The organism is Pseudomonas fontis, from assembly GCF_028656955.1.
Lineage (GTDB): Bacteria > Pseudomonadota > Gammaproteobacteria > Pseudomonadales > Pseudomonadaceae > Aquipseudomonas > Aquipseudomonas fontis.
Map to the genome: position 1 here is coordinate 1 of NZ_JAMDGY010000080.1, position 91,006 is coordinate 91,006.

The window sequence follows — 91,006 nt, forward strand, 5'->3', positions numbered from 1 at the left end:
AAAAAATCTGACAGTCCCGGCTGCGCCCCTACCCGTTTAACGACACCTCCGTTCAGCCTCTGGTAACGGGGCCCGTCGATCAATATCAACAGCACAATTCGCTTCGCTCTTGCTTTGCCTATCGCTGGCAAACGTAGCCGCTGCCGTAAGGCTGCGCTCGCCTGCAACGCAGGCGCCGCCTTTGGGAGCCCTCACGGGCTCCAGCGCAGCCTTATGGCAGCGGCTACAGAAAATTGTGTACCCCAACGGTGCGTGTGTAGCTTTGCTTTGTGTGACGTACACAACAAGCGCGGAAGGGGCCGGCAAAGCCAATAAAATCAAATGGATAAGCCAAAAAACCACAGCACACAAAAAAGCCGACCCTAAGGCCGGCTCTCTCACAAGCAAACGAACACTACCCCGCCCGTCGCAACAACCAAACCCCTGCCAACGCACAGATCCCCGCCGGAATCAGCACCGCCAGCAACGGAGGGAAACCAAACACCTGGCTCGAAGGCCCCAGCAAATCCTGGGCAATCCGGAACACAAAGCCCACCAGCACGCCAGTGAACACCCGCTGCCCCAAGGTCACCGAACGCAACGGCCCGAAGATGAACGACACCGCCATCAGCACCAGCGCCGCTGTCACCACCGGCTGCAACACCTTGGTCCAGAACGCCAGCCAGTAACGGGCGTTGTTCAGCCCCTGGTCAGACAGGTAATGAATGTAGTCCCACAGCCCGGTGATCGACAGCGACTCAGGCGCCATCACCACCGTGTTCAACAGCTCAGGCGTCAACGCCACGTCCCAGCGCTCTTGCGGGTTGTTGATCACCTCGGTGTGATCACCCCGGAAGTAGGTGGTAGTCACATCGTGCAACTGCCAGTGGTCTTCAGCGAACTGCGCACGACGCGCAAAACTGGACGTCTGCATGTGGCGCTCCGCGTCGAACTTGTAGCGCGTTACCCCCAGCAGCAGGCCGTTAGGCTGCACGGTGTTGATGTGCACGAACTCTTCACCCTGACGGTGCCACAAGCCACGCTTGGAGGTCTGCGCTTCGCCACTGCCCTGAGCCAGCGAACGATCGGCCTGGGCCTTGTTTTCGGTGACCGGCGCCAGGTACTCGCCAATCAACACGCCCGCCAGCATCAGTACCAGCATCGGCTTCATGACTGCCCAGACGATCCGCCCGATCGACACGCCAGCCGCACGCATGATGGTCAGTTCGCTATTGCTCGCCAGGCTACCCAAACCAATCAGGCAGCCGATAAGGGCAGCCATCGGCAACATGTCGTAGAGCCGGCGCGGCGCCGTCAGCAGCACGAAGCTGCCGGCATCCATCAATGTGTAGGTCTCGCTGATGTCACCCATCTCGTCGATGAAGGCAAACAGTGAAGCCAGGCCCAGAATAATGCCCAATACGGCCAGAATCGCCAGCAGCACGCTCTGGCCGATGTAACGGTCGAGTTTAGCCACGGGCCACCTCCGCACGACGGCTGGCCAGCTTCAGGCGCAACGGCTCCCAGTACATCAGGCCTATGCCGATCAACAGGAACAGGCCATGCACCGGCCATAGGCCCAGAGCGATCGGCATCTTGCCTTTCTCCAGGGCACTGCGGCCAGCAATCAGAATTGTCAGGTACGCCATATACAGAAGAATCGCCGGCAGCAGCTTGAGGAAGCGCCCCTGGCGCGGGTTGACCCGCGACAGCGGCACCGCCATCAGGGTCACGATGAATACCAGCAACGGCAGCGACAGGCGCCATTGCAACTCGGCTCGCTCACGCAGCCCGGCATGGTTGAACAGGTCGGCCGTAGGGATCGCCTCACGGTCGGTGATCTCCTCACTGACTTCCGGCTTGGGCAGCAGCACACCATAGGTGTCGTACTTGATCGCCCGGTAGTTGGCCTGCCCCGGGTTGCCGTCGTAGCGGTAGCCGTTTTCCAGGATCAGGTAGCGATTGCCGTCAGCCTGCACTTCCTGACGACCCTTCTCGGCCACCAGTACGGAAATGCCGCGGTCCTTGCTCTTGTCCTGGGACAGGCGCTTCTCGCTGATGAAGACCCCAGCCAGGTGCGCGCGGTCATCGGAGAGCTGCTCGGTGTAGGTCACCCGCGAGCCGTCACGCAGGTTCTGGAAACGACCCGGCACCAGGGTGTCGAACTCGGTCAGGGCATCCTGCTGGTTGATGATCTGCGCCACCCGGGCCACGCCCAGCGGGTTGAGGACCAGGCTCAACCAGGCGACCAGCAAGGCCACCAGCAACGCCGGGACCATGGTCATGCCCAGCAGGCGCTGCTGGCTCATGCCGGTGGCCGACAGCACGGTCATCTCGCTTTCGAGATAGAGCCGCCCGTAGGCCAGCAAAATACCGAGGAACAGCCCCAGCGGCAGGATCAACTGCAGGAAGCCCGGCAGGCGGAACCCCATGATCATGAACAGCACGCCCGGATCGAGCATGCCCTGGGCCGCCTGGGCCAGGTATTTGATGAAGCGCCCGCTCATGATGATGACCAGCAGCACGGCGCTGACGGCACTCAAGGTCAGCAGGACCTCACGGGACAGATAACGGAAGACGATCAAACCAGACACTCCTGGGTTGTCAGGCTCGGACAGCCGAACAAGGAAAACGTTGCAACCATGATAGTTGCCGGCCTGCATAGCGCAGCCAGACAAAAGTCGGCGCATTATCCTGTGATTGACGGTGCCTGTCACTTGGCGCAGTGCAAAGCTTCATCTCGGGGTTGTCAGCACAACCGCAGCAGGCTCAAACTGGCGGCTTTCTCTTCTGGTGCGCCGATGCGCGTCCAGCCGCTGCAAACGCCTGCCACGACAGCGCGTTATAGACTGATCATTCGGGGAACCTGACATGGAATTGGTTGTAAAAAGCGTAGCCGCAGCATCCTTGAAAACCGCCACTCTGGTCCTGCCAGTTGGCGAAGGCCGCAAGCTCGGCGCCACTGCCAAGGCGGTCGATGACGCCAGCGGCGGCGCCCTGAGCGGCGTACTCAAGCGCGGCGACCTGGCCGGCAAGGTCGGTCAGACCCTGCTGCTGCAAAGCCTGCCTGGCCTGAAGGCCGAGCGCGTGCTGCTGGTTGGCGTCGGCAAGGATGAAGCACTCGGTGATCGCAGCTGGCGCAAACTGGTCGGCAGCGTGCTGAACGTACTCAAGGGCCTCGCCGGCAGCGATGCCACCCTGGCACTGGACGACGTTGCGGTCACCGGCCGTGACGCCCACTACGGCAAGACCCGCCTGCTGGCCGAAACCCTGCTCGACGGCGAATACGCATTCGACCTGTACAAGAGCAAGAAGGGCGAGCCGCGCGCCCTGAAGAAAATCACCCTGCTGGTCGAGAAAACCGGCCAGGCCGACGTCGAGCGCGCGGTCAAGCACGCCACCGCCATCGCCTCGGGCATGCGCTTCACCCGCGACCTGGGCAACCAGCCACCAAACATCTGCCACCCGATCTACCTGGCCGAGCAGGCCAAGAGCCTGGGCAAGGAATTCAAGAGCCTCAAGGTTGAAGTGCTCGACGAGAAGCAGATCAAGGACCTGGGCATGGGCGCGTTCTACGCCGTCGGCCAGGGCAGCGACCAGCCGCCACGCCTGATCGTCATGCAATACCAGGGCGGCAAGAAGAGCGAGAAGCCTTTTGTGCTGGTCGGCAAGGGCATCACCTTCGACACCGGTGGCATCAGCCTCAAGCCGGGCGCCGGCATGGATGAGATGAAGTTCGACATGGGCGGTGCCGCCAGCGTCTTCGGCACCCTGCGCGCCGTGCTGGAACTGCAACTGCCGATCAACCTGGTGTGCCTGCTGGCCTGCGCCGAGAACATGCCGAGCGGCGGCGCAACCCGTCCGGGCGACATCGTCACCACCATGAGCGGGCAAACCGTCGAGATCCTCAACACCGACGCCGAAGGCCGCCTGGTGCTGTGTGACACCCTGACCTACGCCGAGCGCTTCAAGCCGCAGGCGGTGATCGACATCGCCACCCTGACCGGCGCCTGCATCGTTGCCCTGGGCAGCCACACCTCGGGCCTGCTGGGCAACAACGACGACCTGGTCGGGCAACTGCTCGACGCCGGCAAGCGGGCAGACGACCGCGCCTGGCAGCTGCCGTTGTTCGACGAGTACCAGGAACAACTGGACAGCCCGTTTGCCGACATCGCCAACATTGGCGGGCCGAAAGCCGGGACCATCACTGCCGCGTGCTTCCTCTCGCGCTTTGCCAAGGCCTACCACTGGGCGCACCTGGACATCGCCGGCACGGCCTGGATCAGCGGTGGCAAGGACAAGGGCGCCACTGGCCGCCCGGTCCCGCTGCTGACCCAGTACCTGCTTGACCGCGCCAGCGCCTGAGACGAGCGCCGCCGGCTGCGCCTTCGGGCGTAGCTGGCCGGCACGACCATCATGAGCAAAGTCGACTTTTATATTCTGCCCAGCCCCGCGCCTGCCGCGCGGCTGGATTTCGCCTGCAAGCTGTGCGAGAAGGCCTGGCGCCTGGGCCATCGGGTTTACCTGAACTGCAGCGATGCGGCCCAGCGCGACGAACTGGATGCACGGCTCTGGGCGTTCAAGGGCGAAGCCTTTGTCCCGCACAGCCGGGCCGAAGAGGATGGCGACGCCGCCGTTGCCCTGGGCATCGGCGATGACGCGGGTAGCCACCAGGACCTGCTGGTCAACCTGGACCTCAAGGTTCCGCCATTTGCCGCCCGTTTTGCCCGTATTGCCGAGATCGTGGTTGAAGAACCGGCGATCCGCCTGGCAGCCCGGGAGAGTTTCCGTTTCTACCGCGAACAGGGCTATGCTCTGCAAGATCACCGCTTACAGCGACTCTGACGACGATGGACAAACCTGCAAATTCAAAATCCGCCCACCTGCTGGACGACCTTGAGTCGATCCGCCAGTTGCTCGGTGACGACACCCTCGAACCGCCGATGCTCACCGATACGGTGGACGAACAGATCCCGCTGCTGCTGGAGCAGGCTGACGTGCCTGAGCCGGTAACACCTGCGCCACCTGGCGAAGAGCTGGACCCGCAAACCCGCCGCCAGGACACCCTGCTGCACCTGGACAGCGAATTGCGCGCGGCGGCACAGTTGATCATGCAGGACGTGATCAAGGACTTTACCCCGCATATCGAAAACGAAATCAAGCGGCGCCTGGATGCGCGGCTTGAGCGCCTGCTCAGCCAGTTGCCCTCCTGAATTAGGCGGGCCTTGGGCCCGCATCGCCGGCAAGGCCGGCTCCCACAGAGGTATTTCACCTTCACCTGTGGGAGCCGGCCTTGCCGGCGATGCTTTTTGCCACCCCACCATCACCTCGCGCTACGCCCCAGGCCTTATCCCCGTTATACTTCTCGGCTTTCCCGAATTAATGCCATAGGGTCCCGCCGCGCATGGATAAGACCTACCAGCCGCACGCTATTGAAACTTCCTGGTACAACACCTGGGAGTCCGAGAACTATTTCGCCCCGCAAGGTGCAGGCGAGTCGTACACCATCATGATCCCGCCGCCGAACGTCACCGGCAGCCTGCACATGGGTCATGGCTTCAACAACGCGATCATGGACGCCCTGATCCGTTTCCGCCGCATGCAGGGCCGCAACACCCTGTGGCAGCCAGGTACCGACCACGCCGGTATCGCTACGCAAATGCTGGTAGAGCGCCAACTCGAAGCCAAGGGCCAGAGCCGCCACGACCTGGGCCGCGAGAAGTTCCTCGACAAGGTCTGGGAATGGAAAGAGCAGTCCGGTGGCAACATCAGCCGCCAGATCCGCCGCCTGGGTTCCTCCGTGGACTGGAGCCGCGAGCGCTTCACCATGGACGACGGCCTGTCCGAAGCGGTCAAGGAAGCCTTCGTGCGCCTGCACGAAGACGGCTTGATCTACCGCGGCAAGCGCCTGGTCAACTGGGACACCAAGCTGCACACGGCGATCTCCGACCTCGAAGTGGAAAACCACGACGAGAAAGGCCACCTGTGGAACCTGCGCTACCCGCTGGCCGACGGCGCCAAGACCGCTGAAGGCAAGGACTACCTGGTCGTCGCCACCACCCGTCCGGAAACCATGCTCGGCGACGCCGCCGTAGCCGTTAACCCGAACGATGAGCGCTATCAAGCCCTGATCGGCAAGTTCGTCGAGCTGCCGCTGGTTGGCCGACGCATTCCGATCATCGCCGACGACTACTGCGACCCCGAGTTCGGTACCGGTTGCGTGAAGATCACCCCGGCCCACGACTTCAACGACTATGAAGTCGGCAAGCGCCACAACCTGCCGTTGCTGAACATCTTCGACAAGAACGCCTTCGTGCTGCCAGCAGCCCAGGTGTTCAACCTCGACGGCAGCGTCAACGACAGCCTCGACGCTACCCTGCCTGCGCAATACGCCGGCCTGGATCGCTTCGTTGCGCGTAAACAGATCGTTGCCGACTTCGAGGCCGCCGGCCTGCTGGTCAGCGTCGACGACCACGGCCTGAAAGTGCCGAAGGGCGACCGCTCCGGCACCATCATCGAGCCGTGGCTGACCGACCAGTGGTACGTGTCGACCAAGCCGCTGGCCGAGCCTGCGATTGCCGCTGTCGAAGACGGCCGCATCCAGTTCGTGCCCAAGCAGTACGAAAACATGTACTTCTCCTGGATGCGCGATATCCAGGACTGGTGCATCAGTCGCCAGCTGTGGTGGGGCCACCGCATCCCGGCCTGGTACGACGAGTCCGGCAAGGTCTATGTCGGCCGTAGCGAAGAAGAAGTCCGCGCCAAGCACAACCTGGGCAGCGACGTGGTCCTGAACCAGGACAACGACGTGCTCGACACCTGGTTCAGTTCGGGCCTGTGGACCTTCTCCACCCTGGGCTGGCCGCAGCAGACCGAATTCCTCAAGACCTTCCACTCCACCGACGTGCTGGTCACCGGCTTTGACATCATCTTCTTCTGGGTCGCCCGGATGATCATGCTGACCATGCACCTGGTGAAGAACGAGGACGGCACCCCGCAGGTTCCGTTCAAGACGGTCTACGTGCATGGCCTGGTGCGTGATGGCCAGGGCCAGAAGATGTCCAAGTCCAAGGGCAACGTCCTTGACCCGCTGGACATCGTCGACGGCATCACCCTGGACGAACTGCTGGAAAAACGCACCAGCGGCATGATGCAGCCCAAGCTGGCCGAGAAGATCGCCAAGCAGACCAAGGTCGAGTTCCCGGAAGGCATCGCCAGCTACGGCACCGACGCCCTGCGCTTCACCTTCTGCTCGCTGGCCTCGACCGGTCGCGACATCAAGTTCGACATGGGCCGCGTCGAAGGCTACCGCAACTTCTGCAACAAGATCTGGAACGCCGCCCGCTACGTGCTGGACAAAGGCGAAGATTGCGGCCAGAACGGCGAAGCCTACGAGCTGTCGCTGGCGGATCGCTGGATCATCTCGCAGCTGCAACGCACCGAAGCCGAAGTGACCCGCCAACTGGATCAATTCCGCTTTGACCTGGCTGCCCAGGCGCTGTACGAGTTCATCTGGAACCAGTATTGCGACTGGTACCTGGAACTGTCCAAGCCTGTGCTGTGGGACGAGAACGCTCCGGTCGAACGCGCCCGTGGCACCCGTCGCACCCTGGTGCGCGTACTGGAAGTGGCGCTGCGCCTGGCGCATCCGTTCATGCCGTTCATCACCGAAGAAATCTGGCAGCGCATCGCGCCGCTGGCCGGTGCCGAGGGCAAGACCATCATGCTGCAACCATGGCCAGTGGCCGTGGAAAGCCGTATCGATGCGGCTGCCGAGGACGACATCGAATGGCTCAAGGAGCTGATGCTCGGCGTGCGCAACATTCGCGGCGAGATGAACATCGGCCCGGGCAAGCCATTGCAACTGTTCCTGAAGAACGCCAGTGCCGAAGACCAGCGTCGCTTGCTGGAAAACGAAGCGCTGCTCAAGAAGCTGGCGAAGATCGAATCCTTCACCGTGCTCGGCGAACAGGACGAGGCGCCACTGAGCGCTACCGCCCTGGTTGGCGACCTGCAGGTGCTGGTGCCGATGGCCGGGCTGATCGACAAGGACGCAGAGCTGGCGCGCCTGAACAAGGAAATCCAGCGCCTGCAAGGCGAAGTGCAGCGCGTCGGCGGCAAGCTGTCGAACGCCGCTTTCGTCGACAAGGCGCCGCCCGCGGTGATCGACAAAGAGCGCGCGAAGCTGGCTGAGGCCGAACAGGCCCTGGCCAACTTCACCGAGCAGCATGCGCGGATTGCCAGCTTGTAAGACTCGCTGACATCAGCGACACCCTCGCGGGCAAGGCCCGCTCCCACAGGTTACTGTTGACCCTGTGGGAGCGGGCCTTGCCCGCGATGCTTTTTACCGGAAGCACTTATGACGACGCCAAACAAACCGACCCTGCACCCGCGCAACCGCCACCAGGGCCGCTACGACTTCCCCCAGTTGATCAAGAGCAGCCCCGAGCTGGCTGCGTTCATGATCACCAACCCCTATGGCAAGCCGAGCATCGACTTTGCCAACCCCGAGGCGGTGCGCGTGTTCAACCGCGCCCTGCTCCGGGCCCAGTACGGCATCCAGCACTGGGACATCCCGGCGGACTACCTCTGCCCGCCGATTCCGGGGCGTGCCGACTACCTGCATGGCCTGGCCGACCTGCTGGCCGAGGACAACGCCGGGGAGATCCCGCGTGGCGCCCAGGTGCAGGCGCTGGACGTTGGCGTGGGGGCAAACTGCATTTACCCCCTGCTTGGCCACAGCGACTACCGCTGGCGCTTCCTGGGCACGGACATCGACCCGGTGGCCCTGGCTTCGGCCAAGGCGATTGTCCAGGCCAATGGGCTGGGCAAGGCGATCCAGTTGCGCCAGCAAGGCAATCGCAAGCAGATTCTGCTCGGCCTGCTGACAGAGGACGAGCGTTTCGACGTCACCCTGTGCAACCCGCCCTTCCACGCCTCGCGCGAGGAGGCCACCCGTGGCAGCCAACGCAAATGGCGGGCACTGGGCAAGGCCGACCCCAAGCGCAAGCTGCCGGTGCTGAACTTTGGCGGGCAGAACAACGAGCTGTGGTGCGAGGGCGGCGAGATCCGCTTTGTCACCCAACTGGTCAACGAGAGCAAGAGCCTGGGCCAGCAGGTGCTGTGGTTCAGCAGCCTGGTGTCCAAGGCCTCGAACCTGCCGGGTATCGAAGCGGTACTGAAGAAGGCCGGTGTGGTTGAGCAACGCGTGCTGGAGATGGGCCAGGGGCAGAAACAGAGCCGTCTGGTAGCCTGGACCTTCCAGAGTGCTGAAGCGCGGCAGGTGTGGCGCCAGCAGCGCTGGGCCGGCAAATAAATCAAAAGCATCGCTGGCAAGGCCAGCTCCCACAGTATTAGCAGTACGCAATTTCTGTGGGAGCCGGCCTTGCCGGCGACAGGGCAATAAAAAACCCCGCCAGGGTCAGACCCTGGCGGGGTTTCTTTTGAAGCTGCTTACAATTACTTGTTTACAGCGTCAGTCAGCACTTTGGCTGGAACAAACTTGACGACTTTCTTGGCAGCGATTTCGATGGCAGCGCCAGTCGAAGGGTTGCGGCCGGTACGGGCTGGACGCTCGGTGATTTTCAGCTTGCCGATACCTGGCAGGGTGATTTCGCTGCCATTTTCCAGTTGATCAGCAACGATCTGGCCCAGTTGCTCCAGAGCGTTACGCGCGGTGGTTTTTGGCGCGTCGATAGCTTCAGCGATATCGGCGATCAGTTGGTCTTTGGTCAATGCCATGGTGGTGTTCCTTCCCTAATCAAATTCAGTTGGTTTGCAGAGTGCTGCGTCAGCCATCGACCCGGCCCTGCTGGGGGTAGAGCGGTCCGGGGTACATCCATTGCCAATCGGGTATGTAGATACACAAAACGGCGTTTGGTTCGACGTGACACAAGCGGTCTGCCAGCAATGCGCCACACGCGGGGCGCAAGACCGGGCAAAACTACCACAGGAATAGATAAATATCCGCCTAGTAGGCCGCAAATGTTCAGGTTTTTCGGGGGTTTGCACGAAAAAGCGCAAAAAACTGAACAAAAAACGAACAACCCCTACACGGTTACAACCCAAGTCTCAGCCCACGCCCGCTCCTGGGTTACACTTCACCACTTTGCAGTGCGCCCAGGCGCGCCCATTTTCGACCGAGAATCCCATGCCGATCCGTCATTGCATCGTCCACCTGATCGACAAGAAACCCGATGGCACCCCTGCCGTGCTGCACGCTCGCGATACCGAGCTGAGCGAGTCGGCCGCCATCGAAAACCTGCTGGCCGACCTCAACGACAGCTACAACGCCAAACAGGGTAAAGCCTGGGGCTTCTTCCATGCAGAGTCCGGGGCCCATCCGTTCAGCGGCTGGCTCAAGGAATACCTGGACGCCGGCAGTACCTTCACTGCCTTCAGCCGGGTAGCGGTAGAGCACCTGCAAAAGCTGATGGAAGAGTCCAACCTGTCGACCGGTGGCCACGTGCTGTTCGCCCACTACCAGCAAGGCATGACCGACTACCTGGCCATCGCCCTGCTGCACCACAGCGAAGGCGTTGCGGTGAACGCCGAGCTGGACGTGACCCCATCGCGCCACCTGGACCTCGGCCAACTGCACCTGGCCGCGCGCATCAACCTGTCCGAGTGGCAGAACAACAAGACGTCCAAGCAGTACATCTCGTTCATCAAGGGCAAGAATGGCAAGAAGGTCTCGGAGTACTTCCGCGACTTCATCGGCTGCCAGGAAGGTGTCGACGGCCCGGGCGAGACCCGCACCCTGCTCAAGGCCTTCAGCGACTTCGTCGAGAGCGAAGATTTGCCTGAAGAAGCTGCCCGCGAGAAAACCCAGACCCTGGTCGACTACGCCACCAGCCAGACCAAGGCCGGCGAGCCGGTGGCGCTGGAAGAGCTGTCCGGGTTGATCGATGAAGACCGCCCGCGCGCTTTCTACGAGCACATCCGCAACAAGGACTACGGCCTGTCGCCGGAGATCCCGGCCGACAAGCGCACCCTGAACCAGTTCCGCCGCTTCACCGGGCGTGCCGAAGGCCTGTCGATCAGCTTTGAAGCGCACCTGCTGGGCTCGAAGATCGAGTACGACGAAGAAGCCGGCACGCTGATCATCAAGGGCCTGCCGACGCAGCTGACCGATCAGCTCAAGCGTCGCAAGGACTGACCCCCTGCCAGGAGGCCGCCAAGGCCTCCTTTGCGCGTTTGCGCAGCTTCTTCACCAGGCGCTCCTGGCGCAGCGCCTCGCCCTTGTCCGGCCATTGCTCGACATACACCAGGGCGACTGCCGGGCTGGTCTTGAAATAGCGCGCGCCAGTGCCTTTCTGATGGGCAGCAAAGCGCCGCTGCGGGTTGTCGCTGATGCCGCAGTACAACGAACCGTTGGCGGCGCGTACCAGGTAGACGAACCAGGGTTTGGGCGATGGCAGGGCGATGGATTCGGTCACGGGCAATTCAAGGCGAGGCGGCAAAGCCGACAGCTTAGCGCCTCAGCGGCTGGCCTGGAATGCGCGCAGGCCTTTTGTCGCCTGCTGACGTACCTTGTCGGCCACCAACGGCGTCCAGCCCAGCAACAGGCCTTTGAAGCCCAGTGCCTGACGCGACCAACGCCACAGGTTGAAACTGTCGTGGTGCTCGCAGATCTTGCCATCGCGGAAAGTGAAGCGGGCCTGGATGTCGTTGACCACGGTGCGCCCGGTCTGGCGGAACAGGTAGGTGGCCACCCAGTGGGCGCCGCCGCTGCGCTCGTCGGCGCGCACGTTGTCGAAGGTCAGGGAGAAGTCTTGCGCGCGACTGGCAAGCATGCGCCACATGTCGCCGGCATCCTTGCCACGCAGGGTGCCGAAGGCCGGGTCGCTGAATACCACGTCGTCGGTATAGCAGGCCACCATGGCTTCGGCGTCCAGACGCTGGAAGGCCTGGTAGAAGCGGGTGATCAGTTCGCTGTGGGCTTCGCTCATGGGCAGGGTCCGTTTACCTGTGGGGAGGCCTGCACGATAGTCGTGGCGATGGGGAAATGCCACGGGCATTTATCTGGCGAATATCCGGACAAGCCCGCGATGCCTTTAAAGGTCAGACCTTCTCGCTGGTCACCTGCACTTGCAGCGCCCGCCCGGCCTTCAGGCCGAAGCCGATCGCTGCCACGCCCAGCACCGCGAAAATCCAGCCCACTGCCGCCCAGCCATCGGTCAAGTCGTGCACCAGCCCGACCGCGAACGGGCCCATCGAGGCCAGCGTATACCCCACGCCCTGGGCCATGCTCGACAGATTGGCGGCCACATGCGAGTCCTTCGAGCGCAGCACGATCAAGGTCAGCGCCAACGCGAAGGCACCACCCTGCCCCAACCCCAGCACCACCGCCCAGCCCCAGAGGCCATCGAGCGGGGCATACAGGCAACCGAACAGCCCGCCCAGGGTCAGCAGCATCACCACGACAATCGCCAGGCGTTGATCCTTGCCACGCGTCGCCAGCCAGGGGGCGCTCAGCGAACTGATCAACTGCACGATCACCGAGCCGGACAACACCAGCCCTGCCTGGGTCGGGGTCAAGCCCCGGCCGATCAGGATCGACGGCAACCAGCCGAACACGATATACGCCAGCGACGACTGCAAGCCCATGTACAGCGTGACCTGCCAGGCCAACGGATCACGCCACAACCCGCGCACCCGGTAAGCGACCCGATGGGCTCCATGCCCATGACGCGCTTGCGGCAGCCAGAACAACGCAGCGATCAGCGCTGGCACCAGCCAGAAGCCCAGCCCGACTTCCCAGCTTTGCCCGAAATGCTGGCTCAGCGGCACGCTCGCCCCCGCCGCAAGTGCCGCGCCCAGGCACAGCGCCATGGTGTAGACCCCGGTCAGGGCCCCGGCCTGCTTGGGGAAGTCACGCTTGACGATCCCCGGCAGCAGTACGCCAATGATGCCGATACTGGCCCCTGCCACCAGGCTGCCGGCAAACACCCCCACACTGCCGGCCGAACTGCGCAGGGCAATGCCGGCGGCCAGCATCAGGAGGATCCCGAGGATCACCCGCTCAGCGCCAAAACGCCGTGCCAGAATCGGCGCCAACGGTGCGAACAACCCCAGGCAAAGCACCGGCAAGGTGGTCAGCAAGCCTGCCTGCGAGCCATTCAAGCCCAGGCTCTCGGAAACCTGGCTGAGCAACGGCGCCATGCTCGATAGCGCCGGACGCAGGTTCAGCGCCACCAGCACCAGCCCGAGCAGCAACAGCCACGGCCGCTGCAACAGCACCGTTTGCTGTTGCACCTTGGCATCGTCGGCTTCGGCGTCGATCAGCAGTTGTTCAAGTTCGGGCCCTGGGCTGGGCGGCGGGGTGCGGGCGGTGTCTTGAGCCATGGCAGTCTCGCAGTCAAGGTTCATTGATCAGGGTCCGGCTGAGGGCCTTGGCCCGCTCCGGATCGCGTTGTTCGACGGCATCGAGGATGTCGCGGTGCAGGTCGAGCACCGGCTGGCGCCGGGGGCCTTCGCTCATGCTGTGGTGCAGGGCGCTGGCCAGGACCGCGGAGAAGTAACGGTACAACTCGCTCAAGGCCGGATTGTGCGCGGCATCGACCAGACACTGGTGGAACACCAGGTCGTATGCGATGTAGGTGTCGGCTTCGCCCTGGAAGTGCGCGCTGATACCGGCCAGGGCCTCGTGCAAAGCCACGAGGTCGGCATCGGTACGGCGCACTGCCGCCAGGCCGATCGCTTCGCTTTCAAGGATGTGCCGTGCTTCGCGCGCCTGCGCCAAGCTGCAACGGGACAAGGCCTGGACGGCCAGCAGCGGGTCGACGCAGGCCCGCAGGTAGCTGCCGTCGCCCTGGCGGACCTCGACCAGGCCACTGAAGGCCAGCACACGCATGGCTTCCCGCACGGTGTTGCGGCTGATGCCGAGCTCCATTGCCAGCTCGGGCTCGGTCGGTAAACGCTGGCCAACCGCCCAGGCGCCACGGGCGATACGCTCGCGCAACTGCTCGACGGCTTGCTCGACCAGGGAGCGCTTGATGATCTGCGGCATGTTTACATCCAATCATCGGATGAATTTGAATGGCCGAGGTTAAACCTTTGCAGCCTGTGAATGCAATCGCCGGCAAGCCCGGCTCCCACAAGGCTCGCAGTGTTTTTGCGATCCTTGTGGGAGCCGGCCTTGCCGGCGATTAGGTGCGACGCGGTGCTGCTTAGTTCAACGCATCCAGCAACGCCTGGTTCTGCTCTGGCGTACCGATGGTGATCCGCAGGAACTGGGCAATCCGTTCCTGCTTGAAGTGCCGCACGATCACCCCCTGCTCACGCACCCGCGCAGCAATGGCCGCCGCGTCCTGCTGCGGATGACGGGCAAAGATGAAGTTGGCCGCCGAAGGCAGCACCTCGAACCCACGCGCCGTCAGCTCCCGCACCAGCAATTCGCGGCTTTGGATGACCTTGCGGCACGTCTCGTCAAAGTACTCACGGTCTTCGAACGCCGCCGCCGCGCCGACAATTGCCATGCGATCCAGCGGGTAGGAGTTGAAGCTGTTCTTGATCCGCTCCAGCGCCTCGATCAAGTCCGGGTGCCCCACCGCCAGGCCAACCCGCAGCCCCGCCAGGGAGCGCGACTTGGACAGCGTCTGGGTAACCAGCAGGTTCGGGTACTGATCCACCAGGCTAATGGCGGTCTGCCCGCCGAAATCGATATAGGCCTCATCGACCACCACTACCGAGTCCGGGTTGGCCTTGAGCAGTTGTTCGATGGCTTCCAGTGCCAGCAGGCAACCGGTCGGCGCGTTCGGGTTGGGGAAGATGATCCCGCCGTTGGCGCGCTGATAGTCCTCGACACGGATCTGGAACTGCTCGTCCAGCGCCACCGCTTCGAACGGGATGCCATACAGGCCGCAGTACACCGGATAGAAGCTGTAGCTGATGTCCGGGAACAGCAGCGGCGCACCGTGCTGGAACAGCCCGTGGAAGATGTGCGCAAGCACCTCGTCCGAACCGTTGCCCAGGAATACCTGGTTGCCCTGCACGCCGTAATACTCGGCAACGGCCTGCTTAAGGACGTCACTGTTCGGGTCCGGGTACAGGCGCAGGTTGTCGTTCAGCTCGCCGCGCATGGCTTCCAGCGCCTTGGGCGAGGGACCATACGGGTTTTCGTTGGTGTTCAGCTTGACCAGTTTGGCCAGCTTCGGCTGCTCACCCGGCACGTAAGGCACCAGGTCCTTGACGAAGGGGCTCCAGAATTTGCTCATTGTTCAGTTCCCCTGTTGATCGTCGGCAAGGATGCGGTATTCGGCGCTACGGGCGTGGGCACTCAGCGATTCGCCACGGGCCAGTACCGAAGCGGTCTTGCCCAGTTCCGATGCACCCTGCTCGGAGCAGAAGATGATCGACGAACGCTTCTGGAAGTCATACACCCCCAGCGGCGAGGAGAACCGCGCGGTGCCGGAGGTCGGCAACACGTGGTTAGGGCCTGCGCAATAGTCACCCAGCGCTTCGCTGGTGTGGCGGCCCATGAAGATCGCACCGGCGTGGCGGATCTGCGGCAGCCAGGCCTGCGGGTCGGCCACCGACAACTCCAGGTGCTCCGGGGCAATGCGGTTGGCCACTTCGATGGCCTGGGCCATGTCGCGCACATGGATCAACGCACCACGGCCATTGATCGAGGTGCGGATGATCTCGGCACGCTCCATGGTTGGCAGCAGCTTGTCGATGCTCGCAGCAACCTTGTCGAGGAACGCCGCGTCCGGGCTGACCAGGATCGACTGGGCATCTTCATCGTGCTCGGCCTGGGAGAACAGGTCCATGGCGATCCAGTCCGGGTCGGTCTGGCCGTCACACACCACAAGGATCTCCGACGGGCCGGCGATCATGTCGATACCGACCTGGCCGAACACATGGCGCTTGGCCGTGGCCACATAGATGTTGCCCGGGCCGACCACCTTGTCCACCTTCGGCACGCTTTCGGTGCCATAGGCCAGGGCCGTAACGGCCTGGGCGCCACCGATGGTGAAGACCCGGTCGACACCGGCAATGCAGGCCGCCGCCAGCACCAACTCGTTGATTTCACCACGCGGGGTCGGCACGACCATCACCACCTCGCCCACACCGGCCACCTTGGCCGGGATCGCGTTCATCAGTACCGACGACGGGTAGGACGCCTTGCCACCCGGTACATACAGGCCGGCACGGTCCAGCGGCGTGACTTTCTGGCCCAGCACGGTGCCATCGGCCTCGGTGTAGGTCCAGGAATCCTGCTTCTGCTTCTCGTGGTAGATGCGCACGCGGGTCGCGGCTTTTTCCAGCGCTTCACGCTGCACCGGGGTGATACGGGTCAGCGCCAGTTCCAGGCGCTCGCGCCCCAGGATCAGGTCGTTGATCGAGGTTGCCTGAACGCCGTCGAAACGCTGGGTGAATTCCACCAGGGCGGCATCGCCACGCTCACGCACGGCCTTGATGATGTCCAGCACCCGCTGGTTGACCGACTCGTCGGACACGCTTTCCCAGCTCAGCAGATGATCCAGATGTCGGGCGAAATCCGGGTCAGCGGCGTTGAGACGGCGAATTGCAGTGGACGTGGTCATAGCGAGGGCCTCGATAAATGGCGATTGCTCAGGCGCCCTAAGCTACCAGTCCATCCGCGCGGGCACCCGAGAGAGTTGGCTATGACGCGGATAGACGGGCGCGACAGCGAAGGTCGCGCGCAGAGGTCAGCCGCGGTGTCGCGATTCGACAGCCTGGCGCAGGGTGTCGATCAGGCTCTGGATACGGGCGTGCTGCATCTTCATCGATGCCTTGTTGACCACCAGGCGAGAGCTGATGGTGGCAATCATTTCCTGGGGTTCCAGGCCGTTTGCACGCAGGGTGTTGCCGGTGTCGACAACGTCGATGATCTTGTCGGCAAGGTTGATCAGTGGCGCCAACTCCATCGAGCCATACAGCTTGATGATGTCGACCTGACGGCCCTGCTCGGCGTAGTAGCGCTTGGCAACGTTGACGAATTTGGTCGCCACGCGCAGACGGCCTTTAGGCTCGGGGGCACCAATGGCGCCGGCGGTCATCAGCTTGCACTGGGCAATCTGCAGGTCCAGGGGCTCGTACAGGCCCTGGCCACCGTATTCCATCAACACATCCTTGCCGGCTACACCCAGATCGGCGGCGCCATGCTCGACATAAGTCGGCACGTCGGTGGCCCGCACGATCAGCAGGCGCACGTCGTCCTGGGTCGTGGGGATGATCAGTTTGCGGCTTTTATCCGGATTCTCGGTAGGCACGATGCCCGCTTCCGCCAGTAACGGCAGGGTATCGTCGAGAATGCGGCCTTTGGACAGCGCGATGGTCAACATGGGAAACGTCGGTCCTTATGCGGCTAAAAGCCGCCGGGTCCCAGACGGTACCCGACGGCCATCAATTCGGTCCAGCAAAATCTGGGCGCGTCCTTGCGCCCTTTGGCAGGTTAGCCCGGTACGCGACGGATCTTCGCGCCCAGCATCTGCAGTTTTTCCTCGATGCACTCGTAGCCACGGTCTATGTGGTAGATGCGATCGATCAGCGTGTCGCCTTCGGCAACCAGCGCCGACAGTACCAGGCTGGCCGAAGCCCGCAGGTCGGTCGCCATGACTGGCGCGCCTTTGAGGGTCTTGGTGCCGGTCACGATGGCAGTGTTGCCTTCGACCTGGATCTGCGCGCCCATGCGGTGCATTTCGTACACGTGCATGAAGCGGTTTTCGAAGATCGTCTCGATGACCGCGCCGGTGCCTTCGGCAATGGCGTTGAGCGAGATGAACTGCGCCTGCATGTCGGTCGGGAACGCCGGGTACGGAGCGGTACGCAGGTTCACGGCTTTTGGCCGCTTGCCGTGCATGTTCAGCTCGATCCAGTCTTCACCGGTGGTGATCTCGGCGCCGGCTTCCTTGAGTTTCTCAAGGACCGCTTCAAGGATGGTCGGATCGGTGTCCTTGACCTTGACGCGACCGCCAGTCACGGCAGCGGCTACCAGGTAGGTACCGGTCTCGATACGGTCCGGCATCACGCGGTAGGTGGCAGAACCCAGACGCTCGACACCGTCGATGGTGATGGTGTCGGTACCAGCGCCCTGGATCTTCGCACCCATGGCGATCAGGAAGTTGGCCAGGTCGACCACTTCCGGCTCACGCGCGGCGTTCTGCAGCACGCTGCGGCCCTTGGCCAGGGCAGCGGCCATCATGATGTTCTCGGTACCGGTGACGCTGACGGTGTCGAAGAAGAAGTGCGCGCCACGCAGGCCGCCTTCAGGCGCCTTGGCCTTGATGTAGCCACCTTCGACTTCGATCTTCGCGCCCATGGCCTCCAGGCCACGGATGTGCAGGTCGACCGGACGCGAACCGATCGCGCAACCGCCAGGCAACGCGACTTCGGCTTCGCCGAAACGGGCGACCATCGGGCCCAGTACGAGGATCGACGCACGCATGGTTTTAACCAGCTCGTACGGGGCGATCAGGGTCTTGATGGTGCGTGGATCGATCTCCACCGCGAGCTTTTCGTCGATCACAGGCTCGATGCCCATGCGACCGAACAGCTCGATCATGGTGGTGATGTCGTGCAGGTGCGGCAGGTTGCCGACCGTGACCGGGCCATCACACAGCAGGGTACCTGCCAGAATCGGCAGTGCTGCGTTCTTTGCGCCGGAAATGCGGATCTCGCCGTCAAGACGAGCGCCGCCAGTAATAATCAGTTTGTCCATTAGAGTCTCGCCGCCAAGTTGGCTCAGGTGCGCTCAGCCCAGGCTGCGCTGCTGAAAAATTTCATGGTTACCGCATGGATGCTGCCATCGGTGATCCAGGGGTTCAGGTGAGCATACACCTGCTGCTGACGTTTGACCGGGCTAAGGGCCGCCAACGCGTCACTGATCACGTTCAACTGGAAATTGCAGCCTTCGCCTTCAACTTCGACCCGGGTTCCCGGCAACTTTTCTTCAAGGAAGTTCTTAACTTCTACGGCCTGCATGCTCAACCTCAATCGGCGCCCTGTGCGCGCGGGTCGGCCATCATACAAAAAAGCCCCTCGCCTGCGAACCCCATTAACAAGGACGCTGACAGAGGGGCGATCTTTAGTCGGTGTCTACCGACCTCCCAACAGCTCATCCAGGCCATAGACTTCGGCGATTTCGCGCATGTCCTGGGGCATGGCGCGAACCTCGAACGTCTTGCCTGCCGCTTGTGCATCACGCATGAACGCCAGCAGCAGGGAAAGCCCGACGCTGCTGGATTTGTCCACCGCCGAGCAATCAATCACCAGCATCGGTGCCTTGCTGGAGGCGATCAGCGCCTTGCCGTCCTTGCGCAGCGCCGGGCCCGAGCGGTAATCCAGCACCCCGCTGAGGCTCAGCACGTCATGTTCGCCCAGCTGTACGGCCGTGGTACTCATTGCACCTGTTTCTCCGGCGAGCTATCTGCACTTGCCTTGGCCTTGGCCACTTCGCCAGCCCAGCCGTTGATGGTCTTGTCCAGGTCGTTGCCGTTGCGGTTCATCGCGTCGGCGAACTGGTCACGGAACAGTTTGCCGATGTTGATACCGTTGACGATCACGTTGCGCACTTTCCAGTCGCCATCAATCTTGGTCATGGTGTAGGACACCGGATACACGGCGCCGTTGTTGCCCTTGACCGACATGTCGACGCTGGCACGGTCATCGCCGTCCTGCTTGGCATTGCCCACGGTAATGCCCTGGTTGTTGTACTCGAGCAGGGCATTGCCATAGAACTGCATCAGGCTGCGCTTGAAGTTTTCCTGGAAGCGCTGCATCTGCTCTGGCGTGGCTTTGCGCGAATACTTCACGGTCATGATGCTTTTCGAGATGCCGTCGGCATCGACCACCGGCCCCAGGTTGGCATTCAACGCATCGTAGAACGCCTGCGGGTTGGCCTTGTACTCGTCCTTGTGCGACTTGAGGTCGGAGAGCAGTTGGTTGGTGGTGTTTTCAATCACTTCCTTGGGCGAGGGTGCGGCAACCGCCAGCATCGGCAGGGTTGCCAGCAATACCAAGAGGCCGCGTCGCAGAATCGAAATCATGGAAACTCCTTATTTAGCTTCTTTGCCAACGGTATTGAGCAGGAACTTGCCAATCAGATCCTCCAGCACCAGCGCGGACTGGGTGTCATGGATGGTCCCGCCTTCCTTGAGCACCTTGTCATCACCGCCAACACTGATACCAATGTATTTCTCGCCGAGCAGGCCAGCGGTCAGGATCGAAGCAGTGGAGTCGGAAGGCAGGTTATCCACCCGTTTTTCCAGCTGCAGCGTCACCCGACCGGTAAAGGTATCGCGGTCCAGATCGATGGCTGTGACCTTGCCGATCGTTACACCTGCCATGGTCACTTTAGCTCTGACAGTCAAACCGGCAATATTGTCGAAGTTGGCATAAAGTTTATAGGTGTCGCTGCTCGGGCTGGCAGACAGGCCGCTGACACGCAAGGCCAGCAGAAGCAGCGCCAGGATCCCGGCCAGGAGGAACAGGCCGACACCGATTTCCAGGGTGCGGTTTTGCATCAGAAATCTCCAAACATCAAAGCGGTCAGAATAAAATCCAGACCCAGGACAGCCAGCGAGGCATAGACCACGGTCTTGGTAGTGGCACGACTGATCCCTTCTGAGGTGGGCTCACAGTCGTAGCCTTGGAATACGGCGATCCAGGTAACAACAAAGGCAAACACGAGGCTCTTGATCACCCCGTTGAGCACGTCGTCGGTGAACGACACGCTGTTCTGCATGTTCGACCAGAAGGAGCCCTCATAGACCCCCAGCCAGTCAACCGCTACCCACGAACCACCCCAGATACCGACCACGCTGAAGATGATTGCCAGCAGCGGCAGGGAGATGAAACCGGCCCACAAACGCGGTGCAACGATGTACTTGAGCGGGTCGACGCCGATCATTTCCAGGCTCGACAGCTGCTCGGTGGACTTCATGTTGCCGATTTCGGCAGTCAGCGCCGAACCGGCACGACCGGCGAACAGCAGCGCGGTGACCACCGGGCCCAATTCACGCAGCAGGGTCAAGGCGATCATCTGCCCAACCGCCTGCTCGGAACCGTACTTGGCCAGGATGCTGAAGCCTTGCAGCGACAGCACCATGCCAATGAACACGCCGGATACAACGATAATAGCCAGCGACATCACGCCGACCGAATAAAGTTGCTTGACCAGCAACTGGAAGCCGCCGCCGATCCCGCCGCGCCCGGTCAGGGCGTGCATGAGGAACAGACCGGAGCGACCCAGCACGGCCACCACATCGATGGCAGAGCGGCCAAACAGGCGAATTCGTTCGAGCAAGGATTTTCTGCGCATCAACGCGTCCCCAGAAGATCGGCGCGGTAATTGGGCGCAGGAAAGTGAAAGGGTACCGGTCCATCCGGATCGCCTTTCATGAATTGGCGAATACGTGGGTTATCAGAGCCCATCAACTCGTCCGGAGTTCCCTGCCCCAATACCTGACCGTCACCTACCACATAGATGTAGTCGGCAATGCTCGCGGTTTCTGCAAGGTCATGGGAGACCACGATGCTGGTGATACCCAGCGCGTCGTTGAGCAGACGGATCAAGCGCACCAACACACCCATGGCGATAGGGTCTTGCCCGACGAACGGTTCGTCGTACATGAGGATTTGCGGGTCCAGGGCGATAGCCCGGGCCAGCGCCACACGACGTTTCATGCCGCCGGACAATTCATCGGGCATGAGTTCGATGGCACCGCGAAGGCCGACGGCCTGCAGCTTCATCAAAACAATGTCACGAATCATTTCATCAGACAGCTGGGTGTGCACCCGCAGCGGAAATGCCACGTTCTCGAACACGTCGAGGTCGGTGAACAAGGCGCCGCTCTGGAACAGCACGCCCATTTGCTTGCGGGCGTCAAACAGGTCGCTGCGCGACAGGGTCGGCAGGTTTTGCCCGCCCACCCATACCTCGCCGCTGGCCGGACGCAGCTGCGCGCCCATCAGGCGCAGCAGCGTAGTCTTGCCACAACCGGAAGGTCCCATGATGCCGGTGACCTTGCCGCGGGGAATACGTATGTCGACATTATTGAAGATGCTGCGCGAACCGCGCTTGAAGGTCACGCCCTTCAACTCGACCGCGTAGGCGTTATCAACGCTCATCTAGACTCCTTGCGATGTAGCCTTCTCGATCAGACGCCAGCCTCCATCGTGGAGGCACGTGCGTCCAAGCGGGCCGAACAGGCGGCGAACTATAGCACCGCTGATAGGGGCGCCCCAAGGCCATCGCAGCGCTGTTCAGCCTACATACAGCCACACAGCAAGGATATTTCGCACATCTGACCAGTGCGTATGCCTACATAAAATAGGCCTCCTTACAAACACAGGTGAGGCTTTTGCGCATTGTCGCTATAATCCCGGCCTTTTCATCAGGCAAATCCGATTTCGACATGAGCCAATCCAGCGACCTGATCCAATCCGCACAGCGCACCATCCGCTACGAACTCGAAGCGGTAGAAGGCCTGCTGGCCCATATCGACGCCGATTTCGTCAAGGCCTGCGAGCTGATCCTGGCCAGCAAGGGCCGCGTTGTAGTGGTAGGTATGGGCAAGTCCGGGCACATCGGCAACAAGATTGCGGCCACCCTGGCAAGCACCGGCACCACGGCTTTTTTCGTCCACCCAGCCGAAGCCAGCCACGGCGACATGGGCATGATCACCAAGGATGACGTCATCCTGGCGCTGTCCAACTCCGGCTCCACCGCCGAGATCGTCACCCTGCTGCCGCTGATCAAGCGCCTGGGCATCCAGCTGATCAGCCTGACCGGCAACCCGGAATCACCATTGGCCAAGGCCGCCGAGGTCAACCTCGACGCCCGCGTGGCCCAGGAAGCCTGCCCGCTGAACCTGGCACCGACCTCCTCGACCACCGCCGCGCTGGTGCTGGGTGACGCCCTCGCCATCGCCCTGCTCGAAGCCCGCGGCTTCACCGCCGAAGACTTTGCCTTCTCGCACCCGGGTGGTGCCCTTGGCCGTCGCTTGCTGCTCAAGGTCGAGAACGTCATGCACGCCGGCGAAGAGCTGCCGCAAGTACAGCGCGGCACCCTGCTCAAGGACGCCCTGCTGGAAATGTCGCGCAAGGGCCTGGGCATGACCGTGGTCAGCGAAGCTGATGGCCGCCTGGCCGGGATCTTCACTGACGGCGACCTGCGCCGCAGCCTGGACCGCAACATCGACGTGCATAAAACCCTCATCGAAGAGGTCATGACGGTCCACGGCAAGACCGCGCGCGCCGATATGCTCGCCGCCGAAGCCCTGAAAATCATGGAAGACCACAAGATCAGCGCGCTGGTAGTGGTCGACAAGGCCGACCGTCCAGTCGGCGCCCTGAACATGCACGACCTGCTGCGCGCCGGAGTGATGTAATGACCAACGACCTGCTGCAACGCGGCAAAGCCATCAAGCTGGCAGTATTCGATGTCGACGGCGTGCTGACCGACGGGCGCCTGTACTTCCTCGAAGATGGCAGCGAGTTCAAGACCTTCAACACCCTCGATGGCCAGGGCATCAAGATGCTCATGAACACCGGGGTGACCACCGCGATCATCAGCGGCCGCAAGACCCCGGTGGTCGAGCGTCGGGCAAAAAACCTCGGCATCCCGCACCTGTACCAGGGCCGCGAGGACAAATTGGTGGTGCTGGACGAACTTCTTGCCCAGCTCGGCCTAAGCTATGAGCAGGTCGCCTACCTGGGCGACGACCTTCCGGACCTGCCGGTGATTCGCCGGGTCGGCCTGGGCATGGCGGTCGCGAACGCGGCCCGCTTCGTGCGCGAGCACGCCCATGGCGTAACCCAGGCCCGGGGCGGTGAAGGTGCCGCACGTGAGTTCTGCGAACTGATCCTTGAAGCCCAGGGCAACCTGGATGCGGCGAATGCCAACTACCTGTAGAGCGATCCATGTTCAGTAAAAAGTTTCGCAATATTGTGCTGTTCAGCGTGATCGCCGCCCTGCTGGGCGCGATCGGCTACTGGAACATCAGCCCGGAATCCTTCCTCGACCAGCCGGTGGCACAGGTCGATGAAAGCGCGATCGACTATTACGCGATCAACGCCCATAGCGTGCAGTTCCTGCCCGACGGCAAGCTGCAATACGAAATGACCGCCGACAAGGTCGAACACCTGAAGGCCAGCGAAGTCACCCTGCTGACCACGCCAGACCTGCAGATGTACCGTGGCACACCTTATCCGTGGCATGTACAGAGCGTGCGTGGCGAGGTCAACCCGGACGGTTCCGAAGTGGAACTGATCGATTCGGTACGCATTGCCCGCACTGACGACAAAGACCGCACCACCATTATCACTTCCAGCCGCATGACAGTATTCCCACAGAAGCAATATGCGCAAACCGAGCAAGACGTTAGAATCGACGGCGCCGGTGGGGTTACTACGGGCAAGGGAATGAAAGCGTATTTGAAAGACAGCAGGATCAACCTGCTGTCCAACGTAAGAGGACAGTATGAGGCTCGTTAAAACCCTCCCCTTTTTGCTCAGCCTGAGCGCAGCACTGGGAAGCGCGAGCGCCTGGGCCCTGCCGAATGATCGCGACCAGCCTATCCGTATCCAGGCTGACGACGCTCAACTGGACGACAAACAAGGTATCGCGACCTACAAGGGTGATGTGATCATCACCCAGGGCTCGATGATGATCAAAGGCAACACCGTGACCATCACCCGTGCCGCCAGCGGCGATATCGACGTGGTGACCTCGGTGGGCAACCTGGCCTACTTCGAACAGCAGCAGAGCGCCGCCAAGCCGGACAAGATGCAAGGCTATGCCAAGCAGATCCAGTACCAGGCCCAAAAGGACCTGGTGGTTCTGACTGACCAGGCCAAGGTAATCAACGAAGGCAACACCACCGAAGGCGAGAAGATCGTCTACAACACCAAGTCCCAGGTGGCCACCGCCGGCCGTGGTGGCAAGGTTTCGACGCCTCGCCCACGGATCGACATGGTGATCCAGCCGAAGAAGAAGGCCGAGTAATGGCAACCCTGAAAGCCCAGCACCTGGCCAAGGCCTACAAAAGCCGGCAAGTCGTGCGTGATGTCAGCCTGTCGATCGACAGCGGGCAGATCGTCGGCCTGCTCGGCCCCAACGGCGCCGGCAAGACCACCTGCTTCTACATGATCGTCGGCCTGGTGCAGGCCGATCAGGGCCGCGTACTGATCGACGACCTGGATGTCAGCCACCAGCCGATGCACGGCCGCGCACGTGCGGGCATTGGCTATCTGCCGCAGGAAGCCTCGATCTTCCGCAAGCTGTCGGTGGCCGACAACATCATGGCGATCCTGGAAACCCGCAAGGAGCTGGATCGCGATGGTCGCCGCAAGGAGCTGGAAAGCCTGCTGCAGGAATTCCACATCAGCCACATCCGCGACAACCTCGGCATGAGCCTGTCGGGTGGCGAGCGCCGCCGGGTGGAAATCGCCCGCGCCCTGGCAACCGCACCGAAGTTCATCCTGCTCGACGAACCCTTTGCCGGTGTCGACCCGATTTCGGTCGGTGACATCAAGCAGATCATCCACCACCTGAAGGCCAAGGGCATTGGCGTTCTGATCACCGACCACAACGTCCGTGAAACCCTGGATATCTGCGAAACCGCTTACATCGTCAACGATGGCCAACTGATCGCCGAAGGCGATGCAGAGACCATCCTGGCGAACGACCTGGTCAAAGAGGTTTACCTCGGCCACGAGTTCCGCCTGTAAGTTCGAGATGCAAGGCGCTGCCTGAGTGCTGGCAATCAGCCCAAATACCGGCTTAATTGTTACAGCGCTCTAGGCAAACGCTACAATTTCAGGCATATAATTTGCTTAAAGTTGGCGCCCTCGGCGTCGGTAGATGGCGCACCCGTGCGCCGGCGAATAAGGTGTTAAGCCCCTGCCATGAAACCATCGCTCGTCCTAAGAATGGGCCAGCAACTGACGATGACACCGCAGTTGCAACAGGCCATCCGACTGCTCCAGCTTTCCACGCTGGACCTGCAGCAGGAAATCCAGGAAGCCCTGGAATCAAACCCGATGCTCGAACGCCAGGAAGAAGGCGAAGACTTCGACAACAGCGACCCGATGGCCGACAACGCCGAAAGCAAACCCGCCACTGACGTTCCTGAGAGCAGCTTCCAGGAAGCCGCGCCGACCGTGGACAACCTTGAAGAAGGTGAGTGGAGCGAGCGCATCCCCAATGAATTGCCGGTGGACACCGCCTGGGAAGACATCTACCAGACCAGCGCCAGCAGCCTGCCCAGCAATGACGACGACGAGTGGGACTTCACCACCCGCACCTCGGTCGGCGAAAGCCTGCAGAGCCACCTGCTCTGGCAGTTGAACCTGGCACCGATGTCCGACACCGACCGGCTGATTGCCGTGACGCTGATCGACTGCATCAACAACCAGGGCTACCTCGACGAAACCCTGGAAGAAGTCTGCGAATCCTTCGACCCGGAGCTGGACATCGAACTCGACGAGATCGAGGCTGTCCTGCACCGTATCCAGCAATTCGAGCCGGCCGGAATCGGTGCGCGCAACCTTGGCGAATGCCTCTTGCTGCAACTGCGCCAACTGCCGTCGCAAACCCCCTGGTTGGCCGAGGCACAACGGCTGGTCGGCGACTATATCGACCTGCTGGGCAGCCGCGACTACAGCCAGTTGATGCGCCGCATGAAGCTCAAGGAAGACGAGCTGCGCCAGGTCATCGAGCTGATCCAGAGCCTCAATCCGCGCCCAGGCTCGCAAATCGAGTCCAGCGAAGCCGAATACGTCGTCCCCGACGTGATCGTGCGCAAAGACAGCGAACGCTGGCTGGTTGAACTGAACCAGGAAGCCGTACCGCGCCTGCGCGTCAACGCGCAATATGCCGGCTTCGTGCGCCGCGCCGATACCAGCGCCGACAACACCTTCATGCGCAACCAGTTGCAGGAAGCACGCTGGTTCATCAAGAGCCTGCAAAGCCGCAACGAAACCCTGATGAAGGTCGCCACGCAGATCGTCGAGCACCAACGGGGCTTCCTCGACCATGGTGACGAGGCAATGAAGCCGCTGGTCCTGCACGACATCGCCGAAGCGGTCGGCATGCACGAGTCGACCATCTCCCGGGTCACCACGCAGAAATACATGCACACACCGCGTGGCATCTACGAACTGAAATACTTTTTCTCCAGCCACGTCAGCACCTCCGAAGGCGGAGAATGCTCGTCCACGGCGATCCGCGCGATCATCAAAAAACTGGTTGCCGCGGAAAATCAGAAAAAGCCATTGAGTGACAGCAAGATCGCTGGTTTACTGGAGGCACAAGGCATCCAGGTAGCACGTCGCACCGTCGCCAAGTACCGCGAGTCCCTCGGCATTGCACCATCGAGCGAGCGCAAGCGATTGATGTAACGGCTCCTGAGGTGTGCCACCGCAGTTCAGTGGCAGGCGCAACACCTGCCTCTTATGCACCGGCAACAAAGGAGAAGCTGTATGCAAGTCAATATCAGTGGACAGCATGTAGAAGTCACCCAACCGCTGCGCGATTACATCGAGCAGAAGCTGAAACGACTGGAAGGTCATTTCGACAAGATTACCAATGTGACGGTGATCATGAAGGTCGAGAAGCTTCAGCAGAAAATCGAGGCTACGCTGCAGATTCCCGGTGGTGAAGTGGTTGCCAACGCCGAACATCAAGACATGTATGCAGCGATCGACGCGCTGACCGACAAGCTCGACCGCCAACTGAAAAAACACAAGGAAAAACAGCAAAGCCTGCTGCAAGGTGCAGCGGCCCGCTGATCCCCCTCATCCATGATCCGACTTGAAACCATCCTGACCCCCGGCCGTTCCCTCGTGAACGTGCCGGGTGGCAGTAAAAAGCGCGCGATTGAGCAAATCGCCAACCTGATCGCCAAAGAAGTGCCTGAGCTGGGAATGCAGGACGTCTTCGAAAGCCTGCTCGCCCGCGAAAAGCTGGGCTCCACAGGCTTCGGCAACGGCATTGCCATCCCGCACTGCCGACTCAAGGGCTGCAAAGATCCGATCAGTGCTTTGATCCACCTTGATGCCCCGATTGATTACGACGCCATCGATGGTGCACCGGTTGACCTGCTATTTGTATTGCTGGTCCCGGAAGCGGCCACCGATGCCCACTTGGAACTGCTGCGCCAGATCGCCAGCATGCTTGATCGCAAAGACGTACGTGACAGGCTGCGCGCAGCCGGCAGCAGCGATGAACTGTACCAGGTTGTTTTGGACGTACAGAACGAGGGCTGATTATGCGCTTGATCATCGTCAGTGGCAGGTCCGGTTCCGGCAAGAGCACTGCCCTCGATGTACTGGAGGACAACGGCTACTACTGCATCGACAACCTGCCGGCCGGCTTGCTCCCGCAGTTGGCCGAAAGCGCGTTGATCAATACCGAACTGGCGCAGCCCAAGGTGGCGGTGTCAATCGATGCACGCAACCTGCCCAGCCATCTGTCACGTTTCCCTGAACTGCTTGAAGAGGCCCGCTCCCGGCATATCCAATGCGATGTGCTGTACCTCGACGCCGATGAAGACGTCCTGCTCAAGCGCTTCTCGGAAACCCGTCGTCGCCACCCCCTGACCAACGAGCAGCGCTCGCTGGCCGAGGCGATTCGGGTCGAGAGCGAGCTGTTGGGCCCGATTGTCGACCTGGCAGACCTGAAGATCGACACCACCAACCTGAACCTCTATCAGTTGCGTGACTCGATCAAGCTGCGCCTGCTCAACCAGCCGGAGCCTGGGACTGCGTTCCTGGTCGAGTCCTTCGGCTTCAAGCGTGGCATGCCGGTGGACGCCGACCTGGTGTTTGACGTGCGCTGCCTGCCGAACCCGTACTGGAAGCCGGAACTTCGCGAGCATTCCGGGCTCGAACAACCCGTCATCGACTACCTGGCCGCACAACCCGACGTCGAAGAGATGTACCAGGACATATCGTCCTACCTGCTTAAATGGTTGCCGCGCTTTGCTGCCAGCAACCGCGCCTATGTCACCATTGCCATCGGATGCACCGGGGGCCACCACCGCTCCGTTTACCTGACCGAACGTCTGGGTCAGGCACTCCAGCAATCGTTGAAGAACGTTCAGGTTCGCCACCGCGACCTCTAGCCAACAGGATCACTGCCGCGATGCCCGCTCGTGAAATCACCATCATCAACAAGCTGGGGCTGCATGCCCGGGCGGCAGCCAAGTTCGTCGGCGTGGCAGGACGTTTTCCGTGCCAGGTGCGGGTAGGTCGCGCGCCAGACAAACTGGTCGACGGCAAGAGCATCATGGCCGTCATGATGCTGGCGGCTGGCAAAGGTACCCAGGTGCACCTGCACACCGAAGGTGAGGACGACAGCGCCGCCCTCGACGCCCTCGTCGCATTGATCAACAACTACTTCGACGAAGGCGAATAAGCCCGGCCCTATAGCGCTTTAGCACCCTTGCGGGAGATCTCGAGCCGGGCATAATCCGCTTGAGGTTTGTCCTTGAGCTGCTCCAATTGGTCGAGAAACGCTTGCGGGCAGTCCAGCGGCAACCCCTTCAGCCACTCGCAATCCAGCTCCCACCACTGGCTCGCCAGTAGCCGCTCGATCAGCTCCGGCGAATGACGGTAGCGAATCACTTTGGCCGGCACCCCCGCCACGATGGCATACGGTGGCACATCCCTAGTGACCAGGGCGCGGGTAGCGATAATCGCCCCTGTACCGACATTTACACCCTCCAGTACCATCGCCCCGCGTCCGATCCAAACGTCATGACCAATGGTCGCCGGCTTCAACTCCGGGTCGTAGCGGTGCGTGGTGTCAGTGAACTGGAATGGATGGGAGCTGACCCAGTCGGCTGGGTGCGTGGCCTTTTCCTGGCCGATGAACACGTCAACGCCAATGGAACAGTAGCGACCGATACTGGACACGACTTCCAGCACACCGCCGCTGCGGATATAGGTATGCGCGCCCACGCTGAGCGAATGCGAAACAATGCTCACGCGCCCCAACTCGGCACTGGCTTCAAGGACCAGACGCGACTTTTTGCTCAGCGATGGCAAACCACCCGCCAGCTTGCATCCACGTTTGCGAATCCAGCCTTTCCAATAAAGGTTCTTGAAGTACTTCACCCGTGGCCCCCTTAAGGGTCACGCCTGGTGCCAGGCGCGACCAAAAGGATGAAGTATATCGCGTTGTCAAAAAAACAGCGGCGCGCCTCAGGACAGCGCGGTGTCCATGACCATCATCAGGCAGAAGCCGATGCACAACCCCAGGCTTGCCAGGCGGTGATTACCATTGCTGCGTGATTCAGGGATGATTTCCTGGGTGACCACCAACAACATGGCGCCCGCGGCAAAGGCCAACCCAAGAGGCAGCATCAGTTCTGCAACCCGCACCAACCAAGCACACAACACGGCAGCCACCGGCTCGACCAGCCCTGACGCGGCGCCAATCAGGAACGCCTTGAAACGCCCCATCCCCGCCCCTGCCAACACCAACGCGATGACCAGGCCCTCTGGCACGTCCTGCAGGGCGATGCCCATGGCAAGGCTGTCGGCGTCCGGCATGCCGCCACCGGCAGACACCCCGATGGCCATGCCTTCGGGAATGTTGTGGGCAATGATCGCGATCACGAAGACCCAGATCCGCGCAGGGATGATCGGCTGGCCGGGCTTGGCCACCAGTGCGTCCGGGGACGCAGCGGAAACCTTGCGGTCTACCAGATAGAGGCAAAACGCACCGAACAACAGCCCGAAGCTGATCAGCGCACCCGCGCCCCACTTGCCGAAGCCGACCGTCTGGGCGGCATCCAACCCGGGAATGATCAACGAGAACGCGGTTGCGGCCAGCATCACGCCCGCACCGAAACCCAACAGGGTGTCGGCCAGCGCCACCGGCATGCTTCGGATCACCAGCACCGGCACGGCACCCAGCGCGGTACCGAGGGCGCACAATGCACCGCCCTCCAGTGCCCGCAGCATTCTCGGCTCAAGGTCCAGCCAGGCAAAGCCCTGGGCAACCAGCAATGCGGTGCCGATCAACAGCAACAAGGTACCCAGCGCCAACCTAAACAGGCGCACACTTCCAATAGCCAGGACGTCCGAGCGCATGCCGGTATGACTCACACGAGGGCGGCGAGGTAGCGCCGTTCTACTTCGGCCCAATCGACCACGTTGTAGAAGGCATTGATGTATTCCGGACGACGGTTCTGGTACTTCAGGTAGTAGGCATGCTCCCAGACGTCCAGGCCGAGGATCGGCGTATTGCCGTTCATCAGCGGGCTGTCCTGGTTACCGCTGCTCTCGACCACCAGGGTCTTCTGCGGGGTAACGCTGAGCCAGGCCCAGCCGCTGCCGAAGCGGGTCAACGCCGCTTTGGTGAAAGCATCCTTGAAGGCGTCGAAACCGCCTACTTGCTCATCGATGGCTTTGGCCACCGCGCCCTGCGGCAGGCCACCACCCTTGGGCGACATCACCAGCCAGAACAGCGAATGGTTGGCATGACCACCACCCTGGTTGATCACCGCTGCCTGAAGGTTCTGCGGCAGGTTCTTCACGCTGGCGACCAAACGCTCGATCGGCCACTCGGCGTAATCGGTGCCGTCTACCGCCGCGTTCAGGTTGTTGATGTAGGTCTGGTGATGCTTGGTGTGGTGGATCTCCATGGTCTGGGAGTCGATGTGCGGCTCCAGCGCATCGTAGGCGTACGGCAATGCAGGCAAGGTATAAGGCATATCAATGGATTCCATATTGAATGACAGGGCTTGTCGCTGTTTCCTGACCAGTCAGCAGTGCTGGCTGCGACCCCTGGCGATAGAGCAAGCGCTCGGTTCGCGGGTATTGCCCGTACTCGCTGATGAAGCTCAGCAGTTCGGTGTAGGTTTTCGCACTCTGGCGTAACGCGGCCTCGCGCAGGGCCGGCGACAGGCGCGGCTCCTGGCTGGCCTGCAACAGGCGCTGGTGGATCGAGCAGAGGTACTCCGCGCTTTCCTGCGGCTGCTGCAGGCGCAGGTGCAGATCGGCCAGGTTGTGATGGGAAATCACACAGGCGGCGACCGCCTCGTCGGCGTCCTGCCAGCGTTCGAAGAGCACTTGGGCCAGGGCCAGCGCCTGCAAGTAATGCTCGCGGGCATCGACCCAATCACCTTGTTGAAACAGGCTGTTGGCAATTTCAGTGGTGCGTTTCCAATGCTGCATGGCAAACCTCCAAAGCGGTCAGCGGTATCAGATACCGCCAGCCGTGAGCTTTTCAGGGTCGAGCAGGACTTCCAGCTGGCTGCGTGGCAGGTCAGTGTGTTCCAACGCCACGTCAATGATCGGCCGGCCCTGCTTGTAGGCGGTCTTGGCGATCTCGGCGGCCTTCTGGTAACCGATGATCGGGTTCAAGGCAGTGACCAGGATCGGGTTGCGCGCCAAGGCTTCCTTGAGCTTGGCTTCATTGACCTTGAAGCTGGCGATGGCCTTGTCGCCCAGCAGGCGACTGACGTTGGCCATCAACTCGATGCTCGACAGCAGGTTCTGCGCAATGATCGGCAGCATCACGTTCAGCTCGAAGTTGCCCGACTGACCCGCCACGGCGATGGTGGCGTCGTTGCCGATGACTTGCGCGGCCACCATGGCGGTCGCTTCCGGAATCACCGGGTTGACCTTGCCTGGCATGATCGAGGAGCCCGGCTGCAAAGCTTCCAGCTCGATCTCGCCCAGGCCTGCCAGCGGGCCGGAGTTCATCCAGCGCAGGTCATTGGCGATCTTCATCAGGGCCACCGCGGTGGCCTTGAGCTGACCGGACAACGCGACAGCGGTGTCTTGCGAACCAATCAGCGCAAACAGGTTTTCACCCGGCACGAACTGCACCTGGGTCAGGCCGCTCAGCTGTTTGCTGAAACGCGCAGCGAACTCGGGGTGGGCGTTGATCCCGGTCCCCACTGCGGTGCCGCCCTGGGCCAGGGCTTGCAGGCTCGGCAGGCTGTCTTGCAGGTGGCCGATGCTGGCCTTGACCTGTGCCGCCCAACCGCCGAGCACCTGGCTCATGCGCACCGGCATGGCATCCATCAGGTGGGTACGGCCGGTCTTGATGAACGGATGGACCTCTTCAGCCTTGCGCTCGATCACCTGAACCAGGTGGTTGAGCGCAGGCAGCAACTGCTCGTGAAGCGCGAGCGCAGCACTGACATGGATGGTGGTCGGGATGATGTCGTTGCTGCTCTGGCCGCAGTTGACGTGGTCGTTCGGGTTGACCGTGTCGTTGGCCACACGGCTGGCGAGGGTGGCGATCACCTCGTTGGCGTTCATGTTCGAGCTGGTGCCGGAACCGGTCTGGTACACATCTACCGGGAAGTGCTGCATGAAGTCGCCGGCCAACAGTTGCTCGACTGCGGCCACGATGGCATTGCCCTGGGCCTGGGTGATCTGCTCCAGTTCGACGTTGGCCTTGGCCGCTGCGGCCTTGGCCAACAGCAGGGCACGGATGAACTGGGTCGGCATGCGCTGCTGGCTGATCGGGAAGTTGTTCACCGCGCGCTGGGTCTGGGCGCCATACAGTGCCTCGGCCGGCACCTGCAGTTCACCCATGCTGTCACGCTCGATACGGGTATTACTCATCATCAAGTCCTTGCATCAGTTCAGCGAAAGAAATCGAAGGCAGTAGCGTGCAGTTCGCCAGTTGCAGGGCGAAAGGCTGCCAACGCTCACCGTGCTCGCCGCCATCGAGCTTGCGCAGTTGCAGCAGCGGCTTCCAGGCCTGGTCCAGGCACAGGCAGCGCCAATGCCACGGCAGCATGCGGTCGCAGGCAGTGTCGAGGAGCAGGCGGAATGAGGTCAGGGCGACGGTCCACGCCGAGGTCTCGGTGCAACAGACCAGGTAGCGACCTTCGGCCAGGTAGTGTTCGATCAGACGTGGCTCGTCCGGCTCCAGCGCACAGCGGATCCGCCGGCTCAGCCAACGCCAGTTTTCGAGGTAAGGCAATTCGTGGAGAACTGGTTTCATGAACATCATCACCCGGATAATGATATTCATTATTAATTGATAATCAGAATCAGTTCAAGGATGTAGCACAACAAAAACAAAAAAGCCCGACACTAGGCCGGGCTTAATTGAACATCGACAATTCGACGTGACAGGTGTTGATCAGCTCCCTGCTACCGTCATTCGCTCGATCAGCACCGAACCGGTGTGGATATTGCTACGAGTTTCAAGATCATTACCGATGGCAACAATTTGCTGGAACATGTCTTTCATATTGCCGGCAATCGTGACTTCCTGGACCGGGAACTGGATCTCGCCGTTCTCGACCCAGAAGCCCGCCGCGCCGCGCGAATAATCGCCGGTAACCATGTTCAGGCCATGCCCCATCAGCTCGGTAACCAGCAGCCCGCGCCCCATGCGGCGGATCAAGGCCGCCTGATCCTCTACACCATGGGTCACATACAGGTTGTGCACGCCGCCGGCGTTTGCGGTGCTTGGCAGGCCGAGCTTGCGACCGGAATAGGTGCCCAGCACATAGGACACCAGCTCGCCCTTTTCGACGAACGGTTTGGCGTAAGTCGCCAGCCCGTCACCATCGAACGAAGAACTACCCAGAGCACGCATCAGGTGCGGGCGCTCATCCAGGGTCAACCAGCTGGGGAACAACTGCTGGCCCATCGTGCCTTCCAGGAACGACGACTTGCGGTACAGATTGCCGCCGGAAATCGCCGAGAGGAAGCTGCCGAAGAGGCCGCCGGCCAGCTCCGCAGAAAACAGCACCGGCACTTCGCAAGTCGGTACCGGACGCGCACCCAGGCGGCTGGCCGCGCGCTGCGCCGCACGCTGACCAATGCTGCGTGGGTCGGCGAGCAAATCGCCCTGGCGATGGACGTCATACCAGTAGTCACGCTGCATTTGCCCGTCGCCCTCGGCGATCATCACACAGCTCAGGCTGTGCCGAGTGGAGGCATAACCACCGATGAACCCGTGACTGTTGCCATACACGCGGCAACCTTGGTGCGTATTCAACGTGGTGCCATCAGCGTTCTTGATGCGGGCATCAGCGTCGAACGCGGCCGCTTCACAGATCAGCGCCTTTTCGATGGCCTGCTCGGGGGTGATGTCCCAGGCATGGTAAAGATCAAAGTCTTGCAGGTCGCGCGCCATCAAGGCCGGGTCAGCCAAGCCGGAGCAATCGTCCTCGGAAGTGTGCTTGGCAATCGCCAGCGCAGCGGCCACGGTTTCGCGGATCGCTTCGGCGCCGCTGGCCGAAGTGCTCGCCGATCCTTTGCGCTGGCCTACATACAGGGTGATGCCAAAACCCTGGTCACGGTTGAACTCGACGGTTTCCACCTCGCGCTGGCGCACCGAGGTCGACAACCCCTGCTCCAGCGACACGGCCACTTCGCAGGCACTGGCGCCCTGGCGCTTGGCTTCGGCGATGATCTGCTCAACCTGTTCCTGCAAGGCCGGTAGTGCTTGCGGGCCTACGCTCTGGACTGCACTCATGGTTTTCTCCACTCAAATTCTGCGTTCGGCGAAGGTCATTCTACGACCGGGCCGGACAAGCGGCCCCCGACTGGTTATCATGGCGGCGATTCTCAGCGGACTGCCCCCATGGTTGATTCTTACGACACCGCCTTCGACGGCGAAAAAAGCAAAACCCAAATCAAGCGCGAACTTCAGGCGCTGGTCGAGATGGGCGAGCGCCTTACTACGCTCAAGCCCGATACCCTGGCCAAACTGCCGTTGACCGACGAAATGCGCGCGGCCCTGGTAGAGCACAAGAAGCACACCGCAAACGAGGCGAAACGGCGTCATCGTTCGTTCATCGGCCGGCTGATGCGCGATCAGGACATCGACGCGATCAATGCGCTGCTTGAACAACTCGATGCCTCCTCCCGCCAGTACAACGAGCGTTTCCACAACCTCGAACGCTGGCGCGACCGGCTGATCGACGGCACCGACGAGGTCCTGGAGAAATTCGTCCAGGAATTCCCGGACGCCGATCGCCAGCAACTGCGCTCGCTAATCCGCCAGGCCCAGCATGAGCTGAAGACCAACAAGGCGCCTTCCGCCGGCCGCAAGATCTTCAAGTACATTCGCGAACTGGACGAGATTCAACGCGGCCTGCGTTGAACCCCGCAACCGGGCAGGCACCCTGCCTGTCCGGTTTCAGTGTCATGCGCCCGTGCCACCCACGGTGATCGCATCGATTTTCAGGGTCGGCTGACCCACACCCACCGGCAGCGATTGCCCATCCTTGCCACAGGTACCGACGCCACTGTCCAGTGACAGGTCGTTGCCGACCATCGACACCTTGCTCATCGCCTCCGGACCGTTACCGATCAACGTCGCACCCTTGACCGGCGCAGTGATCTTGCCGTCCTCGATCAGGTACGCCTCGCTGGTGGAGAAGACGAACTTGCCGCTGGTGATATCCACCTGGCCACCGCCAAGGTTGGCGCAGTAGATACCGCGCTTCACCGACTTGATGATTTCTTCCGGGTCGCTCTCGCCAGCACGCATGTAGGTGTTGGTCATGCGTGGCATCGGCAGGTGCGCGTAGGATTCACGGCGACCGTTGCCGGTGACGGCCATGCCCATCAGGCGGGCATTGAGCTTGTCTTGCATGTAGCCCGTGAGCACGCCTTTCTCGATCAGCGTGGTGCATTCGGTTGGCGTGCCTTCGTCATCCACGCTCAACGAACCACGACGCCCTTCGAGGGTGCCGTCGTCGACAATCGTGCAGAGTTTGGAGGCAACCATTTCACCCATGCGGCCGCTGTAGGCCGAGCTGCCCTTGCGGTTGAAGTCACCCTCAAGGCCGTGGCCAACCGCTTCGTGCAGCAGCACACCCGACCAGCCTGAACCCAACACCACCGGCAAGGTGCCGGCAGGCGCCGGAATCGCCTCAAGGTTGACCAGTGCCTGGCGCAGCGCCTCTCGGGCATAGCCCATCACGCGCTCATCGGTGAAGTAGCGATAGTCGGTACGACCACCACCACCCTGACCACCGCGCTCACGACGACCGTTCTGTTCAACGATCACGCTGACGCTGAAGCGCACCAGTGGGCGGATGTCTGCGGCCAGGCTGCCATCGGCAGCGGCGATCAGAATGCGCTCCCAGACCCCGGCCATGCTCACGCTGACCTGCTGGATACGCGAGTCGAGGGCACGGGTGGCAACATCGACACGCTTGAGCAGTTCGACTTTCTCGGCGCGGCTCATGACTTCCAGGGGATTGCCCGGCCCGTACAGCGCTGTCACATCCTGGCTGCGGAAAGCTTGCACGCTGCCGTTCTGGCCTGCCCGGGAAATCGAGCGGGCGGCGCGCGCCGCCGAGGTCAAGGCTTCAAGGTTGATCGCATTGCTGTAGGCGAAGCCGGTTTTCTCGCCGGACTGGGCTCGCACGCCCACGCCCTGGTCGAGGTTGAAACTGCCTTCCTTGACGATGCCGTCTTCCAGCACCCAGGATTCCGAAATCTGCCCCTGGAAGTACAGGTCGGCGGCGTCGATACCGGGACCAGCCAGCTCGCCCAGCACTGATTGCAGGCTGTCGAGGGTCAGGCCGCCGGGTGCCAGGAGGTGCTCACTGACCGTGGATAACATCTCGCTCATAGTCACTCCGAGGTGTGCGCAGGCCGCAAGGCGTCCTGCGAGAAAAAGCGCCGGTGCGAGGCCACCGGCATCCGCGCCCGAATGGACGCCTGTTCGTTGCTGTCGCGGGGCGCCAGCAACACCGCTTCACCGCTGGCCTGTTCGGCGAGGATTCGCCCCCAGGGGTCAACGATGGCGGCATGACCAAACGTTTCCCGTGGCCCCGGGTGCGTACCGCCCTGGGCGGCCGCGAGTACATAACATTGCGTTTCAATGGCCCTGGCGCGTATCAGCACCTCCCAATGCGCCGCGCCGGTCACCGCCGTGAACGCCGCCGGGGCGGTGATCAGTTCAGCGCCTGCTGCGCGCAACGCGCTGTACAGCTCAGGGAAGCGCAGGTCGTAACACACGCTCAAGCCCAACCGACCCACCGGCGTATCAGCCACCACCACCTGCCCGCCGTGGGCATAGTCGTCGGACTCGCGGTAACGCCCACGATTGTCGGCCACATCCACATCGAACAGGTGCAATTTGTCGTAGCGGGCGACCTGCTCGCCCTGCTCGTCGATCAACAGGGAGCAGGCATGGGCTTTGGCCTCGGGCTGACCGACAGGCGGCAACGGCAAGGTGCCCGCTACGATCCATAACTTGAGGTCGCGGGCGGTCTGTTTCAACCAGGGCAGAATCGGGCCTTCGCCCAGCGCCTCGGCCCGACCGATCGCCGCGCTGTCGCGTCGGCCCATGGCGGCAAAGTTTTCCGGCAGCACGGCCAACCGTGCGCCGCCCTGGGCAGCCTGCTCGAGCAACGCGCGAGCCCGCTGCAGATTGGCCAGCACGTCGTCCTGGCTGACCATCTGGATTACCGCTGAGAGCTTGTCCATGTCCTAGCGCGATTTCTCGAAAGGTTTGATAAGGCTAATCTTAGGCTCTTTCCACGGACCTTCGACCCGATAATGCACGGCGGCGTAACGGGCAATGCGGTCACCGAGCAGGCGATCGACCAGGAACAGCGCCCCGCCGACAGCTGGCGCGCCGACAATCAGCGCCGCCAGCGGCAGATTGTTGGTGACCGGCAGGGTTACCTGCAGGTTGGCATCGACCCGGTCATGCAGCATGTCCAGCGTGCCATCAAGCTCAAGATTGCTCGACGGCCCGGTGAGGCTGATTGGCTCGCGGGTCACGTAGACGCCCTCGCTGGCGACCAGCAGGCCCTTGACCCGGTCATAGCTCAAGCCCTTGTCGAGCAGGTCGGAGAAGTCCAGGCGCAGGCGCCGGCCAATCGAATTGAAGTTGAGCAAGCCGAACACCCGCAGTGCCTGGGCGCCGCCTTCCACTTCAACGAACTGCCCCGAACGCAGCGAGGCATCCAGGCTGCCGGAGAACCGCTTCAAGCCCACCCAGGCCGGCGAGCCGGGCCAGCGCCCATCGACATCAAGGTGAAAATCGCGGCTGGTGACCGTCGGGGCAAAGCCCCACGACTTCAGCACATCGGCCAGGTTCTTGCCCTCGACGCGCCCCTTGTACCAGCTGCTGGTCGCACCCGGCGCCCCTTCCCAGCCGGCATCGCCATCAATCAGCAGGCCGCCCTTGAGGTTCAGGTCCATGTCGTTGAGGGCAATGCCCTTGGCATTCGGGCGAACCTTCAGGGCAAAGCTGCCGAGCAGGTCATCACCACGGAACAGCTTGTCGATATTCAGGTTGATCGCCGGGATCTTGCGCGGGTCGACGCTGGCCAGCGGGTCCGGGCCATCCGGGGAGTCGGCTTCGGCCGGGTCGGCCGGCGGCAGATGAATGGTCGGCAGGTTGATGACGATTGGCGCGCCCTTGGCGTCAGGCACACGTGCATTGCCGATAACTTCCTTGCTGTCCAGGCGCAACGCCCAGTTGTCGCTATTGCGGTCCAGGCGCACGACGGCCTGGTTCAGGGTCATGCCATAGCCGCGCAACTGCCCCACGGTGACATCGACCCCGCGTAACGACTGACGGGCACTGCCGCCCGGATCGCTGCCGCCAAGGCGTTCCAACTGCTTCTGCCAGGGCTCCAGCTCCAGGTCACTCAGCGCACCCCTGACCCGTAGCCCCTGGCCGGCCGGCAACTGCACCGTGCCGCTACCGAACAGCAGGTCACCGCGCCCTTGGGCCATCTTGCCCACCGGTGCGGCATAGGCGAAGCTGGCCAACGCGTCATAGCGGAAATCGAAGCGCCGTTCAGGCCCCTGCAAGTTCATGCGGAACTGGCTGTCGCGGGTCGCTTCGGCGACCTTGCCGAACGGTGGCGGCAAGTCGATGGTCAAGCCCTTGAGGTTCGAATCGACCGTGAGCGAGTTGTCCTTGCTACCCAGGTTCACCTGCAACTGGTAGGGAGTTTCCCCTGAAACTGGTAGCGGCTGGGTGAATTGCAGCCAGTCAGTCAGCTTCTTCTGCGCGATCTGGCCCTTGGCAGTAATGCGGGTCTGCAATTGGCCTGGTGCGCCCTCGGCCGCGATCTGCGCGGTGATCGGCTTGTCGAAGGCTTGCGCGCTGATGTTCTGCCCACTCAGGCCCTTGTCGTAGTCGAAGCGGAAGTCACCCCTGAGCTGGGTCAGTTCCAGTGCGGGCTCGCTGATCTTCAAACGTGCGCGCTCGGTGGAAAAGTCGACCACGACCTTCGGCTGCTGGCCGGCCACCAGTGGGATATCCAGTTTCAGCTTGCCATTGAGCGGCCCTTCGCCCTCCCAGCCTGCGAAGGTGGCAGCCGTGCCAATCGGCGCCTCCTGGAGAATCTTGATGCCATCGCCCAGGGCGCCGTCGAACTCGCCATCCAGGTACAGGTGGCTGTGCTGGTCTGCCGCGACATGGGGGATATCGACATTGACCTGGCTGACCTGGGTATTGAGCAATTGCCCGGAACGCGCCTTGATCCGCACCCCCGCATCGTCGATGAAAACGTCGCCATCGACCTTGCTGACCTGCGGCCAGCCCGGCTGGAAGTCCAGCGTCGCGTCATGCACCTTGAAGAACAGGCTGATGCTGCGCGCATGGTTCGGGGCGTCATGGTTGAGTGAGCCCTGATACTGGAAATACCCCTGGTCCACCGCGCCCTTGAGGATCGCAGTGCGCAGCCAGTGGTCCACAGCCGGGCTGAGCACTTCAGGCAGGTACTTGCTGGTATAGCGCCCATCCCCGTCGACCAGGCCGACACGCAGGTCCATGTAGTCTTCACGGGCGTCGTCGAACAGCAGGCGAATCAGGAAGTCACCGGCCACCTTGCCCTCCTCGCCCAATACCTTCAGGTACGGGGCAATCAAGGTGAAGCCTTCGCTGTCCAGGTGCCAGGTCAGCCGTGCATTGGCCTTGAGGTAGTGCCAGGGGTTCTCGAAGATAGGCACCAGGTGCAGCATGAAGTCTTCGGTATCCAGGCGCAGCTCGCCCTGCCCCAGGTCACCGCTGATCCGCCCGCTGACATTCCCGGCCGCCGGGGCGCCGTGGTAGGCATTGAAGCCGACCCGCTCCAGGTTCGCATCGAAGGCCAGGCGGCGGTCACCTTCAGCCTTGGGCCGTACATCAAGCTTCACATTGCGCAGTGCGCCCGTCACCTTCAGGCCATCGACAACCGCCATGAGGGTGTCCGGCAGGGGCGCCAATGCGTCGATCAACGGGGTCAGCGGGGTCAGGTCAAGCCGGTCGGCCTGTAGGGCCCAGAGTTCGTCCGTGGAGTCGGTCGCAGCGCTCTGGCGCAATTGCAGATGGGACTGCCAACGCGTCTCGCCCAGGCTCATGGCCAGGGAGTCGACGGTCACATCGAAGCCTTGTTGATTGCGCCGGAACCAACTGGTCAGCGCCAGGTTGTGGACCGTGACCGCCTTGCGCTCGGCATAGGCCCCTTTCAACTGCGGGGCATTCAGGCGCACGGTTGCGCTTTGCAGTTGCTGCTTGCTCCAGTTCAGCCAGAACTCGCCACCGGCGCGCAGCTCTGCGGCCTTCCATTGCCCCAGCAGCTTCGGCGGCAGCCACTTGGACCAGTCGCTTTGCGGCAAGCTCAAATAGGCCTCGACCTCACCGTCACGCCACTGCGCCGCGCGTATCCGGCTGCGCACGCTCAGGCTCATGGGCTGGCCGTCGGGCAGGGTCATGCGCGCGTCCAGGCGCTGACGCACGCTGCCGGTTTGCAGGCCGAGTGCAACATAGGTCAGGGTCATCGGCTCGTGCTCGAAGGGCTCCAGGGTGACCTGGCTGTCGAGTACCGATACCTTGGCGACCACCTGCATCTGGTTGAGCAGTTGTTCGACGTCCAGTGGCTGGTCGTCCTTGAGCGGCAGGCCCTTGAGTGACCAGCGCCCGCTTTCGTCCTCGTGCAGGTTCAACTGCAAACCTGCCAGTTCCACCTGGGCCAGGCGTACCTGACGTTCGACCAGGCTGGACCACAGGTCCGGCACCACCTTGACGGTGTCCAGGCGCAGCGCGCTGCGACCCTCGCCCACTTGTACGTCATGCACCAGCAACACCGGCGCCAGGCCACTCCAGTGGCCCTCCAGGCTACCGATATGCACCGGCATGCCGAGCGCAGCTTCGGCTTTTTCTTCAACCTCGACGCGATACTCGGCAACCAGCGGCACCAATTCGCGGCCCAGGCTCACATACAGCGCCAACAACACCACCAACAGCGCGCAGGCCCCCAGCCCCCAGCGGGTCAGGTTGCCCAGAACGCGGATCAGACGCTCCATGGCAAAGCCCCCCCGAGTCGTCCATTAACTATGGCCCGAGCTTTGCGGTTTGCCAGCGACGATGGCGGCGCGTTGAAGTCATAACGTGTCAGAGCAGCACCACATCATATTGTTCCTGGGAGTACATGGACTCGACCTGGAAGCGAATGGTTCGCCCGATGAACGTCTCGAGCTCGGCTACGTTGCCCGACTCCTCATCGAGCAGGCGGTCGACGACCTTCTGGTTGGCCAGTACCCGATAGCCTTCGGCCTGATAGGCACGGGCCTCACGCAAAATTTCGCGGAAGATCTCGTAGCAGATGGTCTCCGGGGTTTTCAGCTTGCCGCGCCCCTGACAGCAGCTGCAGGGTTCGCAGAGCACCTGCTCAAGGCTTTCACGGGTCCGCTTGCGGGTCATCTGCACCAGGCCCAACTCGGTGATCCCGATGATATTGGTCTTGGCGTGGTCGCGCTCCAGCTGTTTCTCCAGGGTGCGCAGCACCTGGCGCTGGTGCTCTTCGTCTTCCATGTCGATGAAGTCGATGATGATGATCCCGCCGATGTTGCGCAGGCGCAGCTGGCGGGCAATCGCGGTGGCCGCTTCGAGATTGGTCTTGAAGATGGTTTCCTCAAGGTTGCGGTGCCCGACGAACGCCCCGGTGTTGACGTCGATGGTGGTCATCGCTTCAGCCGGGTCGACTACCAGGTAGCCACCGGACTTGAGCGGCACCTTGCGGTCCAGTGCCCGTTGGATTTCATCTTCGACGCCATACAGGTCGAAAATCGGTCGCTCGCCTGGGTAATGCTCCAGACGGTCGGCAATTTCCGGCATCAGTTCGGCGACGAACTGTGTGGTTTTCTGGAAGGTTTCCCGCGAGTCGATGCGGATCTTCTCGATCTTCGGGTTAACCAGGTCGCGCAGGGTGCGCAGGGCCAGGCCGAGGTCTTCGTAGATTTCGGTCGGGGCCCCCACCGTCTTGATCTGCGCGCCGATCTGGTCCCAGAGGCGACGCAGGTAACGGATGTCCATGAGGATCTCATCGGCGCCGGCACCTTCGGCCGCAGTGCGCAGGATGAAGCCGCCGGCATCCTTGATGTTTTCTGCGGCAATGCAATCGGCGACCACCTGTTTAAGGCGCTCACGCTCGCCTTCGTCTTCGATCTTCAGCGAAATACCGACATGACTGGTGCGCGGCATGTACACCAGGTAGCGCGAAGGGATCGACAACTGGGTGGTCAGGCGCGCGCCCTTGGAACCGATCGGGTCCTTGGTGACCTGGACCACCAGGCTCTGGCCTTCATGGACCAGGGCGCTGATGGTCTCAAGCGTCGCCCCTTCGCGCAGGGAGATTTCCGAGGCATGGATGAATGCCGCGCGCTCCAGGCCGATATCGACGAAGGCCGCCTGCATGCCAGGCAACACCCGCACTACCTTGCCCTTGTAGATATTGCCAACGATGCCGCGGCGCTGGGTGCGCTCGACGTGCACTTCCTGAAGAACACCGTTCTCCACCACCGCCACGCGTGATTCCATCGGCGTGATATTGATCAGAATCTCTTCACTCATGGCAGGCTCTCGTCAAAGGTCTTCAGGTAATGATGGATTGCCCGGCGGTCGCTGGCGAGCAATAAACGGTGTCAGCGCGTCCTCTTTTAGTTCGTGTCCAGGTGTTGCCAACAGGGAACACCGAATCGAGCCAGCAATTCGGCGGTTTCGCTGACGGGCAGGCCGACCACGGCGGAGTAACTGCCCTGCAGGCCTTTCACGAAAACTGCGCCCAAACCTTGTATCGCATACGACCCGGCCTTGTCCTGCGGCTCGCCGCTGGACCAGTAGGCTTCGGCCTCCTGGGGAGCAATCACACGGAAGGTCACTTGGCTGCTGATACAAAAACTTTCGTTGCGCTGGCCATCGACCACCGCAACGGCAGTCAGCACTTCGTGCTCACGGCCCGACAGCGCTGCGAGCATGGCCAGCGCATCGGCGCGGTCCAGCGGCTTGCCAAGAATCCGGCCATCGAGCACCACGGCAGTGTCGGCACCCAGCACGACGCCAGGCGTGCCGGCATCGAGCGTGGCCAAGCCCGCCTCGGCCTTGCCCAACGCCAGGCGCAGTACATAGGCTTCAGGGTGCTCGCCCGCCAGCGGCGTCTCATCGATGGACGCGCTGACGGTAGTGAAGGGAATGCCAATCTGGGTCAGCAGCTCGCGACGGCGCGGCGATCCAGAGGCTAAGTAAAGCGGGGTCATCACGACGTCTCCCTGTCAGCAGTGGATTGCAGCGCTAGTTGATGCTCAGGCGCCGACGCAGACCGCGCAAGCCATAGCTGATCCACGGCCAGAGCAAGGCACTGGTGACGGCCGGCCAGATCAACGCCAGGGTTGGCTGACGATTGCCGGTCAACGCACTGAGCCACAGCTGAACCAGCTGGGCCAGGCCGAACACCACGAGGATCACCAGGCTTTGCTGCCACATCGGGAACATCCGCAGGCGCTGTTGCAACGACAGCACCAGGAACGTGATCAGGGTCAGCACCAGGGCGTTCTGCCCCAGTAGCGTGCCGTACAGCACATCTTCGGCAAGGCCGAGCAGAAACGCCGTGGTCATGCCGATCTTGTGTGGCAGGGCCAAGGTCCAAAATGCGAGAAGCAAGGCCAGCCAGAGCGGGCGGAAGACTTCCATGAACTGTGGCATCGGCCACACGCTGAGCAGCAGGCCGATGAGGAAGGTGAACCAGACCACCCAGCCATTCTTGCTGCGGGTACCGACCATCAGTGAGTCTCCCGGGAAGGGGTCGCGGCAGCCGCCGGCGTTACCGGGGCGACAGGCGCCACCGGTGCTGCGGCAGGTGCGTGCGCAGGTGCAGGCGTTACGCCAGGTTTGACCGGGGTTGCCGGCGCCGCCGCAGGTGTGGCCGCGCCAGGCACTGCCGCAGGGGCGCCATGTGCGTCGGGCGTAGCCGCCTGACTTTGGCGATCTGCGGCTTCCTGCGCCTGTGCCGCGTCGTTGGCCCGCTGCTCCGGAGTACGGCTGTCGGAGAACACCAGCAGCATGTAGCGGCTGCGGTTCAACGCGGCAGTCGGCACCGCCCGCACGATGGCGAAGGGTTGCCCGGAGTCGTGGATCACTTCACGCACGGTCGCCACCGGGTAGCCCGCCGGGAAGCGCTGGCCAAGGCCGGAGCTGACCAGCAGGTCGCCTTCCTTGATATCGGCGGTGTCCGCGACGTGACGCAATTCGAGGCGCTCGGGGTTGCCGGTACCGCTGGCAATCGCCCGCAGGCCGTTACGGTTGACCTGCACCGGAATGCTGTGGGTGGTGTCGGTCAGCAGCAGCACACGCGCGGTGTACGGCATCAACTCGACCACCTGGCCCATCAGGCCACGGGCATCAAGCACCGGCTGGCCAAGGACCACGCCATCGCGCTCGCCCTTGTTGATCAGGATGCGGTGGGTGAACGGGTTGGGGTCGACGCCGATCAGCTCGGCCACCTCCACCTTCTCGTTGACCAATGCCGAAGAGTTGAGCAACTCGCGCAGACGCACGTTCTGCTCGGTCAGGGCCGCCAGCTTTTGCAGGCGACCTTGCAGCAGCAAGGCTTCGGTCTTGAGTTTCTCGTTCTCGGCGATCAGCTCGGTACGGCTGCCAAACTGGCTGGCCACACCCTGCCACAAGCGCTGCGGCACATCGGTGATCAGGTAGGACTGCATCAGCACCAGCGACATCTGGCCGCGTACAGGCTTGAGCAAGGTGAAGCGGGCATCGACCACCATCAGGGCGATCGACAGCACGACCAGCACGAGCAGGCGTACGCCCAGCGACGGGCCTTTGGCGAAAAGCGGTTTAATAGGCCGCTCCTCGTGGAGGACTATTCAGGAGGTCATTCATACGGCAACGCACCGGCCTGCTTTGCGGATTGATGGAAACGACGCCCACACGGACGTCAGCCCAGCACATACAGGTAGCACTTGCGGGCGCTACCTGTAAACCGGGCATCGTGGAAGCTTACCGGCGAATCATTCGCTGGAGAGCAGGTCCATGGTGTGTTTGTCCATCATCTCCAGGGCGCGACCGCCGCCACGGGCGACACAGGTCAGCGGGTCTTCGGCGACGATCACTGGCAGGCCGGTTTCCTGGGCCAGCAGTTTGTCCAGGTCACGCAGCAATGCGCCACCACCGGTCAGCACCAGGCCACGCTCGGCGATGTCGGAAGCCAGCTCCGGAGGCGATTGCTCCAGGGCGCTCTTGACCGCTTGAACGATGGTCGCCAGCGACTCCTGCAGTGCTTCAAGCACTTCGTTGGAGTTCAGGGTGAAGGCACGTGGAACGCCTTCGGCCAGGTTGCGGCCGCGCACGTCGACTTCACGGACTTCGCCGCCTGGGTAGGCCGTACCGATTTCCTGCTTGATGCGTTCAGCGGTGGACTCACCGATCAGGCTGCCGTAGTTGCGGCGCACGTAGGTAACGATGGCTTCGTCGAAACGGTCGCCACCGACCCGTACGGATTCCGCATAGACCACGCCGTTCAGCGAGATCAGCGCGATTTCAGTGGTACCACCACCGATATCGACGACCATCGAACCACGGGCTTCTTCAACCGGCAGGCCGGCGCCGATGGCCGCAGCCATTGGCTCTTCGATCAGGAACACTTCACGCGCACCGGCACCGAGGGCCGACTCACGGATTGCACGGCGCTCGACCTGGGTCGACTTGCACGGCACGCAGATCAGCACACGAGGGCTTGGCTGCAGGAAGCTGTTCTCGTGAACCTTGTTGATGAAGTACTGCAGCATTTTTTCACAAACGCTGAAGTCGGCGATCACGCCGTCTTTCATCGGACGAATGGCAGCAATGTTGCCGGGGGTACGGCCGAGCATACGCTTGGCTTCGGTACCGACAGCGACGACACTTTTCTGGTTGCCGTGAGTACGAATGGCCACAACAGAAGGCTCATTCAGGACGATACCGCGCTCACGCACGTAAATAAGGGTGTTGGCAGTGCCCAGGTCGATGGAAAGATCGCTGGAAAACATGCCACGCAGTTTCTTGAACATGGGAAAGTGACCCTAGGCAACGCGTGGGTAAAAAAGTGCGGCAAACTCTAACAACGGCGGGGATTTTGGGCAAGGCGCCAATATGTTAAATTGGCAGTTTTTCCGAGCAAGCCAGCACACAATCGCGGCCTTATGACCGTAGAATTGCCAGCATGTTCCTCATTACGGACTTATTCCGTCTTTGTTTCCCCAGGAGATCCCCATGGCGCTTGAACGCTGCGACGTGGAAAAGATCGCTCATCTGGCCCGACTGGGCCTCAATGACGCCGATCTGCCACGCACTACCGATGCCCTGAACAGTATTCTGGCATTGGTCGACCAGATGCAAGCGGTCGATACCACTGGCATCGAGCCATTGGCCCACCCATTGGAAGCCAGTCAGCGCCTGCGCGCCGACGTGGTCACCGAAACCAATCATCGAGACAGCTACCAGGCCATCGCCCCGGCGACGGAAAACGGCCTGTACCTGGTTCCTAAAGTCATCGAGTAAGGGAATAGAGCCTGCCATGCATCAATTGACCCTGGCCGAGATAGCCCGCGGACTCGCCGACAAGTCGTTTTCTTCCGAAGAGCTGACCCGCACGCTACTGGCGCGCATCCACCAGCTCGACCCGCAACTGAACAGCTTCATCAGCGTCACCGAGGAACTGGCCCTGAGCCAGGCCCGTGCCGCCGACGCCCGTCGCGCCAATGGCGAAGCCGGTGCCCTGCTGGGCGCCCCGATCGCCCACAAGGACCTGTTCTGCACCCAGGGCATCCGCACCAGCTGCGGCTCGAAGATGCTCGACAACTTCAAGGCGCCGTATGACGCCACCGTGGTCGCCAAGCTGGCCGAGGCCGGCATGGTCACCCTGGGCAAGACCAACATGGACGAGTTCGCCATGGGTTCGGCCAACGAATCCAGCCACTACGGCCCGGTGAAGAACCCATGGAACCTGGAGCACGTGCCAGGCGGCTCGTCGGGTGGTTCTGCCGCCGCAGTGGCCGCGCGCCTGCTGCCGGCCTCCACCGGCACCGACACCGGCGGATCTATCCGACAGCCGGCAGCGCTGACCAACCTTACCGGCCTGAAACCGACGTACGGTCGTGTTTCGCGCTGGGGCATGATCGCCTACGCCTCGAGTCTCGACCAGGGCGGCCCACTGGCCCGCACGGCCGAAGACTGCGCCCTGCTGCTGCAAGGCATGGCCGGTTTCGATGCCAAGGACTCCACCTGCATCGATGAGCCGGTCGGCGACTACAGCGCCAACCTCAATGCCTCCCTGCAAGGCCTGCGCATCGGCCTGCCGAAGGAATACTTCGGTGCCGGCCTCGACCCACGCATCGCCGACCTGGTCCAGGCCAGCGTCAGGGAGCTGGAAAAGCTCGGCGCCGTGGTCAAGGAAATCAGCCTGCCGAACATGCAGCACGCGATCCCTGCGTACTACGTGATCGCCCCGGCCGAAGCCTCGTCCAACCTGTCGCGTTTCGACGGCGTGCGCTACGGCTACCGCTGCGAGAACCCGAAAGACCTCACCGACCTGTACAAGCGCTCGCGCGGTGAAGGCTTCGGTGCCGAAGTGCAGCGCCGCATCATGGTCGGTGCCTACGCCCTGTCGGCTGGCTACTACGATGCCTACTACCTGCAGGCGCAGAAGATCCGCCGCCTGATCAAGAATGATTTCATGGCCGCCTTCAATGACGTCGATGTGATCCTGGGCCCAACCACGCCGAACCCGGCCTGGAAGATCGGCGCCAAGAACAACGACCCGATCGCCGCATACCTGGAAGACGTCTACACCATCACCGCCAACCTCGCAGGCCTGCCTGGCCTGTCGATGCCGGCCGGTTTCGTCGAAGGTCTGCCGGTTGGCGTGCAGTTGCTCGCCCCGTATTTCCAGGAAGGCCGCCTGCTCAACGTCGCGCACCGCTATCAGCAAGTGACTGACTGGCACACCCGCGCACCTAACGGCTTCTGAGGAATTCACACATGCAATGGGAAGTTGTGATCGGGCTGGAAATTCATACCCAGCTCGCCACCCAGTCGAAGATTTTCTCCGGCAGCGCCACCACGTTCGGCTCCGAGCCGAACACCCAGGCCAGCCTGATCGACCTGGGCATGCCGGGCGTACTGCCGGTGCTGAACCAGGAAGCGGTGCGCATGGCCTGCATGTTCGGCCTGGCCATCGATGCCGAGATCGGCGAGCACAACGTGTTCGCGCGCAAGAACTACTTCTACCCTGACCTGCCCAAGGGCTACCAGATCAGCCAGATGGAGTTGCCGATCGTTGGCAAGGGCTACCTGGACATCGCCCTGGAAGACGGCACCGTCAAGCGCATCGGCATCACCCGCGCGCACCTGGAGGAAGACGCCGGCAAGAGCCTGCACGAAGACTTCAGCGGCGCCACCGGGATCGACCTGAACCGTGCCGGCACTCCGCTGCTGGAGATCGTTTCCGAGCCGGAAATGCGCAGCGCCAAGGAAGCCGTGGCTTACGTCAAGGCGATCCACGCGCTGGTGCGTTACCTGGGCATCTGCGACGGCAACATGGCCGAAGGTTCGCTGCGTTGCGACTGCAACGTGTCGATCCGCCCGAAAGGCCAGGTCGAGTTCGGTACCCGCTGCGAGATCAAGAACGTCAACTCGTTCCGCTTCATCGAGCGCGCGATCAACACCGAAGTGCAGCGCCAGATCGAGCTGATCGAAGACGGCGGCCGGGTCATCCAGGAAACCCGCCTGTACGACCCGAACAAAGACGAAACCCGCTCCATGCGCAGCAAGGAAGAAGCCAACGACTACCGTTACTTCCCTGATCCTGACCTGCTGCCGGTGGTGATCGAGCCTGCATTCCTCGAGAGCATCCGCGCCACCCTGCCGGAACTGCCGCCGCAAAAACGCGAGCGCTTCCAGAGCGAGTTCAACCTGTCGGCCTACGACGCCAACGTGCTGGCTTCCAGCCGTGAACAGGCGGACTACTTCGAAGCCGTGGTCGCTGTGTGTGGCGACGCGAAACTTGCCGCCAACTGGGTCATGGTCGAGCTGGGCAGCCTGCTCAACGAGCTGGGCCTGGAGATCGACCAGGCGCCAGTCAGCGCCGCGAACCTGGGCGGCATGCTCAAGCGCATCCTCGACAACACCATCAACGGCAAGATCGCCAAGGTGGTATTCGAGAAGATGGCTGCCGGCGAAGGCGATGCCGATCAGGTCATCGAAGCCAATGGCCTGAAACAGGTCACTGACAGCGGTGCCATCGAGAAGGTCCTGGACGACGTGCTGAAGGCCAACGCCGAGCAGGTCGAGCAGTACCGGGCGGCGGATGAAGCCAAGCGCGGCAAGATGTTCGGCTTCTTCGTCGGCCAGGCGATGAAGGCGTCCAAGGGCAAGGCGAACCCGGCACAGGTGAACCAATTGCTCAAGAGCAAGCTCGAAGGGTAACCGCTTGACCCTGTGGGAGCCGGCCTTGCCGGCGATGCGGCCCGGATGGCCGGCGACCGTTAGCCGGTCGATCGCTGGCAATGCCAGCTCCCACAGGATTGACGGTGTGCACCCACTCTGGTGCTCTTTCCACCTTTGGAGCAATTGACTTGATGTGGCGTCTGCCCAGCGCTTTCGCGCTACTTACCCTGCTTGCCGGCTGTGCCAGCCACAACATCGACCCGCGCGGTTACGACCAGAGCGGTACCGCCTCCTATTACGGTTCCCGTCATCACGGCAAACGCACCGCCAGTGGCGAACCCTTCAATCAAAACGCAATGACCGCTGCCCACCGCAGCCTGCCCTTCGGCACCCGCGTACAAGTCACCAACCTGTCCAACGACCGTAGCGTCGTGGTCCGCATCAATGATCGCGGCCCGCATACCCGTGGCCGGCTGATCGACCTGTCCCGCGCCGCCGCCGAACAATTGGGCATGCTCCGTAGCGGAACGGCGCGCGTACGGGTACAAAGTCTCAGCGACTGACCCTGTTTCGGAGCACACCGCCATTTTCAACCTGGCCGCATTACCCACCTTCAGCCTGCTGCAACTGGCCTTCGGCCTGCTGCTGTTGATTGCCGGCGCCGAACTGCTGGTACGCTCAGCCCTGCGCATGGCGGTGAGCCTGCAGGTACGCCCGCTGATCATCGGCTTGAGCCTGGTGGCCTTCGGCAGCAGCGCACCGCAACTGACAGTCAGCCTGCAAGCCGCCTATACCGGCGCCCCGGATGTCGCTGTGGGCAGCGTGATTGGCAGCAACATCTTCAATATCCTGGTCATCCTCGGCCTGGCCGCGCTGATCATTCCGCTGCGCGTCTCCCGTCAACTGGTGCGCCTGGACATCCCGCTGATGATCGGCGCCAGCCTGCTGGTGTACCTGCTGGCCCTCAACGAAACACTTGGCCGCCTCGAAGGCGCCCTGCTGCTGCTCGGCCTGTTCGGCTACCTGGGGCTGCTCTGGCACCAATCGCGACATTACGCACGCACCTACCCGACACCCAAGCCGACCCGCACCCACGGCCTGCGTTTCTGGACCGGGACGATCCTGCTGATGCTCTGCGGCCTGGGCCTGCTCAGCCTGGCCGGGCACCTGTTGCTGGAAGCCTCGGTGGAGGTTGCGGTCGACCTGGGCTTGTCGGAGCGGATCATCGGCCTGACCGTGGTCGCCGTGTGCACGTCCCTGCCAGAGCTGGCCACCTCGTTGATCGCCGCGCTGCGCGGCGAACGGGAAATTGCCGTGGGCAACGTGATCGGCAGCAACCTGTTCAACCTGCTGGCGGTGCTTGGCCTGACCGCGATGATTGCCCCCGAACCCTTGTCGATCTCGCCCAATGCCTTGAGTTTCGACCTGCCGGTGATGCTCGGCGTGGCCGTGCTGAGCCTGCCGGTGTTCTATTCCGGCTACCGGGTCACCCGCGCCGAAGGCCTGGTATTCCTTTCGCTGTACCTGGCCTACGGCCTGCACGTGGTGGCGTTCACCACCGGCATGCCGCTGGCCACCCGCCTGGAGCAGTTGATGCTGTTCTACGTCCTGCCAGCGCTGGCGGCGGTGTTGCTGTACACCACCGTGCGTGCCTGGCGCCGCCAACACTAAGGAAAACAAGATGGGCGACACCAAGAAAACCGGCGAACAGGTTCGCCGCCAGGTCATGGGCGACGTGTTCGTCGACCGCGCACTGGGCAACGCCACCGACTTCAGCGCACCGCTACAGGAGTTTGTGAATGAACACGCCTGGGGCAGCGTGTGGAGCCGCGAAGGCCTGCCGCTGAAGACCCGCAGCCTGATCACCCTGGCCGCGTTGACCGCACTCAAGTGCCCGCAAGAGCTCAAGGGCCACGTGCGCGGCGCCCTGAACAACGGATGTACGGTGGAGGAGATCCGCGAAGCGCTGCTGCACTGCGCGGTATACGCCGGGGTCCCGGCGGCGATGGATGCGTTTCGCGCCGCGCAGGAAGTGATCGACAGCTATCAGCAGGGCTGAGCCTGCCGACCACTCCCCCGCAGGCCGTCAGTTGCTGGCGACGACGGCCTTGCTGCTTTTCTTCTTCAGCCAGAACGCCACGGCCAGCACCGCCAGCCACACCGGAATCAGCATCACCGAGATGCGGATGCCCGGCGTCAGGTACATCACCACCAGGATCAACGCCAGGAAGGCCAGGCAGATGTAGTTGGTCAGCGGATAGCCCCAGCTCCGGTAGAAAGTCGTTTCGCCGGCCGCCTGCTTGGCCTTGCGGAACTTCAGGTGGGTGATGCTGATGATGCCCCAGTTGATCACCAGCGACGACACCACCAGCGCCATCAGCAGGCCAAAGGCTTCGGCCGGCATCAGGTAGTTGATCACCACGCACAGGCCGGTTGCCAGCGCCGACACGCCCAATGCTGCCAGCGGTACGCCACGGGCGTTGACCTTGAGCAGGCGCTTGGGTGCATCACCCTGGGTCGCCAGGCCGAACAGCATGCGGCTGTTGCAGTACACGCAGCTGTTGTACACAGAGAGTGCTGCGGTCAGCACCACCAGGTTCAGCACCGTGGCCACCAGGTTGCTGTCCAGCGCATGGAAGATCATCACGAACGGGCTACCGCCCTGCACGACTTTCTGCCACGGGTACAGCGCCAGCAGCACGGCCAGGGCACCGATGTAGAAGATCAGGATGCGGTAGATCACCTGGTTGGTAGCACGTGGAATGCTGTGACGCGGGTTGTCGGCTTCAGCGGCGGTGATGCCGACCAGCTCCAGGCCGCCGAAGGAGAACATGATCACCGCCATCGCCATCAACAGCCCGGTGCCGCCATTGGGGAAGAAGCCGCCATGCTGCCAGAGGTTGGCGACGCTGGCTTCCGGGCCGCCGGTGCCGCTGACCAGCAGGTAGACGCCAAAGCCGATCATGCTGACGATGGCCACCACCTTGATCAGGGCGAACCAGAACTCCATCTCGCCAAAGACTTTCACCTGGCTCAGGTTGATCAGGTTGATCAGCGCGAAGAACACGGCCGCCGTGGCCCAGGTCGGGAAGCCCGGCCACCAGTACTGGATGTAGATACCCACGGCCGTGAGTTCGGCCATGCCGACCAGCACGTAGAGCACCCAGTAGTTCCAGCCGGACATGAAGCCGGCGAACTCGCTCCAGTATCTGTGCGCAAAATGGCTGAAGGTGCCGGAAACCGGCTCTTCGACGACCATCTCGCCCAATTGGCGCATGATGAAGAAGGCAATCATCCCGGCAATCGCATAACCCAGCAGCACGGACGGGCCGGCCAGCTGGATGGTCTGGGCGATCCCCAGGAACAGGCCGGTGCCAATCGCCCCGCCCAGGGCAATCAACTGGATATGGCGGTTCTTCAGGCCGCGATGCAACCGCTCCGGCGTGATCTCGTCTTGCATGAAGTGTCCTCGGACGTGAGAGGCAGTATTGGAATTATTTTGCCGACAGCATCTAGATCCAGCCGCCCCACTGCAATAGGAAAATGCCGATATTCGTCGTAATTGCGGCTAAAACAGTGGTAATGACGATGATCGAGGCCGCCAGTTCATGGTTGGCGTTGGCTGCCCGGGCCATGACATAGCTGGCGGCCGCCGTAGGGCTGCCGACGTACAGGAACAGGATGCCCAGCTCCGCCCCGCGAAAACCGCAGAACCACGCGCCAAGGGTCGCGAGCAATGGTAGCCAGACCATCTTCAGCAGGCTCGCCTCCAACGCGAGCTTGCCGCTGGCACGGAACGAGGCCAGCGACAACGTCCCGCCAATACAGATCAGCGCCAGCGGCAAGGTCATCTGCGCCAGGTAATCGGCGGAGGTCAGCAGCCAGTTGGGCAGTGGTACCTGGGCGTAGGCCATGGGCGTGGCGACCAGCACACTGATGATCAGCGGGTTGCGCAGGATGCTCTTGCAGATGCTCCACGGGTCGGACTTGACCGACGGGCTGTACACCGCCAGCAGCACCACCGACAGCGAGTTGTAGAGCAGGATCACCACCCCGGCGAGCACCGAGCCCAGTGCGATGCCGTAATCGCCGTACATGCTCGCGGCCAGGGCCAGGCCGATGATTGCGTTGTTGCCGCGAAACGCGCCCTGGGCATAGATCCCGCGGTCCTCGCGCGGGCAACGCCAGATCGCGATCAGCCAGGCCAGGCCAAAACAACCCAGGGTTGCCACGAAGAAGTACAGCAGCATGCCGGGGCGTACCGCAGCGCTCAGGTCGGCGTGGTAGATGCCGAGGAACAGCAGCGCCGGCATGCACACGTTGAACACCAGCGCGGACGCCGTGTAGATGAAACCCTCGTTGATTGCATTGATGCGCCGCAACAGCACGCCGAGGAACAACATCGCGAACACCGGTGCGGTGATGTTCAGCGTCTGAAGGAAAAGCGCAAGCATGCAGGTGGTCCCGTCGGCTGTCGTTAGGGGGCTAATGATACGTCAGGGCCGCGGCTTACCGCGCTGACCAATACCAAATGCGCGTAAGAAAATTCAGCACTTGACGACGGAATGAATTCCGATATGATCGAAAACAACTGTACATGCATACAGTTAAATTAATGGAATTCACGACATTTCAAGGAGCTGAACATGTCACTCATGCAAACCGGGCTGCCTGCCCGAGCGGCCACTGCCGCCCCTGTTGTCGCCGCGCTGGACGCCTTGTTCAGTGTGGACGGCATTGCCATCCCCGGCCCCGACGCCCGCATCGTGCTGGTGATCGACGGCCACCACACCATCAAGTACCACCGCCCGGGCGTTTTGCCTCCAGCCCCCGTCAAGGGCAAGCCGGCCCTGCGTTTCGAGGGTGGCGAACACACCGCGATCGGTGACAGCGCGCAATTGCGCTTCGCGACTGACGCCCCGGCGATCCCGGCGTGGCAAGTGCCGCTGCACCTGCCCAACGGCCTGAACCTCAGCTATGGCCAGATCGTTGCGCTGGGCGGCGACTTCTACGGCGTGCCCGACCGTCCGATCGCTGACGGCGCCACGGCAGAAGAGCGTGTTCAACGCTTCGCTGCCGCATTTGACTCGCTGGCCGTGCTGCCAGCCTCGAAAGAGGAAGCGCAGAAGATCCTCGCGGTGATGCAGCGGGAAATCGCTGCGGCGAATCAGGCGATCCAGGACGGTCGTCAGCCCCACGAGGCGTACGATCAACTGGGCGATACCCTGTCGGAAGAATGGAACCGGATCACCGGCGGTGGCAGCTTTGCCACGGCGCTGTTCCCCCTTGGGCGTTACCTGAAACTGGCGGCCAGCAACTGGGACCACTTCGGTGAATGGGCGCTGCTGGCCTACCAGGCCGGTCACACCGCTGCGCTGCGCCAGGCAGTCAAAGCCCGCAACAGCGGCCTGGATGTGGACCTGGAGCTGGCCTATGCAATGAACGCCTTTGCCGACCACTTCCTCACCGACCTGTTCTCCTCCGGCCACGTGCGGGTACCGCGCAAAGCCATCAAGGACAACGTCACCCCGGCCGACCTGGGCTCGCTGATCTCGCGCTTCATGCACGATGAGGACAGCAAGTACGGTCTGGTACTGCGCAACGCCCAGGGTGATACCTGGCGTGGCTATGGCGACAAGCGTTACTTCGACAGCGTCGATGTGCGCAATCGCCAGCAAGTCGGGTTGGCGGTGCAGCGCTCGGTGGACGAGGTGTTTGCCGCCTTCGCCAGCGGTACGCCGGTGCAGCCGGGGCAATTTGCCGCGCTGCGGGTCGCGGCGGATTTGCAGGCGGCGGTGGCCGGCACTGTGCCGGGCAACTTCGCCCCATTGTTCGCGATGAAGAACGGCAAGCTGATGCGCCGTGCCGACGTCAACAACCTCAACGATACCGCGCAGATCGACAACTGGTGGGGTTGGAGCACCTACCTGCTGCTCAATGACTACACGCCGAACAAGCCGAGCGGTTTCCTCGAGGCGCCATTGGCTGCACCGGGCGTCACTGGCACCGGCGCGGGCCGGGCGGTGCGTTATGCGGTGAGTGTGGTGAACGGCTTGAACGAGTCCTACATCGGGCCGTGGAGTGCCTATGCCGAAGTGGGTGAACCCTTCCAGGCAACCCTCAGCGTACCGGTGGACAACTCGGGGAAATCCGTCGGGCGCAACCTGTTCCGGCAAGTGCGCGGCGGCTCACCTGAGCTGATCGCCTCGCTGGATCGCGACACCACTACCTATATCGATCGTCATCAGTGACAAGGAGGTCACCTATGTCCATTACCGTGAATCTGGAGCTGGCTTCGGGCCAGTCGCTCAAGGATGTTCCACTGCAACTGCTGCGCGACGGAGTCGTCGTGGCGCGGGCCAAGGTGGCGGCTGACGGCAAGGCGGTGTTTGACGCCAAGCCGGGGGCTGGGCAGTTGGCGGTGCGGGTGGATCGCACGCTGCTGCAGGCTTAAAAGCATCGCCGGCAAAGCCGGCTCCCACAGGTTCGGCACGCACCGTCAACTCTGTGGGAGCCGGCCTTGCCGGCGATTAGGCCCGAACAGACACAATCAATTTCAGCGGCGAACCGGCCGCTTCTGCAATTTGCGTTGCAACGTACGCCGGTGCATCCCCAGCGCCCGCGCGGTCGCCGAGATATTGCCTTCATGCTCGGTCAGCACGCGCTGGATATGCTCCCACTGCAGGCGGTCCACCGACATCGGGTTCTCCGGCACCAGGCTGTCCAGGTCAGCATGCTCGGACAGCAACGCCGCCAGCACATCATCGGCATCCGCCGGCTTGCACAGGTAGTTGCAGGCGCCGCGCTTGATCGCCTCCACCGCCGTGGCAATGCTCGAATAACCAGTGAGGATCACCACGCGCATTTCCGGGTCCAGCTCGAGCAACTTGGGCAGCAACACCAGCCCCGAGTCACCTTCCATCTTCAAGTCCAGCGTGGCGTAGTCCGGCACATCCTGCTGGGCCAGCAACAGCCCCTCTTCTGCCGAACCTGCCGTGCTCACACGAAAACCACGACGGCTCATGGCCCGCGCCATGACGCGGGTAAAGGTGGCGTCATCATCTACCAGCAGCAAGTGCGGCAGCTCTTCGCCTTCAACCTGGATTTCATCAGTCATCGATCGTCTCCTCGCGCGTCACGCGGCAGGCGCAGCTCGGTCAGCGTGCCACCTTCCTCATGACTATAGAGTTTTACCGAGCCGCCAGCACGGGTGACGCTGGCCTTGCTCAAGAACAGGCCCAGGCCGAAGCCTTTGCCCTTGGTCGTAAAGAACGGTTTGCCGATCTGCTCGGCAATGGCCACCGGAACCCCCGGGCCATGGTCGCGAATGTTGATCACGATGTCCTCGGCGTCCCAGTCCAGGCGCACTTCAAGGTCATCGGGGCAGGCATCGGCGGCATTGTTCAGCAAGTTCAACAGGGCCTGGGTCAGGTCCGGTGGCGGCGCCAGGCGCGGCACACTGCCCTGGCCCAGGCGTTGGAAGCGATAGCTCGCCTCAGGGCGCATCAGGTGCCAGCGGTTCAGCGATTCGTCGAGCCAGAAGGTGACCTCCTGGTCCTCCACCGCCATGCGCCGGTTGGCCTCGGCGGCACGCACCAGTTGCTGCAAGGTGTGCTTGCACTGCTTGACCTGTTCCTGCAGCACTTCCAAGTCATCCTGCAGCAGCGGGTCGGGGTGGTCCTGGCGCATTTCCTTGAGCAGCACGCTCATGGTCGCCAGCGGCGTACCCAGCTCATGCGCGGCACCTGCCGCCTGGGTGGCCACGGCCAGCAGTTGCTGGTCACGCAAGCCTTCCTCGCGGCGCTCGGCACGCAGTTGCTCCTGGCGGCGCAGCTCTTCGGCCATCTTCGCCGCGAAGAAGGTGATTACCGCCGCGGCCAGGGCAAAGCTCAGCCACATGCCGTAGATCTGCATCTTCTCGCGGGCCATGGGGAAGGTGTCCAGTGGGTAGAACTGCACCAGCAGCAAGGTGTACGCCACCAGGGCAATGCCGGACAGGATCACCGAATACATCCACGGCAATGTGACGGCGGCAATCGCCAGGGGCACCAGGTAATAAGAGACGAAGGGGTTGGTCGAGCCGCCCGAGTAATACAGCAGCGCACTGTGGATCAGCAGGTCACACGCCAGTTGCACGGCGTATTCAAGCTCGGTCACCGGTAACGAGGTGCGCAGGCGGATCGCCGTGAGCAAACACAACACCATGGAGAAGCCCAGGGTGATGCTCAGCGCCAGCCACGGCAGCGGTAACAGTTCGGTCCAGTAGGCGACGCCCACGGAACCTGCCTGGGCCGCCAGGACCAGTATGCGAATGAAGGTAAGGCGCCAGAGGTTCTGACGTGTCGCGGACAACATTTGAACGGGGGCGAGCATGAGCTCTCCTGATGAGTGCTCCAGGTGGATCGTCGCGAGTATACCCGCGCCAGCCCCCGGACTGCAGCAATGCGGCAAAGCGCCACAGTCTCCACGCGCCGTAGTGGCCTTTTTGAACCTCGCTACACTTTCCACTGTCTTAGGGGCCTGCGTGGCCCGGATGTTCATCCCCCACGCCAACATTTCAAGGAGTTACACATGTTCACCCCACGTCGCAGCGCTACCCTGCTCATGGCCGCCGGCATGCTCGCCAGCCTGCCGGTATTGGCCGAAGAACCTCGCTACAACCAGATCTCGCTGCGCGCCGAAGTCAGCAAGGAAGTGGCCCGCGACCTGATGGTCGTCACCTTGTACACCGAGTCGCAGAACAGTGACCCGGCCAAGCTGGCCGCGGAAATCACCACCACCATGAACAAGGCGCTGGAACAGGCCCGTGGCGTCAAGGACATCAAGCTGGAGCAAGGCAGCCGCAACAGCTACCCGATCTACGACAACAAAGGCCAGAAGATCACCGGCTGGCGCGAGCGCGCCGAACTGCGCCTGGAAAGCAGTGATTTCCCTGCCTTGTCCAAGCTCACCGGCGACCTGCTGCAAGTGCTGAAAATGGGCGGGATGGACTTCGCCATCGCCCCGACCACGCGCAAGGCCAGCGAAGACGCCCTGCTCAAGGAGGCCGTCGCTGCGTTCAAGGCACGCGCACAACTGGCTACCGAAGCACTTGGAGGAAAAAGTTACAAAGTGGTCAGCATGAACCTCAATAGCAGCGGGTACCCTCACCCGTACGCTCGCGCCCCGATGATGATGAAAGCCGCCATGGCGGATGCCGGCGCCGCCCCCGCACCGGAAATCGAAGCCGGTACCAGCGACGTCAGCATGAGCGCCGATGGCACCATCGAAGTACAACTGCCGTAACAACGCAAAAGTGGGGTGTCGCAGCGGCTCCTGTCGCTACGGCACCTGCTACCGGGTAACACCACGCGCACATTTTTGGTGCACACTATGACTGTGCGCGCAAACTTGGTTCTCAAAACGCACTATTTTTCCCCTCGCAAACGATCAACTTCGTGAAAAATTACACGAATGCGACATTCCTGTACGTTCGTACCACCCTTTTGGCCCGGTCATCTTTTTGAGTGTTGCATTGGGTATGGGCCCTGCATAAGTATCCGCAGGTCGGCTCATGAGGCCGCCCTCAAACTCAAAAAAAATGACAACAATGAGGCCACCATGCTCAAACACGCGGTCATTCCGTTTCTAGTCGGTGCAGGCTTGCTTGCCAGCACACCCTTCGCCCAGGCTGCAAGCAACCTGGTGTTCTGCTCCGAAGGGAGCCCAGCGGGTTTCGACCCGGGCCAATACACCACCGGAACCGACTTCGATGCCTCAGCCGAGACGATCTTCAACCGCCTGAGTCAGTTCGAGCGTGGAGGCACCGCGGTCATCCCGGGCCTGGCCACCAGCTGGGATGTTTCCGATGACGGCCTGACCTACACCTTCCACCTGCGTGACGGCGTCAAGTTCCACACCACCCCGTATTTCAAGCCGACGCGCAATTTCAACGCCGACGACGTGCTGTTCACATTCAATCGAATGCTCGACAAGGACATGCCGTTCCGCAAGGCCTACCCGACCGAGTTCCCGTACTTCACCGACATGGGGATGGACAAGAACATCACCAAGGTCGAGAAGCTCGACGAGCACACCGTCAAGTTCACCCTGGCCACCGTCGACGCCGCGTTCATCCAGAACCTGGCCATGAGCTTTGCCTCGATCCAGTCCGCCGAATACGCCGCCAAGCTGCTCAAGGAAGGCAAGACCGCCGACCTCAACCAGAAGCCGATCGGCACCGGGCCGTTCGTGTTCAAGGCGTACCAGAAGGACTCGAACATCCGCTTCACCGGCAACAAGGACTACTGGAAGCCGGATGACGTGAAGATCGACAACCTGATCTTCGCCATCACCACCGATGCCTCCGTGCGCATGCAGAAGCTGAAGAAGAACGAGTGCCAGGTCACCCTGTTCCCACGCCCGGCCGACATCGAGCCGCTCAAGGCTGATCCGAACCTGAAGATGCCCGACCAGGCAGGCTTCAACCTCGGCTACATCGCCTACAACGTGATGGACAAGACCAAAGGCAGCGACCAGCCCAACCCGATGGCCCAGCTCAAGGTGCGCCAGGCGCTGGATATGTCCGTAAACAAAGAGCAGATCATCACGTCGGTGTACCAGGGCGCCGGCCAACTGGCGGTCAACGCCATGCCGCCGACCCAGTGGTCCTACGACACCACCATCAAGGACGCACCGTTCGACCCGGAGAAAGCCAAGCAACTGCTCAAGGAAGCCGGGGTCAAGGAAGGCACCGAAATCACCCTCTGGGCGATGCCGGTACAACGCCCGTACAACCCCAACGCCAAGCTGATGGCCGAAATGCTCCAGGCCGACTGGGCGAAGATCGGCATCAAGGCGAAGATCGTCAGCTACGAGTGGGGTGAGTACATCAAGCGCTCCAAGGGCGGCGAGAACGGCGCCATGCTGATTGGCTGGAGTGGTGACAACGGTGACCCGGACAACTGGCTGGGCACCCTGTTCGGCTGTGACGCGGTATCCGGCAACAACTTCTCGAAATGGTGTGACAAGCCGTTCGACGACCTCATCAAGCAGGCCAAATCCACCTCGGACCCGGCCAAGCGCACCGAGCTGTACAAACAAGCACAGCATCGCCTCAAAGAACAGGTTCCGATGACACCTATCGCACACTCGACGGTGTATCAACCCATGCGCACGACCGTACAGGACTTCAAGATCAGCCCGTTTGGCTTGAACTCCTTCTACGGGGTCAGCGTAAGCAAGTAGCAGGTAACGGCCCCGGAACTGTCTGACGGCAGCCCGGGGCCTTCACTGACTACTGGCTCGGGACCTGTACGCGTATCGAGATCTTTCAGATCAGAAGAATCGGTGCGACGTTCAGAAATATCCCACAGCTACCGAACCATTTCGTACCTCCTCGGACACTCCTCACGGCCCTAACGTGAGAGGGCGCGCCGCAGGTGGCGGATGACGGTTTGCTGTGCGCCACGGATTGCTCGAACAACTCGAAAAAAAGGATCGGAAATCCCATGCGTAGCACCTCTTTCTTTGCCGCCCTGCTCAGTGCAGGTTTGCTGGCACAGGCACCCTTTACCCTGGCCAAAGACAACAGCCTGGTGTTTTGCTCCGAAGGCAGCCCCGGCGGCTTTGATACCGCCCAGTACACCAGCGCCACCGACAACGATGCCGCCGAGCCGATCTACAACCGCCTGGTGGAATTCGAACGCGGCGCCACCGGCGTCAAGCCGGCCCTGGCGACCCGCTGGGAGGTGTCTGACGACGGCCTGAGCTACACCTTCCACCTGCGTGAAGGGGTCAAGTTCCACAGCAACAAAGGCTTCACCCCGAGCCGCACCTTCAACGCCGACGACGTGCTGTACACCTACCAGCGCATGCTTGACCCCAACCACCCGCTGCGCAAGGCCTACCCCACCGAGTTCCCGTACTTCACCAGCATGAGCCTGGACAAGAACATCGCCTCGATCGAAAAGCTCGACGCCAACACGGTCAAGTTCACCCTCAACAGCGTTGACGCCGCATTCATCCAGAACCTGGCCATGAGCTTCGCCTCGATCATCTCGGCCGAATACGCCACCCAGCTGATCGCCTCGGGCAAGCCCAGCGACCTCAACCAGAAGCCGATCGGTACCGGGCCGTTCGTGTTCCAGCGCTACCAGAAGGACTCGCAGATCCGCTATCGCGGCAACAAGGACTACTGGGACCCGGCCCAGGTGCAGATCGATCAGCTGATTTTCTCGATCAACACCGACCCATCGGTGCGCATCCAGAAGCTGCGCAAGAACGAATGCCAGGTGACCCTGCACCCACGCCCGGCCGACCTTGAAGCACTCAAGGCCGACAAGACCTTGCAGGTGATAGAAAAGCCCGGCTTCAACCTTGGCTATATCGCCTACAACACCCAGCACAAGCCCTTCGACCAGCTCGAAGTACGCCAGGCCATGGACATGGCAGTGAACAAGGCCGCCATCGTCAGCACCGTGTTCCAGCACGCGGGCCAGTCGGCGGCCAACGCCATGCCACCGACCCAGTGGTCCTACGACGAGACCATCAAGGACGCCGCTTACGACCCGGACAAGGCCCGCGCCATGCTGCGCGCGGCCGGGGTCAAGGAAGGCACTGAAATCACCCTCTGGGCGATGCCGGTACAACGCCCGTACAACCCAAACGCCAAGCTGATGGCCGAAATGCTCCAGGCCGACTGGGGCAAGGTCGGCCTGAAGGTCAAGATCGTCAGCTACGAATGGGGCGAATACCTCAAGCGCACCAAGGACGGTGAACACGACACCATGCTGATCGGCTGGACCGGCGACAACGGCGACCCGGACAACTGGCTCGGCACGCTCTACAGCTGCGACGCCATCGGCAGCAACAACTACTCGATGTGGTGCGACAAACCCTACGACGACCTGGTCAAGAAAGCCAAGACGGTAACCGACCGCGAGCAGCGTTCCGAGCTGTATCGCCAGGCCCAGCAGCGCCTCAAGCAGCGGGTGCCAATCACCCCGATTGCCCACTCGACGGTCAACCAGCCGCTCAGTGCCAAGGTCGAGGGTTTCAAGGTCAGCCCGTTCGGGCGTAACAACTTCTCCGGCGTCAGCGTGGACTGATACCCGGTGTTTCCCGCTCAAGTTCCACCGCAAGATCCGTCCGGTCCACAAGGCCGGTCGGCACCATAAAAAAAAGAGAAGTTAAAGGGAGCTTTACCTTGAGACGAACCACCCAAGCAGTATTGGCCATGTCCCTGACCGGACTGTCCGCCATGGCCCACGCCGACTCCGCCAGCCAGGACTTCGTCCCGGTTACCGTGAAATCCACCAGTGCCCAGGCTGAAACCAAGGGCTTCTTCGAAGACCAGAGCCTGTCGGGCACTACCCGCAATTGGTACGCCCACGAACGCGCCACCCGACAGGCGCTGTTCAAACACCAATCCAGCGATGGCACCAGCCACCCTACCCACAAACGTACCAACTGGGTGCAGGGCACCATCCTCAACTACACCTCCGGTTTCACCGAAGGCACCGTGGGCTTCAGCACCGAAGTTGCCGCCTACAACGCCATTGCCCTGGAGCGCGGACGCGCGACCGTGGCCGGCCCCAACAACCGCACCCTGACCCACCGCGACGGTGACGTGATCGGCCAGTGGAGCAAGATGGGTTTGGCCAACGTCAAGGCGCGGGTATCCAACACCACCCTGACCGCTGGTCGCCAGTCGATCGATACCCCGGTTCTGGCCTACATCGCCAACCGTGCACTGCCTTCGAGCTTTGAAGGTGTGAGCCTGCACAGCGCCGAGTTCGACAACATTTCGTTCGACCTGGGCACCTTCGACCGCCTCTCCACCCGGACCGAGCAGGGCACCAGCAAGTTCGTTGCCGAGTACGGTGACCGCGCGTTCGAAGCCGACCACGTCAATATCGGCGGTATCAACTACCAGCCGCTGAAGAGCCTGAAAACCAGCTTCTACGTGTCCAACGTCGAAGACCTGTGGAACCAGTACTACTTCGGCGCTACCCACGAACTGGGTGACAGCTCGGTACTGAGCCTGTCCACCGGCCTGAACTACTACAAGACCGTGGACGAAGGCAAAAGCCTGCTGGGCGATATCGACAACGATACCTACAGCCTGGCGTTCGGCCTGACCCACCAGGCGCACACCCTGACCTTCTCCTGGCAGCAGGTGAACGGTGACGAGTACTTCGACTACCTGCACGACACCAACGCGATCTTCCTGGCCAACTCCCTGCTCTCGGACTTCAACGGCCCGAACGAGAAGTCCCTGCAGATCAACTACTCGCTGAACATGGCGCAGTTCGGTGTACCGGGCCTGAAATTCAGCCTGTACAACGCCCGCGGCTGGGGTATCGACGGTACCAACTACAAGGGCACCGCGTATGACGTGAAGAAGATGGATGGCGAAAACCACTACGAGTGGGGCTTCGGCACCAGCTACGCGGTGCAGAGCGGCCCGCTGAAGGACACGGCCATCCGCGCCACCTACACCGCGCACCGCGCCAGCAAGAACCAGGGTGACGGCAGCCTGGACGAGTTCCGCCTGGTTACCACCATTCCATTCAACATTCTGTAAGCCCGTACGTCCACGACCGGCCCACCGCGCCGGTCGTGGCGTCTACGCTGGCTAAACTGCAAGCAGGGAGGTTCCATGAAATTGTTACCGCTACAAGCTGCCATGGCAGCTGTACTGTTGAGTGCTGCGGCGGGCCTGGCGGCCAAGCCGCTGGTAGTGTGTACCGAGTCCAGCCCGGAAGGATTCGACATCGTCCAGTTCACCACCGCGGTCACCGCCGACGCCTCGGCTGAAACCGTGTTCAACCGCCTGGTCGACTTCAAGCCCGGCACCACCGAAATCCAGCCAGCACTCGCCGAGAAGTGGGAGATCAGTGCCGACGGCCTGACCTACACCTTCCACCTGCGACCAGGCGTCAAGTTCCATACCACCGACTACTTCAAACCCACCCGCGAGATGAATGCCGACGACGTGCTCTGGAGCATCCGACGACAGCTCGACCCGAACCACCCGTGGCATGACAAGAGCAGTGTTGGCTTCCCCTACTTCGAGAGCATGGGCTTCAAGGACCTGCTCAAAAGCGTCGAGAAAACCGACGACCATACCGTGGTCTTCACCCTGACCCGCCCCGAGGCACCGTTCCTGCGTGACCTGGCCATGGCCTTCACCTCGATCTACTCCGCCGAATATGGCGACCAGTTGCTCAAGGCCGGCAAAACCTCTGACCTCAACAACAAGCCGATCGGCACCGGCGCGTTCATCTTCCAGCGCTACAGCAAGGACGCCCAGGTACGCTTCAAGGCCAACCCGGAGTACTTCCGCGGCAAGCCACCGAGCGACACCCTGGTATTCGCCATCACCCCTGACAACAACGTACGCCTGCAGAAGCTACGGGCCAACGAGTGCCAGGTAGCGTTGTATCCCAAGCCTGACTCCGTGGAAGGCATCAAGGCCGATCCCAAGCTGAAAGTCGCCGAAATGGAAGCCCTGACCACCGGCTACATTTCCCTGAACACCGAGCACAAATACCTCAACGATGTGCGGGTGCGCAAAGCCATCAGCTACGCCTTCGACCGCCAGACCCACGTCAACCAGCTGTTTGGCAAAGGCAACGCGGTGATCGGGGTCAACCCCTACCCACCGACGATGCTGGGCTACAACACCGCCAACCAGAATCCACCCCTGGACCTGGACAAGGCCCGCGCCCTGATCAAGGAAGCCGGCGTGCCGGAAGGCACCGTGCTGACCCTGTTCACCCGCAACGGCGGCGGCGCCACCAACCCCAACCCGAGCCTCAGTGCGCAGCTGTTCCAGGCGGACCTGGCCAAGATCGGCTTGAAGGTGGATATCCGCGTCATGGAGTGGGCCGAAATGCTCAGTCGTGCCAAGAAAGGCGAAGCCGACATGGTTTCGGCGGGTTGGGCCAGCGACAACGGTGACCCGGACAACTTCCTCAGCCCGCTGCTCAGCTGTGACGCGGTCAAAAGCGGCGAGAACTATTCGCGCTGGTGCAACAAGCAATTCCAGGACCTGATCAGCAAAGCCCGCGAAGTGTCCGCTGACACCGAGCGTGGCGCGCTCTATTCCCAGGCCCTGGCGGTGTACGATGCAGAACAACCGTGGATCAGCATCGCGCACCCGAAGATGTTTACCGCGATGCGCAATAACGTAGAGGGTTATCACATCAACCCGCTAACCAATAACAACTTCGCCACTACCCAGGTGAAGTAAAACAATAAACGCCCGCCCATGCCCTACCCGGGCAGCGGCGGGCACGCCTAACCGGCTGACGAGGTAAACCAGAAGATGTTTAGTTTTATTGCCCGGCGTCTGGGACTCTTGATCCCGACCTTCTTCGGCATCACCTTGCTGACATTCGCGCTCATACGACTGATACCCGGCGACCCGGTCGAAGTCATGATGGGCGAACGCCGGGTCGACCCCGAGATGCACGCGCAGGCCATGGAGCGCCTGGGCCTGAACAAGCCGCTGCCCGCGCAGTACCTCGACTATGTCGAGAAGCTGGCACAAGGTGATCTCGGCGAATCGCTACGCACCCGCGAAAGCGTCTGGAACGAATTTCTCACCCTCTTCCCCGCCACCCTGGAACTGGCCATTGCCGCGTTGTTCTTCGCCGGCATCGTCGGCCTGCTCGCCGGGGTGATTGCCGCGCTCAAGCGTGGCTCGCTGTTCGACCACGGGGTCATGGGCATCTCACTGGCCGGCTATTCGATGCCGATCTTCTGGTGGGGCCTGATCCTGATCATGTTCTTCTCGGTAAGCCTAGGTTGGACCCCTGTTTCCGGGCGAATAGACCTGCTCTACGACATCGAGCCGAAAACCGGCTTCATGCTCATCGACACCCTGCTCAGTGACGAGGAAGGCGCATTCAAGGACGCGTTGATGCACCTGATTCTGCCGGCCATCGTGCTCGGCACCATCCCGTTGGCGGTGATCGCGCGGATGACCCGCTCGTCGATGCTCGAAGTGCTGCGCGAAGACTACATCCGTACCGCCCGGGCCAAGGGCCTGTCGCCGGCACGCGTGGTGTTCGTGCATGGCTTGCGCAACGCACTGATCCCGGTGCTGACCGTATTCGGCCTGCAAGTCGGCACCTTGCTCGCGGGTGCGGTGCTGACCGAAACCATCTTCTCCTGGCCGGGCATCGGCAAATGGCTGATCGAAGCCATCGGCGCCCGTGACTACCCCGTCGTACAGAACGGCATCCTGCTGATTGCCTGCCTGGTGATCCTGGTCAACTTCGTCGTAGACATCCTCTACGGCCTGGCCAACCCACGCATCCGTCATCAGCGCTGAGGTCCAGAACCATGACTACGCCTATTCCAAAAACCGCCACCACGACCGCCAGCCCGATTGACCAGAGCCTGCTCTACCCGTCGCCGTACAAGGAGTTCTGGCACGCCTTCTCGCGCAACAAGGGCGCCGTTGCCGGCCTGGCCTTCATGTGCGTGATCGTGTTCTGCGCACTGTTCGCACCGTGGGTTGCGCCGCACGACCCGAGCGAGCAGTACCGCGAATTCCTCCTCACCCCACCGGTATGGCTGGAAGGCGGCAACTGGTCGTTCATCCTCGGCACCGACGAGCTGGGGCGCGACCTGCTGTCGCGACTGATCCAGGGTTCGCGCCTGTCGCTGCTGATCGGTTTGTCGTCGGTGGTGATCTCGCTGCTGCCGGGGGTGTTCCTGGGCCTCTTGGCCGGGTTCTTCCCGCGCCTCCTCGGCCCATCGATCATGCGCCTGATGGATGTGATGCTAGCCCTGCCCTCGTTGCTGCTGGCCGTGGCGATTGTCGCCATCCTCGGCCCTGGCCTGATCAACACCGTGATCGCCATCGCCATCGTCTCGCTGCCGTCCTATGTACGTCTGACCCGCGCTGCGGTGATGGGCGAACTGAACCGCGACTACGTGACCGCCGCGCGCCTGGCCGGTGCCAGCCTGCCACGCCTGATGTTCATCACCGTGCTGCCCAACTGCATGGCGCCGCTGATCGTACAGGCCACCCTGAGCTTCTCCTCGGCGATCCTCGACGCCGCTGCACTGGGCTTCCTCGGCCTGGGCGTACAGCCGCCCACCCCTGAGTGGGGGACCATGCTGGCCTCGGCCCGTGACTACATCGAACGCGCCTGGTGGGTGGTGAGCCTGCCTGGCCTGACCATTTTGCTCAGCGTGCTGGCAATCAACCTGATGGGCGACGGGCTGCGCGATGCGCTGGACCCGAAACTCAAGAATGCCGCCTGAGGAGTTGCCCCCATGTCACTTCTGCAAATCAAGAATCTGAACGTGCGCTTTGGCGACGCCAATGCGATCCCGGTGGTCGACGGTCTCGACCTGAATGTGGACAAAGGTGAAGTGCTGGCGATTGTCGGCGAATCCGGTTCCGGCAAGTCGGTGACCATGATGGCGCTGATGGGGCTGATCGATGCCCCCGGGCGCATTACCGCCGACGCGCTGACCTTCGACGGCACCGACATGCTCAAGCTCAGCGGTCGCCAGCGGCGCAAGGTGGTGGGCAAGGACATGGCGATGGTCTTCCAGGACCCGATGACCGCGCTCAACCCCAGCTACACCGTGGGCTTCCAGATCGAAGAGGTGCTGCGCCAGCACCTGGGCCTGAAGGGCAAGGCGGCGCGCCAGCGGGCGCTGGAGCTGCTTAAAAAGGTCGAGATCCCGGCACCGGAAAGCCGCCTGGATGCCTACCCGCACCAACTGTCTGGCGGCATGAGCCAGCGTGTGGCAATTGCCATGGCGATTGCCGGCGAGCCCAAGCTACTGATCGCCGATGAACCGACCACCGCCCTGGACGTGACCATTCAGGCACAGATCATGGAGCTGCTGCTGAACCTGCAAAAAGAGCAGAACATGGCGCTGATCCTGATCACCCACGACCTCGCCGTAGTGGCTGAAACCGCCAAGCGGGTCTGCGTGATGTACGCAGGCCAGGCCGTGGAAGTCGGCCAAGTGCCGGAGTTGTTCGACGTGCCGGCGCACCCTTACAGCGAAGCGCTGTTGGCGGCGATCCCCGAGCACAGCGAAGGCGCCGAGCGCCTGGCAACGCTGCCGGGTATCGTCCCCGGTCGCTACGACCGGCCTGTCGGTTGCCTGCTGTCGCCGCGCTGCCCGTATGTGCAGGACAGCTGCCGCCGCGAGCGCCCGTTGCTGGACCCTCAGGCCCATAGCCTGGTGCGTTGTTTCTACCCGCTGAACCAGGAGGTGGCGTAATGAGCGTCGTCCTAACCGCCCGCGACCTTACCCGTCACTACGAAGTCTCCCGTGGCCTGTTCAAGGGCCATGCCCTGGTGCGCGCCCTCAACGGCGTGTCGTTCGAGTTGGAGGCCGGCAAGACCCTGGCCGTGGTCGGCGAGTCCGGCTGTGGCAAGTCGACCCTGGCCCGCGCGCTGACGCTGATCGAGGAGCCTTCGTCCGGCTCGCTGAAAATCGCCGGCCATGAAGTCAGTGGCGCCACCAAGGATCAGCGCAAGCAGCTGCGCCGCGATGTGCAGATGGTGTTCCAGAGCCCGTATGCCTCGCTCAACCCACGGCAGAAAATCGGTGACCAGTTGGCCGAGCCACTGGTGATCAACACCAACCTGTCGAAGGCCGAACGGCGCGAGAAGGTCCAGGCGATGATGATGCAGGTCGGTTTGCGGCCTGAGCATTACCAGCGCTATCCACACATGTTCTCGGGTGGCCAGCGCCAGCGGATCGCCCTGGCGCGGGCGATGATGCTGCAACCGAAAGTGCTGGTGGCGGATGAACCGACTTCGGCGCTGGACGTGTCGATCCAGGCGCAGGTGCTGAACCTGTTCATGGACCTGCAGAAGGAGTTCAACACCGCCTATGTGTTCATCTCGCACAACCTGGCGGTGGTGCGGCATGTGGCGGATCAGGTGTTGGTGATGTACCTCGGGCGGCCGGCGGAAATGGGCCCCAAGGAAGACATCTACGCCAAGCCGTTGCACCCCTATACCCAGGCGCTGCTGTCGGCGACACCGACTATTCATCCGGACCCGCTGAAGCCGAAGATCAAGATCTCCGGTGAACTGCCCAACCCGCTGAACCCGCCGTCAGGCTGCGCGTTCCACAAGCGTTGCCCATATGCGACGGAGCGCTGCTCGACCGAAGAGCCGGCGTTCCGTGCGGTGGGGACGCGGCAGGTGGCTTGCCACTATGCGGAGCAGTTCCTCTAGCCGGTGGTGAAACCATCGCGGGACCAGCCCGCTCCCACAAGGTTCGTTGTGGGAGCGGGCTGGTCCCGCGATGAGGCCTTGACTGACACCCCGCAATTGCCCAACTCTGTGGCATCACCGCCACAGAGTCCCATCATGGCACTCCTCCCCCTCCCCGACGGCCCGGAACAAACTCCGGAAACCGCCGCCACCGTGCTGCGTTACCACCTGTGCTGGAAGCATCGCGACCTGGACGGGGTCATGGCGCTCTACCACCCGGACATCCAGTACAACGACTTCTTCCAGAACCGCGTCCTGCACCTGGACGAACTGCGCGCCTACGTCGCCGCCAGCATGCCCCGCGAGGCCGGTGAAGACATCGTCCACAGCGATCGCATCCGCGTCGATGGCTGCACTGCGTTCATCCAGTACGACGTCACCCTGAGCGGTGGCGAAGGCCTGGTCGCGTTCAAGGCCAGCGAAGCCATCAGCGTGCGTGACGGGCTGATCTGGCGGGTCAACGAATACGCCTCGCTGATCCGTGAACACGCCAGCCACGATACCCAGGCCAGCCTGCGCCCGGCCGTCAGCCGCCTGGGCCTGTCACCGCGCCAACTGAGCTTCATGGCCGAAGACCTGGAACAGTACTTTCAGCGCCGCCAACCCTACCTCGACCCAGAGTTGGACCTGCAACAGGTCGCCCGCGAATGCGGCTACAGCCGCAACCAGATGTCCTACCTGCTCAACCAGGTGCTCGGCCAGAGCTTCTACCGCTACGTCAACCAGGCCCGCCTGCAACACCTGCTGGCCCAGCTGGAACTGGCCGAACCACCCGTGCGCATCGACGACCTGGCATTCGCCGCCGGCTTCAATTCGCTGTCGGCGTTCTACAAATGCTTCCGCCAGCACACCGGCCTGTCGCCCAAGGCCTACGTAAAGCAAATTTCCCTGCGGACACGCACGTAAGACAACCATGCTGCATTGCTTCTAGGATCGCCCACAGACCGTAATGAATGTGGAGTGCTACAGCATGCAGGCATGGCGCAACATCAGCCTTTGGATGGACCAGCTCGACGAGTCGCTGAGCGCGCGCCCGGCCTTGCGCCAGGACCTGGACGTCGACGTCTGCATCATCGGCGCCGGCTATACCGGGCTGTGGACCGCCTACTACCTCAAGCGCCAGGCACCACACCTGAACATCGCCATTGTCGAAGGCAAGATCGCCGGCTTCGGCGCCTCCGGGCGCAACGGTGGCTGGCTGATGGGCAACCTGCTCGGCGAGGACCGCCTGCTGGCCGGCTGCTCCCCACAACAGCGCCGCGCAGGCTTCGACCTGTTGCACGGCATCCCCGATGAAGTACAAAGCGTGCTTGAGCGCGAAGGCATCGACTGCGACTTTCGCAAAGGTGGCGTGCTGTATTGCGCCGCCCGTTACCGCGAGCAGGAAGCGACCCTGCGCAGCTACCTGCAAAAACTCTACAAACAGGGGCTGACCGAAAACGAATACCGCTGGTTGAGCCCGGAAGAACTTGCCGGCCAACTGCGCATCGCCACGCCATTTGGCGCGATCTTCAACCCCAACGTCGCCACCATCCAGCCGGCCAAGCTGGTGCGCGGGCTGGCCCGCAGCGTCGAGCGCCTGGGCGTGAAGATCTACGAGAACACCCCCGCCACCGACTGGCGCGCAGGCCTCGTCAGCACCGCGCAGCACACCATCAAGTGCAATTGGGTAGTGCCCGCCGTGGAAGGTTATTCCATGGAGCTACCCCCGCTGGGCCGCTACCAGATGCCGGTACAAAGCCTGCTGGTGGCCACCGAGCCTTTGCCCGCGCAGGTCTGGGACGAGATCGGCCTGAGCCACGGCCAGGCCTTCAGCGAGAACAGCCGCCAGGTCACCTACGGCCAGCGCAGCGCCGACAATCGCCTGGTGTTCGGCGCCCGGGGCGGCTACCGCTTTGCTGGCAAACTGCGGGAGAACTTCGACCTGACCGAGAGCGAGATCGAACTGCGCCGCTACCTGTTCAGCGAGCTGTTCCCGCAGCTCAAGGATGTGCGCATCAGCCACGCCTGGGGCGGCAACCTGGGCATGGCCCGGCGCTTCCAGCCGCACATGCTGTGCGACCCGCACAACGGCATCGCCCTGGCCGGCGGCTATGGCGGCGAAGGGGTCGGCGCCAGCAACCTGGGCGGGCGCACCCTCGCCGCACTGATTCTCGAGCAAACCAACGCACTCACCGAACAGCCCTGGGTGCACCGCCCCGGCCGCGTGCAAGCGCTCGCCCGCTGGGAGCCGGAACCGTGCCGCTGGCTGGGCTACAACGCGATCATCAAGAGTTTCGTCCATGAGGACCAGACCCTCGCCAACCCGCACAGCGCCCCCTGGCGCCGGCGCCTGGCCAGCGGTGTCGCGGACTTCATGGAAGGCTTCATGCACTGACCCTCAGCCCCCTTTGCACAGGATTTACCGGTATGAGCATTACCCAGTTCAAGAACACCGACAGCGTTGTCCTGGAAGAGTCCAACCCGGTCGCAGTGCCACTTGGCGAGCCGATCTCGGTCGCCTCGGTAACCGCTGTCGAGCGTAGCGACGGCGTCGAAACCGGCATCTGGGAATGCACCCCGGGGCGCTGGCGGCGACAGATCGTCCAGCAGGAGTTCTGCCATTTCATCAAGGGCCGGTGCACCTTCACCCCCGACGGTGGCGAGCCCCTGGTCATCGAAGCGGGCGACGCACTGATGTTGCCGGCAAACAGCACCGGGATCTGGGACATCCAGGAAACCGTGCGCAAAACCTACGTACTGATCTTCTGATCATTTGATCGCCTGCCTCCTTCGACAACAACACAGAAAGCAAGGAATCCAGTCATGCGCCCATTGCTCTTCGCACCCCTGTTGCTGGCCGCCTCCGTCGCCCATGCGGCGGACACGGTAAAGATCTACAACTGGTCCAGCTACATTGCCCCGGACACCCTGAAGAACTTCCAGCAAGCCACCGGCATCGTGCCGACCTACGACGTGTTCGACAGCAACGAAACCCTCGACGGCAAGCTGATGACCGGCAACTCCGGGTATGACGTGGTGTTCCCCTCCAACCACTTCATGGCCCGGCAGATCCAGGGCAAGGCGCTGAAGGCGCTGGACAAGAGCCAACTGCCAAACTGGAAGAACCTCAACCCGGTGCTGCTCAAGGCGCTGGAGGTGAATGATCCGGGCAACCAGTACGGCTTCCCGTACCTGTGGGGCAGTACCGGGATCGGCTACAACGTCGACAAGGTCAAGGCGGTGCTGGGCAACAATGCCCCGGTGGATTCCTGGGACCTGATCTTCAAGCCCGAGTACATCAGCAAGCTCAAGAGCTGTGGCGTGGCGATCCTCGACAACGGCCCGGAGCTGTTGCCGATTGCCCTGAACTACCTGGGGCTGCCGCCTCACAGCCAGGACCCGAAGGACTACGACAAGGCCAAGGAACTGCTGATGAAGGTGCGCCCGTACATCAGCTACTTCCACTCCTCCAAGTACACCGGGGACCTGGCCAATGGCGATATCTGCGTGGTGGTGGGGTTCTCAGGCGATGTGCTGCAAGCGAAGAACCGCGCCGAAGAGGCCAACAATGGCGTGAAGGTGGGCTATGCGATTCCCAAGGAGGGCGCGCCGATGTGGTTCGACATGGTCGCCATGCCGGCCGATGCACCGGATGAAAAAGCCGGGTACGCCTACATGAACTACCTGTTGGAGCCCAAGGTGATGGCCAACATCAGCAACCACGTGCAGTACGCCAACGGCAACCTGCAGGCGGACACTCTGGTCGACCCGGCCATGAAGGCCAACACGATGATTTACCCAAGTGACGAGATGCTCGGCAAGTTGTTCGCCCTGGAGGCGATGCCGGCGAAGATCGACCGGATCCGTACGCGGATCTGGACCAGTATCAAAGCGGGGAACTGAATCTGGCTTGAGGGCCTCATCGCGGGGCCAGCCCGCTCCAACAGAGGTCAAGGTGCATGCCTTGCCCTGTGGGAGCGGGCTGGTCCCGCGATGCTTTGCGCGTTTAGTGGTGCTCGCGGGTCGCGCGGAATTTCACGTCCGGCCAGCGCTCTTCCATCAGCGCCAGGTTGACCCGGGTCGGTGCCAGGTAGGTCAGGTGACCACCACCATCCACTGCCAGGTTTTCCACAGCCTTGTTGCAGAATTCCTCAAGCTTCTTCTTGTCGTCACAGCTGATCCAGCGCGCCGACCACACGGTGATTGGCTCGTAGCCACATTCCACCTTGTACTCTTCCTTCAGGCGGCTCGCGACCACATCGAACTGCAGCACACCCACGGCGCCGAGGATGATGTCGTTGCTGCGCTCCGGGAAGAACACCTGGGTGGCGCCCTCTTCGGCCAGCTGTTGCAGGCCCTGGCGCAGTTGCTTGGACTTGAGCGGGTCCTTCAGGCGCACCCGGCGGAACAGCTCCGGGGCGAAGTGCGGGATACCGGTGAAGCCCAGGCTCTCGCCTTCGGTGAAGGTGTCGCCGATCTGGATCGTGCCGTGGTTGTGCAAGCCGATGATGTCGCCGGCAAACGCTTCTTCCAGTTGCTCACGCTCGGAGGAGAAGAAGGTCAGTGCATCACCGATGCGCAGGTCCTTGCCGGTGCGCACGTGGCGCATCTTCATGCCCTTCTCGTACTTGCCCGAACAGATGCGCATGAAGGCGATACGGTCGCGGTGTTTCGGGTCCATGTTCGCCTGGATCTTGAACACGAAACCGGTGAACTTCTCTTCCACCGGCTCCACGGTACGCTCGTTCGCCACCCGTGCCAGCGGGCGCGGGGCCCAATCGACAACCGCGTCGAGCACGTGGTCGACACCAAAGTTGCCCAGCGCCGTACCGAAGAACACCGGGGTCAGTTGACCGTTGATGAACTCCTCCTGGTTGAACTCGTGGCAGGCACCCTGCACCAGCTCCAGCTGATCGACAAAGCGGTCGTACTCGTCACCCAGGTGCGCACGGGCTTCATCGGAGTCGAGCTTCTCGATGATTTTCACATCGGTACGCTCGTGGCCGTGGCCTGCGGTGTAGACGATGATGTAGTCCTCAGCCAGGTGATAGACACCCTTGAAATCCTTGTAGCAACCAATCGGCCAGGTGATCGGCGCGGCCTTGATCTTCAGGACGGCTTCGATCTCGTCGAGCAGTTCGATCGGGTCACGGATGTCCCGGTCGAGTTTGTTGATGAAGCTGACGATTGGCGTGTCGCGCAGACGGCAGACGTCCATCAGGGCGATGGTGCGTGGCTCGACACCTTTACCGCCGTCGAGCACCATCAGCGCCGAGTCCACTGCGGTCAGGGTGCGGTAGGTGTCTTCCGAGAAGTCTTCGTGGCCCGGGGTGTCGAGCAGGTTGATCATGTGCTCGCGATACGGGAACTGCATCACCGAGGTGGTGATGGAAATACCGCGCTGCTTCTCCATTTCCATCCAGTCGGAGGTGGCATGGCGATCAGACTTTCGCGATTTCACCGTACCGGCGACAGAAATCGCCTTGCCCATCAGCAGGAGCTTTTCAGTGATGGTGGTCTTACCCGCATCCGGGTGGGAAATAATGGCGAAGGTGCGGCGTTTCGCGACTTCGGCGGCCTGTTGGGTCATGGGAAATCGCCTGGCTGGTGATTCAAAAAAGGGCGGCGATTATAGCCCAAACTCACCCCCAAGCTGTACCACTGGGTCGATTAGCGCTGGCCAAATGCCGCTTCAGATGGGAACCTTTGGCGCAATGGAGGCGTCCACTCCCCTGTTACGTCAACGGTCATGACCGTTCGTCAGGGTCGATTTCACCGGCTACACGAGCCTGACGAGGCTTCGCTTATGGCGTGTTTCGCTCCGTTTTGGACGACACGCTGCTTATCGCGACCACACTGCCCGCAGCCTGGAATGGCTGCCGCCACGGGAGTGTGCTCGCCGACAAAAAAAGGAGTCCGCCTGTGGCTAATCGCTATGGCAAGGGGCTGATGGGATGGGCCGCCGCGCTCGTCATCCTGGCCCTGCTGGTCCACTGGATCGGTATTGAAACCTTCGCGAAGTACCGCGAAGACTTATGGTTCTACCTGCAAGCGCACCTGATGCTGGTGTTGCTGTCGATGGTGGCGGCCTTGGCCGTGGGTATCCCCGCCGGCATTGCCTTGAGTCGACCACACAGGGTCGACCGCGCCGAACGCTTCATGCAGTTGTTCAACATAGGCAACACCGTTCCCCCCCTGGCCGTTCTGGCCATCGCCCTGAGTTTTCTGGGCATCGGCGCAGGCCCGGCGATCTTCGCCCTGTTCCTCGCCTCCTTGTTGCCCATCGTGCGCAACACCTTCGAAGGCCTGAAAAACGTCCCCGCCTCACTCAAGGAAGCCGCCACCGGCATCGGCATGACCCCGCGTCAGATTCTCTGGCGAGTGGAACTGCCGAACGCCGTGCCGATCATCGTCGGCGGCGTGCGCGTGGCCCTGGCGATCAACGTCGGCACCGCACCGCTGTCGTTCCTGATTGGTGCCAACAGCCTGGGCAGCCTGATCTTCCCCGGCATCGCCTTGAACAATCAGCCGCAGCTATTGCTGGGCGCAGCCTGTACGGCCGTGCTCGCGCTGTTGCTCGATGCACTGGTGAGCCAGTGCAGCCGCCGCTGGCTGGAACGCGGCCTGGCCCACTAAGCGAGGGACCCCTCATGAAAAGAATCGCCTTGATATTGGGCGCGGCCCTGCTGTTCGCAGGATTTGCCCAGGCAGCGGAAAAACCGCTGATCCGCATCGGCGCACGGGTCTTCACCGAACAGACCGTGCTCGCCGAAATCACCGCCAACTACCTGCGTGCCAACGGTTTTGACGTGCGCATTACCGGGGGCCTGGGCAGCACCCTGGCGCGCAGTGCCCACGAAACCGGCCAGTTGGACATGGTCTGGGAATACACAGGGGTGTCGCTGGTGTCGTACAACCACATCGACGAACGCTTCGACAGCCCGCAGGCGACCTACGAGCGGGTAAAGGAACTGGACGCGAAAAAGGACCTGATCTGGCTGACCCCGTCCAAGTTCAGCAACACCTACGCCCTGGCGTTGCCGCGCAAGATCGCCGACCAGTACCCGCAGGTGAACACCATCAGCGAGCTCAACCAGGTGTTGCGTGACGAGGCCGACAAGGTCCACGTGGTGGCGCTGGACACTGAGTTTGCCAACCGCCCGGACGGCCTGGTCGGGCTGACCGAGACCTACGACCTGCAACTGACCCGCCGCGATATTCGCCAGATGGACGCCGGGCTGGTCTACACCGCGCTGCGCAACGGCCAGGTATTCAGCGGCCTGGTCTACACCACCGATGGCCGCCTGAGCGCCTTCGACCTGAAGCTGCTCGAAGACGACCGTCATTACTTCCCCGACTACACCGCCGCTCCCGTGGTGCGCAAAGCGGTACTCGACGCCTACCCGCAACTGGCCACCCTGCTCAAGCCGCTGGCCGAGCAACTGGATGACGAGACCATGCGCCAGCTCAACGCCAAGGTCGACGTCGAACACCAGAGCCCGACCAAGGTTGCCGCCGAGTACCTGCGCCAGCATCCGCCCCTTGCCGAGGACCAGCCATGAGCCTGCTTGATACCTTCGCCCACCTCGATTGGGCCCAGGTGCTGCAGCTGACCTGGGAACACATCACCCTGGTCGGCATCGCCGTGACCCTGGCCATTGTCGTTGGCGTGCCGCTGGGCATCCTGATGACTCGCTTCCCGGTGCTCGCCGGCCCGTTGCAGGCCAGCGCCACGGTGCTGCTGACCGTGCCGTCGATTGCCCTGTTCGGCCTGCTGCTGCCGTTCTATTCCAAGTTCGGCCAGGGCCTGGGGCCGCTGCCGGCGATTACTGCGGTGTTCCTCTATTCGCTGTTGCCGATCCTGCGCAACACCTACCTGGCATTGACCAGTGTCGAGCCGGGCATCCGCGAAGCCGCGCGCGGCATCGGCATGACCTTCGGCCAGCGCCTGCGCATGGTCGAACTGCCGATTGCAGTGCCGGTGATCCTCGCCGGCGTGCGCACCGCCGTGGTGATGAACATCGGCGTGATGACCATCGCCGCGACCATCGGTGCCGGTGGCCTTGGCGTACTCATCCTGACGTCCATCAGCCGTAGCGACATGTCGATGCTGCTGGTGGGCGCCGTGCTGGTCAGCCTGCTGGCGATTTTCGCCGACCTGCTGCTGCAAGCCCTGCAACGCTCGCTGACTCCAAAAGGACTGCTCAAATGATCGAACTTCAAAACCTCAGCAAGACCTTCCACAGCAACGGCAAGGAAGTAAAAGCCGTCGACTCGGTAAGCCTGACTGTCAATGAAGGCGAGATTTGCGTGTTCCTCGGCCCGTCCGGTTGCGGCAAAAGCACCACCCTGAAAATGATCAACCGCCTGATCGCGCCGACCTCCGGCAAGGTGCTGATCAATGGCGAGGACACCACCGGGCTGGACGCGGTGACCTTGCGGCGCAATATCGGCTACGTGATCCAGCAGATCGGCCTGTTCCCCAACATGACCATCGAGGAAAACATCACCGTGGTCCCGCGCTTGCTGGGCTGGGACAAGCAGAAGTGCCACGAGCGGGCGCGCGAGCTGATGAGCATGATCAAGCTTGAGCCCAAGCAGTACCTGCACCGTTACCCGCGTGAGCTGTCCGGTGGGCAGCAGCAGCGGATCGGGGTGATCCGCGCGCTGGCGGCGGATGCGCCGTTGCTGCTGATGGACGAGCCGTTCGGTGCGGTCGACCCGATCAACCGGGAGATGATCCAGAACGAATTCTTCGAGATGCAGCGGGCGCTGAACAAGACCGTGATCATGGTCAGCCATGACATCGACGAGGCGATCAAGCTGGGTGACAAGATTGCGATTTTCCGCGCCGGCCAGCTGGTCCAGCTCGACCACCCGGACACGCTGCTGGCGCACCCGGCAGACGACTTCGTGAGCAACTTCGTCGGCCAGGACAGCACCTTGAAACGGCTGTTGCTGGTGCGCGCCGAGGATGCGGCAGACAACGCGCCGTCGGTGAGCCCGGATACCCCGGTGAATGACGCGCTGGAACTGATGGACGAGCATGACCGCCGTTATGTGGTGGTGACCGATGCCGACAACAAGGCCAAGGGTTATGTGCGCCGGCGTGACCTGCATCGCCAGCAGGGGAGCTGCCAGGACTTCCTGCGCACCTTCAATGCCACCGCCTCGCACGATGAACATTTGCGGATCCTGTTGTCGCGGATGTACGAGTTCAACCGTTCGTGGCTGCCGGTGCTGGATGCCGAGCAGGTGTTCCTCGGCGAGGTGACCCAGGAGTCGATTGCCGCGTACCTGAGCTCGGGGCGCTCGCGGGGCGGCAAGACCTGCATCGTGTCGCCGGCTGAAGCGCTGGCCTGAAATGTAGCCGCTGCCGTGAGGCTGCGCTCGCCTGCATGGCAGGCGCAGCCTTTGGGAGCCCTTACGGACTCCAGCGCAGCCTGTCGGCAGCGGCTACAAAAGCTCAGTGCAATCCCTCCTGCACCGTCAACCTCACCAGCAATGAGCGCTCGCGCTGCTGATGGCGAGCCTCCAGCTCCCGCGTGCGCTCACCGAGCTGATCCAGGTTTTCGTCCGGGTACAACGCGTAGAGGTCCATGACCTGGGTTCGATATTCCTGCGTCAGTGCATTGAACTGCTGGGCATAGGTCTCACGCAAATACGCCGCCCAGAAATCCTGCTGGATCGCGAAATTGTAGAACGCTTCACTCCCCTCCCCCTGACGTACCCGCACCAACGCCCGACTCAACTCACCCGCACTGACATTGGCAATGGCACCAAACAACATCCGCCGCGGCGGTAACGGCAAGTCGAGCTCTGTCGACCAGTGCAAGCGATACGCCAGGCGCACTTCGGCCTCATCCCGGCCAGCCGCCGCCTCTCGTGCAAGGCTGTCCAGCTCATGCAGCCGATACAGCCGCCGGCTCAGCTGATAGAGCGCCGTACCACGCTGCGCCTGCGGCGCATCACGCAATGCCTGGCCGATGTACACCTGCACCTCCATCTGGTTGAACTCAAGGCGCAGGCCATCCGGACAAGTCTGGTGCTCGCCATGCAGGCGCAGCGGCTCTTGCGCCATGCCATTGAGCGTCTGGCGCAATGCCGTGTCCTCTGCCACGGCCTCCAGCACCCGCCATACCCGCTCGATCAACTCGCCCCGATTGACGCCGCTGCGATAGTCGGCGGTAAAGCGCAGGCGGTCGATCATTGCCAGCAACTGTTCGGCATCCGCTGCGACCTCCACTTGCAGCCACACGGCACGATAACGGTCCACATGGTCCGCCTGCCCCTGCAACCAGGGTTCTACCGTGACGGGCCGTTCCTCGTCACTGTCATCGCTTTCGCTGGTACTGGCGGACTCCTCCGCCACGCCATCCAGCTCCACGGTGAACGCCCGCCCCGGGCTGTTGGAGAGGTGCCGGCCGGCAACGATGGCGGGGTCCAACGGATTGTTGCGCAGGTCGATATCGGTGTGCGCCTGCTCGCTGGCAGGGTTGGCCAGGATGTACTCGGGGATACTGGTCAATTGGTTGTCCGCCAGGTTGAGCGACTCGACGCTCCCCGGCAGCAAGCGCTCGACCCACGCCGGCCAAGCCTGCAAACCCATGTTGTTGAGGCCCAGCAGTTCCAGGCGACGCTCCGCCAGCAAGCTCGCATCGGTGATGTCGCCCAACAGGTTGCCGTCGAGAATCAACACGTTCAGGGCCGGCAGCCGGCCGAAGAAGCGTAGCGCCGCCTGATTCACCGTTTGGTTCAACCCGGTGAAATCCAGGGTGTGCAGCGCGGTCAGGCGCCTTAGCGAAGCTGGCAGGTGAGAGAGCACCTGGCCTTCACCGACAAAGCGCAGGCTTTCAGTCACCGCCAGCACCGGCAGTACCTGGTCAAGCTCGGCAGCGCTACCCTGGGCTATCTCCACGAACCGCACGCGCTCCATGAACGCACGTGGCAGAAACTGTGGGAAATCACGCACTGCCTCAGCGTCCAGGTGCAGCATAGGCACACCCGGCCCAGCGGCGCTTCGGTGCCAGAACTCCATAAGCATCTGCGCAGTCCTGCGGCGGCTGGCAATCTGTGCATCCTCCAGCACCACGACCGTGCTGGCTGGGTCTACCCAGTAGCCGAGTGTCTCCACCGCCAAGGTGCGCTCCTGGCGCAATTGTTGAAGTTCAGGCTCCAGCGCCAGCGGGACATCCAGCGTGAACCTGGGCGGTCGCATCGACCAGTTGGTGACCTGGGAGCGCAGCACCATTTCCCGATTGAGTGGATTGCCCTGCAACAAAACCCGCGTTCGCGTCCCCCCTTCACTATTGGTGCGAAACAGAAACTCCGGGACCCAGGCCAGTTGGTTGCGCGCCAGCGTCAGTTCGTCGATGCCCTGCAAGGCGGCGCTGTCCAGGCCGTCCGGCCAACGCGCCAGGGCCATGTCTGCCAGGCCGAGATAGGCCAGGTTCAGGCCACTGAAATTCGTGGCCATCGCCGTCAGCCGATTGCCACTCAGATCTAGGCGCCGCAAACGCGCGAGGCCACGGAACAGGTCCAGCTCGGCAGTACCAAACAGCAAACCCAGGCCGGTCAGGCTCAGCGACTCCAGCTCAGGCAAAGCCTGAGTCAGGCGCAACGACAAGCCCACGTAGGGCGTGAGAACCGCACTGCTTTGCTCAAGGGTGAAAGCGCCCAGTTGCGGGAAGCGTTCGACGACACGCATCACCAACTGCGTGCTCTCAACGCCCAAATGCCCGGCAAGCGTCTCGGCCGTTGGCATCACGCTGTCGCGCAGCACCAGCGCACGGGTGCGTGCGTAAATAAAAGGTGGCAACTGTGCGGGGAAATCTTCCAGGCATATCCCTTCAAGCGCCAATGGCTGCGCGTTATAGCCCAGCTCGGCCAGGGCGATGTTCTGCCAGTGGCGGGTCAAGGCCGCTGCAACCCGCTGACGACTTAACCGACGTACGGGTGAGAGTGATTCGTCCTGGGGATTGGCATGTGCCCAAGCATCCATGCTGGCCTGAAAGCGCGGCTGCTCTTCCAGCAGGCGATCGAGATGGGTATTGATCTGCGCGTAATCACGGCCGCTCGCCAAGCCCACATCAAGCACGTCCTGCACACGCATATTGCCCAGCTCAAGCTGGCCAAGCCTGTCGATCAGCGTGTCTCGGGCAAACACCTCGGCCCCGGCCCCTCGGCCACTCAGCGGGTAGCCCAGGCGTCCGTCACTCAGCCGAACGGGGGGCTGATACCGAGTGTCGAGCGGTTGCATCTGCAACAATGCTCGAGCACGCTTGCGGCTCGGCAACTGCCCTTGCTGCCAGGCAGCATCGAGGCGTAAACGCTCACTGTCAGGGTTGCTCAGCGAGTCCAGATAAAGCCCTTCGTAAGCACGCGCCAACCGTACACGTTGCGCCGCCTTGCGGGCCTGTTCGGCAATGCGCAACGGCAGGCGCTGCGCTTCACGCAGTTGCGCTCGCTCCTGCGGCGCAGCGTGCATCAACAGTTGTTCGGCAATCGATACCGGCAGGCCTTTGAACTGTTGCAACACAACGGCCGCTTCAGGCGTCGCCGCTGCCTGTGTTGCCCCATAGTGCTCGGCGAACAGCTCAATGCGTTGTGCCCGCGATATTTCACCCAGCACTTCCTGCTCGGCCAGTGCCCGGTCGATGCTAAAGCGTTGCAGCGTATCGAGCAGCAGTGCCGGCGGTTGTGCCTGCTCGGCCACCGCGCGACGCAGCAGCGCTTCATCAGTGCCACTGACCTGCAGCACCTTCAGGGCCTGCTCATCGCTGAGGTCCTGCGCGATCTGCCCCAGGTGGCGGAACAACGCCAGCGCCTGCCCCGGTAGCGGGCGCTCCATCACTTGCAGCCAGGTCCCGTCGCCCAGCGGGCGCAGTTCGGGTTGATAGGTTTGCGCACCGGTCGGGTGCACCAGGTGGTAAGTGTCCTTGTCCGCCCCAGCCGTGACTTCATAGGTGCGCCCGTCCAGCGGCAGCCACAATTTGCCCTGGTGCCGGTACAGCCCCTGGGCGTCAGGGGTGAGTTCGGCCGGCAGCGGTACAGAGTGGGCGAACGGCGCAAGGTCGGGTTTCCACAGGCGGGTCGTGCCGTCGGGCAGGCTGACCTTGCGCATCGAACCCAGCACCTGCGGCGCCAGCAGCGGAGCAATCCGCCCTGCTACGGCAATACCCGCCCCAATGCCAACGCCTATCGCCAGGTTCTGCGCGACATCCATCAGGTAGCCCCAGGCTTGCTCACGCTCGCCCTTGAGCAGGCTGTCGATGCCCTCGAATACCTCGTAGGTCAGTTGCACCGCCATCACCCCCATCATCACTGTGCCCAACCCGGGAACGACGAAGGCAGCGACATTCAGTACGTCAAACAGCACGTTGGCGAGGTAGCGCAGACGGTCAGCGCGGGTCTTGGCGTCCTCGGTGGCGGTGGGTACCGCGTGGAACGCTGCATCGTCCTTGAGCATCATGCGTTTCTGCGCAAACATTTCCTCCAGCAGGGCCAGGCCACTGGCGTACTCCCTCAGGCGCAGCGTTGCCGAACGGTTCAGCTCACGCTCGTAGACCCGCCACACCGAGTTCCAGACAACCGGGTAAAACGCCTCCTGAATGTGCTGGAACAGCGCAGCTTGTTTGCGCGCCGGGACAAAGCGCTTGAAGAATTTCAGGTAACCCGGCTGCAAAAAGCGCTCACGCAAGGCGTCGTGAAAATGTTGCAGGGAGGGGTATTCGGCGAGCGGGGCAACCGGGTCATCCGGCAAGTAGACGACCAGCGCCGGCTTGCTGTTGGTCCAGGCCCAGTCGACCGCAACCACCACGACGCCGATCAACTCCACGCCCCAGAGCGTCAGTTGCCTGCACTGCAGCGGGTCGCCATCCAGCTCGGTGGGTTGTCCCAGCGCCACCTTCAGTAGCGCCTGGTGCAGGGGCGCGCTGAGGGTGCCTTGCAGCCGGGCCAGGTGAACCTGCAAGGTGAACGCCGAGTATTCGAACTGGGCGAACAGGCTCGCCCGGTTGAACAGGCTGAGGCCCTGCCCCGGTGGGTTGAGCATCGTTTCAATCAGGGTCTGGTACTGCCCGCCGAGGTCCAGTTCACGGCATAGCGCGGCGAACTCATGAGGGGCAATGGCCAGCTGCGGGGCGTCCAGTTGCATGCCTTGCCTGACGGGGGAGGCAGCGAATACGGCCGCTTTCTGCCCATGTGCGCCGTCGAGGCCTGCGGGTGCAGCTTCAAAGTCCTCGAAGTTCTGCAGTGCCGCGCGCAGCAGCGTCTGGGTTGCAGCCTTGAGTGCGTCCTTCAGCTCGAGCGTCTGATCGGTGTAGGCGGTGTAGATGGATACCCGCGCTGCGGCAAACAGGTAGGCCTGGTTGACGTCCACCTCCAGGCCGAAGCGCTGCTTGATCGCCGCCTTCAGGCGCGGTTCGGCGAAGGCCTCCAACGCGGGCAATGCCTCAAGTACCGGGCGCAGTTGCTGTTCGTTGAAATGATGCAAGGCGCAGGCTTGCTCAAGCTGGCGTACCAATGCGGGCTGCTTGACCCGGGCTTGTTCGAGCCAGGGCAACGGCTGGCCACCTGCCTGGCGCAAGCGCTGATGGCTCGCAAGGGGTGCCTCGAGCAACCATTGGGGAATTCTGCTTTCGATGATCGACTGCGCAGTTGGCAGGGCGCTGGGAGTAGTGGGCATGCAAGCACCTTCGTCCTTGAAGTGGGTGCTTGAGCCTAAAGAACATGACGCGGGTGATGGCTGGGGATATGTACCACCGTGGGCCAGCAGTCAGGGCCCTATCGCCGGCAAGGCCGGCTCCCACACCATAAAAAAAACCCCGCCAGGGGCAGGCCCTGGCGGGGTTTTGGGTTCAGCAACAGCGCTTAGATAGCGCCACGCTGACGCAGCAGGTCGAGCACCTGCTTCACGCCGTCTTCCAGGCCGACATTCTGCGTGTCGATCAGCAGATCGGCATCCAGCGGCACGTCATACGGGAAGCTCTCACCCGGGATGTTGTCCCCACCCGCCGCGTACAGCCCTTGCGGGTCACGCTCACGGCAAGCCAGTGGCGAAGCCTGCACGTAAACGGTGAGCAGACGCTCCTTGCCGATCAACGCCTTGGCCTGTTCACGGCCTTCGGCATCCGGCGCGACAAACGCGGCCAGGGTCAGCAGGCCCGCTTCGTTGAACTGACGCGCAACGTGTGCAGCACGGCGCCAGTTTTCGGTACGCCCGGCGCGGTCCTGGGGCAGGCCCTTGTTCAGGTCATGGCGCAGGTTCTGGCCATCCAGCACGTACACCGCACGGCCCATGTCGAACAGCTTGCGCTCGACCGCATAGGCCAGGGTGCTCTTGCCCGCACCCGACAGGCCGCTGAACAGCACGGTCGCCGGCTGCTGGCCAAAGCGCAGGGCACGCTCTTCAGTGGCCACGTGGGCCAGTTTGCCGTGCTGGCCCATCGAGCCATGCGGCACCACCGGCGGCGCGATGATCATGCCGGCACCCACGGTGCCGTTGGTCAGGCGGTCGATGATGATGAACGCACCGGTGGTGCGGTTGCTCTCGTAACCATCCAGGGCAATCGGCGCGTCCAGGCTGACCTTGACCTTGCCGATCTCGTTTAGTTGCAGCGAGCTCGCCGCGCCCTTCTCCAGGGTGTTCACATCCACCTTGTGGGTGATGCTGGCAATCGAGCCCGGCACGTAGCTGGTGGCGCGCTTGATGTCGTACTTCTTGCCCGGCAGCATCGGCTCTTCAGCCATCCACACCAGCATTGCGTCGAACTGATCGGTCACCGGCGGTACGTTGTCGGCATGCACCAGCAGGTCGCCACGGGAGATGTCGATCTCGTCTTCCATGGTCAGCGTGACCGCTTGACCCGGGCCGGCGCTCTCCAGCTCACCTTCGAAGGTGACGATGGATTTGACCCGGCTGCTCTTGCCCGACGGCAACACGACGACCTCGTCGCCCTTGTGCACCACGCCGCTCGCCAGGGTACCGGCAAAGCCACGGAAGTTCAGGTTCGGGCGGTTGACGTACTGCACCGGGAAACGCAGGTCGGTGACATTGCGGTCAGCCGCCACTTCCACGGTTTCGAGGATTTCCATCAGGGCCGGGCCCGTGTACCACGGCGAACGCTCGCTGCGGTTGACCACGTTGTCGCCCTTGAGCGCCGACATCGGCACGAAGTGCAGGCTGCTCGGGTTCAGGTTGATCGCTTCGGCGAACGCCAGGTAGTCGGCCTTGATCGACTCGAACACCTGCTCATCAAAGCCCTTGAGGTCCATCTTGTTGATGGCCACGACGATGTGCTTGATGCCCAGCAGCGAGGCGATGTAGCTGTGCCGGCGAGTCTGGGTCTGCACGCCGTAGCGGGCATCGACCAGGATGATCGCCAGGTCGCAGGTCGACGCACCGGTGGCCATGTTGCGGGTGTACTGCTCGTGACCCGGGGTGTCGGCAATGATGAACTTGCGCTTGGCGGTAGAGAAGTAGCGGTAGGCCACATCAATGGTGATGCCCTGCTCGCGCTCGGCCTGCAGGCCGTCGACCAGCAGTGCCAGGTCGATGTCTTCACCGGTGGTGCCGACTTTTTTCGAGTCGCGGGTGATGGCTTCCAGGTGATCTTCGTAGATCATCTTGGAGTCGTGCAGCAGGCGCCCGATCAGGGTGCTCTTGCCGTCGTCGACGTTACCGCAGGTCAGGAAGCGCAGCAGTTCCTTGCGTTCGTGCTGGGCCAGGTAGGCGAGGATGTCCTCGCTGATCAATTCGGACTGATGCGACATGGAGTAACCCTGAAATTAGAAGTAGCCTTGGCGTTTCTTGTCTTCCATGGAACCGGCACCATCGTGGTCGATGACGCGGCCCTGGCGCTCGGACGTACGGGTCAGGAGCATTTCCTGAATGATGTCCGTGAGGCTCTCGGCCTCCGACTCCACCGCACCCGTCAACGGGTAGCAGCCAAGGGTGCGGAAACGCACTTTCTTCTTGACGATGCGCGCCTTCTCTTCATCCGAGAGGTGCTCCAGGATGCGTGCGTCATCGATCATGATCAGGGTGCCGTTCTTCTCGATCACTTCACGCTCGGCGGCGAAGTACAGCGGTACGATCGGGATGCCTTCCAGGTAGATGTACTGCCAGATGTCCAGCTCGGTCCAGTTCGACAGCGGGAACACGCGGATCGACTCGCCCTTGTTCACCTTGCCGTTGTACACGTTCCACAGCTCGGGACGCTGGTTCTTCGGGTCCCAGCGGTGCTTGCTGTCACGGAACGAGTAGACCCGCTCCTTGGCCCGCGACTTCTCTTCGTCGCGGCGCGCGCCACCGAAGGCGGCATCGAAGCCGTACTTGTCGAGCGCCTGCTTGAGGCCCTCGGTCTTCATGATGTCGGTGTGCTTGGCACTGCCGTGGGTGAACGGGTTGATGCCCTGGGCGACGCCGTCCGGGTTCACGTGAGTGATCAACTCCAGGCCCATTTCCTCGACCATCTTGTCGCGGAAGCTGTACATCTCCTGGAATTTCCACTGGGTGTCGACGTGCATCACCGGAAACGGCAGCTTGCCCGGGAAGAAGGCTTTGCGCGCAAGGTGCAGCATCACGGCCGAGTCCTTGCCAATCGAGTACAGCATCACCGGGTTATCGAACTCGGCGGCCACCTCACGAATGATGTGGATGCTCTCCGCCTCCAACTGTTTCAAATGCGTCAGTTTGTCGACCATGGCTACTCACGGAATATCGATCTTATGGACGGCCAGCGGGCCGTGTTCGAGCGGGCCACTTTATCACAGCATCCAATTCTATTTAGGCGGCCAAGTAGAACGAAACAGTATAAGAATATGCCCTCGAGTTTTGACCCTCAGATCGGGTTCGGGCAGTCGATGAACAGGTGTTCCAGGGCGAAACGACGGGCCAGGTAATCCCCCAGGGCCTGCACGCCGTAGCGCTCGGTGGCGTGGTGGCCGGCAGCGATAAAGCTGATGCCGTTCTCGCGGGCGCTGTGGAAAGTCTGCTCGGAAGCCTCGCCACTGAGGTACAGGTCGACCCCGGCGGCAACCGCCTGGTCGATGTAGCCCTGGCCCCCGCCGGTGCACCAGCCGACCCGGCGAATCAGCTGCTCACCCTCGATCAACAGCGGCTCGCGGCCCATCACTTCACTCACCCGACGGGCGAAGTCCCGTGCCGACATCGGCTCGGCCAGCGAACCGACCAGGCCGACGATACGCGGGTTGTTCGGGTCCAGCGGGCCTTCGACGGTGATGTCCAGCTGGCGGGCCAGTTGCACGTTGTTGCCGACCTCCGGGTGCAGGTCCAGCGGCAGGTGATAGGACAGCAGGCTCAGGTCGTTTTTCAGCAGGGTTTTCAGGCGGCGCTGCTTCATCCCGGTAATGCAGGGGTTTTCGCCCTTCCAGAAATACCCGTGGTGCACCAGCACCAGGTCGGCGCCCGCCTCGACGGCGGCGTCGAGCAAGGCTTGGCTGGCAGTCACGCCGCTGACGATGCGGCTGACCTGCGGGTTGCCCTCGACCTGCAGGCCGTTGGGGCAATAGTCCTGGATCTTTGCGGCGCCGAGGTAGCGGTCGGCTTCCTCGACCAGGGTGTTCAGGGCAACAGCCATGAAAAGACTCCTCAATTCAGCAGTTCAGCGTGGCACAAGGCCTCGTATAATGAGCGCCATTATGGGCCGTCGACTGTTCTGGGGGAACCGACGGCAGCCAGCTGGGGGCAGCAGACCGCACGTGTTGACGGTCATCGCGAAATAGCGGTTCCTGGACGGGTCTTGCCGAAGTATGATCGCGCGCGTTCATTACTCCCTCATTGCTGCACTGGCTCTGGCCATCACCCCAGGATTTGTTCAATGCTCAAGGCTCTGCGTTACGTTGGCTGGCCACTTTTCACTGGCGTGCTGGTCGCCCTGCTGGTGATCCAGCGCTTCCCCCAATGGGTCGGCCTGCCCAGCCAGGACGTCAACCTGCAACAGGCGCCGAAAACCTCGCAGGTCATCCCGGGGCCGGTGTCCTATGCCGACGCGGTCAGCCACGCGGCCCCGGCGGTAGCCAACCTGTACACCACCAAGGTGGTGAACAAGAGCGCCCATCCCCTGTTTGAAGACCCGCAGTTCCGCCGATTCTTCGGCGACAACCTGCCCAAGCAACGGCGCTGGGAGTCGAGCCTGGGTTCGGCGGTGATCATGAGCCCGGAAGGCTACCTGCTGACCAACAACCACGTGACCTCCGGTGCCGACCAGATCGTGGTGGCGCTCAAGGACGGCCGCGAAACCCTGGCGCGGGTGATTGGCAGCGACCCGGAAACCGACCTGGCGGTGTTGAAGATCGACCTCAAGGACCTGCCGGCCATCACCATTGGCCGCTCCGACAACATTCGCATCGGTGACGTGGCGCTGGCCATCGGCAACCCGTTCGGGGTCGGCCAGACCGTGACCATGGGCATCATCAGCGCCACCGGGCGCAACCAGCTGGGCCTGAACACCTACGAGGACTTCATCCAGACTGACGCGGCGATCAACCCGGGCAACTCCGGTGGTGCACTGGTGGACGCCAACGGCAACCTCACCGGGATCAACACGGCGATCTTCTCCAAGTCCGGGGGCTCGCAAGGCATCGGCTTTGCCATTCCGACCAAGCTGGCGCTGGAGGTGATGAAGTCGATCATCGAGCATGGCCAGGTGATTCGTGGCTGGCTGGGTATTGAGGTGCAGCCGCTGAGCCAGGAGCTGGCCGAGTCGTTCGGCATGCAGGGGCGCCCGGGCATCGTGGTGGCGGGGATTTTCCGTGATGGCCCGGCGCAGAAGGCCGGTTTGCAGTTGGGGGACGTGATCCTGAGCATCAATGGCGAGCCTTCCGGTGATGGCCGTCGCTCGATGAACCAGGTGGCGCGGACCAAGCCGAACGACAAGATCGCGATTGAAGTGATCCGCAATGGAAACCTGCTGGAGCCGGCTGCCGAGGTGGGGCTGAGGCTGGCTGCGGAACAGCTTGGCCTGCTAGCACAGTGATCGAACAAAGGCTCTGGGTTGTTCACCAGGGCCCCATCGCCGGCAAGGCCGGCTCCCACAGAAGCCTCAGCGCTGCTGAAACCTGTGGGAGCCGGCTTTGCCGGCGATGCTTTTAGTGCAGGATCTGGCTGAGGAACAGCTTGGCCTGCTAGCAC

Annotated in this window: 84 protein-coding genes; 43 read left to right on the forward strand and 41 right to left on the reverse strand. The window is 62.4% G+C overall.

Translation table 11 applies throughout. The features are described from left to right. Positions 1-394: 394 nt before the first annotated feature. Positions 395-1,456, reverse strand: coding sequence for an LPS export ABC transporter permease LptG (gene lptG / locus M5G11_RS21585; RefSeq protein WP_273909136.1), 1,062 nt, complete (start codon positions 1,454-1,456; stop codon positions 395-397). Beyond that, complete coding sequence (gene lptF, locus M5G11_RS21590) at positions 1,449-2,564, reverse strand: LPS export ABC transporter permease LptF (protein ID WP_273909135.1); 1,116 nt, start codon at positions 2,562-2,564, stop codon at positions 1,449-1,451. Before lptF ends, lptG begins: the two co-directional genes overlap by 8 nt. Positions 2,565-2,850: 286 nt before the next feature. Here lptF and M5G11_RS21595 point away from each other — a divergent pair, with 286 nt between their 5' ends. The 5 genes from M5G11_RS21595 to rlmF all read left to right on the forward strand — a co-directional run bounded on the left by M5G11_RS21595 (position 2,851) and on the right by rlmF (position 9,295). Continuing rightward, a complete protein-coding gene (locus tag M5G11_RS21595) occupies positions 2,851-4,344 on the forward strand; it encodes a leucyl aminopeptidase (RefSeq protein WP_273909134.1) in 1,494 nt (497 codons plus the stop codon). 51 nt (positions 4,345-4,395) lie between these two features. Then, entirely contained in the window at positions 4,396-4,824 is a 429-nt protein-coding gene (locus M5G11_RS21600; protein ID WP_273909133.1) for a DNA polymerase III subunit chi, read from the forward strand. Between the two features lie 5 nt (positions 4,825-4,829). Next, positions 4,830-5,192, forward strand: coding sequence for a DNA polymerase III subunit chi (locus M5G11_RS21605; protein ID WP_273909132.1), 363 nt, complete (start codon positions 4,830-4,832; stop codon positions 5,190-5,192). A gap of 191 nt (positions 5,193-5,383) precedes the next feature. After that, on the forward strand, positions 5,384-8,230 hold the full coding sequence (locus tag M5G11_RS21610; RefSeq protein WP_273909131.1) for a valine--tRNA ligase: 2,847 nt from the start codon (positions 5,384-5,386) through the stop codon (positions 8,228-8,230). A 108-nt stretch (positions 8,231-8,338) separates the two neighbouring features. After that, positions 8,339-9,295, forward strand: coding sequence for a 23S rRNA (adenine(1618)-N(6))-methyltransferase RlmF (rlmF, locus tag M5G11_RS21615; protein ID WP_273909130.1), 957 nt, complete (start codon positions 8,339-8,341; stop codon positions 9,293-9,295). 143 nt (positions 9,296-9,438) lie between these two features. Here rlmF and M5G11_RS21620 read toward each other — a convergent pair whose 3' ends face one another. Beyond that, positions 9,439-9,720, reverse strand: coding sequence for an HU family DNA-binding protein (locus M5G11_RS21620; RefSeq protein ID WP_009398256.1), 282 nt, complete (start codon positions 9,718-9,720; stop codon positions 9,439-9,441). A 409-nt stretch (positions 9,721-10,129) separates the two neighbouring features. On the opposite strand from M5G11_RS21620, the gene yejK reads away from it, so the two are divergent. Next, complete coding sequence (gene yejK / locus M5G11_RS21625) at positions 10,130-11,137, forward strand: nucleoid-associated protein YejK (RefSeq protein ID WP_273909129.1); 1,008 nt, start codon at positions 10,130-10,132, stop codon at positions 11,135-11,137. Here yejK and M5G11_RS21630 read toward each other — a convergent pair. From M5G11_RS21630 to M5G11_RS21695, 14 genes are all read right to left on the reverse strand, one after another. After that, the gene (locus M5G11_RS21630; protein WP_273909128.1) at positions 11,118-11,417 is read right to left on the reverse strand and encodes a GIY-YIG nuclease family protein; all 300 of its coding nucleotides are present in this window, start codon (positions 11,415-11,417) and stop codon (positions 11,118-11,120) included. The two genes, yejK and M5G11_RS21630, sit on opposite strands and share 20 nt — an antisense overlap. A gap of 42 nt (positions 11,418-11,459) precedes the next feature. After that, positions 11,460-11,930 carry a nuclear transport factor 2 family protein gene (locus M5G11_RS21635; protein ID WP_273909127.1) on the reverse strand — a complete coding sequence of 157 codons (471 nt, stop codon included), beginning with the start codon at positions 11,928-11,930 and terminating at the stop codon, positions 11,460-11,462. 112 nt (positions 11,931-12,042) lie between these two features. Next, entirely contained in the window at positions 12,043-13,326 is a 1,284-nt protein-coding gene (locus M5G11_RS21640; RefSeq protein WP_273909141.1) for a CynX/NimT family MFS transporter, read from the reverse strand. A 13-nt stretch (positions 13,327-13,339) separates the two neighbouring features. After that, positions 13,340-13,990, reverse strand: coding sequence for a FadR/GntR family transcriptional regulator (locus M5G11_RS21645; RefSeq protein WP_273909126.1), 651 nt, complete (start codon positions 13,988-13,990; stop codon positions 13,340-13,342). A gap of 160 nt (positions 13,991-14,150) precedes the next feature. After that, positions 14,151-15,197, reverse strand: a complete 1,047-nt coding sequence (hisC, locus tag M5G11_RS21650) for a histidinol-phosphate transaminase (RefSeq protein WP_273909125.1) — start codon at positions 15,195-15,197, stop codon at positions 14,151-14,153. Between the two features lie 3 nt (positions 15,198-15,200). Beyond that, positions 15,201-16,529 (reverse strand): histidinol dehydrogenase, encoded by a 1,329-nt coding sequence (gene hisD / locus M5G11_RS21655; protein ID WP_273909124.1) that lies wholly within the window; start codon positions 16,527-16,529, stop codon positions 15,201-15,203. A 126-nt stretch (positions 16,530-16,655) separates the two neighbouring features. Next, on the reverse strand, positions 16,656-17,291 hold the full coding sequence (gene hisG / locus M5G11_RS21660) for an ATP phosphoribosyltransferase (RefSeq protein WP_273909123.1): 636 nt from the start codon (positions 17,289-17,291) through the stop codon (positions 16,656-16,658). Positions 17,292-17,401: 110 nt separating this feature from the next. Next, positions 17,402-18,667, reverse strand: coding sequence for a UDP-N-acetylglucosamine 1-carboxyvinyltransferase (gene murA / locus M5G11_RS21665; RefSeq protein ID WP_273909122.1), 1,266 nt, complete (start codon positions 18,665-18,667; stop codon positions 17,402-17,404). 23 nt (positions 18,668-18,690) lie between these two features. Next, positions 18,691-18,930 (reverse strand): BolA family protein, encoded by a 240-nt coding sequence (locus M5G11_RS21670; protein WP_273909121.1) that lies wholly within the window; start codon positions 18,928-18,930, stop codon positions 18,691-18,693. A 114-nt stretch (positions 18,931-19,044) separates the two neighbouring features. Continuing rightward, on the reverse strand, positions 19,045-19,350 hold the full coding sequence (locus M5G11_RS21675; RefSeq protein WP_273909120.1) for an STAS domain-containing protein: 306 nt from the start codon (positions 19,348-19,350) through the stop codon (positions 19,045-19,047). Beyond that, positions 19,347-19,994 (reverse strand): MlaC/ttg2D family ABC transporter substrate-binding protein, encoded by a 648-nt coding sequence (locus M5G11_RS21680; protein WP_273909119.1) that lies wholly within the window; start codon positions 19,992-19,994, stop codon positions 19,347-19,349. The genes M5G11_RS21675 and M5G11_RS21680 overlap by 4 nt, the downstream gene beginning before the upstream one ends. Before the next feature lie 9 nt (positions 19,995-20,003). Next, positions 20,004-20,471: an outer membrane lipid asymmetry maintenance protein MlaD gene (gene mlaD, locus M5G11_RS21685; protein WP_273909118.1), complete on the reverse strand. Its 468-nt coding sequence runs from the start codon at positions 20,469-20,471 to the stop codon at positions 20,004-20,006. Beyond that, a complete protein-coding gene (gene mlaE / locus M5G11_RS21690; RefSeq protein ID WP_273909117.1) occupies positions 20,471-21,268 on the reverse strand; it encodes a lipid asymmetry maintenance ABC transporter permease subunit MlaE in 798 nt (265 codons plus the stop codon). Before mlaE ends, mlaD begins: the two co-directional genes overlap by 1 nt. Next, positions 21,268-22,077 carry an ATP-binding cassette domain-containing protein gene (locus M5G11_RS21695; RefSeq protein ID WP_273909116.1) on the reverse strand — a complete coding sequence of 270 codons (810 nt, stop codon included), beginning with the start codon at positions 22,075-22,077 and terminating at the stop codon, positions 21,268-21,270. The genes mlaE and M5G11_RS21695 overlap by 1 nt, the downstream gene beginning before the upstream one ends. A gap of 287 nt (positions 22,078-22,364) precedes the next feature. On the opposite strand from M5G11_RS21695, the gene M5G11_RS21700 reads away from it, so the two are divergent. The 10 genes from M5G11_RS21700 (at position 22,365) to M5G11_RS21745 (ending at position 29,368) form a co-directional block, all read left to right on the forward strand. Beyond that, the gene (locus tag M5G11_RS21700; protein ID WP_273909115.1) at positions 22,365-23,339 is read left to right on the forward strand and encodes a KpsF/GutQ family sugar-phosphate isomerase; all 975 of its coding nucleotides are present in this window, start codon (positions 22,365-22,367) and stop codon (positions 23,337-23,339) included. Then, the gene (locus tag M5G11_RS21705; protein ID WP_273909114.1) at positions 23,339-23,863 is read left to right on the forward strand and encodes a KdsC family phosphatase; all 525 of its coding nucleotides are present in this window, start codon (positions 23,339-23,341) and stop codon (positions 23,861-23,863) included. The genes M5G11_RS21700 and M5G11_RS21705 overlap by 1 nt, the downstream gene beginning before the upstream one ends. Positions 23,864-23,871: 8 nt before the next feature. Beyond that, positions 23,872-24,444 carry an LPS export ABC transporter periplasmic protein LptC gene (gene lptC, locus M5G11_RS21710; RefSeq protein WP_273909113.1) on the forward strand — a complete coding sequence of 191 codons (573 nt, stop codon included), beginning with the start codon at positions 23,872-23,874 and terminating at the stop codon, positions 24,442-24,444. Next, complete coding sequence (gene lptA, locus M5G11_RS21715) at positions 24,431-24,955, forward strand: lipopolysaccharide transport periplasmic protein LptA (protein ID WP_273909112.1); 525 nt, start codon at positions 24,431-24,433, stop codon at positions 24,953-24,955. Before lptC ends, lptA begins: the two co-directional genes overlap by 14 nt. Then, positions 24,955-25,680 carry an LPS export ABC transporter ATP-binding protein gene (lptB, locus tag M5G11_RS21720; RefSeq protein ID WP_116549518.1) on the forward strand — a complete coding sequence of 242 codons (726 nt, stop codon included), beginning with the start codon at positions 24,955-24,957 and terminating at the stop codon, positions 25,678-25,680. Before lptA ends, lptB begins: the two co-directional genes overlap by 1 nt. Positions 25,681-25,857: 177 nt before the next feature. Continuing rightward, positions 25,858-27,351 (forward strand): RNA polymerase factor sigma-54, encoded by a 1,494-nt coding sequence (locus M5G11_RS21725; protein ID WP_273909111.1) that lies wholly within the window; start codon positions 25,858-25,860, stop codon positions 27,349-27,351. Positions 27,352-27,432: 81 nt separating this feature from the next. Further along, positions 27,433-27,741, forward strand: coding sequence for a ribosome hibernation-promoting factor, HPF/YfiA family (gene hpf / locus M5G11_RS21730; protein WP_273909110.1), 309 nt, complete (start codon positions 27,433-27,435; stop codon positions 27,739-27,741). A gap of 12 nt (positions 27,742-27,753) precedes the next feature. Next, on the forward strand, positions 27,754-28,218 hold the full coding sequence (gene ptsN / locus M5G11_RS21735; RefSeq protein ID WP_273909109.1) for a PTS IIA-like nitrogen regulatory protein PtsN: 465 nt from the start codon (positions 27,754-27,756) through the stop codon (positions 28,216-28,218). Between the two features lie 2 nt (positions 28,219-28,220). Then, complete coding sequence (rapZ, locus tag M5G11_RS21740; protein WP_273909108.1) at positions 28,221-29,075, forward strand: RNase adapter RapZ; 855 nt, start codon at positions 28,221-28,223, stop codon at positions 29,073-29,075. Between the two features lie 20 nt (positions 29,076-29,095). Beyond that, entirely contained in the window at positions 29,096-29,368 is a 273-nt protein-coding gene (locus M5G11_RS21745) for an HPr family phosphocarrier protein (protein WP_273909107.1), read from the forward strand. Positions 29,369-29,376: 8 nt separating this feature from the next. Here M5G11_RS21745 and M5G11_RS21750 read toward each other — a convergent pair whose 3' ends face one another. From M5G11_RS21750 to pmbA, 7 genes are all read right to left on the reverse strand, one after another. Continuing rightward, the gene (locus M5G11_RS21750; protein ID WP_273909106.1) at positions 29,377-30,069 is read right to left on the reverse strand and encodes a CatB-related O-acetyltransferase; all 693 of its coding nucleotides are present in this window, start codon (positions 30,067-30,069) and stop codon (positions 29,377-29,379) included. 87 nt (positions 30,070-30,156) lie between these two features. Continuing rightward, the gene (locus M5G11_RS21755; RefSeq protein WP_273909105.1) at positions 30,157-31,050 is read right to left on the reverse strand and encodes a ZIP family metal transporter; all 894 of its coding nucleotides are present in this window, start codon (positions 31,048-31,050) and stop codon (positions 30,157-30,159) included. Positions 31,051-31,061: 11 nt separating this feature from the next. Then, positions 31,062-31,673, reverse strand: a complete 612-nt coding sequence (locus M5G11_RS21760; RefSeq protein ID WP_273909104.1) for a superoxide dismutase — start codon at positions 31,671-31,673, stop codon at positions 31,062-31,064. A 1-nt stretch (position 31,674) separates the two neighbouring features. Continuing rightward, the gene (locus tag M5G11_RS21765) at positions 31,675-32,136 is read right to left on the reverse strand and encodes a tetratricopeptide repeat protein (protein WP_273909103.1); all 462 of its coding nucleotides are present in this window, start codon (positions 32,134-32,136) and stop codon (positions 31,675-31,677) included. 27 nt (positions 32,137-32,163) lie between these two features. Next, positions 32,164-33,540 carry a class II fumarate hydratase gene (locus M5G11_RS21770; RefSeq protein WP_273909102.1) on the reverse strand — a complete coding sequence of 459 codons (1,377 nt, stop codon included), beginning with the start codon at positions 33,538-33,540 and terminating at the stop codon, positions 32,164-32,166. Then, positions 33,533-33,934, reverse strand: a complete 402-nt coding sequence (locus M5G11_RS21775; protein ID WP_273909140.1) for a FagA protein — start codon at positions 33,932-33,934, stop codon at positions 33,533-33,535. Before M5G11_RS21775 ends, M5G11_RS21770 begins: the two co-directional genes overlap by 8 nt. 132 nt (positions 33,935-34,066) lie before the next feature. After that, positions 34,067-35,413: a metalloprotease PmbA gene (pmbA, locus tag M5G11_RS21780; RefSeq protein WP_273909101.1), complete on the reverse strand. Its 1,347-nt coding sequence runs from the start codon at positions 35,411-35,413 to the stop codon at positions 34,067-34,069. A 108-nt stretch (positions 35,414-35,521) separates the two neighbouring features. Here pmbA and yjgA point away from each other — a divergent pair, with 108 nt between their 5' ends. Further along, entirely contained in the window at positions 35,522-36,043 is a 522-nt protein-coding gene (gene yjgA, locus M5G11_RS21785; RefSeq protein WP_273909100.1) for a ribosome biogenesis factor YjgA, read from the forward strand. A gap of 42 nt (positions 36,044-36,085) precedes the next feature. Here yjgA and tldD read toward each other — a convergent pair whose 3' ends face one another. From tldD to mreB, 8 genes are all read right to left on the reverse strand, one after another. Continuing rightward, positions 36,086-37,525 carry a metalloprotease TldD gene (tldD, locus tag M5G11_RS21790; RefSeq protein ID WP_273909099.1) on the reverse strand — a complete coding sequence of 480 codons (1,440 nt, stop codon included), beginning with the start codon at positions 37,523-37,525 and terminating at the stop codon, positions 36,086-36,088. Between the two features lie 2 nt (positions 37,526-37,527). Next, positions 37,528-38,385, reverse strand: coding sequence for a carbon-nitrogen hydrolase family protein (locus M5G11_RS21795; RefSeq protein WP_273909098.1), 858 nt, complete (start codon positions 38,383-38,385; stop codon positions 37,528-37,530). 3 nt (positions 38,386-38,388) lie between these two features. Further along, positions 38,389-42,207, reverse strand: coding sequence for a YhdP family protein (locus tag M5G11_RS21800; RefSeq protein ID WP_273909097.1), 3,819 nt, complete (start codon positions 42,205-42,207; stop codon positions 38,389-38,391). Between the two features lie 88 nt (positions 42,208-42,295). Continuing rightward, a complete protein-coding gene (gene rng / locus M5G11_RS21805) occupies positions 42,296-43,753 on the reverse strand; it encodes a ribonuclease G (RefSeq protein WP_273909096.1) in 1,458 nt (485 codons plus the stop codon). Between the two features lie 86 nt (positions 43,754-43,839). Further along, positions 43,840-44,436, reverse strand: coding sequence for a Maf family protein (locus M5G11_RS21810; RefSeq protein WP_273909095.1), 597 nt, complete (start codon positions 44,434-44,436; stop codon positions 43,840-43,842). A gap of 34 nt (positions 44,437-44,470) precedes the next feature. Continuing rightward, entirely contained in the window at positions 44,471-44,959 is a 489-nt protein-coding gene (gene mreD / locus M5G11_RS21815; protein WP_273909094.1) for a rod shape-determining protein MreD, read from the reverse strand. Continuing rightward, positions 44,959-46,035 (reverse strand): rod shape-determining protein MreC, encoded by a 1,077-nt coding sequence (mreC, locus tag M5G11_RS21820; protein ID WP_273909139.1) that lies wholly within the window; start codon positions 46,033-46,035, stop codon positions 44,959-44,961. Before mreC ends, mreD begins: the two co-directional genes overlap by 1 nt. A 168-nt stretch (positions 46,036-46,203) precedes the next feature. Then, on the reverse strand, positions 46,204-47,241 hold the full coding sequence (mreB, locus tag M5G11_RS21825; protein ID WP_008371426.1) for a rod shape-determining protein MreB: 1,038 nt from the start codon (positions 47,239-47,241) through the stop codon (positions 46,204-46,206). Between the two features lie 202 nt (positions 47,242-47,443). Between mreB and gatC the strand changes: the two genes are divergently transcribed. The 6 genes from gatC (at position 47,444) to M5G11_RS21855 (ending at position 52,676) form a co-directional block, all read left to right on the forward strand. Further along, positions 47,444-47,731: an Asp-tRNA(Asn)/Glu-tRNA(Gln) amidotransferase subunit GatC gene (gene gatC, locus M5G11_RS21830; RefSeq protein ID WP_273909093.1), complete on the forward strand. Its 288-nt coding sequence runs from the start codon at positions 47,444-47,446 to the stop codon at positions 47,729-47,731. Between the two features lie 16 nt (positions 47,732-47,747). Beyond that, positions 47,748-49,199 carry an Asp-tRNA(Asn)/Glu-tRNA(Gln) amidotransferase subunit GatA gene (gene gatA / locus M5G11_RS21835; protein WP_273909092.1) on the forward strand — a complete coding sequence of 484 codons (1,452 nt, stop codon included), beginning with the start codon at positions 47,748-47,750 and terminating at the stop codon, positions 49,197-49,199. Positions 49,200-49,210: 11 nt separating this feature from the next. Continuing rightward, a complete protein-coding gene (gatB, locus tag M5G11_RS21840; RefSeq protein ID WP_273909091.1) occupies positions 49,211-50,656 on the forward strand; it encodes an Asp-tRNA(Asn)/Glu-tRNA(Gln) amidotransferase subunit GatB in 1,446 nt (481 codons plus the stop codon). 152 nt (positions 50,657-50,808) lie between these two features. Further along, positions 50,809-51,180 carry a septal ring lytic transglycosylase RlpA family protein gene (locus M5G11_RS21845; RefSeq protein WP_273909090.1) on the forward strand — a complete coding sequence of 124 codons (372 nt, stop codon included), beginning with the start codon at positions 50,809-50,811 and terminating at the stop codon, positions 51,178-51,180. Between the two features lie 64 nt (positions 51,181-51,244). Beyond that, entirely contained in the window at positions 51,245-52,288 is a 1,044-nt protein-coding gene (locus tag M5G11_RS21850; RefSeq protein WP_273909138.1) for a calcium/sodium antiporter, read from the forward strand. Positions 52,289-52,298: 10 nt separating this feature from the next. Next, positions 52,299-52,676: a carboxymuconolactone decarboxylase family protein gene (locus tag M5G11_RS21855; protein ID WP_273909089.1), complete on the forward strand. Its 378-nt coding sequence runs from the start codon at positions 52,299-52,301 to the stop codon at positions 52,674-52,676. 27 nt (positions 52,677-52,703) lie between these two features. Here M5G11_RS21855 and M5G11_RS21860 read toward each other — a convergent pair whose 3' ends face one another. Further along, positions 52,704-54,077 carry an amino acid permease gene (locus M5G11_RS21860; RefSeq protein WP_273909088.1) on the reverse strand — a complete coding sequence of 458 codons (1,374 nt, stop codon included), beginning with the start codon at positions 54,075-54,077 and terminating at the stop codon, positions 52,704-52,706. 52 nt (positions 54,078-54,129) lie between these two features. Then, a complete protein-coding gene (locus tag M5G11_RS21865) occupies positions 54,130-55,071 on the reverse strand; it encodes an AEC family transporter (RefSeq protein WP_273909087.1) in 942 nt (313 codons plus the stop codon). Between the two features lie 192 nt (positions 55,072-55,263). On the opposite strand from M5G11_RS21865, the gene M5G11_RS21870 reads away from it, so the two are divergent. Together M5G11_RS21870 and M5G11_RS21875 are read left to right on the forward strand one after the other, a co-directional pair. Then, positions 55,264-56,868: a phospholipase gene (locus tag M5G11_RS21870; protein ID WP_273909086.1), complete on the forward strand. Its 1,605-nt coding sequence runs from the start codon at positions 55,264-55,266 to the stop codon at positions 56,866-56,868. Positions 56,869-56,882: 14 nt separating this feature from the next. Beyond that, positions 56,883-57,071 (forward strand): hypothetical protein, encoded by a 189-nt coding sequence (locus M5G11_RS21875; RefSeq protein ID WP_273909085.1) that lies wholly within the window; start codon positions 56,883-56,885, stop codon positions 57,069-57,071. A 102-nt stretch (positions 57,072-57,173) separates the two neighbouring features. Here the strand turns inward: M5G11_RS21875 and M5G11_RS21880 are convergent, their stop codons facing one another. Beyond that, on the reverse strand, positions 57,174-57,734 hold the full coding sequence (locus M5G11_RS21880; protein WP_273909084.1) for a response regulator transcription factor: 561 nt from the start codon (positions 57,732-57,734) through the stop codon (positions 57,174-57,176). Then, positions 57,731-58,990, reverse strand: coding sequence for an ATP-binding protein (locus tag M5G11_RS21885; protein WP_273909083.1), 1,260 nt, complete (start codon positions 58,988-58,990; stop codon positions 57,731-57,733). The genes M5G11_RS21880 and M5G11_RS21885 overlap by 4 nt, the downstream gene beginning before the upstream one ends. A gap of 198 nt (positions 58,991-59,188) precedes the next feature. On the opposite strand from M5G11_RS21885, the gene M5G11_RS21890 reads away from it, so the two are divergent. The 13 genes from M5G11_RS21890 (at position 59,189) to M5G11_RS21950 (ending at position 74,754) form a co-directional block, all read left to right on the forward strand. Next, positions 59,189-59,902 carry an SIMPL domain-containing protein gene (locus tag M5G11_RS21890; protein ID WP_273909082.1) on the forward strand — a complete coding sequence of 238 codons (714 nt, stop codon included), beginning with the start codon at positions 59,189-59,191 and terminating at the stop codon, positions 59,900-59,902. A 315-nt stretch (positions 59,903-60,217) separates the two neighbouring features. Then, positions 60,218-61,843, forward strand: a complete 1,626-nt coding sequence (locus M5G11_RS21895; RefSeq protein ID WP_273909081.1) for an ABC transporter substrate-binding protein — start codon at positions 60,218-60,220, stop codon at positions 61,841-61,843. 263 nt (positions 61,844-62,106) lie between these two features. Next, the gene (locus tag M5G11_RS21900) at positions 62,107-63,705 is read left to right on the forward strand and encodes an ABC transporter substrate-binding protein (RefSeq protein WP_273909080.1); all 1,599 of its coding nucleotides are present in this window, start codon (positions 62,107-62,109) and stop codon (positions 63,703-63,705) included. 128 nt (positions 63,706-63,833) lie between these two features. After that, positions 63,834-65,183: an OprD family porin gene (locus M5G11_RS21905; protein ID WP_273909079.1), complete on the forward strand. Its 1,350-nt coding sequence runs from the start codon at positions 63,834-63,836 to the stop codon at positions 65,181-65,183. Between the two features lie 75 nt (positions 65,184-65,258). After that, positions 65,259-66,854: an ABC transporter substrate-binding protein gene (locus tag M5G11_RS21910; RefSeq protein WP_273909078.1), complete on the forward strand. Its 1,596-nt coding sequence runs from the start codon at positions 65,259-65,261 to the stop codon at positions 66,852-66,854. A gap of 75 nt (positions 66,855-66,929) precedes the next feature. After that, complete coding sequence (locus tag M5G11_RS21915; RefSeq protein WP_273909077.1) at positions 66,930-67,940, forward strand: ABC transporter permease subunit; 1,011 nt, start codon at positions 66,930-66,932, stop codon at positions 67,938-67,940. Between the two features lie 11 nt (positions 67,941-67,951). Next, the gene (locus M5G11_RS21920) at positions 67,952-68,881 is read left to right on the forward strand and encodes an ABC transporter permease subunit (RefSeq protein WP_273909076.1); all 930 of its coding nucleotides are present in this window, start codon (positions 67,952-67,954) and stop codon (positions 68,879-68,881) included. Between the two features lie 12 nt (positions 68,882-68,893). Further along, positions 68,894-69,862, forward strand: coding sequence for an ABC transporter ATP-binding protein (locus M5G11_RS21925; RefSeq protein WP_273909075.1), 969 nt, complete (start codon positions 68,894-68,896; stop codon positions 69,860-69,862). Further along, positions 69,862-70,830 (forward strand): peptide ABC transporter ATP-binding protein, encoded by a 969-nt coding sequence (locus M5G11_RS21930; protein WP_273909074.1) that lies wholly within the window; start codon positions 69,862-69,864, stop codon positions 70,828-70,830. The genes M5G11_RS21925 and M5G11_RS21930 overlap by 1 nt, the downstream gene beginning before the upstream one ends. Positions 70,831-70,965: 135 nt before the next feature. Continuing rightward, entirely contained in the window at positions 70,966-71,775 is an 810-nt protein-coding gene (locus tag M5G11_RS21935; protein WP_273909073.1) for a helix-turn-helix domain-containing protein, read from the forward strand. A gap of 64 nt (positions 71,776-71,839) precedes the next feature. Further along, the gene (locus M5G11_RS21940; RefSeq protein ID WP_273909072.1) at positions 71,840-73,246 is read left to right on the forward strand and encodes an NAD(P)/FAD-dependent oxidoreductase; all 1,407 of its coding nucleotides are present in this window, start codon (positions 71,840-71,842) and stop codon (positions 73,244-73,246) included. A 32-nt stretch (positions 73,247-73,278) separates the two neighbouring features. Next, entirely contained in the window at positions 73,279-73,620 is a 342-nt protein-coding gene (locus M5G11_RS21945) for a cupin domain-containing protein (protein WP_273909071.1), read from the forward strand. Positions 73,621-73,674: 54 nt separating this feature from the next. Next, a complete protein-coding gene (locus tag M5G11_RS21950; RefSeq protein ID WP_273909070.1) occupies positions 73,675-74,754 on the forward strand; it encodes a polyamine ABC transporter substrate-binding protein in 1,080 nt (359 codons plus the stop codon). A 103-nt stretch (positions 74,755-74,857) separates the two neighbouring features. On the opposite strand, the gene M5G11_RS21955 is transcribed toward M5G11_RS21950, so the two are convergent. Next, positions 74,858-76,441 (reverse strand): peptide chain release factor 3, encoded by a 1,584-nt coding sequence (locus tag M5G11_RS21955; RefSeq protein WP_273909069.1) that lies wholly within the window; start codon positions 76,439-76,441, stop codon positions 74,858-74,860. 359 nt (positions 76,442-76,800) lie between these two features. On the opposite strand from M5G11_RS21955, the gene M5G11_RS21960 reads away from it, so the two are divergent. From M5G11_RS21960 to M5G11_RS21975, 4 genes are read left to right on the forward strand one after another with little or no spacing between them, the layout of a single operon-like run. After that, on the forward strand, positions 76,801-77,487 hold the full coding sequence (locus tag M5G11_RS21960) for an ABC transporter permease (RefSeq protein ID WP_273909137.1): 687 nt from the start codon (positions 76,801-76,803) through the stop codon (positions 77,485-77,487). Positions 77,488-77,501: 14 nt separating this feature from the next. After that, positions 77,502-78,413: a glycine betaine ABC transporter substrate-binding protein gene (locus tag M5G11_RS21965; protein WP_273909068.1), complete on the forward strand. Its 912-nt coding sequence runs from the start codon at positions 77,502-77,504 to the stop codon at positions 78,411-78,413. After that, positions 78,410-79,063 (forward strand): ABC transporter permease, encoded by a 654-nt coding sequence (locus M5G11_RS21970; RefSeq protein WP_273909067.1) that lies wholly within the window; start codon positions 78,410-78,412, stop codon positions 79,061-79,063. Before M5G11_RS21965 ends, M5G11_RS21970 begins: the two co-directional genes overlap by 4 nt. Beyond that, positions 79,060-80,214, forward strand: a complete 1,155-nt coding sequence (locus M5G11_RS21975) for an osmoprotectant ABC transporter ATP-binding protein OsmV (protein ID WP_273909066.1) — start codon at positions 79,060-79,062, stop codon at positions 80,212-80,214. The genes M5G11_RS21970 and M5G11_RS21975 overlap by 4 nt, the downstream gene beginning before the upstream one ends. A 103-nt stretch (positions 80,215-80,317) precedes the next feature. On the opposite strand, the gene M5G11_RS21980 is transcribed toward M5G11_RS21975, so the two are convergent. From M5G11_RS21980 to M5G11_RS21995, 4 genes are all read right to left on the reverse strand, one after another. Continuing rightward, positions 80,318-85,537, reverse strand: coding sequence for an NEL-type E3 ubiquitin ligase domain-containing protein (locus M5G11_RS21980; RefSeq protein WP_273925354.1), 5,220 nt, complete (start codon positions 85,535-85,537; stop codon positions 80,318-80,320). 185 nt (positions 85,538-85,722) lie between these two features. Continuing rightward, positions 85,723-87,624, reverse strand: a complete 1,902-nt coding sequence (gene cysN / locus M5G11_RS21985) for a sulfate adenylyltransferase subunit CysN (protein WP_273909064.1) — start codon at positions 87,622-87,624, stop codon at positions 85,723-85,725. Between the two features lie 15 nt (positions 87,625-87,639). After that, complete coding sequence (cysD, locus tag M5G11_RS21990) at positions 87,640-88,557, reverse strand: sulfate adenylyltransferase subunit CysD (RefSeq protein ID WP_273909063.1); 918 nt, start codon at positions 88,555-88,557, stop codon at positions 87,640-87,642. Between the two features lie 137 nt (positions 88,558-88,694). Beyond that, positions 88,695-89,453: a Nif3-like dinuclear metal center hexameric protein gene (locus M5G11_RS21995; RefSeq protein ID WP_273909062.1), complete on the reverse strand. Its 759-nt coding sequence runs from the start codon at positions 89,451-89,453 to the stop codon at positions 88,695-88,697. A gap of 240 nt (positions 89,454-89,693) precedes the next feature. Here M5G11_RS21995 and algW point away from each other — a divergent pair, with 240 nt between their 5' ends. Next, positions 89,694-90,851, forward strand: coding sequence for a Do family serine endopeptidase AlgW (algW, locus tag M5G11_RS22000; protein ID WP_273925356.1), 1,158 nt, complete (start codon positions 89,694-89,696; stop codon positions 90,849-90,851). Positions 90,852-91,006 lie beyond the last annotated feature (155 nt).

Coding starts and splice junctions, on each gene's coding strand:
- M5G11_RS21775 (WP_273909140.1), bottom strand. CDS start 33,934: ATGATGTTCATGAAACCAGTTCTCCACGAATTGCCTTACCTCGAAAAC.
- M5G11_RS21695 (WP_273909116.1), bottom strand. CDS start 22,077: ATGAGCGTTGATAACGCCTACGCGGTCGAGTTGAAGGGCGTGACCTTC.
- rlmF (WP_273909130.1), top strand. CDS start 8,339: ATGACGACGCCAAACAAACCGACCCTGCACCCGCGCAACCGCCACCAG.
- M5G11_RS21955 (WP_273909069.1), bottom strand. CDS start 76,441: ATGACCCAACAGGCCGCCGAAGTCGCGAAACGCCGCACCTTCGCCATT.
- M5G11_RS21980 (WP_273925354.1), bottom strand. CDS start 85,537: ATGCCCACTACTCCCAGCGCCCTGCCAACTGCGCAGTCGATCATCGAA.
- M5G11_RS21680 (WP_273909119.1), bottom strand. CDS start 19,994: ATGATTTCGATTCTGCGACGCGGCCTCTTGGTATTGCTGGCAACCCTG.
- hpf (WP_273909110.1), top strand. CDS start 27,433: ATGCAAGTCAATATCAGTGGACAGCATGTAGAAGTCACCCAACCGCTG.
- M5G11_RS21900 (WP_273909080.1), top strand. CDS start 62,107: ATGCGTAGCACCTCTTTCTTTGCCGCCCTGCTCAGTGCAGGTTTGCTG.
- M5G11_RS21595 (WP_273909134.1), top strand. CDS start 2,851: ATGGAATTGGTTGTAAAAAGCGTAGCCGCAGCATCCTTGAAAACCGCC.
- hisG (WP_273909123.1), bottom strand. CDS start 17,291: ATGTTGACCATCGCGCTGTCCAAAGGCCGCATTCTCGACGATACCCTG.
- M5G11_RS21920 (WP_273909076.1), top strand. CDS start 67,952: ATGACTACGCCTATTCCAAAAACCGCCACCACGACCGCCAGCCCGATT.
- M5G11_RS21795 (WP_273909098.1), bottom strand. CDS start 38,385: ATGGACAAGCTCTCAGCGGTAATCCAGATGGTCAGCCAGGACGACGTG.
- M5G11_RS21675 (WP_273909120.1), bottom strand. CDS start 19,350: ATGAGTACCACGGCCGTACAGCTGGGCGAACATGACGTGCTGAGCCTC.
- gatC (WP_273909093.1), top strand. CDS start 47,444: ATGGCGCTTGAACGCTGCGACGTGGAAAAGATCGCTCATCTGGCCCGA.
- lptC (WP_273909113.1), top strand. CDS start 23,872: ATGTTCAGTAAAAAGTTTCGCAATATTGTGCTGTTCAGCGTGATCGCC.
- gatA (WP_273909092.1), top strand. CDS start 47,748: ATGCATCAATTGACCCTGGCCGAGATAGCCCGCGGACTCGCCGACAAG.
- M5G11_RS21875 (WP_273909085.1), top strand. CDS start 56,883: ATGTCCATTACCGTGAATCTGGAGCTGGCTTCGGGCCAGTCGCTCAAG.
- M5G11_RS21975 (WP_273909066.1), top strand. CDS start 79,060: ATGATCGAACTTCAAAACCTCAGCAAGACCTTCCACAGCAACGGCAAG.
- M5G11_RS21755 (WP_273909105.1), bottom strand. CDS start 31,050: ATGCGCTCGGACGTCCTGGCTATTGGAAGTGTGCGCCTGTTTAGGTTG.
- M5G11_RS21870 (WP_273909086.1), top strand. CDS start 55,264: ATGTCACTCATGCAAACCGGGCTGCCTGCCCGAGCGGCCACTGCCGCC.
- M5G11_RS21940 (WP_273909072.1), top strand. CDS start 71,840: ATGCAGGCATGGCGCAACATCAGCCTTTGGATGGACCAGCTCGACGAG.
- cysD (WP_273909063.1), bottom strand. CDS start 88,557: ATGGTCGACAAACTGACGCATTTGAAACAGTTGGAGGCGGAGAGCATC.
- M5G11_RS21635 (WP_273909127.1), bottom strand. CDS start 11,930: ATGAGCGAAGCCCACAGCGAACTGATCACCCGCTTCTACCAGGCCTTC.
- M5G11_RS21605 (WP_273909132.1), top strand. CDS start 4,830: ATGGACAAACCTGCAAATTCAAAATCCGCCCACCTGCTGGACGACCTT.
- M5G11_RS21745 (WP_273909107.1), top strand. CDS start 29,096: ATGCCCGCTCGTGAAATCACCATCATCAACAAGCTGGGGCTGCATGCC.
- M5G11_RS21890 (WP_273909082.1), top strand. CDS start 59,189: ATGTTCACCCCACGTCGCAGCGCTACCCTGCTCATGGCCGCCGGCATG.
- mreB (WP_008371426.1), bottom strand. CDS start 47,241: ATGTTCAAGAAACTGCGTGGCATGTTTTCCAGCGATCTTTCCATCGAC.
- mlaE (WP_273909117.1), bottom strand. CDS start 21,268: ATGCGCAGAAAATCCTTGCTCGAACGAATTCGCCTGTTTGGCCGCTCT.
- cysN (WP_273909064.1), bottom strand. CDS start 87,624: ATGTCGCATCAGTCCGAATTGATCAGCGAGGACATCCTCGCCTACCTG.
- M5G11_RS21945 (WP_273909071.1), top strand. CDS start 73,279: ATGAGCATTACCCAGTTCAAGAACACCGACAGCGTTGTCCTGGAAGAG.
- M5G11_RS21885 (WP_273909083.1), bottom strand. CDS start 58,990: ATGCTCGCCCCCGTTCAAATGTTGTCCGCGACACGTCAGAACCTCTGG.
- M5G11_RS21810 (WP_273909095.1), bottom strand. CDS start 44,436: ATGACCCCGCTTTACTTAGCCTCTGGATCGCCGCGCCGTCGCGAGCTG.
- M5G11_RS21910 (WP_273909078.1), top strand. CDS start 65,259: ATGAAATTGTTACCGCTACAAGCTGCCATGGCAGCTGTACTGTTGAGT.
- hisD (WP_273909124.1), bottom strand. CDS start 16,529: ATGACCACGTCCACTGCAATTCGCCGTCTCAACGCCGCTGACCCGGAT.
- lptA (WP_273909112.1), top strand. CDS start 24,431: ATGAGGCTCGTTAAAACCCTCCCCTTTTTGCTCAGCCTGAGCGCAGCA.
- mlaD (WP_273909118.1), bottom strand. CDS start 20,471: ATGCAAAACCGCACCCTGGAAATCGGTGTCGGCCTGTTCCTCCTGGCC.
- yjgA (WP_273909100.1), top strand. CDS start 35,522: ATGGTTGATTCTTACGACACCGCCTTCGACGGCGAAAAAAGCAAAACC.
- pmbA (WP_273909101.1), bottom strand. CDS start 35,413: ATGAGTGCAGTCCAGAGCGTAGGCCCGCAAGCACTACCGGCCTTGCAG.
- M5G11_RS21965 (WP_273909068.1), top strand. CDS start 77,502: ATGAAAAGAATCGCCTTGATATTGGGCGCGGCCCTGCTGTTCGCAGGA.
- M5G11_RS21860 (WP_273909088.1), bottom strand. CDS start 54,077: ATGCAAGACGAGATCACGCCGGAGCGGTTGCATCGCGGCCTGAAGAAC.
- M5G11_RS21905 (WP_273909079.1), top strand. CDS start 63,834: ATGTCCCTGACCGGACTGTCCGCCATGGCCCACGCCGACTCCGCCAGC.
- M5G11_RS21645 (WP_273909126.1), bottom strand. CDS start 13,990: ATGCCGCAGATCATCAAGCGCTCCCTGGTCGAGCAAGCCGTCGAGCAG.
- M5G11_RS21915 (WP_273909077.1), top strand. CDS start 66,930: ATGTTTAGTTTTATTGCCCGGCGTCTGGGACTCTTGATCCCGACCTTC.
- M5G11_RS21960 (WP_273909137.1), top strand. CDS start 76,801: ATGGGATGGGCCGCCGCGCTCGTCATCCTGGCCCTGCTGGTCCACTGG.
- M5G11_RS21865 (WP_273909087.1), bottom strand. CDS start 55,071: ATGCTTGCGCTTTTCCTTCAGACGCTGAACATCACCGCACCGGTGTTC.
- M5G11_RS21895 (WP_273909081.1), top strand. CDS start 60,218: ATGCTCAAACACGCGGTCATTCCGTTTCTAGTCGGTGCAGGCTTGCTT.
- M5G11_RS21880 (WP_273909084.1), bottom strand. CDS start 57,734: ATGACTGATGAAATCCAGGTTGAAGGCGAAGAGCTGCCGCACTTGCTG.
- M5G11_RS21995 (WP_273909062.1), bottom strand. CDS start 89,453: ATGGCTGTTGCCCTGAACACCCTGGTCGAGGAAGCCGACCGCTACCTC.
- M5G11_RS21770 (WP_273909102.1), bottom strand. CDS start 33,540: ATGAGTAATACCCGTATCGAGCGTGACAGCATGGGTGAACTGCAGGTG.
- hisC (WP_273909125.1), bottom strand. CDS start 15,197: ATGAGCAAATTCTGGAGCCCCTTCGTCAAGGACCTGGTGCCTTACGTG.
- M5G11_RS21935 (WP_273909073.1), top strand. CDS start 70,966: ATGGCACTCCTCCCCCTCCCCGACGGCCCGGAACAAACTCCGGAAACC.
- murA (WP_273909122.1), bottom strand. CDS start 18,667: ATGGACAAACTGATTATTACTGGCGGCGCTCGTCTTGACGGCGAGATC.
- M5G11_RS21845 (WP_273909090.1), top strand. CDS start 50,809: ATGTGGCGTCTGCCCAGCGCTTTCGCGCTACTTACCCTGCTTGCCGGC.
- M5G11_RS21705 (WP_273909114.1), top strand. CDS start 23,339: ATGACCAACGACCTGCTGCAACGCGGCAAAGCCATCAAGCTGGCAGTA.
- tldD (WP_273909099.1), bottom strand. CDS start 37,525: ATGAGCGAGATGTTATCCACGGTCAGTGAGCACCTCCTGGCACCCGGC.
- mreD (WP_273909094.1), bottom strand. CDS start 44,959: ATGGTCGGTACCCGCAGCAAGAATGGCTGGGTGGTCTGGTTCACCTTC.
- M5G11_RS21800 (WP_273909097.1), bottom strand. CDS start 42,207: ATGGAGCGTCTGATCCGCGTTCTGGGCAACCTGACCCGCTGGGGGCTG.
- M5G11_RS21670 (WP_273909121.1), bottom strand. CDS start 18,930: ATGCAGGCCGTAGAAGTTAAGAACTTCCTTGAAGAAAAGTTGCCGGGA.
- M5G11_RS21765 (WP_273909103.1), bottom strand. CDS start 32,136: ATGCAGCATTGGAAACGCACCACTGAAATTGCCAACAGCCTGTTTCAA.
- M5G11_RS21950 (WP_273909070.1), top strand. CDS start 73,675: ATGCGCCCATTGCTCTTCGCACCCCTGTTGCTGGCCGCCTCCGTCGCC.
- rapZ (WP_273909108.1), top strand. CDS start 28,221: ATGCGCTTGATCATCGTCAGTGGCAGGTCCGGTTCCGGCAAGAGCACT.
- M5G11_RS21640 (WP_273909141.1), bottom strand. CDS start 13,326: ATGGCTCAAGACACCGCCCGCACCCCGCCGCCCAGCCCAGGGCCCGAA.
- M5G11_RS21855 (WP_273909089.1), top strand. CDS start 52,299: ATGGGCGACACCAAGAAAACCGGCGAACAGGTTCGCCGCCAGGTCATG.
- M5G11_RS21620 (WP_009398256.1), bottom strand. CDS start 9,720: ATGGCATTGACCAAAGACCAACTGATCGCCGATATCGCTGAAGCTATC.
- M5G11_RS21970 (WP_273909067.1), top strand. CDS start 78,410: ATGAGCCTGCTTGATACCTTCGCCCACCTCGATTGGGCCCAGGTGCTG.
- yejK (WP_273909129.1), top strand. CDS start 10,130: ATGCCGATCCGTCATTGCATCGTCCACCTGATCGACAAGAAACCCGAT.
- gatB (WP_273909091.1), top strand. CDS start 49,211: ATGCAATGGGAAGTTGTGATCGGGCTGGAAATTCATACCCAGCTCGCC.
- algW (WP_273925356.1), top strand. CDS start 89,694: ATGCTCAAGGCTCTGCGTTACGTTGGCTGGCCACTTTTCACTGGCGTG.
- M5G11_RS21760 (WP_273909104.1), bottom strand. CDS start 31,673: ATGCCTTATACCTTGCCTGCATTGCCGTACGCCTACGATGCGCTGGAG.
- M5G11_RS21930 (WP_273909074.1), top strand. CDS start 69,862: ATGAGCGTCGTCCTAACCGCCCGCGACCTTACCCGTCACTACGAAGTC.
- M5G11_RS21700 (WP_273909115.1), top strand. CDS start 22,365: ATGAGCCAATCCAGCGACCTGATCCAATCCGCACAGCGCACCATCCGC.
- lptB (WP_116549518.1), top strand. CDS start 24,955: ATGGCAACCCTGAAAGCCCAGCACCTGGCCAAGGCCTACAAAAGCCGG.
- rng (WP_273909096.1), bottom strand. CDS start 43,753: ATGAGTGAAGAGATTCTGATCAATATCACGCCGATGGAATCACGCGTG.
- M5G11_RS21725 (WP_273909111.1), top strand. CDS start 25,858: ATGAAACCATCGCTCGTCCTAAGAATGGGCCAGCAACTGACGATGACA.
- M5G11_RS21600 (WP_273909133.1), top strand. CDS start 4,396: ATGAGCAAAGTCGACTTTTATATTCTGCCCAGCCCCGCGCCTGCCGCG.
- M5G11_RS21925 (WP_273909075.1), top strand. CDS start 68,894: ATGTCACTTCTGCAAATCAAGAATCTGAACGTGCGCTTTGGCGACGCC.
- ptsN (WP_273909109.1), top strand. CDS start 27,754: ATGATCCGACTTGAAACCATCCTGACCCCCGGCCGTTCCCTCGTGAAC.
- M5G11_RS21610 (WP_273909131.1), top strand. CDS start 5,384: ATGGATAAGACCTACCAGCCGCACGCTATTGAAACTTCCTGGTACAAC.